The following is a 115,343-nucleotide window of genomic DNA, read 5'->3' as shown; positions in this document are numbered from 1 at the left end:
AAATTTGAAATTTGCTAAAAATACTACAAATGATAATGCCGTATATCAAGGCGGCACAGGGGCGCCAAGATTTTACATTCCTTCATGTATAAGTCAATATACGGTTGGCGATATTTTAACGGTTTATAAAGGTTGTCCGTTTCAACAAACCGAGCGATTGAGAGCAACAGTTGCATTTATTTATAACGGAAAAGGCGCTTCCGAATTAGATAATTGGCTTAAAGTTGTTGAGCCTGAGGGCGAAGTTACAATCGAAAACAAAGACAGCCTCAGCGTGGATATAGGCAAAACGTTGCAACTCAATATTACGGGTGCGGACAACGCGACAAAAATGTTCGTTGCCGACGACGACGGAATAACAGTAACCGACGAGGGCGTTATTACGGGTATTAAAGCGGGCACGTCGTCGCTTACGGCGTTTATAGGCACAAAAGCGTATAAAGTTAACGTTGAAGTTACACAAACGGCTACTATTACCGACGTTGAAGTTACGGGACAACTCGAAGCTTTTCAATACGAAAAAGCCGCCGAAGTCGATTACGATAAACTTACGGTTTTAAACGTTTTCGACGATGGCACGAAGAGCCCCTTAACTGTAAAACCCGAAATGTTTACGTTCGACGGCGTGGATTTTAACACGGCGGGAGAAAAAAACGTACCTTTTAATTCGGGCGTTGATGGCGCAACCGTAAACGAGGTTAAGCTCGTATTGAAAGAAAACGCCGAGCTAACCGTTGCTTCCGTTTATTACGATGGCTCGAATTATAAAGATTTGGCAATCGAATTTAACGGCACGAGTAACACGGTTGAAGACGCTTACGGAAATACTCCTGTTCTTGCGGAAGTTCGCAAGAATATGAACGGATATATCGAATTGAATCACGCTAAAACCACAACTAATAACGCGGTGGACTATCGCTTGGTTCAAAGAAACATTTTCCATGTGTATGCGGCGGGCGGGTTTGATAATACGGCTTTCTATACTCCCGGCGACACAGTGACGGTAAAAGAGGGGTTGCGGTTTTTGCGAGGAGAACGAATAAACGAAACCGTTAAATTTATGTATCGCGGCGGCGACGTTGCCGATAAAACAAACTGGGTTAAAATAACCGAGCCTGCGGGAGAGTTTGCGGTTGAGAACGAAAACGACCTTAAAGTTACCGAAGGCAGAACAATTCAAATAAACGTTACGGGTGCCGACGACGCAACCAAAATTTTTATTGCGAACGACGACGGAATAACGGTGTCCGACACAGGTCTTGTTACGGGCGTTGAGGCGGGAACTTCTAAGCTCACTCTTTATGTGGGTAGCCAAAAGAAAGAACTTACTATAACGGTTAATTCCGCAACGGTGTCGTCCGTTAGCGTTACGGGCGAAATCGAAGTGTGGCAATATGCCGACCTCGATTTGGAAGCCGACATTAGTAAACTTGTTGGCAAATTTACCGTTGGTAGCGACACTGCCGAAGAAGAGTTGACAATAAGCAAAAGCATGCTCAGCTTTAACGGCGTGAGCACCGACAAAGCGGGCAACACTCAAAAAGCGATACTCTCTTACGGCGGAAAAACTGCGGAAGTTACCGTAAACGTTAAAGCAAGCAAAACGTTTAAAATTACGAGCGTTGTAGAGCCGCAAGGTTGGATTCACTTGTTGCTTTCGTTTAACAGCGAAACTCCGTTTGACGCAACTAAGGCGGATTCCATGATAAAATACATGGAAATGCACAAGCAGAGCGTTCCCGATAAAACCAAAATATCGTTGCATACGGGTAACTTCACGGGACCGCGTTTCTTTGTGGGAGAATATGCCGACAAATGGACGCTCGGCGACACCGCCACATTCAAAAAGGGCATGCCGCTTGCCGACAACGAAAGACTTGCCGAGAGCGTTACCTATGTGTATTCTTCGGTGGGCGAAAACGGCAAACCCGTTTGGGAAATCCTTGTTGAGCCCGAGTCGTTCGAACTCGATACGTTACCCGAATTTTTATACGCTAACACAACTCATCAAATAATTGTGCTCGACGACGAGAACGTTACCGCAGTTTACAAATTCGAATCGAGCGACACCGATTATGTTTCTGTTGACGTGTTCGGCGTGCTTACCGCGCGCGCGGCAACGCCCGCAGATAAAACGGTGAAAATAACGGTTTCGTATAAAGAACTCAAAAAAGAGTTCACGCTCACCGTTAAACCCGAACAGCAAAAAAGCGCGCTCGAATTAGAGGGGGCTTACAGCAAATATCTTGTGCCCGTAGGCTCGTCGTTTGCGAGCGCAGGCTACAAACTTACGGCGCATTATGTGTATGCCGACGGAAGCAACGGCGTGTCGTTCGAACTCGGCGCGGACGCGTTCGATGAGAATTTCGACTATAACACTAAGGGAGAAAGAACTCTCACGATTACCGACCCCGTAAGCAAACTTACTGCAACGGTGCAAGTGGAAGTGTACGAAATTACTGCGGCGCAAAAGTTTAATTCCATAGGCGTGGCGGGCTACGCGATTTTCGACAACCGCAATCCCGGCGAGGGAACTTGGAACGGCAACATGATGATAGGCGCAGGTTCGTATACGCCTAACAATAAAAACGCGCTCGGCGGAGCTCAGTGCGACGACATGAAAAGCTACGTTACCTATACTTCCGCCGACGGAAACAGCGAACACGACGTTGGGCTTTGGATGCTCGGCGGCAACATTCTTATTTTTATTGACGGGCACAGTTTCGCGCCCAGCACGAAATACAAATTCGAACCCGGCAAATGCCCTTGCGGCACCGACGAAGAAAAGCTTAAAGACTGTCCTCATTATGTTGACGACGACGAATTCGGGCAAATTTACATGCTCGGCGACAAAATCACTTTCGCAAAAGGAATGCCGCTTTACGCTTGGCACAAGTTGGGCGAGGGAGAAAACGACGGCTACTGGTATGTTTGCGCCCGCATGGACGACGACTACACCTACTATTGCCACGAGCAAGACGACGTTAAAAGCTTATGGCAATACTACAAGGAATACACCGACTTTACTGTGGTTGAAACTATGACCATAACTGCGGGCATGGCTCAACCTCTCGGAGCTAAACGTATTCCCGAAGACGCGACCACAGGCGTGTTTACCTATGTGAGCGAAAAACCCGACGTTGTAACTATTAACGCGAGCGGCACAATGGTGGGCTTGAGCGTCGGTCAGTCTAAAATTTTGGTTAAGCTCGTTGGCGGCAAAGACGAAAACGGCAACCCTCTCGAAGAAATCGTGCGCGAAGTGCTTGTAACCGTTAAACGCGGCATATCCAAGATAGAAGGCAATTTCACTCTTAACAAAGGCTCGTCGCTCGACCTTTCGAGCATGAAACTCACGGTGCATTTCTCCGACGGAACAACCGAGCAAATCGCGCTCAGCGACGAACGCGTAACCGTTGAGGATATTAGCACAAGCGAACTCGGCGAAACTTCTTACAATGTTTCGGTTACGGTAGACGGAGAAACCCGCAGAGGCACAATAACCGTTAACGTTGTGAATAAAAAATCGGGTTGCGGTTGCAAATCGCAGGCGGCGAGCGTAGGCAGCATAGCGCTTGCAATCGCTGCAATCGGACTTGCGCTCATTATTTCTTTGCGGAGAAAGGCGCGCGTTTAATTGGTGAATAATAAAGCCACAATTTGCTAATATGTTGTTTGCAAGCGTCGGTACCGCCATGCTGTCATTGCGAGGAGGGCGAAGCCCGACGTGGCAATCCTAAATACAGAACGAAGATTGCCGCGTCACTCACTGCGTTCGCTCCTCGCAAAGACACAACTGCCATACTGTCATTGCGAGCGAAAGCGAAGCAATCCCCTACGTTCAGCGTGTAACGCTTTTAGCAATGCTTTTTGCAAACAAAAAAGCTTGAAAATACTTGCGGAGTTTTTACTATGATTCAAATTTACGACCTTAGAACCGAATACCAAACCCGTCCGCTTGCGGCGCCCGAGCGTCCCGCTTTTTCTTGGAAATGCCGTAATTTGAGCGGCACGGCTTCGTATAAGCTCGCCGTGTCGTCTTCTCGCGCGCTTGCCGAGAAGGGTGTGGGCGACGTGTTCGATTCGGGCGTGATTGCGGGTATGCCCGCGCTTGTCGAGTACGGCGGCGAGCCTCTTTTAACTCGAACCGCCTACTTTGCCAAAGTCACCGTTTTTTCGGGAGAGGAGAGCGCGCAAAGCGAAATTTGCGAGTTCGAAACCGCGCCGAGTAAAGCCGATTTTCTCGGCACTTGGATGGCTATGCCTGTGAACAATCAAGGCGGAACGGCTCTATTTCGCAAACGTATAACTTTAAAAACCGGCCGTGTTGCGCGAGCCCGCGCTTATATTTGCGGGCTCGGCTATCACGAGCTTTTTGTAAACGGCGCAAAGGCGGGGAACGCGGTTCTCTCGCCCGCAGTGTCGGATTACGCAAAGCGAATGTTTTACATAGCTTACGATATTTTGCCTATGCTTAAACAGGGCGAAAACGTTTTCGGAATAGAGGTTGGGCACGGTTGGCTCGGCTCCAAAAAAGTGCTCGCGCAGTTTTATTTAGACTACGAAAACGGAGAAACGGAAGAATACCATTCGTCGGTAAACGGCGGTTGGTGGGTGGGGCACAGCCCCACGAAAGACAACAGCGTGTACGGCGGCGAAACTTACGACGCCCGCAGGGAAGACGTTGTTCCAAAGTTTTGGGCGTCAGCCGAATTCGAACCGTCGTGGAGCACGGGGTGGATGTTCACAATATATTCGCCCGCGCCCGACGGAGAACTTTTGCCGCAACCGCTTGAAGAAATTACGGTTTCCGATACTTATCCCGCAATGTCGGTGTGCGAAAAAGGGAAAGGAGTGTTCGTATACGACGTTGGAGCCAATATAGCGGGTTGGGCGCGAATACGGGCGCGCGGCGAACGCGGAGCTAAAATCAAGCTGAAATACGGCGAGCGTCTTGCCCCCGACGGAACTGTGAACCGCATAAATTTGCGAACGGCGAAAGCGTGCGACACCTATATTTTAAAAGGCGAAGGCGAAGAGGAATTTGCTCCGCGCTTTACATATCACGGTTTTCAATACGTTCAGGCGGAAATATGCGGCAACGCGGAAATTTTAAGCCTTACGGGCGAACACGTTCATAACAACGTGAGAATAGCGGGTTCGTTTAGTTGTTCCGACGAGCGGCTTAACAAACTGCACGAAATAGCGGTGCGCACCGAACTCAACAATCAGCACAGCGTGCTCACCGATTGCCCGCAACGCGACGAGCGTTTCGGGTGGCTCAACGACTGGGGCTCGCGCTTTTATCAAACTGTTTACAACTGCGGCATGGAAAGGTTTTTTCCTAAAACGCTGTTCGATATATCCGACACGCAACTTGACGGCGGCGAAATTGCCGACACGGCGCCTTTCTATACGGGAGGCAGACCCGCCGACCCCGTGTGCGTGGCGTATCCGTTGCTTGCGGTGCTCAGCTACACGCATTACGGCGACCCTCGCCCCGCGCGCGAAAATTATGCGGGAATTAAAAAGTGGGTGTATTATCTTTTGTCGCGCTCGGATAATTACATTATGGATTATAGCTACTACGGCGACTGGGTTTATCCCGGTTGCTACGAGGCGGAACGCGCCGACGGCTTGTGTATTTCAACTTTTTATCTTTACTGGCATTTGGCGCTTGCCGAACGTGTCGCGCGCATTGCGGGCATGAGCGCCGACGAAAAGGTATTTCACCGTCATGCCGAAAAATGCGCCGCCGCAATCAACGAAAAATATTTCAACGAAAAGCTTGCTTCGTATTCGCGCGGCTCGCAGGCGGAAAACGCTATAGCGTTGTCGCTCGGGCTTGTGCCCGAAAAGCACCGCGAGCGCGTTGCCGAAAATCTGTATTCAAACGTTAAAGAGCACAACCATCATTCCACTTGCGGAAACATAGGATACAGGCATTTGTTTTATATGCTTTCGGAATACGGGCACGCCGACGAAGTTATAAGGGTGCTCAATAATCCCGAATATCCCGGTTGGGGATTTATGCTCCGCGAGGGCGCAACGAGCGTTTGGGAACGTTGGGAGAAAGAAATGGACGTTGAAATGGATTCGTTCGACCACCCGATGTTCGGTGCTTACGACGCTTTTTTCTATCGGTATTTGGGCGGAATAGGAATATCCGACGACGCATGCGGCTGCGATAAAATAACCATTGCGCCCGTATGCGTAAAAGAGCTTGATTTTGTTGATTGTTCGTTCGATACGGTGCGCGGCAAAGTGGTTAGTTGTTGGAAACGCGAAAACGGAACAATTAACTATCATATAGAAATTCCCGCGTCGGTTACAGCCGAAATAGTTCTCTGCGGTAAAAAATGCGTTCGCGGAGAGGGAAGCTACGATTTTGTTGAAAAAGAAACTGATTAGGAGGGTTGAATAATGAAAAAATTAGTTGCGCTTATATTAAGCGCGGTTGCGGCAGTGTGTTGCGTTTCGCTTGCGGGGTGCGGAAAAAACGAAGTGCCCGACGATACGAACGACAAAACGGACGTCGTTAAATTCGACGCATGGACGAAAGATGATTTTTTAATAGGCACGTTTGTGGCGTATGGCAACGACGACGAAAAAACGCCGTCTATGAGCGAGCAAACAAAATTGCTTGCCGACAGCGGAGTGAACTTTATAACGTGCGGCAACTGGATTCCCGGTCATGGCGAAGAAATGTTCCGCGATATGTCTACCGAAATATGGTGGCAATACGTTGATAAGGTTATGAAAGAAAATAACATGCTCTATACTTTCGGAGCGGACGCCACAGGTCCCAACACAAACACCCCGAATCCCGAACTCGTTGCGGGCACGGCAAGCAATATGTCGGACGCGGGCGTGGAATACGCCAAACGCATAGTGCCCAAGCTCGAAAACTGCATGGGAATAATGGTGTGCGACGAACCGAGCGTGTTCGCCATTCCGCAAGTTGCCGAGTGGTCGAAAAAGTACGTCGGCATAAAAGAGGGCGTTATGCCGTTTGTAAACCTTTTCCCCGAATATGTCGGCGAAATGTATTTGGGCGGAACTTACGAGCAATATCTTGAAAAATGGGTCACTTCGGTGGGCGCCGAAAATATAGAGTGGCTGAGCCACGATTATTATTCGTTCAGGCAGAACAGCACCGAAGAGGGCATATATTCCAACATGGAAGCTATGCGCAAAGTGGGGCTCAAATACGACCTTAAAACGCACGGATTTCCGCAGTCTTGCGCTTGGCAGGGAATGCGTATGCCGAACGAAAACGAATTGCGTTGGAACGTATACGCCTATCTTGCCTACGGATTTAAAGGGCTTAGCTACTTTAACTATTTAATGTGGGGCGGCGAGGGTTGCTACGACGGCGTAATAGATTTGAACGGGCAAATTCAGCATAAAAATCTTTACGACTTTATGACGGACATGAACAACGACATTCACTACATGAACGATATGTTAATGAATCTCGACTGTTTGCACGCCTACCACACCGACGACGAGGACGGTTGCGAAAAGCTCCCCGCAAATTCGCTTATAGGGGTGGAGAAAGCGGACGACGGCAACGATTTTATAGTGTCTTACATGAAAGCGCGCGACGGAAGCGAGCCGCACATTGTGCTGTTTAACAAGTCGTGGCGGTTCGAGTCGGAAGCGCAGAATTTTACGGTTGGCGAGAGTAGCGGAATAACGGGAATAGAAGTTTGGAATCCCGAAACGAAAAAATACGAAGAAGTTCAACTTAGCGGCAACAAGTTCGCTATGAATTTCAAAGCGGGCGAGGGCAAATATTTGCGTCTTAAAGGAAACGTAAATATGAACTGACGTATTTTGCACAACTAAAAACGCCGAAAAATCCGAGAATAAAACTTTCTCGGATTTTTTACGGAATGGAGCGTTGTTTTGGTTGCGTTTTTGGAGTAATGCGGTTATACTGTGGTTATGTGTTCGGCGAACTTTGCGAAATTCGAGCGCAAACTGTTTCGCCGGATTTTAACGGTTAAAAAACGCGTTTATTTAAGCGCGGGCGTAAGGCTTGCGCACGTTAAAAAAAGGAGAAAAATATGAGCGTTAAAGAAAGTTGTTTTGAAAAAACGGGTGTAATGATAGACTGTTCGCGCAATTCTGTGCTTTCGGTTCAGTCGGTGAAAAAACTTATAGACGTGCTTAGTAAGATGGGATACGATTCTATTCAGCTTTACACCGAAGACACGTTCGAAGTTAATAACGAGCCGTATTTCGGATATTTGCGCGGGCGATACACCAAAGCGGAATTAAAAGAAATAGACGCGTATGCCGTTAAGCGCGGCATGGAGCTTATTCCTTGCGTGCAAACTTTGGCGCATTTGGGTAAGCTGTTTAGGTGGCAGCCTTACGGAAATATAAACGACTGTCACGACATTTTGCTTCCCGAAGAGGAGCGCACCTACGAGCTTATAGAAAATATTTTCGCGTCGGTCGCCGAAAGTTTTACGTCGCGCAGAATAAACATAGGCATGGACGAAGCGCACTTTTTGGGGCGCGGCGCATATCTTGAAAAGCACGGATACAGCGAGCGCACCCCTATAATTTTGCGGCACTTGCAAAAGGTTGCGGCAATCGCGGCAAAACACGGGTTTAATTGCTTTATGTGGGGCGATATGTTCGCGTCGCGCGCTGACGCCGAAAAGCTTCCCATACCCGAAAACGTGGAGCTTGTGTATTGGGATTATTACAGCACCGAGCGCGCGCATTACGAAGAGAATTTTAACAAGTACGAGAAAATTACGAACCGCATAATGTTCGCGGGCGGCGCCTGGACGTGGTTCGGGCTTGCTCCCCTTAACGGTTACAGCATAGCGGCGTCGAAAGCGGCGATAGAGGCGTGCAAAAATCACGGGGTTAAAGAGGCGTTTTTCACAATGTGGGGCGACGACGGCGGAACGTGCTCGCCGTTCTCCGTTTTGCCTGCGCTGTGCGCTATTTCGGAGTTTGCGCGCGGCAACTTTAACGAAGCCGACATAAAAAAGAAATTCGAGAAAATCGCGGGCATGAAATGGGACGACTTTATGGTTATAGACTCGCCAAACGTGATTTTGCCTGCCGACGCCGAAAGAGTGTGCAACCCGTCGAAATATCTTTTGTATAACGATTGCCTTTCGGGAATGTTCGATTCCACTCTTACGGGAACTGAGAGCGCGCATTACGCGGCATGCGCGAAATCGCTCAAGAAAGCTACGGAGTGCGGCGAGTGGGGCGTTGTGTTCGAGCCGGTGCGGTTGCTTTGCAAAGTGCTCGCTATTAAAGCGGAACTCGGAGTTCGCACGCGCAAAGCGTATAAAGAGGGACGCGAACAGGTTGCGGCTTTGGTGGAAAGCGACTATATGCCGCTTATCAAGCTCGGCAAAAAATTCTACGAGTCGCTCAAAAGTTATTGGGACGCTTTATATAAGCCGCACGGGTTTGACGTTATGGATTACAGGCTTGGCGGTTTGATAAGGCGTTGGAAACACGTTGCGGAAAAGCTGACGGAGTTCGCAAGCGGCGCTCGCGATAAAATCGAAGAACTCGACGACGAAATTCTCGATTACTTGGGCGGCGAGAAACACGAGGGAAAGGCTATTGCCTACAACGGCTTTGCGTCTATTTTCAGTGTAAATTCGCTTTAAGCGTTTTAGCTTGAATATGGAAAACGGCGTAAAAATAAAGGCGCGCGGCAAAATCAATCTGTCGTTGAACATTACGGGCGCGAGCGGCGGAATGCACTTATTAGACAGCGTTACCGCTCCCGTCGATATATTCGACATTGTGAATTTGAGTTTTACGTTCGACGGAAAAACGGAAGTTTCGTTCGCGCCTAAAAAAGACTGCGGCTTTGAATTTTTGCCCGCATCCGTCCCCGCAAACAACACCGTTGTTAAGGCGTTGGATTTTTTAAAAAGCTTCTGCCCGAAAATAGGTGTGCGCGCGTTTGTTGAAAAAGGCATTCCGCTCGGCGGCGGTTTGGGAGGTTCGAGCGCCGACGCGGCGGCAGTGCTTGCGGCTGCGGTAAAGCTTTATCCCGAAATTTTCGAGCGTAACGAAGTTATGCGCGGTAGCGTGCGCGTCGGAAGCGACGTGCCGTTGATGTTCGCGGGCTGTTTTTCGCGTATGAGCGGCGCGGGCGAAAATGTGGAGCGTCTTGATTATTTTTTATTGCACACCGTTATAGCAAGAAAAGGAAGCGAAGTTTTTAGCGGCAAAGCTTACGCCGAGTTCGATAGGCTTAACCCCGCGCGCAAACTGTGCCCGTCCGATAACGACGCGCTTTCTCGCGCGCTCGGCGCGGGCGACTTACGCGGCGTTGCGGCTCAAACCGGCAACGCGCTGACAAAAGCTTCGAAAGCGTTTTGCCCCGAAATAGAAAACGTTATAAACATGTTGAATTCGTCGGGTGCGGCGGCGGCATGGATGACGGGTTCGGGAAACTGCTGTTGCGGACTGTTCGAGAGCGAGAGCGCGGCGATTTCTGCGGCTAAGATATTGAACGAAAGCGGCGTGTGGGCGGCTTATGCTCCGTGTGCGGAAGAGGGCAACGTTTTTATGTAGTGTTTTGCGCGCGTTTTTTACGCTTGCGCGTATAAAATTTATTATTTCGGTCTAAAATCGACGTGAGAATAAAAGTTCGCGTCGATTTTTTTAATGTGTAAATTCGGCGCAAAAGGAGTTACTGTATGTTAAAGAAGAAAATTTGCGCGTTGATTGCGGTAGTTTTGATTTTGGCGCAAATATTTTGCGCGGGTTGCGGCAATACTAACACGGAAGATAAATTGCTGAGAATTCACGTTCGCGCCGATTCCGATTCTCCCGCCGCTCAGGCGGTTAAAAAAGAAGTGGTTGCGGCGGTGCAGTTTTATCTGTCGGAAGAGCTGAAAGACGCGCGAAGCTACGGCGAGGCATACAAAGCGGTGGAAGCGCGTCGGGAAGTCTTGCAGGAAATAGCGAGCGCGGTGCTAAGGCGCAAGGGGTTCGGCTACGGAGCTACGGCAACGCTCTCGAACGAATATTTTCCGGCGAGAATGTACGGCGACACCGTTGTGGAAAGCGGCTATTACGACGCGCTTATAGTGCGGCTCGGAACGGGCGGCGGCGACAACTGGTGGTGCGTGCTCTATCCCGCCATGTGCTACACTCCGAGCGCTTCCGACGAAACGGCTTATAAGTCGTTGGTTGCCGAAATAGCAAAAAAATATTTTTAAAGCGACAAAGGAGAAAACGGTTAAATGGTAATGAACAAAAGAAAAAGCCTATGCCTTATTATGTTGGCGCTCGTTATTGCGCTCGGCGCGTTTATGGGCGCGTCGTCGGTTCGCGCCGATGCTAAAAACATAATTAAAGGCGACACAAAAGAAAACATTAGAATAGTGCAACAGCGCCTAAAAGAGCTCGGCTACTATAAAATTTCGGTAGACGGCATTTGGGGACCCAAAACGCTCGCGGGAGTTAAAAACTTTCAGCGCGCGAAAGGGCTTGTTGTAGACGGAATAGTGGGCTCGCGCACAGAAAAGGCGCTCGGAGTAACTCTTAAATCGAGCGGCGGAAGCACTTCGTCTACGAGCAACGCCGACCTTAATCTTTTGGCGCGTTGCGTATACGGCGAGGCGAGAGGCGAGCCTTACACGGGGCAGGTGGCTGTTGCCGCAGTGGTTTTAAACCGCGTTCGCAGCTCTAAATTCCCAAACTCCATTTCCGGCGTTATTTATCAGTCGGGAGCGTTCACCGCAGTGGCGGACGGGCAAATAAACCTTTCGCCCAACACTACGGCATATAACGCCGCCCGCGACGCATTGAACGGTTGGGACCCCACAAACGGCTGTTTATACTATTATAACCCCGCCACAGCCACAAGCAAGTGGATTTGGAGCTTAAAGGTTGAGCTTAAAATAGGGCGGCACAATTTTGCTCGCGGTTAAAGGAGGCTTAAACGATAAATTATGGAACACAGAAAAGAAAAACATTCTAAGGGTTGGCTCATAACTTCGGTTTCGCTCATGTTGTTTTCGGTGTGTCTTGCGGTTTCGCTTGTGTTTTCGCTCGCGCACAACGGCAGAACTCAACAGGCGCTTGAGAGCACCTACGAACAAAATCTTTACGAACTCGGCGACAATTTGAACAACATAGAGGTGAACCTCTCAAAACTCATGATTGCGCCCGAAGGACGGTTCGCCACCGTTTTGCTTACCGACGTTTACAGCGAGGCTTTGGCGGCTGAAAAAGCGCTGTCGTCATTGCCCGTTGATTGGCACGACAGCGAAAGCGCCGCGAGCTTTTTAAATAAAGTGGCGGATTTCGCGGTTTCGTACCAACAGGCGCTAATCGCGGGAAAGTCGGGCAATAATTACGCCGACACGGTGGAAAGCATGTATGTAACCGCGCGCCGACTTAACGCGCAAATAGGCGATTCTGTGGCTCTCGCGTCGCAAAACAAGCTCGACATTCGAAAGATAACTTCGAAAAAGCCTTTTGTTTTCCGCAGTTCCGATAATAAAGTTTCGCACAATTCAATAGAATATCCCGAGCTTATTTACGACGGACCTTTCTCCGACGGAAGAGCGAAAGAGCACTATTGCCATTTCGACGGAGCGGAATCAATTTCGCTTAAAGAGGCGAAAGAAATCGCAATGGCGGCGCTTCCCGAATTTAAAGCGAAATCGGTTACGAGCGCGGGCAAATCGGGCGATGAGCCGCTATATGAACTCACGGTTTCGGGTGAACGCGGAGAAGCGTATTTCAGCGTAAGCGAACACGGCGGCAAAATAGTGAACCTCACCGTGTCGCGTCCGCTCGGCGCCGTAATGCTCGGGGAAACAAGCGCTAAGGCTTGCGCTAAAGATTTCGCGGCTCGCGTTGGCTACGACGTTGAACCCGTGTGGTATCTTGTTAGCGGCGGCGTGGCGTATGTTAATCTTGCGCCCATTGAAAACGACGTTGTTTTTTACACCGACCTCGTTAAAGTTAAGGTGGCGCTCGATAACGGAGAAGTGCTCGGTTTGGAGGCGAAAAATTACTGCCTTAACCACACGCAGCGCCCTACCGAACTTAAAATGAACAGAGCCGCCGTTCCCACTCTTATAGACTCGCGGTTAAAACTCAATTCGGTGCGCGGAGCTCTTATTCCGCTTGAAAACGGCGAACAACGGCTTTGCTACGAAGCGGCATGCGAATATAAAGGACTTGACTACTTTATATACCTCGACGCCGCCGACGGCGAAACGGTGAAGATTATGCGCACGGTAGACAGCGAGCAAGGAAGTCTCGTAATGTAGAACGTCGGTTGATACGCAACCGAAACGACAAAAACGGACAAAAATCTTTCACACGCTTGACACTCGGGGGGGGGTGTATTATAATGGTTCTTGAATAATATAATAGAATCGTTAAGGAGAAAAGCGTGTATGTCCGCAACAGACGAAATCGCGGCAATCGCCGCCGAGTGGCGGCGAATATCCGCGTTTGTAAAAAAAGAAACGGAATGTTCCGCCGAGCAACTTATAGCAACCGCTGCGGCAACCGACGCGATGCTAAGTAAGAGCAAACGCAATTTTTCGGAACTCTCGCAAAAGAAACGCGAATTGCCGAAACCCGCAATGTCGCAAGACGGAAAAGTTTCGAACGACGATATCGAACTTTGCCTCGAACTGTCGCGCAAGGCGTCTTGGCGCAAAAAGAATTTCGACGGCGAGGGCTTCCTCGATTATTTCGACGCCGTAAGCATAACGCTTATGGCGTCTCGTCAGGCTTACGAGCGCAAAACAAAGACGGAGACAGAGCGTGAGGCGAAAGAGGCGGAAGAGCGCGGCGCGCGCGAAGAAGCGGCGCGTATTTTGGCGGAAGCCGAAGCAAGACGCATAGCCGAAGAGGAAGAGCGCAGGCGCGCCGAAGAAGAAAGACGCGCGCGCGAAAAAGCGGCTGCGGAGCGAAGAGCGCGCGACGCAGAAAGACGCAAAAAGAACGCCGAAGAGAGCAGAGCGCGCAGGCAAAGGGAAGAAGCTCTAAGAATAGCCGAACTTAAAAAAGACAATAAAGTTAAAAAGAGATGGCATTTCAGGCAGTTTCTTAAAACGCTTGTGTTTTTAATGCCTCTCGCGCTTTGCGTAGGCGTGGGAATAGACTTATTTAACAAGGATAACGAATATCGCGTTAAAATTCCCAGAACCACGAGTTTATCGTGGGGAGTCGCGGTGTTTTTGTTCGTGCTGTTTTGCATACTGTCGCTAATAATTACGCTTGTGCTAATATCGAGAATGTTCTCTAACGAATACTTTGTGTCGAGAAAAAAAATCGCATATCAAAAACGTTATAACGCATGGGCGGTTATTGTGTTTGCGGTTTGCGTGGGAATCGCGTCAATCAATCTTGTGCCGTATGCGCTCAACCAACGGAAAAACAAAATGACGTTTTTCGGCGGCGACTACAAAACTTACGAATATGTTGAAAAAGGCAAGCATATAATTTTGCCCGAAAAATGCGATAAGAGCAACAAAGACGGCGGCTCGTATATAACCGAATATTCTTTAAAAGGCTGGGAAATAGGCGAAGAATTTTACTTGCCCGGCGCCGAATACGACTTGCAGGGAAAAGAAGAGGCTCATGCCGTTTTCAACGAATTTTCATACGGTTTTATTTCGCGCACATACAGCGCCGCAACAATTACGATAAGATATACATATAACGGCGCCAACGTCGAAGTAAAAAGCAAGGAAACAAAAGTGCCGCTCGGCGCGGAAGTCACCGTAACCGTTTCGTTTAAGTACAGCTATACAACCAAATTCACGGTAAACAATAAAAGCGTTAAAAGCCCGTACACGTTTACTATGGAGGGGCATACCTCTGTGTACGCTTCGAGCGAGGACGCTCCCGGTTGCTTTGCCGAAGGAACTCTTATAACGGTTAAAGGCGGCGTTAAAAAGCCTGTCGAAGATTTGAAAGCGGGCGACGAACTTTTGGCTTTCAATCACGAAACGGGCAAATTCGAATACGTTCCGCTTCTTGTGAACGTGCACGCTTTGCAACCCGCCGAATGTTACGACGTTATAAGTTTGCGTTTTTCGGACGGCAACGTGCTGAGAATAGTTGACGAACACGGATTGTTCGATTTGGATTTAAACAAGTACGTTTACATAGACGGCAACAACGCCGAAGAATTTATAGGGCACCGATTTGTTTCGGTTAATTGCGAAAGCGGGAAAATCGAGAAAAGCGTTGCAACGCTCGAACGGGTGGAGAGAACGAACGAGCTAATAAAAATATATAATCCCGCGTCGGTATGGCATATAAATCTTGTGGCGAACGATATGCTTACCCTTTCGGCGGGAATGACTAACCTTTTCGAATACGGCGAAGGCATGAAGTACGACGAGGAAGCTATGCGAGCCGACATAGAGAGGTACGGTTTATATACTTACGACGATTTTAAAGAATACGTTTCGGAAGAAGTTTTTGCGGCGTTTCCGTTTAAATATTATAAGCCCGCCGTAGAAAAAGGACTGTTCACAATGGAAGAATTGTTGGAACTTATTCGGCTTTACGACGATTCGGCTTCGGTGAAATAGTTTTCGGCGTCGATTTTGTTGTAATTTTTTTCGAGGTGCGGTATACTGTGAATATGGAAAACGATTACGACGTTATTATAGCGGGCGGAGGTCCCGCAGGACTTGCCGCTGCGATTTACTCGGCGAGAAGCGGCGTGCGCACCGTTGTGCTCGAAAGTCTTGCGGTAGGGGGAGTGGCGGCTGCCACTCCCGTAATAGAAAACTATCCGGGTTTCGAGAGCATATCGGGTTTTGAACTTTCGCAGCGAATGGAGGCTCAGGCGGTTTTTTGCGGCGCCGAAATAAAGTATGCCCGCGCCGAAAAAATCGAGGACGGGGAAATTAAAAGAGTTGCGCTCTCTACGGGCGAAGTTTTGCGCGCCCCCGCGCTTGTTTTGGCTACGGGAAGCGAGCCGAGAAAGCTCGGGCTTGGCGGCGAAAAAGAGTTGCTCGGCGCAGGACTCAGTTATTGCGCCACTTGCGACGGCAATTTTTTCAGAGGCAAAACTGTGGCGGTAGTCGGCGGCGGAAGTCATGCGGCTGCGTCGGCGGAATACCTTGCGCCCATTGCGAAAAAAGTGTATAGAATTCATTCCGGCAAACTCGCCGTTGCCGACGGCGTGGAAAATATAGAGAACGCTCGCATACAAGCTTTGGAGGGGAATCCTCTTACGGGCGTGAAACTCGCTTTGCCAAACGGCGAGCGCACATTAGAGCTTAACGGTTTGTTCGTGGCGCTCGGCTATACTCCCGCGTCCGAACTTATAAAAGGGCTTGTTGCCACCGACGGGAACGGCTATATTATTTGCGACGAGAAAATGCAAACGAACAAAAACGGAATTTTTGCGGCGGGCGATTCGGTGAAAAAATCGCTCAGGCAGATAGCCACAGCGGTGTCGGACGGAGCAATAGCGGGGCAGTTTGCCGCCGTTTATGCAAAACGCTTTAAAAATTTAACGGCAACCAAGTAGTTTCGCTCAAAAAAAATAGAAAATAGGTGCTAAAAGTAGGTGCATTTTATTAACTCGTGTGATATAATGTAGTAGCTTGAAAGATATTCGGGCAAAAAGAAAAGGAGGCAAAAGTCATTATAATGGACGACTATCCGAGTCGACGATACCGTAATTTATCCGCGCCTCCTATTTCGGCGGCTTGATTTTCAGTATGCCTTTCGTTTGGCGGCGCGGACTTTTTATGCGGTTCGGGTCGCTTATTTTTTACATGACGGGAGGTATTAAAATTATGTTGAACGTGTATTCGATGCCCGCGCAAAGCAGAGAACTCAAAACGCTTGACGCGATTGAGGCGGGCGCTTGGATAAATCTTGAAAATCCGTCCGATAAAGAGCTTGAAGAGGTTGCGCGCGCTACGGGAGTGGGCGAAGATATGCTTAAAGCGGCGCTCGACGAAGAAGAACGCGCGCGTATAGAGACCGACGAGGGAAACACTCTTATTATAGTGGACATTCCCATAATAGACGACAGCGCCGATTGGTATGTGTATTCCACTCTTCCTATGGGAATTATTACGGCGGGTTCGTATTTTATTACCGTTTGCCTGCGCGATACGCCTGTGCTCGGCGATTTTATTAAGGGGAGAGTGCGCAATTTCGACGTGAACAAGCGCACGCGGTTTATTTATCAAATACTCTACCGCAACGCAACCAAGTTTTTGCATTGTTTGAAACAAATAGACAAAACGAGCATGAGAGTGCAACAAACGCTTCACCGCTCTATGAAAAACAAAGAGCTTATTCAGCTTCTCGACCTTGAAAAGGCGCTTGTATATTTTTCTACTTCGCTTAACTCCAACCAGGTGGTTATAGACCGTTTACAAGCTATGAACACCATTAAGCACTACGAGGAAGACAACGAAATTCTCGAAGACGTTATAATAGAGAACAAGCAAGCCATAGAAATGGCGACAATTTACCGCGACATAATGTCGGGTACAATGGACGCCTTTGCGAGCGTTATAAGCAACAATCAAAACATAGTTATGAAATTTTTGGCGGCGTTCACCATAATTCTTACAATTCCCACCATTGTGGCGTCGTTGTGGGGAATGAACGTAGGCGTTCCTTTCGAGGGGCATATTTGGGGCTTTTGGGTTGTGGTTGGCATAATAGTTGCTATAACCGTTCCCGTTCTTATCATTATGATAAAGAAAAAAATGTTTTAGCCGGCGAAAGAATATATTTGTTTTGCGCGCGGTATATGGGCGCGGTTTTTAAGGAGTTGGAAAATGGCTTTAATAGAATTTATTTGCCCCAAGTGCGGTTACGAAAGCGAAGAAATCGTAAAGTCGGACGGAAAATATCCGAACTGCCCCGAGTGCGGCGAAAAGCTGAAACAAAAGCTCAGCGGCAAGTGCTACACTAATTGCGCGGGTAAATCGGGCGGCGGTTGCGGCGGGAACTGCTCTTGTTGCGGCGGTTGCCACTAAGGGTTTTTATAAAAATTCTCTTGCTTTCGGCGGGGGAATTTTTTTATCGAGATAAATTTTTTTAATAAATTTTTGAAAATGTTGTTTTGTCAAGCCTTTTTTAATAGGTTTTTAGAAGTTTTTATAAATTTTCTTAAATATACCCGAAAACGGGCAAAAAGTCAAGTAAAAAGGGGTTTGACGAGCCTTGCGGCGGGGTATAGGCGGGCGAAAAACCGATAAAAGGACATAGAAAAGCACCGCCGCCCGTTCGGGTGCGGTTGTATTCGCCCGATGTCGCCGTGTCTGTGCGGTCGGTTAAGCGTTTATGCCGCTTTCGGCTTTAATAATCGAACGTGATAAACGCCCGCCGCCGCGTTTTTCAATTCGTCCAATAATTCGGCGCGTTTTTCGAGCGGTGTTTGCCAAACCCGCCGCCCGTCTTTATCGCGGAGCGCGGAGTGGGGACAATTATTGTAACGGTTGCACCAATCGCGCATTTTTTCGCATAATTCCCCGTATGTACTGAATTTCAAAAAGCGGTAAAAATTCTCGCTGTCGGTGCGGTGCGACCGTTCGACTTTTCCGTTATGGCGGGGCGTGTATGCCCGTATAAGTTGATGTTTGATTTTTAATTTGTTCATTATTTCGTCGGCGATATGTACCTTTTTGCAACCCGCCCCGCGTGGGTTTGTAAATTCGCCGCCGTTGTCCGTTTGAATACAATCGGGAATATATCCAAAATAAACGATTGCGCGTTGTATAAAGTTTTTTGTCGCTGTTGCCGTTTGTTCCGTATATGGATAAATAAAACGCTCGCGCGTTGCTTCGTCAATCATTGTGTATTGAAAAAAGCGCGTGCGTTTTTCGTCGCAGGGGACGACTCCTTTGTAACATTCGCGCGGGACGTATTTTACGTCCATTTGCCATTTTACGCCGAGCATTGTCGGCGTGTCATACGGTTGCGGGATATAGCCGTCGTATTCGCGGGCGGGGCGGAGTTTATGCTTCATTAAATACCGATAAAAACCGCCGTATGTGCGCGAGTAACCGTATTGCGTGCGCAGTACGCCCAACGCTTCCGCGTAACTGATGTCGGGGCGTTCAGCAAAAACGGCGGCAATGTTTGCCGCTTCCGCTTCCGTGTGTGCGTTCGGGTGCGGGGTGTGCGGGCGGCTTGACTTGTTATCAAGGCTTGCAAGCGTACCGTCGTATTGCCGCCGCCAACGGTAAAGGCTTTGCACCGTACATTTTGATTTTTTCGCGGCGTAAAAGTAGTCGCCGCATTTGTCCCATAATTCGAGGGCTTTTTGTTTTTCCCGCGCCGAAAATTTGATACCTTTCATATTTTCCTCCGTGAAGTAAAAGCGGGCGACCGTGATGTGTCGCCCGCTTGCGTTTTATTGCTTTTTTTCTAACTGTTCAATCGCCCAACGTAAAAACTCGGTTTTACCCATACCCGCCGCCGCGATAGCGGCGCAAACGCGGTTATACTCGTCGGGCAAAAGGTTTACAACAAACCGCTCGTATTTACCGCTTATTTTTGCGTTATACCGCTTGTCGGCGGCTTTTTGCGCTTCGCTTCTTGCCATATCCGCACCCCCTTAAAAAATGCTATTTTCGGCAACAAACGCCTTCAAACTTTCAAAAGTGGGGCAATCGACTTTTGATACATTCGCCGATATGGTAACGCGGTCGGCGGCAAGCGATACCGTCCAAGACGCTTTATTTTCGCGCACCGTGTAAATTTTGCCGTTTTTTTCGATTTTCATAATATGCCTCCTTGTAGTTTATATTTGAGTGGTGGGCGGGCGGTTTTACGCCGCCGCCAATTCGCCTAAACAACAAAAGTAAAACATTGCTTTTAATTCGTCGGGGGTGTATTCGGTGTTGTTCGACTTTACAACCAAAGTGCAATTACCCGCTTGATTGCCGATTTCAATGTCAAAATTAAAATATGTTTTACCTTGTAATTTTGCTTTGATTTTCTCGGCTTGATTTTTTGTAAAATAACCGTCTATTATAGTGTGTATCATTTTTTGACTCCTTTTTTAATTATTTGCCGTCAATGTGCTTTTATACGGGTTGACAAACCCTGCGCCAATGTGTTACAATAGGACTTACGAGGGGCGGTTTCCCGCCCGCTCTGCCTTTGCCGATTATTTGTCGGCGGTGGTGGTTGCCTTGTCGGGCTTCGGCTTCTTCAATGTGATAGTAACCTTTACGCTTTCGACCGCTGTTTGGTTATCAATCGCATTTGCCAAGTCTTGCAAGGCTTTTTTTATTGCGTCCACGTTGCTCACCTCCTTTGCTTTTCTTGATTATATTGTATCATATTGCATAAGATATGTCAACAATTTTTACGCATTTTTTCAAAAAAAATTTTAACTTTTTTGCAAACAAAAAAACGCTCCCGATGTGGGGCGTTTTTCGATGTACCGATAACGGTCGACGCATAATTTTATAGCCGCGCTCATTGACAAAGTTTCTCGTGTTTGGTATAATGAATTTGCGACAATACCTATACCACGACAAGAAGTTTGCCAACAAAACGCGGCTAACGGATAGGGGCGACCGTTTTTATCGGTGCGCCGATAACCTTGCGTATATTATATACCGATACGCCGATATTGTCAACACTTCTTGTCGCGGATTGAAAAAAATTCGTTTCAAGGAGTGTTTTTTTATATGTCAATTACGGAGCGAATATTCGACCTTGCGCGGGCGCAAAACAAGCGTCAAAGCGATATTGTGCGGGCGTTAAACGTGCGGGCAAATACGGTTTCAGAGTGGAAAAGCGGCAAGCGGTCGCCGACGCTTACGCATTGCGTAACGCTTGCCGACTATTTCGGCGTGTCGCTTGATTACCTTATCACGGGGCGCGAGCCGCGCGGCGCACCCGTGCAACAAATTATCGGTAACAATAACTCGAATAATACCGCCATTGCGGGCAGTGCGGCGGGCGTGGTGCTTACCGAATACGAGCGCGAATTGATAACGGTTGCGGGGGCGTTCGATATGCGGCGCAAAAACGAATTGTTAAACTTTGCATATCAAATCGAAAAACAAATAAAAGACGAAGGAGGCTTTTAATTATGATGTGGTTTTACAAACTTAAACGGACGGTGCGGATAATAATTGCCGTTGTTGCGTGGTTGCCCGTGTTTATATTCTGCGGAATTATAGGGAGCGATATAGGCGAAAACGCCGAGAATTTGCAAACGTGGCAAGCGATTGTATTTTTGTTGTTGCTTGCTGTCGGCATTGCGTTTACGGTTTTTGCCGTGCTTGCCCGCAAGCGCGAAAAGCAAGCGGAGCGGGACGCGCAACCCGCCGCCGTTCCCGAACGGAAAAAAGATACGTCGCCCGCCGCCGATGTACGGCGACCTTCAGTAATTACAATGTCCGACGCGGCAATACGCGCACCCGTTGACGGCGGTATCAAATTGCCGATGTACACAAAAGCGGTCGGTGTTACGTTCGATAACTGCCAATCGGCGATACAAAAAAGCAATATCGGCGACGCGGTTTTAATCAAGCATAAGCCGACGGACGAGTACGAAAATAGCACCGATATAATAAACGCACGCACGCGGCAACGTATCGGGCGCATAAATTCCGACCTTGCGTGGTCGATGTTAGACGCTTTCGACGACGACTTTATTTTGGACGGCGTAATTGCCGATATAACGGGTGGGAGCGACGGTCAAAATTATGGTTGCAATATCAAGATAACTGGCGAGCATACCGCCGAATAATCGCCGACGCGCGGCATAAAAAACGCCTTCCCGAACGGGGAGGCGTTTTGCTATGTAGTTAAATTATTGCTTGTTTTTCAAGTCGTAGAGCGTCGCTTCGATTTGATTTTGCACCCACGCGCCCACATCGCCGAAGTTTGCTTGTATGTAGTCTTTTGCTTCGGTTGATAATTGCACTTGCGCATTATGTAATGCTTGTTGCAAGGCGTTTTTTTGCGCTTCCTGCGTCCACGCTTCCGTCCCTTTAATTGCTTGCACATACGTTTGATATGTTGCCTTTACAACCGACGCAACAACGTCGACCGCGCCCAACAAAAGGGCTTGCGTCTTTGTGTTTTTGATTTTGGTCGCAACAAGGTTTTTGACCTTAACCAAAACCCAAGAGCCGAGCGCGGTAAGCAACGCGGCGGCGAGTGTAATTGCGATGTTAATTAAAATTTGTTGCCAACTCATAGTTAATCGTCCTCCGATAATTTATTTTGTTTTGTGTGCTTCGGTGGTGTTTCGGGCAACTCCATAATGTCGTTGTAAAGTTCCGTTATTACGCCGTTACCGCCGAGCGCGTGATATGCTTCATATTCGCGCCGTACCGCGTCCTTCGCATATACGGGGCAATATCCGCGCTCCGTCCATTTTTCGTGTTGCCGTATGATTTCCGCGCGTAAAAGGCTTTGCACGCCGTTATTAAGTGCCTTGTGTCGCTGTTTGCCCGACTTAAAATGCGCAATAACCGCCGTTACGACGACCCCGACGGTGGTACTTATAAACGCCGTTAAAATGGTTGCCGCGATGTTCACGTTACACCTCGATAAACCAATCGTCGCGGAGCGACGTTTGCCCGTTTGCCGCGATTTCGTCCTTTGTTTTGCCGTCAAGGGCGTTTACCCATATTTTCCGCGCGTCGTCGATTTCGCGTTGCGTGAGTATGCCCGCCGCCTTGTCTGCGTTTGCGGTTTCGAGCCATTTTTCAACACTAAAAACCGCCGAGCCGCTTTTTGCTTGCTGTTTGTTTGCCATAATGAATATTACCTCCGTTTTTTATTTTGTTGTTTTGTGTAATTACTTACAATGTGTTTGAGTTTGTTTTTCGGCGCATACGGGTAAATATGCTTTTTGTAAAACCCGCAAGCGTTTATGTGCGATAACCAACCGATAAGGGATAAGAGGCTCATTGCTTGTCGCGGTGTGATGTAACCCGTCTTTTTGACTTTGCGTACCCTGCGGCATAATCGAAAAAATATGCGCTTGCGTAAAATGGTCTTATGCTTATAAAAGCGATACCCGACAAAATCAATCGGTCGGGAGTTCAACCGCCATACTTGCCAATTATCTTTTAACTTTAAGCCGATACCGTGCAAATATTCGTTGATAGCCGCGACCGCGCGGCGCAACTTTCTTTTGTTGCTGTCGATTAAAACCATATCGTCGACATACCGCACATAATATTTGATGTGTAATTGTTCTTTTACATAGTGGTCGAGTCCCTCCAAGTAAAAATTTGAAAACCATTGCGACGTATAGTAACCAATAGGCAAGTGGTCGCCGCCGTTTTCGAGTATTTTGCCGATAAGTTCCAACATTCGCCCGTCTTTGATTTTGCGCCTCCACATATCAAGCAAAACGGACGGGCGCACGCTGTCGAAAAACTTTGATATATCCAACTTTGCACAGTACCGCATTTTGCCGTCGTGTATTGCCGTTTCGACGTATGCCTTCGCGTCAGTGCCGCCGCGATTTGGTATGCTTCCGCAACAATACCGATACATACCGCGCATTATAACGGGTTGTAACGCCGTAATAACGAGCCAATGTATTATTTGGTCGGGATAAAATCGCGGTATTGTGATTGTGCGTTGCTTACGGCAAGAATTATCGAAAATTACGCACGTTTGCGACGGCGATAATTGCACGTCGCCCGCTTCGAGAATTTGCTTTAATTCTTGCGCGTAATAATCAATATCGTCGATTATCCGACGCGTATATGCGCGGTCGGTTTTACCTTTTGCCGCGTTGCGTATCGCCTTTTTAATAAAGTCGATGTCGCACATAGTTTCGTATAAATGACCGACCCGCTTCATTTCCTTTAATCTCCTTGCGGTCTTTCAATGCTTTACTAAACCGCCCTCTTTGTGGAGTGTTTTTTGCCAAGTGGCAAGGACTGTCCGCGCTTTAAGCGAATATATCAAGATTAAATGCGACCGCCGAAGTTCGAGAACGCGTACGACGGGGCGCAATAACCGCACCAATACCACAAACCCGCGCTCGCGCCAAAGTCCCAAAGACCACCAACGGCAAGCACCGAGCCGCCCGAATACGCGGCGGAGAGTGCGCCGACTGCCCTTTATTTGTTGTTTTATTCGCAAGGGGGGAGTCCCCCTTGCAACCCCCTTAAAGAGGCTTTTTGCAAAGGCGACCGCCGATGACCGAGTACGCGCTCGACGGGGTGTAATCACCGCTCCAATACCACAAACCCGCGCTCGTGCCATAGATCCAAGCACCACCAACGGCAAGCACCGAGTCGCCCGAATACGCGTAGTCGCAAAAATACGTTGTTATGCTTCCGCCGCTCGCTTCGGTTGCGTACTGTATAAGCGGGTGGCGTTTAAGCGGTGCAACCTTTTTAATGTAGCCATAACCCGCCGCGCGGTCGCCGTGATACACATACGGCGACGCGGTTTTGCCCGCCGCGTAAGATTTCGGGTCGGTGCAAACGTAAACTTTATCGCCGTTAAACGATATGCCGTCGCACCAAGTAAACGTATTGCCCCACAAATTCTCAATGCCGCGATACTTGCAAGCGTGTTTGCCGTCGGTGTTGCTTTCTTCCGACCCCGACGGGGTTTTGACCGCGTCCGTCCTGCCCGTTGCAACTGCCGCCGAATTGCCGTTTGCATATCCGTACATAATCGCTTGCGAGTTCGTCGTTTTCATTTCAACGAGCCATAATTCTTTAATTATCAAGTCGATTAAAAAGTCGTATTGTTGATAGCCGTCGCCGTTCGCTTTGCACCCGTTGCGGAAGGAGTCGCAAGTGATGTTTACAAGCACGGTCGCGCCCGATTTGCTAAATACTTTTGACGCGCTTCCGCTTCCTTCGTACTTGCCGACAAGGATATAATCTAATTCGTTGCCTTCGCCGTCGACGAAAAGGGTAGTAAACCCTTCGTAACGCACGCCCGATATTTGATGTTTGAACGTGCCGTCGGCGTTCGGTGTGATTTTCGCGTAAAATTTCGGTATCTTGATAAACACATTACCCGCCGCGTCCGTTACTTCCTGCATATCGCAATACGGATAGCAACGGTCAAAGTCGCTCGTAATATCGGTTGTGCCGACCGTTACGTTTAAGCCGACCGCGTCGTCGGTGCGAATAAGCGCGTCGGGGTTAGACGAGCCGACTTTATCCACGCCGTAAATTTTCGCTTTTTCAAAGTTTAACATTGTTTAATTGCCTCCTTTAAGGGCGGATATTTCCGCAAATATTTTTTTGAATACTTTGTCAATTTCGCCGCCGCGCGTGTAGCCGACGGCTTTTTCCGCTTCCGCCGCCTGCGCCGCGTAAATAACAGTTTTTGCCGCTTCCGCTTCGGTTGCGGTATCGGCTTTTGCGGCTGTGTCCGCGTGCGCGGCTTTTGCGATTTTATCGCCGCTATGTACAAGGTCGTCGGCGGGGTACGTTGCTTGCGGCTCGCCGTTAAGCGTAACCTTCGTACCTTGCTTTTCCGCAATCTGCGTTTCAAGCGCGTCGACCTTGTCGCTTGCCGCTGTCGCTGTTTCATTTGCCGCGCCTGCGGTTTCGACCGCGTCCGCCGCCGTATCGTTTGCCGATTTGATTTGCGCGTCAAGTCCGTTTGCGGTTGCAAGCGCATTGTCGGCGTTTGTCTTTGCCGCATTTGCCGTCGATACGGCGTTATCGGACTTTGTGTTTGCGCCGTTTGCTGTGGTAACTGCCGCCGCCGCTTTGGTGCGTGCGTCGTTCGATGTATCGACCGCCGCATTTGCCGCCGTAACCGCATTTTGCGCCGTTTCAAGCGCGTTATCGACGATTGCCTTCATTGTGGCATAATCGCAAACGGGCTTTATCAAGCGCGTTAAATTGACGATTTGCGTCCCCAATATTTCAAAGGAATATATCGGCAATTCGTAAGCCGTATTTACGTTGTCCGCTTCCGCCGCGTAAACGTCGTTTTGTTCGAGTTCGCGTTTTAACGCTTCCCAAGACGTTTGCACTTTCGCAATGAGTGTTACGTTCAATTCGTCGGCGGGGTGGTATGTTTCGATACGGGCGACGACGTAACCCTTGAACGTGTCGAAAATCTGCGGGCGCAATATTTCGGGGGCGGTTATTTCCGCCATACGCGCACAAACCACAAACGCGCCCGTCCCGACTTGTATTTGATTGCCGCCGACGACGTTTGCGGCAAGTTCGTCGCCGTAATTCAAATAATAGCCGTGCGCGTTGTTTTGGTCGATAAAGCGCGATTTTACTTCAAGCGCGTACAAGTTTGCGTTAAAGTTGCTTTGCCCTTGAAAAGTAACGGGTCTTATCATTGATTTGCCTCCTATGATTTGATTATTTCGGTCAAAAGTATTTTCTTAAAGCCGAGTTTTATTTTGGTGCTTTTGCCGCTTCCGTTAAGCGTTGTTATTTTTTCACTTATGGGGAGCGTCTTGTAAAGTTTGCCGTCGTAGTACAAGTCGACTTTTGTATATAGCCGATAACCCGAAAAATCGAGCGGGTCGATTACGACGTTATTGTCGATTATGATATTATCGACGTATCGGGCGTTTGCAAGTTCATTGACGGCGTTAAACTGCGCGTCGGCTAAATATTCGGACTCGTAATATTTCGCCTTTACGGGGTACAATCTGCCCGCGACGTTGCCGCTTGCGTCCGCCTGTACAATATCGTTGTTTTTCGTTCGGTAATAGTAAACCGTCGCAAGGGTGGAAGGGCGGGGCTTGTACTTTGGAATATAAACGGGCGAGCCGTCGTCGTTAAATACGGGGTTGCCGTTTTCGTCGGTCTTTTGCGTATCGGTGTAAACGATGTTGCCGTCCGCGTCCGTTTCGGGCGTTTCCACGTTGTATTTGATAGTTGCAACCGCTTTGTTTGTCGTTGCCGATGTTGTAGTCAACTCGTGCATAAAGTCGCTTAAATTGATTTCTACGCGGTCGTCGCACTTAACGAACGTAAAAACGATTTTACCCGCCGCAACGTCGTATTTGCTTTCGATGTTGTACTCATAATATTTCAAGTAGCACTTCAAAAATTTATAAGCATTTACGAATTGATACGACCCTTGCAAACTGCCGTATGTTTCGGTCGTGTCGGTGGTGTCGGACGGGATAATTACGTCAACGGGTATCAAGCGCGTTGCCGCGTCCGCGCTGTCGAATACCGCCGCTTTTACCTTTTCAAAGATTTTCGAGAGCCGCGCGTCAAAACTGCCGTCGACTGTAAAATCAAGCAAAACTTCGGTGTCCCAAAGCGTTTTGAAGTCAAGCCCTTTAATTTTCCGTTTGCGGTTATCGGGCTTGATTTCGTCGGCAAAACACGCATAATCGTAATTGCCCGCGTCGTCGCATAAAACGGCGATTTTCGCGTCGTTTATATCCGTGTCGGATATTCCTTCGGCGGTAAAACTGTCGGGGTCGTAGACGCGCGTCGTCAAGTCGTGCGTTACGTTGTCGATGTTCGTTATATGGTTTTTGTTTTCGTCGTAAATCGCTATATACAAGTCGCCGCCTCCTTAATCGAATAAAAACCGCTTTATCGACATTTCGATTGACCCGTCGTCGTCTGCTGTCATATTCGAGCCGATGTAATACTCGCCCTGCGGCAAGTATAAAAACGATTGCTTTGTTTTATCGGTAAGCCCGTACCCGTTGCGGGCTTCGCCCGTTTCGGTGTCGGTAACGGTTATTTTTTTAGTAGTGGGGTCAATCAAAATTTCCGTGCCGTCCGCGTTATTTGTTGCGAGCGATATTTCCGCGACGATTTTGTCGTGCATATCCGCCAAGTAAAGACGGATATTTTCGGCGATGTCGCCCGTAATTTTTATTACGATAGGCGCGGCGACAAAAAACGGGTTTGACACCTTGTATTTGTTCTTAAACACCATACCCGCAAACCCGAAGGGGAAGTGTAACGGAAAAGCGGTGTCGGCGGCGTTCGTTTTCTTTAACGCGAACGACTCCTCGACGCGTTCGTACCAATATGTTTGCTTATCAAAAGAAAAAGTTTCGACAAATTCGCCGTCGGCGTTGATTTCCGACTTCGGCATTGTGTTTGATACTACTTCGCAAAATTTATCGGTTATTCCGTCGTTGTATTCAAACAAAAACGGCGACGCGCCGCACTCGGCAAGGAATAATGACAAACTTTTATAATTGCCGTAACCGTTCGAGCCGTCTGCGTTAAAATAAATTTTTAGCGTTATCGGGTCGGGGTCGGGCTTGACGTTCGTCAAGTGTTTTCCTTTTTCGCTTTCTTTGTACGATAGCGAAAATTTATTACCAAGTCCCGTCGGCTCGGCGGCAAGCGCGGTATCGTTGTTTAAGTCAAATGATTTCGATTTGTCGTAAGTGTGCAAAATAAAACGTCGCATTACATCGCCTCCGCAAGTTTAATATTGATGTCGCGCACAAGCGCGTCGGTGTCGACTTCCGCCGCATAGTTTTGTATTGTAACCGTTATATTTTGCGTCTTGTTCGTTGTGCTGTTGTCGTAATTGTACGTATCGCCGTATGTGCCGCCCGTGCCGCCGTCGTAAACCGTGCCGCCGCTTCCTGCGCCCGATGTGTCGGGCGGGGTGCTGTCGATAATGGCGTTTACGTCGTCCATATCCTCAATGTCGCTTGTATCAATGCGCAACTTAACTTCGGCAATGCGGTCGATATGAACGCCAAGCCAACCGAGCGCACCGTTTACGCCGTCGATAAGCCCGTTTATAATGCCGATAACAAAGTTAATCGCGTCCTCGATAAAGCCCAAAACAAAATTGATTACTTTTACAACGCCGTTAAATATCGTTGTAACGACTTTACCGAAAAGCGAAAAAAGCGGGGTAAGCCAACCGAGCAATGTGCCGAGTACCTTTAATGGCACTTGTAACGCCTGTAAGCAAAGTTTAATCGGGATAAGCGCAACGCTCAAAAGCGGTTGCAAAATGCTAAATAACGCTTGTATCGCAATTTGTATCGGCATTAAAAACATTTCGACCGCAAGTCCGAGCATATCGAAAAGCGGCGACAAATTGTCAAAAAGCATTTGTATGATTTCGACGAACGGTTGCAACGCTTCTGACACAAGATTTATTACAACCGCCAATATGCCGCCGATAAGGTCTATAAGCGGCTGTATGATTTGCATTACAAGGTCAAGCACAAGCATTATTGCGTCAAGGACGGGTTTTAACGCTTGACCGAGCGTGTCGACAAGGTGGTTTATCGCTTCACGGAAGGCTTCGCAACGGGTATAAAGCAACATTAAAATAATTGCTATTACGCCGATTATCGCAATAATGGGGTGCGCTTCCAACGCCGACAACGCCGAGCCGAGTTGCGGTAATACTTTGATTATGCTCCCGACCGTGCTAACAAGTTTGCCGATACCAAGCGTTAAAGGGGCAAGGGCGGCAACAACGAGCATTGCCTTTAACGCAAAAGATTGTTGCGCGTCCGATAAGCCATTAAACCACTCCGCAAGCCTTTGTAATTTCGGTATCAAGTTTGTTTGTATGCTTTCGGCGAGCCGTTGCATAAGCGGCGCAAGCGACGCGCCGATTTGCAAGCCGACGTTTTTAATCGACTCCTTCAGTAAAAAATAGGTGTCGTCAAGCGTTGCAAGCGCGGCGACCTGTTCGTTTGATAAATAGCCGATTTGTTCAAACTCGCCCTTAAATTGATTGATAGCGTCCGACCCTGCGTTAAGATACGGCAACATTTGATTTGCGACTTTGTCGCCAAAAATCTCGTTTGCGTATGCCGCTTGCAAGGTTTTGTCTTGCATATTCGATAAAGCGTCGATAATGCCGTCGAACATCGCCTCTTTGCTTTCAAAGTCGGCAATATTCAAGCCGAGCGATTGCAAGGCTTGCGACGCGGTGTTCATAGTACCCGTCGACAAGTCAAGCATTGCGGCGCGGGCTTTTATCATTGCTTTTTCAAAGACGCTCCATTCGACCCCACATTGCGCCGTTATGTATTGATACTCTTGCACTTTTTCGGCGGATATGCCAAGTCGCAAAGCAAGGTCATCGACCGCCGCGCCCGCGCTTGCCGCTGATACGTTCAACGCGCCGAGCGATGTAACACCCGCCGCCGCAAGGGTGGATAGGGGGGTCAAGGCTTTACCAACGCCCGTAATTGCGCCGCCGACTTTCGATATATTGTTGCCGAGTTGCGTAAACTTGATTGCGTTTATTTTTTCGAGTTGCTGTTGTAATTGTTGCCCTTGCAATTCGGCTTTCGCAAGTTCGCTTTGCAATTTTCGGTATGCGTCGGTGTCGATGTTTCCCGACTCTTCCAAGTACGCCAAACGGCGGCGCAATGTGTCCGCATTTGCCGCCGTTTGGTCGATAGCCTGTTGAGCGACCTTTTGCGCCCGCGCGAATTTGTCCGCGTCAAATTTTAATTCGAGGCTTTTTTGCAAGGCGTTTAATTCGGTTTGCGACGCTTGCGCCGCTTTCCGCATTGACGACATTTCTTTGTTGAACGACGACGCGTCCGCGCCGATTTCAACCGTTAAGCCGCGAATATTGTCCGCCATAGGTTTAGCCTCCTTTTAAGAATTTGACCGCTTCCGCCGCCGATACGTCGCGCACGTTGTAATTGCTGTTTTTGTTTTGCGCTTTCCGTGCTTGCTGTATTGCGTGTTTTAAGTTCGCAATATCAATCGACATTATCAAGACGTAAAGGTCGTTAAAATGTGAATTTGTGATAATTGCGTCGGGTATTCTATGTTCGACGCATTTTTGCATAAGTGTTATGTAACGCGGCACGGGTAAAGGTTTTGCGGCTTCGGGTTGCGGGTTTAATTTCGCATATATACCCGATAGCCGCGTATATTCCTGCCCGTGCGTTACGAGTTTTTTGCGTTCGTTGTTGTCGCCTTTAACGCGATTTCAAAAACAAACTTGATTTTGTTAATGAGCCGCGTCAAGTATTCGATGTCCGACATATCAAACATTTGCAAAAACGAGTCGAAGTCGGCAATTTCGTCGCTTACGATAAAGCAATAAATCGCCTTTAAGTTCGACAAAAGGTATGCGGGGTTTTTAAGGTCTTTTCCGCTCATTCGTTCAACGTATGCAAAAATCGTTTCGGTCTTTGCGTTTGCGGGGAAGTTCTCTTCCCAACGCCGCTCGGCAAATACCGATACGTCGATTTTGCACTTGATGTCGTGCGTTTTGCGGATAAGTTCGCCCTTCGCTTCGTCGAGTTCCGTTTCAAGTACGGGTAAAGTCGTATTTATCATATCGCCCTCCGATTATGCGCCCGTGCCTGTGTCCGCTTCCGCGCCCGCAAGCATTTTCGGGATAACCACCTTGTCGCCGAACGTGTCATAACCCTCCATATCGGGCGTTTTCGTCAACTGCCATACAACACGGTTGTTACCTTTTGCGTCGACGTAAACCTTGCCGTCCGACGCAAGTGCTTTGATACCCTTGATTTTAAGCGGCACATCGAACGACGACTCGTTGATTTCGCCGTTATTTTGGTCGTAATTTTCGGCGGGGCGGGTGGACGTAACGCCGTACAACATCGTTTTTGCGACCGATATTTCGTTATCGCCGTCCATTGCGCACGTTTCAAAATAAATGATGTGCGGGGTGTTTTTGGTCGGCTTAACCTGCGCAAGCCCGTCGGCGGTCATTACCTGCCGTCCGCACGCGATTTCGTACTCGTCGCAAATATTGTTTTGCGTAAGCGTTCCCGTTTTGCCCTTTTCGTTGATGTAGTGAACAATGCACTCGCCGTCGCCGTAGACTTCTTTTTCGGACGAGTCGGTTTCAAGTGCCATTTTTGTTGATGTACCCATAGGCACAAAATCGCCATACTCGCCATTGTCGGCGGGGAAGGCGTACTTTGCATTACGGATATTAAAACGTATAAGATTTTTTGCGGGCGTTGCCGCCTTGCTGTTTGTCATTTTTTATTTGCCTCCGTTTTTAATGGTGTTTTTGATTGCTTCAAAGATTTGCGGCTCGGTTTCGTCAAAACAACGGCGGATAAAACCATTATGCGGGTTGTCGCCATATTCAAGTACGTTTGACAATGGTACGTCTTGCCGCGCTTCGCCTTTTGAGCCGTCTTTTGTTTTACGGCGCACGTCGCCGCTTGCAACGCGTGTATTTCCGACATATCGGCGGTCTTTGTACTTTGTCTTGATTTGCCAAGACTGCGCCATTTCGCCCGTGTCGCGGGGCGTTACGGCTTCGACCGCGTCTTTGAAAACCTCCGCGCCCTTTTGTACCGCCTGTTGCCGCGCTTCAAAGTTTGCGTGTTGAAAATCGGTTAAAATTCCCGTCAACGCTTCGGGCAATTCGTCGAGCGCGATGTGTCCCGTCGATATGCCTTTATTTGCCATAATCAACCGTCCCGATGTACACAAACTCAATGTTTACGCCGCGATACGGGTTGTTGCTGTCGGGTATATCGCTTTCGTCGTTTGCGAGCGCAAAATGCGGGTCTTGCAATACGGCGCGTTTGATAGCCTTTAAGCGTTCGTCAACGCCCGAATAGCGGGGGTCGTGTTTTTCGTACAAGTAATAGTAATTCACGTCGATATACACGCGGCGGGTCTTTGCATTGCCGTCGCCGTATGTTTTCGGGCGATTTGATACGATTTTATAAACGACGTACTCGTCGGCGTTTACATTGACTTGCGAATTTGCGATATTGTCCGTTTCAACGCGCCGCAAGTGGTTTGTTATTACGCCGAACGGCAAAAGCGTGTCGTCGAGTATTTTTTGTATTATCGCCGTTACGTTCATTATTTGCCCTCGTACTTTTTGACTTGTAGTTCAATCATTTTGTTTTGTTCAAGGTAGTTATCCGCCGCCCCTGCAAGACAAAACGTGTGCGCGTCGTCTTTTATGCCGCGCAAGTAAATTCGCACGTCCCGCGCGATAAGTGCGTCGTAAACTGCTTTAACGAACGGCAAGCGCAAGCGGGCGGGGCGTATTACGCCGTCGGCTTGCTGTTGCGTTGCCGTTTGCCCGTATGCGTTTAACCATTCGCAATAAAAGCAATCTGTCATTATAGGCGAGCCGTCGTCGGCTTCGCCTATTTTGACCGATATTGTTTCCCACGTTGTCGACGCACCTTTTCCCGCGATGTGTGTCGTGCGCTGTACGGCGAATTTGACAAGCGTGCGGCGTTCTTTTACCGTTTGTTTTGCCATATTATCTCCGTAATTGCGCGATAAGCGCGACAACCATTCCGTCCTTCTTGATTACGTCGTCGGGTGTGCCTTTATCAAAAGCGTCGGCGAAAAGTGCTTTGATTGCGTATGCGCGTTGCGTTCCCAAACGGTCTTGCGGTACGCCGCTATCGAGCATAAATTCCTCCGCGACTTTGATATAGCCCTTTACGGTTTCTTTTAATTGCGGGTCTGCGTCATAGTAGCCCATTTTATACAAGATGTTGTCGATGTCTTGTTGCATTTCGACCTCCTTAACGTAATACCGTTTTGTATCGGCTCTTGCGCCGACCCGCAACTAAAACCGTTTTAATTGCCCGCTTTCGGCGTTTCGGTGTTCGTCTTTGCCGCTTCCGCGCCCGCTTCCTTTTGAACGGTTATAAACCCGTTAAACATAGCGGGCGAGCCGCCGACAAACTGCGACGCTTTGAACGCGATAACGCCCTGCTTGAATTTGTAGTCGGTAGATTTTGCAACTTCGATGTCGGCAAATACCGCCAATTCGTAGCCCGCCAATTTGCCGTAAATCATATATACGTTGCCCGCTGTAACAGTCTTAAACGCGGGAAGTTTCGCCGTGCAAACAAACGGCACGCCGTTTATAGTTCCCGAATTTCCGCGTATAACGATTTCGTAAGCGCGTTTTTTGTCCGAGCCTTTTACTTTCGCAAATTCTTTAAGCGTTAATTTGTTAAGCAAAAGCACCGCGTCGCTTTCGACGTTTTCGTCGCCGCCATAATCGAATATGATGTCGTCGAGTGTATTTTCGTCGATTGCGGCAATCGTTTTGCGCTGTTTGGTATCAATAATATTTTCGGGAGCGTTGATAATGCCGACAAGTTGATTTTTGCCGCTTCCGTGCAAAATTTGCGCAATGGTCTTTTTACGCAATGCGCCAACGACCGCACCTTCAACTTCCGCGACATAACGCGCGGCGGGCAATTTCTCGACCTCTTCGTTGACTTCGGCGTAAGCCGTGATTTTAACCTTGTTTATCGGCGCATAATCAAACGTCGGCTCGGCGTCGGCGTAGTCCGCGCCTTCTGCGGTTATATCGCCTTCGCCGATAGTTTTTGCAAACGGCTTTTCGTAACTTTCCGCGCCCGTGCCTTCAAGATGTACGGTATTGACAAGTTTGTCGACCGTGCCGACCTGTTCAAACGCGGGAGTGATGTCGCCGCTTGCAACCGTGCCGAGCGCGGTGGAAGTGGACGCAACGGCGCGATGTTCGAGCGTCGTTTTCGTGCCGCTTTTAAGTGCCTTTGCGCGTTTCTCGACCGCTTCCGCGTTTGCGGCGGCGCGCTTTTGCGCGTCTACTTTTGCGTCGTCGTGAACAACAACGGGGGTCGGGGCGGGTGCGCCGCCGTTTGCGGGACGTGCCGCGTCGCGCTCTTCTTTCGCTTTTGCTTCCGCTTCGTCCTTGCGCAATTCCGTTACGGTGTAATTGATTGCTTCAACCCTTGCGCGAATTTCCGCAAGACGCTCGGCGGTGGTTTCCGCTTTTGCCGCTTCCGCTAAAAGGGCGGCACGCTCTTCGAGCAACTTTTTGATGTTCATAGTGTTTTTTGTTCCTCCAAAAATAAAAATTTTTCTTTCGCAAGTTTTAACGCCGCTTGCGAGTCGGCGGCTTGCCGCCTTTGTTCATTTTCCAACGCCGCCGCCTTTGCGTTATCCAACGCAATTTTGTCGTTATCCAACGAGGCGGGGGAGCGGGCATATATCGAAGTTTGCGGGTATGCGCCGTCGTTCACGGCGGATACTTCGAAAACCTTTGATATTTTGGTAATACGGCGCGTCGGCATATCCGTGTCAAGGTCGCGCCATTCGTAACCCGACACCAAAACGCCGAACGCAAAAGACATATCCTCGATGTCGCCGCGTGTTACCGCCGAGCATAGTTCGCGGGCGGTGGCGTTGTTTTCGATGTCGAGCGTCGTTCTAACGTGTAAACCGTCGGGCTTGATTTCAACGTCCATAGTCGACCGTTTGCCGCGCCTGTGGCGGGCGAGAGGTATCATTCCGTCGTTATGGTTTACCATAAATTTAATGTCGGTTATATCCGCGTCGTCGAGCGCGTGCGGGTCGATTTCTTCATAGAATAGGTCGCCGATTGCCGTCCGTTGATTGAATACAATCGGGCAACCTTCGATTACACCCTTTAACGGGTCGATTTGTGCGGGGTTTCCGTCGGGCGCGGCGCGTTTGATATATTGCGGCACGGTGTACGGTTTAATTTCGTCGGGCATTATTCGTCGTCCTCCTTGTTTTGCTTCGGCGCGGTCGGTTTTTTGCCCTGCGACAACGCCGTTAATTGATAGGTATTTGCGATTGATACGTCGATATAATTCAACGATACGCGGGTCGGCTCGTCGTCGGGGTCATAGCCCAACAATTCGCGCCGTTCGGGTCGTGATAGGAGCGCGTCCTCTTGCGTCGCTTTTGCGATTTCCAAACGCCGCGCGAACGATAGCGATTGCACGACTTTGTCGTAAAATTTTATCGTGCGCCCGTGCGTGATTTGCGACGCGGTAAAGAGCGTTATTTTCATTGCTTCGGCAATCGTCATAAGCAACGGCTCGACCGCCGTTTGATAAAACGCGGTAAAGTCGTCGTCGGTGTATTTGCCAAGATATATCGGCACACTAACGCCGAACGGCGACAAAATTTCGTCGCGCAAAAATGTTAAAACGGTTTGCGGTATATCCTGCGTTGCAATTTGTATCGGCGTAAATTCGGACTCGTAGTCGGTTGCGACTATACCGTACTCGCTGTTAAATAAATGCTGTTCAAATTCCTTGCGGGATATTTCGCGTTTGTCCGCTTCCGCAACCGTGCGCATTGTCAAAATGCCGTGCAACGATAAAGACGCTTCAAGCGATTTCGGGATAGACTCCTGTATAACGTGCAAAGTCTGCAAATTTTTAAGAATTGCCCGCCAATCGGCTTGACCGTTTGCGTCGCCGCCCAAATACGGGTTTGCACCGTAACCGACGCGAATATGTATTAAATCGCTATACGGTAAGTCAAGCGTAACGCCGCCGCCCGTCGCGCTTTGTAATTCCGCCCGCATTTCGTCGCCCGCATAGTAGAGTTTGACGCGGGCTTTTTCAAGCGGGTATAAACCGCGCGTAACGCGCTTGACATAATCTTTGCCGTCAACTTTTATCGGGACTTCGTCGTAAGCCCAATAAATAAAACAATTTCGATTGACGAGCGCGATGTAAGCGCATTTATACAAAAAGTCTTTAAGTCCGCATATCGGGTTTACACGCCCGCACAAAACGCGGTTGATGTCGTCGTCCGCGACCGTTATGCGGTGCGGGTTTTGCGTTTCAATAACCGACTTGATACTACATTTTGACACTTCCTCGCAAACGCGATGTATCGCCGTTTTTACGATGTCCGACGCGGTAATATCCTTGCCGAACGACGAAAATAAAACCGTATTTGCATTTACAACGCGGTTATACGCGGTCGGTCTATCCCAACCGAGCAAATTGTGTATGGCGTTTTTAAGCGTTGACAATCGGCTTGCCTCCTTGCGAAAAATAACAAAAAAAGTGCGCCGATAGTAACGAGCAATAAACTCGTTAATATCGGCGCACTCACATTCGTTTTGATATGTGGCGATTAAAAGATAATCGCGGCGCACTCACCGCGTCGGCGGTGGATATGCCATAATCAGACACCAACGGCGCACACGCCCGAACGGGCGGCAATACAAGGCGATTGCGGCGCACTCACCCGCGCGGGGTGGTGGTGCGTGTATTCAATTTGACCGCATTATAACTCGACGCGCGGCGCGAAGTCAACGGTTTTTCGTTAAAATCTTTTAAGAAGTTTTTTTCACGGTTTGCGCGGTGGTATTGTGTAGGTATATTCCCGACGGCATTTCGGGCATAAATAAACCGCGTTTATCAAGCCGTCGCGCACGTCGTATTTGCCGATTACGGCGTGATGTACGGGGCAACGAACGCTCCGCGCGTATATTTCGTTTTTGTTTTGCGGGTCGCGTTTATCGCCCATAATTAGCCTCCTATTTTCGCCATAAACGCCGACTTAACTTCGCGTAATGCGGCGTATGCGATTACTTTTGACATAGTTCCGTCAATCTTGTTGCCGATATAGCCGTTTATTTTACAAGGCATAACAAACCCGTTTTTATCGACGCGGACGGCTGTGTTGCGGAAGTTCCAACGGCAAATATCGTTGTTGTTGTAATTGATAAGCCGCGCCCGTAAATCGTTTTCGACGTTACGGGTCGGCACATTGAGCGCGTCGGTTGTCATTCGTATTTTGCGCGGTACTTCTTTGCCGAATTTTGCCGCGATTTGCTTTGCAAAGTCTTTCGCGTGCCATTCGTCGTAACCGACCGTAAGCGGGCGTATGCGGTGTTTTTGGAATACGTCCCAAATGTAGTCCGATACGACCGTATCGTCAATTACGTTGTCTTGAACGATACGCACAAGCCCCGCGTCCGCCCATTCGATGTAATTCTTTTTTTCGGGGTTAGTGGGGGAGTCGGTCGACTGCCCGTCGCCCGCCTTGACTGCCGTTACAAAATACATTGTGTGCAAGTATTTGACGGGGTCATTCGGGCGCATAAATAAAAACGTGCAAGCGCATAAGTCATTTGTTTCCGCAAGGTCAACCCCGATAATGCACCAACTGCCCGCAAAGTCGGCAATATCAAACGTGGCGGGGCAATCAATGTATTTTTCCTCCAACCACGCATTACTCGCTAATTGCTTGATGTTAAAGTCTTTTGCAAGAATAAACGCGCGGTCTGCGCCGCTGTGCCGTGCCGTGTCAACCTTTTTGCGCAAATATGACGGCTTTTTCGCAATGCCGTACATCGGGTTTGATTTCGTCCAACTGCGCTCATCGTTCCAAATTTCCGCCTCGCTGTCCTGCGTGTATAGCCATATCAACCAACGCGACGTATCGGTTTCCGCTTCGCCTTTAAGCGACTTTCGCGCGTCGGATAACCGCGCGTCAAGATAGCCGTCGCGCACAATACCCTCCGTCGTGATTTCAAAATAAAGCGGCTCGTCCTGCGTTGATACCGACGTTATAAGCGGCAAGACGGTCGAGTTATCTTTCATTTCGTGAATTTCGTCGGCAATAACGAGCGTAAGGTTTCGACCTTCTTTCGCACCCTGCTTCGCCGACATCAATTCGATTGACCCCTTGTTTTGCTTCGAGAATTTACCCGTCTTTTTGCGTTGCTTCGGGTTACCAAAAAATATGCCTTTATTGTTTTTTCGGGTAACGTGGGATATTGTGCGCGACTCTTCGCGGAAGGCGTTAATAGCATTGAAAACGAGCGCGGCTTGCGCATAATCGTTTGACGCACACATAACCGCTTGACCCATTTTGCCGCAAAACCATTCGGCAAGCACAAGCGCACCAACGAGCGGGGTTTTTCCGTTTTTGCGGGCGACAAGGAATAAAACTTCTTGAAAACGGCGCACCCAACCTTCGCCGTATGACAACTCGGTATCGTAAACGTAAAACCCGAATATCGCCTCCGTAAATGCCTTTTGACAAAGTGCCATAATAAACGGCTTACCCGCGAAGGGGGCTTGAAAATGTTTTATTTCGTTTTCGATAAAATCAATACGCCGATGTGCCGCGTCGAGCGTAAAACGGTATTTGCCGCCGCCGCAAAAAATGTCTTGTATCAACATTTCGAGCGTGGTTTTCAGTTCGCGCCCGATTATGATTTCACCCGAACGGCAACGCTTGTAATATTCAATTAAAAAACTATGCTTGCCGCCGATGTCGTCGCTTAATGCTTGCCAACCTGTAAGCGGGTCAATATCTGGGTTGACGAGCGTCCATTCGGCGGGGGTGGGGGTTGCCGCTTCCGTGTTGTTAATTGTTGTTGTCGTCGTCATAAGCCGATAAATCGCCGTCGTCGTCGCCGTTTAAGCCGCCGAGCAAGTCCTTGTTTAATTTTTGCGTTGCCGATGTGTATTGCGCCATATACTTGACCCGCGCACGCCCCGCCGCCGTTTCCCGTTGTATAGACGGGTTATTTGGGTCGTAAATTATCGACGGCAATTCTTTGATTGCTTCCAAACAAGCAAAAACCTCCGCGACCTTGCGGATAAGTTCGTCGTAAATTTTCAATTTGATTTCGTCCACGCCTGCCGCCGTATACAAACCGACGAGCCGTTTGTATTCGCCGTCGGCAATCGCTTTTTTATCTTTGTTTTTTTTCATTTCCGCCTCCTTTTTGGAATTTGAAAACTTTTTGCCCGAAAAGTCAAAACTTCGGTGTGAATTTTTTTTGACTGCGGCTTGGAGTCTTTTCGGGTTTCAAAAATTTTGCAAGGATAGGGGGGTATCATTCCGTATAACGTGCAAAATATTTTTCTATCCAACCGACAACCGCGTCGCGCGTTGCCGCTTGCTTGATGTTTTCGTGCGCTCGCTTGATACATTCCGCCTTCGGTGTGTCGATGTGTACAAAGTTAATCACGTCGGGCGGATATTCCCGCGCGATATTGTCGCGGTCAATGCGGTCGGGATATGTGCCGATAATATACGCGTCTTGCCAATGACGGCGCGGCGTTGCGGTGCGTGCTTCGTCAAGCAAATAATCACGCAAGGCGAACGCGACGCGCTTTGTCGCGTCGGGTTTATCATACTGCCCGCATACACATATTGCGCGATGTATAGCGTCAAGGTTTACGACAATATCGTTGCGTGTGGCGGTGCTGTACACATAAGTCGACTTGCCCGCGCACGGTGCGCCATACACAACATACACGCGCTTTTGTTCGACCGCGTTACCAAAACGAGCGTGCGTGGCATTGTGGCAATCGTGGCACAATACTTCGATGTTTGCGGGGTTTAGCGTGATATTTACGTCGTCGATGTTGTCGAGCGTAAGTTCGATTTTATGATGTGGGCGCAATTCGCACATATCGAATACACCGCCGCAACGGGCGCAAATTCCGCCGCTTTTAACCTTACAAGACTGTGCGAGCGTTAAATATTCTTTGCGGCAATAAAAGGCGTGTATCGGGTCAAGCGGCATAATTACACGCCCTCCCAACCGTCGGGCAACTTGCCGTCTTTTGCAAGTTCTAACGCCTTTTTTCGCAATTCTACCGCTTGCGGGTCGCGGGCAAATTCGCCCGAATATCGGTTAATGAGCAAGAATTGTATCATACCTGCGTCGGGCTTTGCATACTTGCGGTCGACGTATGTTTTTTTGCACGGCTTGCCGTCGATAATGACCGTTATTGTGTGTGTTTCCTCGTAGTAATAACCAACCGCGACGCGATATGCGTTGTCGAGCAAGTCCTGTTTTGCACTCTCCCGCGCGCGTAAAAGCGTTTCGGTTAATTCGGGATAATCTTTCTTATATTGCGCCCATTGCGTTTTGCCGACCCCGTAATATTTGCAAATATCGCCTTCAGTAACGCAACATCGAACATAACGCTCAATATCCGCCAAATAAGGTAAAACCTTATTTGCATATTGCGATTTTGCGCCGCGTTTGCCTTTTTCTGCGGTGTTTTCCGCTTCGGCGGGCGGTTTTGCCGCCGTTTTCTTTTGCGCCTTTACGGGCTGTTTTTTGCCCTTTGTCGCGGTCTTTTTCTTTTCGGGGTCGTTTCGGGTTTGTTTCGGCATTTTAACCTCCTTGTTTCGGTAATTTATTTGCCGCCGATGTCAAGCAAAATTTTTGATAAAATAAAGGGCGGAAAAGCGGCGAGCGCAATCAAAAGCGGCACACACGCACCGAGCCAAGATAGGGGAGTCGCGGCGCATAGTTTGCAAATAACGCATATTGCCGATATAGGCACGCAAACCACAATTACAAGCAATGCGACGATGTAAATTGCCGATAATATTTTTTTTAACATTTTTTGCCCTCCATTTTCTTGATACTTAAAACCGCCCAACCGTCGGTCAAGCCGACAAAGTCTTTTAAGATGTGCGTTATTTTTGCCGTAAGCCGCTTGCCCGTATATTGCCCGTTTTCCCATTCGCGCAATATCAGCATATCGCCGACAGTGTAATTTCGGTCGTCAAACCGTAATTCGTAAGTTTTTACGCCTTTGTCAACCGCGTCGTAGTATTCGGGTAAAATTTTCAAGTCGTGTATTTGTGCCATTGTGCGCCTCCGTGTATAAATAATTTTTCAATGCGATTTTGCTTGTTGCGGTTGTTTAAGTGCGTCGTTATTTCGTGTTGCCAAATACAAACAAAGTCGTCGGGTGCGGCGTATTCGCTTACGATTACGATATGCCCCGCCGCCGTTTGCGTCCTGCACCATTCCCAAAATTGCGCCGTATCGAATTTGCCTCCGCCGTAACCGATACCGTCCGAATACGGCGGGTCGCAATAAACAAGCACGCGCTCCCGTTCGGGGAGTCGCAATTCCCGATAATCGCAACACCCGACAAGAATATTGCGCAAGGCGGGTAATTGACGGCGAAAATTCTCGCAGGCTTCGTTAAAATAATTTCGCGTTTTGCCGTCTTTCGTAACTGCCGTCGCGCCATAGCAACCGCCGTAAACGCGGGCATTGTAAGAGCCGAATAAAAGCACCGCCGCGCGATACCAACACGGATATTTGTCGGGGTTATCCCGCACGTCGTAATATTCGGCGCGGGAAGGCGTGTTCAATTCGTCCAAAAGTGCGGGGTTTTCGCGGCACGCTTCGACGAGTTCGCATACAAGCGGGTCAATATCGTTGCCGAGCCTGTATTCGCATTGTATTTTGTCGATTACGTTAAAACCGCCCGCAAACGGCTCGACGTACTGCTTGATGTTGTACGCGGATATGTAACTTTGCAAAATCGGGACGATTTCGTTTGCGATTTTTGCTTTACTGCCGATGTATTTCATTTTTTCACTCCTTGCGTTTCATTTTGACGTACACATACGCGCCCGTCGTGTATTCGCTTGTTTTTTTCTTGATGTCCGTCATTTGATAGCCTTTGTAAAGGTTTTCAAAAACGGCGTAAGAGTTGACTTTGTCGTACATAATGCGGTTGACCTTGCGCCGCGTAAACTTTGTGTCCGATACTGTGATTTGCGGCTTTTTCAAGTTCTTTGACGCGACGTATCGTTTTAAGCCTTTCGGGTCTTTCATACAATACCGCGCCATACCTTCATAGCCGCTGTCGTCCGCAACAAGCCGTCGCACATTGTTTCGGCCGCCGTTGCCCCATAAGTCCTCCATAACATCGCGGTCGGCAAAGTTCGTTACGATGTGGTGGTGTATGCGGCGTTTACCTTTCTTTTCGTCGTTTTCAAATTCCGTCCAATAAACGTATTTGAGTGGGGCGAAGGCGTGTCGTTCGGCATAGTGCTTTAATCTGCGAATAAACTTTTGCACTTCCCGTTGTGCTTGCGCATAGGTTTTCGGTAAGTGGGCGTTATCGTATGTAAAGGTCGCCCAAAAGTCCGCGTCGGTAAAATTCGCATTGATAAGCCGCACAACCTGTTTGACCGCATTTTTGTAATTGAGCCGCTTTTGCGCTTCGCGGCTTTCTTTTGTTTTCCTTGCCCTTGATGTTGAAGTGTGGGTGTCCCATATCGGGTAAACCTCAACTTCAAGCACGTTACCGCTTTTAATTGTCTTTGTTCGATATTTCACAACGTGCGGGTCATTGAACGATTGCAAAAGAGCGTCGCGTTCCGCTTCCTGCGCTTCAATGCCGAATATCTCGTCAAAGTCGTATTTTTGCGGGTCGAGTGTGTAGTAGCGTTTTGCCATAATTGCCTCCGATAAATTGCTTTAACGTAAAAGACAAAGAATAGCCAAAAAAGCGGGGGACAACACGCGGGGGCTAAAAGGGGAGTTATCTTTCTTTATCGAGTTTATCAAACGCCCCCGATGTTTTCCCCCGCCGCCCCCTTTCTCGACCCCCTCAAAGTTTATCGCAAAGGGGTATAAAGCGCGGGGCGCGTTGCCTGTTTATCCTGCTTGCGTCGTTGATACGATAATACTTCATTACGAGGACGCAATAGCACGGTTTTTCGCTTGCAAAACATTGACACTTTGCCGCCGATGTGGTATAATATTATCGGTTTGGTTGACATAGTTTTGTGTCAAGTTTCGCGGGCGGTCGGAAGTGCCAATTTCGACCGCCCGTTTCTTTGTCTTGATTGTGGTCTTTACTTTTTGCCGTTCGGCGTGGTTTCGCGGGCGGCTTTTTCTTTTGCTTCGATTGTGGATAGCCGAGCGTCAAGCGCGGCGACCGCTTGCCGCACAAAGTCGCTTTTGCTTAAATAGCCGAGTTTTCGCAATGCTTCGGACGCAAATACGCGCTCGGCAACGTCGCGGGGTATTTCGACCGTAAGATTGTATAAGCCTTTTACGCGGCGACGTTCGCGTTTCTTTGCCGCTTCCGCCGACGGCGCGGGGTTGTCCGCATTGCCGCCGCCCGCCGCTTCCTGCGCCGATGTAGGCGGCGCAAGCGTGATTTCGGCGGGGTCGTATATATCGAGCGGAGCGCAAGCGAGCGTTTTGCATATCGTTTCAAGCGTGCGCGGCGTGGGTAAGCAAACGTCGTTTACAAATTTACTTAAAAGCGATGTATCGACGCGCGGGTCGGTTTTGTGTACCTTTTCCGCAACCGCCTTTTGCATTACGCCGCGTTGTATCATAAGTTTTTTATATCTTGACATTATGAGCCTCCCGCCGCCGATGTGGGCGGCTTGCCTTTTGCCGCTTCCGCGTTTTCGATAATTTGTGCGGCATAATGTTGTCGCAAGGTAAAGAATACGTCGCAATTACAACATTTGCCCGCCGCCCGAATATCGGGGCAAAGACATTTTGTTTCGCATAGTTCTCGGCGAGCGATTTCGTCCGCATATTCAAATATGCCGATATTCTCGTCAAATTCGCCGATACCGAAAAGGCGGCGCGGGTTGACCGCATTTGTGTCGACGTATATATCCGCGTAAATCTTGCGCGTATCGCCGCCGTAACGCTCTATATTTTCGGGGACGTTTTCGTTTATGTAGTCAAACACAATGCCGCGCTCTTTACACCACGCAACCGCCGCGTCTAATAGTGCGCCGTCCCTGCAAGTATGCAAAATAAGTATTGCGCCGTCTTTTGCAAGTTCCTTTATATAATATAAGGAATAGGGGAGCGGCTCGCCGATGTTCGGGTATGCGTCTTTGCAAAGTGTGCCGTCAAAGTCGACCGCAACGATTATTTTGTACGGGTTTTTCATTGCTTCGACTCCTTTGCGGGTTGAATTTCGCCGACGGTATATCCGTACTTTTTGCAAAGTTTTTGTAACCGCCTAAAAAAGCGTTTTGTCTTTGTGATGTCCGCCCGCATAGTGAGCCGCACTTGCCCGCCGCTTCCGTCGGGTTTCGGCATTGTGGGCGTTATGGTTTGTTCAATCGGTATCGTAAATGCAACATTGACGCGACGCGGTAAATTTGCCATTATTCCGCCTCCTTCAGTAATTCGGGGTTGTCGTACATATTGCCGATTATTTCAAGCCCGATTTCGTCGTCTATTGCGTCGATAGGCAACCACTCGCCGCGACCGTCATAAATAAGAAAACGCGCCTCGCTTGCTTGCCATTCTATAAAACCCGTAAACACTTTATCGCAATAAACGCATTTCACAATGTCGCCTTCAAAAATAGGCTTTTTGTCTGCGTCGTCAATGCCGATGTATTGTCCGACCGTGTTTTCCTTTACATCAAACCACATACCCGTCGTTAATTCGTGCGGGTCGCCTGTTTTGATAATACTTGCAAGCGGTTTCACATCGCCAAACATAGTCGCCGAGCGTTCGGGGACGTAAAAACCATACGCCCAACCGTCGGTAAAAATCTTTTTTCGATTTTCGGGTGATAATGCGTTTTGTGTTTGTTTCTCGGCAAGTTTACCGCGATATAATGTTTTGCGATATGCCATAATTACACCTCAACCCGTGCGCCGTCCGAATAGGTAAGTGCGATAACGATTGCACCCTTGCTGTTTGTGGATATAGCAACTTTAACGCGTCCGCAATTTATGTTTGCTTTTTCAACCTGCTCGTCAAGCACAGCAACGCCGCAATTAAATAAAAGGTTGTAAAGAGCGTCCGTGTATTCAACGCCCCGCGCTTCGGTAAAGTACGCGGATATATCGTCAAGGGCTTTGCGCAATTTTTTGATGTTCTTTTCGCGCTTTTCCGCCCGTTCGAGTTCCGCTTGATATTCGCGGGCTTGTGGGCAATCGCATTGTCGTGTTGCCGCTTCGTTCGCCGCTTCCGCGTCGGCGTATTTGTCGACGGGGAGTATCTGTCGCCCGCAAAAGCGACACGTCGGCAAAGCGGGGGAGTCGGCGTTTCCGTCGCCTTGCATTGCTTGTGCGTGTTCGATGTTATGCTCCTGCGCGTCCGTGATTGCGTCGGCGTATTCGGGTTGATACCCGTTGAGTGGGTTGTTTGTCATATCTTAATTACCTCCGTTAATTCGATTTCGGGTCGTGTTCGATTTTGAACGCCGCGACGTGTGTCGTGCCAAATTTCTCGTTGTATTCCTGCAAGCGTTTTAATTCGCGGGCGGTGTATTGTTCGGCGACTTGCAATGCGAGTTTGTAATTATCATAAACCCCGTTGCACGTTTCAAATTTTTCGTCATACGGCAAATTGTAATTGCGGTTAAAATCGTCCGAACGCATTTCAAACGAGCCGCCGTTTTTGCTATAATAGCCGTCCGCATAGCCGTGTCCGACTTTGCGATAAAAGCGAAAATGTACATAACGGTCGCCAAGTTTCCACTCGTAGTCGAGTGCCGCTTCTTTAATTGCGTTTACCCGATAGCGGCGGACGATGTACGGCGCGACGCTTATTGTTGTTTTTTCCGTGTTGCAATGCGGGCAAGCAAACGTAATGCCGTTTATTGTTAATGTGCGTTTATCGCCGCACACGCGGCACGGCTCGCGGAAGTGTTGCAGTTCGCCGCATTCAACGCGATAGAATACGTCGCCGATGTTGACGGGGCGGGGAGCGGCGTAATTTATCGTCGCCGTTTGCTGTTGCGCGGCGGGGGTGTCAACTATAATTTTCATAAATTGCCTCCTTCGATAGTAACCTTGCATTTTTCTTTGATTGTAGCCGCCGCCGCGTCCGCCGTTTCGTAAAGTTCGCCTTCGTATTTACTTGTTGACGACCCGTCAATATCGCAAAAATTACCCGTTGTTCGGTTTTCGGTAACGCAATATTGTATATTCGTTGCGATTTTGTCGCCTGTAATATAGTCGGTGTGTTCGTCAATGCCGTTGACGGCGATGTGTATATTTGTAATTACGCCGCTTTTTAATTCGTAATGGTCAATTCGGCGCGTTTCGCGTCCGCCTTTGCAATACGGGCATTTGTACTCAATGTTGTTTACAATTTCGCGGTAATTTCCGCCGCAATGCGTGCAAGGAATTTCCTCGCGGCTTGTGTAGTACGACACAAAGTAAACCGTTTGTCCGATGTCGTATTTTGTGGTTTGGTTGATGTTCATATAGTGCCTCCTTTAATTAAATCGAAAATTGATACTTGCGACCGTACCGAGTCAAGCCATTGCGTGCCGTCGGCGTATTCGGTCGGCGATATTTCAAACGCGATATAATCACGTTGTAACCGATACGCCGCAACCGCCGTCGAGCAACTGCCCGCAAAAGCGTCTAATATCAAGTCGCCTTCGCGCGTGTGTTGTCGAATAATGCGGGATAGTAGGTCGGTCGGCTTTTGGTTTTGGTGTATTTGCTTTTCGCCCGTAACTTTGTTGTATTTCCATATATCGTCGTATCGGGGCATTTCGGGGTTGAACGGGGCGCGTCCCTTGTTTGCGTATATGATAATTTCGTACCGCTTGCCGTATTGCGCGTCAAGGTCGCCCGCCGTGTGGTTGCCTTTATCCCATATAATAAGGTTTTTTATAGTGAAGTACCGTTCGACTTGCTGTTTGAAAAAATCAACCTTGTCGCACCCGCAAAACATATAAAGCGGGGTGTTTTCTTTCATTACATCGAATAAAAGGGGAACAAGGTCAATAATCAACTGAGGGTTGACATCGCCTTGAATTGCCTTGCAAAATTTATGTTGCTTGTCTTGCCGCCTGTGGGTTTTATAGTTTATCAAATACGGCGGGTCGGTAATTACGCAATCGACGCGCATATCCTGCGCAATCATTTGTTTTATACCGTCAAGGCAATTCATATTGTAAACGTGGTTGCGGTCGAGGGTCATTTATTGCCCCCCCCCCCGCAAGCATTGCCGTCGCCCTTCATAAAACACAACCAATGTGTTTTACTTGCTTTGCCGCTTTTATGCCCGAATACGGGTTTGTGTGGAGTGAGTTTTAATATTTCGCCGACTGTTATATTTGTTTCGTTCCATTTGAAAATTAAAACACCGTTCGGCGCAAGTACGCGAAAACACTCCGCAAAACCTTTTGTAAGCATTTCGCGCCAATCGCCGCAAAGTGCGCCATATTTTATTTGTTGATAGCCTGTTATCGGCGACGTTTCGTTGTGCAATAGGTGCGGCGGGTCAAATACAACCATTTTGAAGGTGTTGTCGTCAAATGGTAATTGCGTAAAGTCCGCAATTATGTCGGGTTTAATTTCAAACGGACGGCCGTCGCATAAGGTTGTATGTAATTCGCGTTTGTCGCAAAATAAAACGCGCGGGTCGTTTTTATCAAAGTAAAACATTTTGCCGCCGCAAGCAACGTCGAGTATCGGCTTTTGTTTTTGTTGCATATTTACCTCCGTGCGCCGCGTCCGTTAATCGTACAAAAACGACGCTTGCGCAAATTCGTTTTCGATACGCGATGTCGCAATATCGAAGTAATTTTTATCGAGTTCAAAACAAATATATTTACGCCGCAATTTGCGGGCGGCAATAGCGGTTGTACCCCCCCCCCCGCAAACCCGTCGAATATTACGTCGCCTTCGTGCGAAAATGTGCCTATAAGCCGTTGCAATAGCGGCATAGGCTTTTCGCAAGTGTGTACTTGCTTGACGACGCGGGGGTAATTCAATACGTCCGATATTGCCGTATCGGGCGGGGGCGGGTTGCCTTTAATTGCAAGGTACATCGGCTCGTATTGCGGGCGGGTGTAATACCCGATACCAAAATTATTTTTGACCCATATCGGCATTGACTTGATTTGAAAACCCGCCGCCCGTATCGCCTTTTCAAACGCGGGTATTGTCGCCCAAGACATAAACGATATTGCGAACGTGTCGGGCTTCAATAAGCGGTAACATTCCGCAAAGTAGTCGTCGAGCAATTTTTCAAAATCTGCCGCCGATAAATTGTCGTTAAGTATTGCGCCGCGTTCCGCCGTGCGTTGCGGTACAAAATTGATGTTATACGGCGGGTCGGTCAAAACCATATCGACGCACTCGTTTGGCATTGTACGCATTGCCGTTATGCAATCGGCGTTGTACAAGCCGTTTGCGATGTATGCGCCACCCGTTACCATTTGCGCCGCTCCCTGCTTGCCGCTTCCTGCGCTTCGTAAGCGTCCGCAAGCGAGAATATGTCCTCTTGCGTGTATTCGCGCGGCGTTTGCGTTGCGGACGGGATATTCGGCGCGACCGCTTCGATAGTGGGGCGGGGCGTTCTTGCTTCGTCCGCGTGCGTACACGTTGCAAAATGCGATATGTAACCTTCGCCGTCAACGATAGGCGCAAGCCCGCCGACGTTCGGGTTGACGACGGTTGCTTTTATAACCTTGCCGTCCGATAAAACGATAACGTCCTTGCCCTTGTAATTTTCTTGATACTTGACCGCCGCCGCATTGCACGGCATAGGTCGACCGTTTTGTGTTTTAAGCCATACGATAGGCGCACCGCAAAATTTACACGTTTTAATTTCCATAACGCTCCTCCCGTATTGACTTGATGTCCGAATTATAAAAAACAATGTTGCGAACAGGCGTTACGAGGCAATAGCGAATTATCGGCGCATTATTGTCGGTTGTTATTGTTTGCTTATGCAAAAAACCCGCCGCCACCGAGCCGTCATTAAACTTGATAAATACCGATTTGCCGCAAAGTTCGTTTAATTGCTTACTTTCTTGCGATGTTTGCGCCGCTTTCGTCGGGCGTATGCTTTTAACGTGCGACTTTTTGAAGTGCAATTCGCCGTTGATACGGTCGAGCCAATACCCGCATATCGCCGTATTATCGCCGTCGGGGCATTGATAGCGTATAGCGGGCGTATCTTTATGTAAAACGCCGACCTCGATGTCGCCGTCGGTGTACTCGATTTCAACCACTTTGCCGACAAGCGCGTTTAATTTTGCGCTTTCGGCGGGTTGCAACGGCGTTGACGTAAGCGCGTCCGCCGCTTCGATTATTTGCGCTTTTTTTGCGTCGCGTTCGCGGCGGGGGATAACGACGTTTATATGGCAATCGTCGCAACATTCGCCTCGCGTTTCGACGGGTGCGGGGTTGTTTCCGTAACCTTCAAACAAATTGCCGCATATACAACATTTTTTCATAGTGCGCTCCTTTTCCATTTCGCAATAAAGTTTTGTAAGCGTTTGCGTTGACCGCGATTGTACGGGCTTTCGTCAAAGTCTTGCATAATATCAAGCACGTTTGCCGCCGAGTCTAAAAGTTCGCGGGTTGTAAATGATTTGATGTCGCGGCGTTCGCTTCGGGCAATTTCGGTTATGCTGTTTTTAAGTTCGTCGATTTTAAGCGCGTGTGTCAATGCGGGCGAAGGCGAAGGAGCGGATATGCCGCCGTCGGTTGTTTTGACGTAAATTTTTACAACGCCCTCAATGATACTAAAAGCAATCGCCCGTATGTATTCGGGGTTTTCCGCAATCGCGTTTATGTATGCGTCGATTGCTTGCGGGTGCGTGATTTGCTCGCCGTTAATAACGACCCTTGCGGGCGTGCCAAACGCTAATAACGGGTTTTTGGTTTGGTTGTTCATTTTGTGTCTCCTGTGATTATTTAATATCTGCGTATGCCGCCCGTATGCGCTCCCAATCGGGGTCAATAACAAGCCCCCAATTTCGCAACGCTTCGGCGGGCGGTTGTTCGTCGTATGTAACTTCGCCGATGTAACGCTCGTCGCGTCCGTATGTGTCATAGGATATAAACCCTTCGGGGATAATGCCGCGCGACGGCGGGCGGTGTGTGCAAAAGTAACGGTATTTACCTTTTGCCGCCGTAACCTTTTTCAAAATATCGGTGTATGACCCCGCGCGGAGTGTTTTTCCTGCGATGTTTTTTGTGTAAGTTTCAGACGCAAAGAAGTACCAAGTAACACGATAGACGGGGTCGTTGTATTCGTCGGTGTCCCAAAACGCGCGGGCGCGGGCTTCGTTTGTGTATTTTACGTTGTCGTAAACTTTGTTGCCGATACCGCCGCCGTCGTATTCGTTTTCGTATTCGTACTCTTCCGAGTCGATACCTTGCTTTATTTTTTCGGCAATCGCTGTTATTTCGTCGGGTGCGCCGCCCCAACCGCCGAACGCGGCGGCATATTCCGCAAGTAAGCGGTTAGCCGCCCGCGTCAACGTGCTTTGCGGTATTCCGTTAATCTTTATCGGGTACGCCTTGTCGAACGATTTTTCAATCACAATACGCCTCCGTTAATTCGGGAAGCCGACATATTCGCCCGTCAACATATTCGTATGCCAACGCACAATGCGGTAACTTCCCGTATATACGGCGCACATACCGCCGCCGACACCGCCTTCAAAATGTACCCAACACGGGACGTTAATCTTTCTTTGAGTCCACCCCGCTTTTTTGAGTAGTGCCGATATGCTATTTGCAAAAATGCCGCGAGCGACGTATGTTGTTCGCCGCCATTTATTACAAAAACTATGTACAAATACTTCGTTGCCGTCCGTGTCGAATATCGCGTCAATTTCCATTGTGCCGTCGGTATCAAGTATTGATAATTCCATATCACATTTGCGTATGCCTTGCTCTTCAACGCGTATCGACATAAAGCAATCGTCCTCGTCGGTAATGCCGTCGGCAATACGTTTGTCGCGGCGTTCAAGGGCGGCAACATAGCGTTGCCGCTCTTCTTTGATTATTCGCGCAAGTTCCGCTCCGTAAAGTTTTTTCATACCGCCGCCTCCGCGCACTCGATAAGACAAAAATCGTCGGTGCATTTTCCTTCGTTTACCGCGCGGACGCACCCTCTATCGTAAGCCGCACCATTGTCGTCGCGGTTGTAACGATACCATTTGTCGTAATAACCCGCCTTGCGGTCGCGGTATCCTGCCGCTTCGTCCTTTTTCGCGGTTGCGACTTTTATTGCTTCGTATTGTTTTGCCGTTACCGTTTCCCCGTTGTTTAATAAGTAGTGCGGCTCGCCGCCGATGTAATAAGCAATTACCATAATTTTTGACTCCTTAATTTTCGTTGTTTTTCTTTGCGTACTCGTTGCACGCCGCCCGTACAATATCGCTTAAAGTCAAGTCTTTTTCGGCGGCTATGTGTAACAATGCGTCGCGGGTATCTTTCCCGATAAACGCCGTTACGGGGACGCGCTCCTGCTTGATTTTTGCGGGCGTGGTTGCTTCGGTCATAGGTGTACCTCCTAAAAAATAAAAGTGGGTTTGTTGCAACAAACCCACTTTGCAAGGGTAAAAACCCGAATAAAACAAAAATAGGCTTGTTTTTTTAACAAACCTATTGTAAATCAGCAATAAATTTTTGAAAAGGTATTGACAAATTTATTTATTGTGATATAATTAAATATATAAATGACTCGCGTCATTTTAAAAATAATGTATGCGCGCGTCGTTTATCGCTTGGAAAAAAGGAGTTTTTAGCGCGTAGAAATGGTGACAAGAGCGGAAGTTGCATGCAGAGCGGGCGTATCGGTTGGAACGGTGTCTAACGTAATCAACAAGAAAGCTTTTGTTAAGCCCGAGTATGTGGAAAGAGTGAAAAGGGCGATAGAGGAATTAAATTACGTTCCCGACTTCAACGCCAAAAGCTTGGCGCGCCGCCGCAACAACCACATAGGCATAGCTCTTTTCGAAATGACAAACCCGTATCATGCCGAAGTTATACAATGGCTTGAAAAGTATGCCGCCGAACGCGACTATATGGTAACAACTTTTTTGCTCGACAACAACACCGACAAAAAGTACGAGGTTATTTGCGAGCGGCGGCTTGACGCTCTTGTGAATTTCATGACCAACGACTTGCCGCGAAACTTTATAGAAACGCTAAAAAGTCAGCAAACAGTGCTTGTAAACTTTAATCCGCAAGACAGTTTCGTGGTGGTGAACGACTACTCGCAATCGATGCTCGAATGTATGCGGCTTTTGCGCGATTACGGGCACAAAAAAGTCGCTTACCTCAGCTCGATAGACTCTTTGCGCTATAAAGCCGATAAGCGTGGCGAAATGTTTTTATTAAAACGCGGCGAATTCGGTTTCGACTGCGCCGACGACCTTATTTTCTGCAACGATGACTATATGTTGCATTCCGAAGAAATCGGCTACCGATTATGCGGCAAACTGCTTTCTTGCCATCCCGACGTTACGGCGATATTTTGCATGAACGACCTTGTGGCGTTCGGCGCAATGCGCAAGATAAACGAATCGGGATTGTCGTGCCCGCACGATGTATCGGTGCTCGGGTGCGACGATATAGCGCTCGGAGAATATTTTAATCCGCCGCTTACCACGATGTCGTTCGACAAGATGAAACACGGCGCGAGTATAGCGAAAAAAATAATCGAAAAAATAGAAAATTCGGAATGCCCTTACGAAACAATAGTTGTGGGCTCGGAACTAAAACTGAGAGGTTCGGTAGCGAAATGCAAATACGAGAGATAAATTTAAATAAGCGGATTTCCGCAGTGATTTTCGGGGGGGGGGACTGAAAATTTTGCGTCGCTTTTAAGCGGCGCCCGAAAGGCAGGAAAAAATTACCCTCTTTTTGACGCGCGTCATTTTGATGCCGCGTTTGTTTGTCATAAGGCTCGCGCTCGTTTTTCGTGCGGGGGTCTTTTCCGCGTGTCGGTTTAGTGCGCGGAATTTTTCGCGCATAAAAAATAAATCAAAATTTGGAGGTAAGTAAAGTGAAAATGTTGAAAAGAATGTCGGCGTTCGGTGCGTGCGCGCTACTCGTATTGTCGGTAATGCTCGGGTTTACCGCGTGTTTCGAAGTCGATAACCCTAATTTGGACGAGAACGGGCAACCGAACCAAATCGTAACGGAAGTCGATTACGACATTACCGCAACGCTTAAAGTTGCATATAAGTCGGAAAACAGCGAAAAGGCGATTGTTCAATCGCTTGCCGACGGTTTCAAAAAGATTTTTAAAAACGTTACCGTAGAACTCGTTGCTTACAACGACGGCACCGCGAACGCAATCACAAAGCTTTATAACGCCAAAACGATGCCGGATATATTTATGTCGGATTCGTTCAGTATGCTCACGCTGTCGGCAACAAAAGGGCTTTTGTTAAACTTTACGCCGTATATAGAGCAAGAAATAGAAGCGGGCAACTTTGCGCTCGAAGATTATTACGACGCGTATATGCGTCTTGGGCAAATCGGCTTTAACGGCGCGCAATGCATGATTCCCCGTTCCGCCGACCGCGTTGTTTGCCACATAAACAAAAAGCTTATCAGAGAAGTGGAAGAAGAAACGGGAAAAGACATTTTAAGTAAAATTCACAACGGTTGGACGTGGGAAGAGTTTTACGAAGTGTGCGACCTTTTGAAGGAAGGTTCAACGTTTAAAAAGGGCGGCAGATTCCTTCTCGACGGCGAAATAAAGTGGGAGGCAGTTTGGAATCCCGTGTTTAAGTCGTACGGCGTGGAATATTTCGACAAAGACGGAAATGTGGCTATCGATTCCGAAGCTACAAAGCAAGCGCTCGACCACTTTAAATACTGGGTTTCGCAAGGCTACTGCGCTTCGCCCACAAGCGGCATGAGCGCCGATTTCGAATACGGCAAAGGCGTGTTTTACTTCAACAGTATGGCGGCGTCGCAAGAAATAAAAACTCTTATAGAGGCTTATAAAGATACCGACGACGCGTTCACTGTGGAAAACGCCTCGAACACTTACGACGTTGTTACAATGCCCGTAAAGGCGGATAATCCGCTTATAGGCGCGGGCGCCGCCGGCTATTGCGGATACGCGGGTTCGGAAAATCCCGCGCTCGTGTGGCAGTTTATGAAATATTTGCTCACGAAAGACGGGCAAAACGCCATTGCCGATTCGGGAGTAAACTACGTTCCCGTGCGCAAAGATATGGCGGATTATACCGATTCGGAAAACAACCACTGGGGCAAAGGTTACGAAAACATAAATCTTCAAGCCTACGTTTATAAGTCGGGCGAACTTTTGGAAGACGGCTCGTATAACGACGATTGGAACTGCAACACCGACTATTTCAACGTTAAGGGTTCGAAATATGCGGTAGACCTGAACGCCGGCGTTTCCACTTTTGTTACGTCTTATGCCGCAGGCAGCAAATCTTACGATACGGTTCTTAACACGTTGAAAAAAACATGGGACGCCGCGCTTAAAAAACGCTGAAAGGAACGGTGCGATGTCTATAATTGTTCAAAATGAGCAAATCGGAAAAAAAGGTTCGCTTTTTTCGCCCCGTCGCCGTCGCGCGTTAAGAGGGTGGCTCACGGGATTTTTATTCGCGCTGCCCGTTATTTTGGGTATTATTATATTTTCGTATTATCCCGCGATACAAACCTTTTTTTGGAGTTTCACCGATTTTAACGGAATGGAAATCACCGAATGGAGTTTCTATCAGTACGAATACATGTTCACGATAGACCCCGACATTTGGAAGATTTTCGGAAATACTCTTTTATACGCTTTCGTATCGGTGCCGCTCGGGCTTGTTCTCGGCTACTTTTTGGCGCTTGCCGCCAACTTCAAGGTTAAAGGCGTTCCCGTGTATAGATTGCTGTTTTATATGCCTGTGATTATTCCGGGAATAGTAAACGGCATTTTATTCAGCACGATTTTGGGCGGCAACAAATTCGGAGTTATAAACGAACTGTTCCACGCTTTCGGCATGAGCGCCGACAAGAATTTTAAGTTCTTTCTTTCCGGCAATACCGCAATGGCGTCGTTGCTGTTTATGGGCGTTTGGACTGTGGGCGGCAGCATGATTATATGGCTTTCTGCGTTTAAGAACATTCCCGACACGCTGTACGAAGCCGCTAAGCTCGACGGCGCCAACGCGTGGCAACGCCTAATCAAAATAACTCTGCCTATGTCCACTCCCATGATTTTCTACAATCTTATAACGGGTGTAATAGGTGCGTTGCAGTGCACTACGCCGCTTGTTATCGACGCTGCGGGTATTACGGGCGCACCCGGTTCGGGGTTCGACAACTCGTTGTATTTCGTGGCAATCAAGATTTATAACGAGGCTTTCGGCGGCAGCGCTTACTATGCTTATGCGTCGGCTATCGCGTGGGTGCTCTTCGCGTTTATAGGTATTCTCACGATTATAATTTTCAGCACGTCGAAATGGGTGTTCTACGGAGAGGAGGATTGATATGGAACAAAATTTATCGATTGCTCGCAATATCCCCGTAGCCGTGAACGAGGATAAAATGCGTTCGGCGCGTCGCAAACGGACTGTGTTGAAAATTGTGCAATACGTCGTTTTAACGCTCGTTACAGTATTTTTGATATTTCCGTTTGTTGTGATGGTTATTCGCAGTTTCATGCGCGACGGTTATTCTCTTATGGAGTTTTCGCAAGCGTCCACCCTGAAAAACTGGAAAGACTTATTTTCGGACGGGGCATATATGACGCCGCTCTTAAAAACGGTTATTATAGTTGCGGTGAACGTTGTTGTTATGCCTTTGGCGTCGAGCTTGTGCGCTTATTCGTTTGCCCGCACTAAGTGGAAAGGCAAAGAACTCACTTTTGCGCTCATGCTCGCAACAATGATGATTCCCGCGTCTATCGTGCAACTTCCGCTGTATGTGTTGTTCAGTAAACTCGGTTGGCTTAACAGCGTTTTGCCGCTCACCGTTCCAAACCTGTTCGGCGGCGGCGCAATAAACATATTCCTGTTTAGGCAATACATACGTTCGCTACCCAAAGAGCTCGAAGAAGCTGCGAAAATAGACGGTGCGAACGCATTGCGCAGATATGCGCGCGTTACGCTTCCGCTTTGCAAACCCATTCTTATCTTTGTGGCGGTGAACGCGTTCACCGCAAATTGGAGCGATTTTATGTCGCCTCTAATCTACATGACTTCGGAGGATAGCTACACGCTTGCCGTAGCTATCTATCAAAACACTGTCGGCGTTCGCGCGTCGGCAATAAACGTGAGAATGGCGGCAGGCGTATTTATGTCGGTTCCTCCCGCAATAATCTTTTTGCTGTTTCAGAAAAATTTGATAGACGGCTTGACGGTTGGCGCGGTTAAGGGATAAAAAAATATAAAGGAGAAAATGTTTATGAAAATCAAGGCAAAACGCATTTTTGCGGCGTCGCTCGTTGCATTGCTTATTATGGCTGCAATGACGATGTTCGTATTTATGCAAACGACTACGGCGAAAGCCGAAGAAGACGGAGCTAAAAGCGAAAGCTCGATTAAAATGATTATCGACGCGGTCGGCACTCCCGTTGCGAGAGCAGACGGCATGCCCGGAAACGGTTGGATGCAGTTCCCCGTGCGGTTCGAGGGTTCGGCAGACGGCTTAACTTTGAACGGCGGTAAAGACACGGCGGACGTGTTCCCGTTTGCGGGCGGCGGGCAGTCGAATAATTTGTTGACAGCCGACGCAAATTATCTTAGCAAAATCATGATTGGCGCAACTGACGCTAACGGCGTGATAACCGAAAAATGCCTAACGGAATATATCGGACACGGAATCGATTGGGTTGGAAGATTCGACGGCGGCAAAATCGTATTTTGCTTAGCGGGAAATGCGAATTATCCCACTAATATTCGTTCCGTAACCTTTCAAACGGGCTTTACCTGGTATACGGGACCCGCAAATGCTCCCGTTAAAATTGAGGGAACCGCGCTTACAAAAGACGTTTCTCTTTGGACGGACGGTTACGGTTCGTTAAACAACAACAGCGGCAAGGAAAAATGGCAAAACCGCGCGTCCGGCATTACCGTTGCTAACGTGCCCGCAACGGTAGGACGCGGCGACCGCATCGATTTTTCGGGTGTGACGGTTACCGCTACTTTCGACGACGGCACAAATAAGGTTATTCCCGCAGGGGAGTATGCGGTTAGCGACTACGATTACGCTGCCGCGAACGTGGGCGATAAGCATAACGTTACGATTTCGTATCACGGCAGAACTCAAACAGTCGAAGTTGAAGTTGTTGCGCCCACGAGAACGCTCGACAGCATCACTTTCAATAAAGAGTCTATTTCGGCGAACCGTTTCGAATCGCTCGATTTAACGGACCTTGTTGCAACCTTGCACTTTACCGACAGTTCCACTATGGACGTTGACGTGACGAAAGAAATGTGTTCGAATTACGACACATGGGGTGCGCCCAAATCGGCGCTTTCCACTATCGCAAGCCAACAAATGGCGATTACTTATACTCACGCCGACACGACTAAAACGGCGAATATCACGTTGAACGTAAGCGAACCCGACACTTCGAAAGGGCTCAACGTCGAATACGAATACGACTCCGCCAAAGCCGTGTACAATAAAGACAACGGCTACTTGGGCGTATATGTTATAGCGAGCGGCGTCGCGGTTAAAACAAACTCTATCGGATACCTCGATAAAGTGGCGAATGTGCACGTTACCGATTATTTGGAAGTAACGCACGGCGGCGTTACTAAAACCGCAAAAGAGTGGATAGCCGACGGTAAGTTCGATTCGCTCGTTCTTTGGTCGAATGGCAGAATAACGTTGCAGGCTGATAAAGACAACGCCGAAAAACAGACTTGGTTGCAAAACGTTGAAAAAGTTACTTTCCTTGCGGGATACCAGTGGGTTCAAGCGGACGCCAAAAATTTGGGAGCCGACGCAACCGAAGATAAGATTAAAGACTACTACACGGTGGAAAACGCCGTTTTCAAAGAAAACGTTACCGTTTGTTTGCATGAAAAAACGGCTACGAAAACAGGTTTTAAAGCCGTTTGGATTAGGTTTGCAGATTCGATTGCCGCAACATATTCGGGCGGAGAACTTTCGCTCGGCGAAGAAATAGACCTCGTGAATCTTAAAGTTACAGCGTATTGCAACGGAAAAACATGGGACGTTGCTCAAAAGTATTATACGCTTGATTACAACACCGAGACGGCGGGAGAAAAGACGGTTACCGTAACTTATGCGAGCGGAGCCACAACCACGTTTACGGTGAACGTAAGAAATGTTACGTCCGAACTTTCGAGTATTGAAGTTACCAAAGCTCCCGCGAAAACCGTTTACGAACTCGGCGATTACGATTACAGCTGGAACGGCATAGAGATTACCGCCGTTTATACCGTTACCGACGGCGACCAAGTGAGCACCGAAAAACGCGTTCTTACTGCGGAAGAGTTTGCAACGGTAGCGTTCGGAAACTTTAACGTTTTCGTGGAAGGCAAACAGAATGTTGAAGTAACTTACAACGGGCAAACAACCACGTTCGAAGCGGAAGTAACGTATGACGGCAGTTACGGCATGACTCTCGATTGGTCGTTGGAGGCTCCGTTCTCGGCGGAAAAGAACAGCAGAAACATAACGGTTCGCGTCGATTTGTTCGGCAAAAACGCCGAAGCTATTCCAGCGAAAGCTTGCATGATTGCGGGCAGAGACAGCGTTAAAGCTTTGGGTTCGCAACACGACTACATCAAAACAATCGTGCAACCCGATTTTGCCGATTATATTGTGATTAACGGCGTTACGGCAACCGAATGGATGAACAAAGGCGAGATTCAATGGATGGGTTGGTTCGGACGTCAGCTCGTTATAACGTTGAATAACGACGCAAACCAACTTTGTTACAGCGATTTAGACCCCAACTACGACGAAAGCAATGAAAACGCTCAAATAATAGGCACCGTTGTGTTTAAGGCGGGCTTGCAATATTATTCTTCTACGGTAGACAACTGGCCCGCAGCAACAAAAGAAAACGCGTCTAAAATTAAACGCGAAAAATTTGCGTGCCTCACGCGAGACGTAATTCTTTACAACAACAGCGACGACAACGAATGGTGCCGCGTGCTCAAACAGGACGAAAGCGGCAATACGCTCGCTTCGTCGCTCACCGTTAAAACGGCTCCCGCAAAAACCGTTTATAAGCTCGGCGAAACGTTCGATTGCACCGACATGGTTTTGCACGCCGTATATCAAGACGGATTCGAAGAAGATATTGTTGTAACGAACAGAATGTTCTATTCCGACGTGGAGTTCGATAAAGCGGGCAAGCAAACCGTTACCATATACTTCTCGAACGGAACTCTTGATTACGAGGTTACCGTTGAAGGCGACGGCAGCGGCGACGACAACAAACCCGACGACGACAATCAGGGCGGGACCGAACCGAGTAAGAAAAAAGTTGGTTGCGGCGGCACGATGGCTGCGGATTTCGCGCTTTTGGGTTGCGCGCTTCTTGCGGCGTTCGTAGGCATTGCGGGTTTACGTTTGCGCGGAAAGAATAACAAATAATTGTTTTAATAAGAGAACGTTTTCCACGCAAGACTTACTCTTGCGTGGAAAAATTTTCTTTTTTGTTTTCGCATAAAAAACATTTTAAAACAGGAGGTTACGGTTTTTATAATGAGCAGAATAAAAAAACTTATCGCGGTAGTGCTGTCGTGCTTAATGCTTTTTGCGCTTGTCGCTTGCGACAGCGTAAAGAATCCGAGCGATTCGAACAATCCGGGAGAAGACGACAATACGAACGTATACGTCCCTTACGACGAAAATTTGCGCGTGGAAGACACCCGTTCGCTCACTCCTCAGCAATACACAATGTATAACACTACGGGAGTAGACGATTTCGGCAGAACAATTCTTACGGTAGACGGGCAGGAAAACGGCGACAAATATGTGGGGCTTTTCTACTTTCTTTGGCTCGGCACTCACGCGCAAGGCAAAGTGATTTTCGACATCTCCAAAATCACTAAGGACGGACAAGACAACGACGCTTTCCAAACCGACACGCCCGACACGCCTACCGGCTATTACCACCACTGGGGCGAATCCGCTTTCGGATATTACAATTCCACCGACGAGTGGGTTATTCGCAAGCATGTGGAAATGTTTGTGGCGGCGGGAATAGATTTTCTCGTGTTCGACTGCACGAACGGATTCACCTATCAAAATGTGGCGAAAGTATTGTTCGACGTGCTTTTGGAATATCAAGAGGCGGGTTGGAACGTTCCCAAAATTATGTATTACCTCGCCACTCCGAGCAGTTATCTTCGCTGTTTGAAAGAGGTGTATAACTTCGCCTACGCAACCGACACATATAAATCGTTGTGGTTCTGTCCCGACGGAAAGCCGCTTATTACCATGCATCAGGATTTTTACGATAAGGGCGCGGCTCAATATTACGGACTCAATATGTCGGACGCTACCGAAAAAGCAATGTTCGAGCTTTTCGAGTTTAAAGCGCGTCAGTGGCCTAACGAGGCGCCTGAGGAAGAAGGCGTGCCGTGGATGGATTTTAATTATCCGCAATATAACCACAACGGTTGGATGAACGTTTCGATAGGGCAACACGTTACAATTCGTTTCTCCGACCTTGTGGGAACGCAGGCGCGCGGCTACGACCCCACCACTATGGTTACCGACCATTCGCGTTGGAGGGAGGATATAAACTTTCAAGGGCAATGGAAAACCGTTCTCGATAATAAAGACGACGTGCGTTTTGCGTTTATGACAGGTTGGAACGAATGGATTGCTATTAAAATGAAAGACGCGAACGGAGTTTATTTCACTGTGGACACCTACAACGCCGAGTATTCGCGCGATATAGAACCGTCGGAAAACAACGGCGACAATTCGTATCTACTAATGACGCAAAAAGTTCGGGAGTATAACTATACCGAAGCGAAACACTATATCTACCCCAAAACTACGCTCGATATAACGAAAGACGACGAAGCGTGGGCAAACGTTAAGGCGGAATACGTTGACTTTACGAACGACTGCAAAGACCGCGACGCGAAAGGGTATACTTACGATAAAATCCTAACTCCCAAATATGTCGATAGGTCGGGCAGAAACGACATTTCAACCGTAAAGGTTGCGCGCGACGACGAATACGTTTATTTCCGCGTGACTGTTGCGGGTGAGAAAATTACCGACTATGAAAGCGGCGACAAGGGCTGGATGAATATTTGGCTTAAAACGCAGAACGCAACCGAAAGCTACAACGGCTATAACTATGTGCTTAACCGCTCGGTAGACGGCAACAAAACTACCGTTCAAAAAGCGAGCGGCGGCAAGTTGGTTGATTGCGGCACTGCGGATTTGTTTGTTGAGGGCAACGTTATGGTTGTAAGAGCCAAACTTTCCGATTTGGGGCTAAGCGCAACAAATTACGATATAGAGTTCAAAGTTACCGACAACGTGAAAGAAGCCGACGAATTTAATTATCTCGACTATTACCGCACGGGCGACAGCGCTCCCATAGGCAGACTCAATTATAAGTACGGTTATTGATTTATTGTTGCAAGGAGTCTCGCACCCGTAATTTAACGAAACAAAAAAGCGACGGTTATTAAAATCGTCGCTTTTTGTTATGCTGTTTTTAATTGTTGAGCGTTTTAATAAACTTGCAGTTTTGAATTATCGTTTTTACTTTAAACAGGTGTTTCCGTAGCTGTCGGTTGCAACAAGAAGTTCTACGTTTTCAATATATAGCTTGCGCACCGCTTCGCAGCCGAGTTCGGGATACGCCACAAGCTCGCAACTTTTTATTTTGTGCTTATAAAGCGCGCCCGCTCCGCCTATTGCGGCGAAATATATTGCGCCGTGTTTTTTAACGGCGTCGTTTACTTCGGGGCTTCGTTTTCCTTTTCCGAGCATAACTTTAACGCCCGCTTCCATTAAGGCGGGGGCGTAGTCGTCCATTCTCGAACTTGTGGTGGGGCCGCAACTGCCTATAATTTCGCCGTTGCAAGCGGGAGTAGGTCCGCAATAATAAATCGCCGCGCCGCTTAAATCGAACGGGAGAGGCTCGCCGTTTTTCAGCGCTTCGCAAATTTTTTTATGCGCCGCATCGCGTGCCGTCAGCACGAAGCCGGATATTTCCACAATATCGCCGCAACGAAGTTCCGCCGCGCTTTCGGGCGAAAGCGGCAAATCGTAATGTTTCATAATGCTTATCTCCTATTTTTTTGCGAGCAAAGCCGAGTATGTCCGTTAAAAAACAATTTCGAATTTTCTGTCGCTATGGCATTGAATCGTTACGCCTACGGGCAACATGCCTATATGAGTGGGCGCCGTCATAACGTGCGCCGACAGCGCCGTTATGCTTCCGCCAAAACCCTGAGCGCCTATCCCCGTTTCGTTCACCGCTTTAAGTATGCGTTTTTCGAGTTCCGTCTCGTCGGCGCGTTTCGGCTTATCGGTAAAAACGAGCGCTTTTTTGCTGAGAAGCGCGCACAAGTCCATAGTGCCGCCTATTCCCACTCCGAGAATAATAGGGGGGCACGGCGAAGAACCCGCCGATTTTACGCAATCCACAACGCAGTTCACAATTCCGTCCGTCCCCTTAGACGGTGTTAGCATATAAGTTTTGCTCATATTCTCGCTGCCCGCGCCCTTAGCCATATAGCGCACCGAAAGCGAGTCGCCCTCTATAATGTCGTAATGAATAACGGCGGGGGTGTTGGTTTGCGTGTTGAGCCGCGTGAGCGGGTCGGCAACCGACTTTCTGGCGGTGGAGTAGCCCTCTTGCACGGCTTTATTGAGCGCCGCCGTAAGTTCGCCTTTTATTCTAAGTTGTTGCCCAACCGACACGAAAAGCATTGCTTGTCCGCAATCTTGGCAAGCGTAGGCGTTTTCTCGCGCGGCAAGCTCGTCGTTTTGCACTATTTGCCCGAGCGCCCATTTGCAGAGCGCCGAAGTTTCGTTTTGCTCGGCTTGTTTGAGCAGTTCGAGCGCTTTGCAATCCACATGGGTTAGCGCGCGTTTTATTCCGTCGGCTAAGGGAATAATTATATCGTCGGCTTTTAAAGTTCTCATGCGATTAGTATAGCATAATATTTTTGTAATGTAAAATTATTTGCAATTATTGCGATAATAAAGTATAATTAAGGCATGAGTCTTAAAATTTGCAGCCTGTTCAGCGGAAGCACGGGGAACTGTACTTACGTTGCGGGCGGAAATACCGAACTTATTATAGACGCGGGCGTGGCGCTCGGCAGAATAGAGAAAGCTCTTAAAGTGCTCGGTTCCGATTGCGGGCGGGTGAGCGTGCTCGTAACGCACCGCCATTCCGACCACACGGCGGGGCTCGCCGCTTTAATGAAAAAATATCCGTCGGTGCAGGTGTACGCGCACGAACGGACTGCGGCGGAACTCGAACGGACGGGAGCGTTCTCCCGAAAATTCCGCACTTTTTCGTTCGAAGATTTTTATGTGGGCGACATAACGGTGTCGCCGCTCGCTTTGAGTCACGACGTTTTTTGCGTCGGATTTAATCTTATGTGCGGAGGAAAGAAAATATCTTACGTTACCGACACGGGGTATCTTCCGGACGGAGTGTTGGAGTCGGCGCAAGACAGCGACCTTGTTATGCTCGAATGTAATCATTCGCCCGAACTTTTGGCGGCGAACCGTTCGTATTCCCATGCGTTAAAGCTTCGAATTTTGAGCGCGAAAGGGCATTTATCTAACGAGGACTGCGCGCAGGCTATTGTTAAGCTTGCAAAACACGGCGTGCGCCATTTTATTCTCGCGCACCTCAGCCGCGAAAACAACTACCCCGAACTTGCTTATGACGTTTGCCGCCGAGCTCTTGCGGCGTCGGGAACCGCGCCCGACGTTGGACTTGAAGTGGCTTGCGCCGATAGGTTTACGGCTCTTATGGAAATAGTGTGAGCGGGAGATTTAAATGCGTATGAATGTTAAGGAAAGAAAGAGAAAAGAAGTAGGGATAGACGGCGTTCTTATTTACTTGCTCGCAATAGCGGCTAATCTTGCCGCGCAGTTTTTGGTTTCGATTGCGGCGGAAGTGGCGGACGCGGCGTTCGGAAAAAACATAGCTAACAGCGATTATTTTCAGTTTGCGGCTATGCTTTGCTTTCAGATTGCGTTTTTCTCGGTGCCGTGCATATATTACGGTGTGATTAAAAAATATACTCCCGTTTTATCCGCTCCCTTAAAAAAGCCCGAACCGAACATTTTTTTAAGTTTGTTGTTGCCCGTTCTCTGCATTGCGGGTTTTATAATTCCCGCGCAGTATTTTTCGGTGTTCTTATATAAAATAGGCTATAATTTGAGCGCGGGAATAAATTTCGACACTCCCGGCAAATTAGCGTTTGGAATTATTCTCGTGGTTATTATCGCGCCGTGCGTGGAAGAACTCATATTTCGCGGATTTCTTTTAAGCGGATTGCGCACAAAATTCAATAAATACGCGGCGGCGGCTTTGTGCGCGGCGGCGTTCTCGCTTATGCACATGAACCCCGAACAAACGGTTTATCAATTTTTTCTCGGGTTTGTTTGCGCCCTCGCCGCAATCGAGAGCGGCAATTTGCTTGCGCCGATAATAATTCACGGATTGAGCAATTTAATAGCAGTATTGCTCGATTTTAACCCCATAGCCGAATATGTGAACAGGTTGTTCTCGTTCTTTTCCTCCCACGTCGCGGCAACGGTGTTTATTGCGTTGGGGCTTGCGCTCGCGTGTTCGGCGGCTATACTTTTTGTATGCCGACTTATGGGCAAACTGAAAAAGAAAACGACGGTCTGCGGCGAATCGGTTGAAAAACTCGAAGAGCACGAAGAAGAGGAGAGCGAACAGGTTGAGGCGAAAAAATTTGTTCCGTTGGTTCCTCCCGCAAACGGCGCTTCAAAGCCGCAAACGCTTTACGCCAAAAGCGGTAAAAAAACCGGGCTTGCGATATATATAGCCGCAATAGGATTGTGCGCGCTTATGTGGGTGTTCGTGTTTGTTGTAAGCATGATGTAAGAAAATTTTCCGCCGTTCTAACAATTTAAAGGAGTTTTGTTTTATGGAAAATGCAATAGCGCTATATCACGAAAGAGCGGAGTCGGTCAGCCGCCAAAAGCAATACCGCGTTATGGCTTTGCTCACGTTTTGCGTAGCCGTAGCGTTGCCCGTTGTGCGGCTGATTTCGTATTATTTGCCTATCGAAAACGAGACTGTTTCCGACCTTGTTTTCACGGTTTTAATTCAGGTGTGCGTTCTCACCGTTATGCCGTTTCTTTTCTATAAGTTTATGCTTAAAATGAGCGTTAAGCAAATTTTTGCGTTTTCGAGTTTTAAAAAGACAAAATGGTTCAACCTTGCGCTTGCGGTTCCCATCGGAATATGTTGCCATGTGGTTACAATATGGGTTAGCAGCGTTTGGCAAAATATTTTAATGTCGCTCGGTTACACCCACAGTTCGAGCCCGTTGCCCGAAGTTTTTTCTGCGGGCGGAATGATTTTGGCAATAGTTTTAACGGGAATTTTGCCGGGATTTTGCGAGGAGTTTTTCAATCGCGGCGGTTTGCTGACTACTGTGCGCGGAAGCTTTCCTATGGTTACGGCGATTATAATTATGGGAATGGAATTCGGCTTGTTTCACCAAAACATAACGCAAGTTTTCTACACTATGATTTTCGGCGCGTTTATGGTTTTTGTCACGCTTAAAGTAAAAAGCGTTTTTCCCGCTATGATTATTCATTTTGTGAACAACACGTTTGCGGTTATAAACGACTATTGCAGCGAATACGGCTTTCTGAACGGAGGGTTCTACGAAATTATTTACGGCGCCGCCGACACGCGCCCGGAGCTTTTGCTGTTTATGTTCGCGGTTTTCGCCGCCGTTTTGGTGGGACTCACGTTTTTGCTCGTGAATCTTAATTCCGCCAAACGTTTGGCGGCTAAAAAAGACGTTATAGCGTCGTCGGGATACGACCATACTAACAATCGCGTGGTGCTTGTCGGAGAGGAAGACAAAGAAAAGGTGCGCGAACTCGGACTCGACAAAGAAGTGTACGGAGAAAAACTCAAAGAAGATTTGTATAAGCCCACTATGCGCGATAACGCGTTCTTTTTCGGCGCCGTTGCGGTGAGCGTGCTAACAACTCTGTTCTCGTTTATATTCGGGTATATAATATAGAATGAAATCGGTTTGTGTTACTTGCGTCGGAAAACTGAAAGAAAGATATTTTGCCGACGCGGTTGCGGAATACGCCAAGCGCTTAAATAAATATTGCAAACTTACGGTAAACGAGGTTGACGACGTTGCGCACGCCGACGAAGTGCGGCGCGAAAGCGATTTTATACAAAAAACGTTTCGCGCGGGAGAATACCGTATTCTTGCCGACGTGGGCGGCGAACTTGTTTCGAGCGAAGAACTCTCCGAAATTTTGGAGAAGGCGTTCGGTTCGGGAAAGAGTTCGGTTCGGTTTATAATAGGCGGAAGTTGCGGCGTAGACGACCGAATACGCAAGTCCGCCGACAGGCGCGTAAGCTTTGGGCGGGTGACGTATCCGCATCAACTTATGCGAGTTATTTTGTTGGAGCAAATTTACAGAGCTTTCACCATAAGCGCGGGCACGCCGTATCATAAGTGACACGTCGGGCATAGGGCGCATATAAAGACAGGGTGGAGGTCTTTGTATGTATACCTACGGCGAGCTTTTGGACGACGTGAATTATCTTTCGCGCTTCGGCGTTGAAACGGGGTGCATAGGAGCGAGCAAATTCGGGCGGCTTATTCCGTTTGTGCATATCGAGGGCGGCGGAAAGCCTGTGCTCGTAACTGCGGGTATTCACGCCCGCGAGCATGTTTCGTCGCTGTTTGCCGTTAAGCAGATTTACAGATTTTTTTCGGCGCGCCACACGTCTGACGTTTGGTGGGTGCCTATGGTAAATCCCGACGGCAACGCGCTTATTGCCGACGGCGCGGAGGCTTTCGGGTTTGAAAAGAACCGTTTGATTGCGCTAAACGGAGGCAGCTCGAATTTTTCGCTTTGGAAAGCGAACGCGGCGGGCGTTGACCTTAACACTAATTTCGACGCCGAGTGGGGCAAGGGCAAGATGAATTCCCGTGCGGCGGGAAGCGAGAACTATGTGGGAGAGCGCCCGTTTTCAGAGCCCGAGACGATAGCGCTCGCCGAGTTTACGCAAAAAATAAAACCGTGCTTAACTCTTTCTTACCACGCTAAGGGGCACGAAATATATTACGAATTCGGGCAAAGCGGCGAGGCTCTCGAACGCGACCGCCGCATTGCCGAATACGCCGCGTCGCTAACGGGATTTTCGCTTATAAACGGAACGCGGGGCAGCGCGGGCGGATATAAAGATTGGTGCGTCAGCGCGCTTAAAATTCCGTCGCTCACGCTCGAACTTGCGCCCGACGAATTTAGCCACCCGCTTCCCGATTGCTCGGTTGCCGACGATTTCGAGCGCGAACCCATGCTTCCCGAAAAACTGTATGCGTTTATGGTTGAAAACGGATACGTTTAAATAAAAACGGAGAAAAACACTTTTATGAACGGAGAAAACACGGACGGTCGAAACGGCGGCTTTTGTGAAAGATATACCGAAAAAGAGAAAGAAAAATTTATGCGCGCCGCTCTTAAAGAGGCTTTTAAGGCGGGCGACGCTGGCGAAGTGCCTGTAGGCGCCGTTTTGGTTTTAAACGGCAAAATAGTGTCGCGCGGAAAGAACGAGCGCGAAACAAAAAAAGACCCTGCGGCGCATGCCGAAGTTGTGGCAATCAGAAAGGCGGGCAAAAAGCTCGGCAGGTGGAATTTATCCGACTGCGATTTGTTCGTTACGCTCGAGCCTTGCGTTATGTGCAGCGGCGCCGTTGTGTATTCGCGGATTCGCTCGGTTTATTACGGCGCCGCCGATTTGCGGTTCGGGTGTTGCGGCACGGTTATGAACCTTGCGCAAGACCCGCGCTTAAATCACCGCGCCGAAGTGGAGGGCGGAATTTTAGCGGAAGAATGCGTTCGACCTATTAAAGAATTTTTTCGGGATAAACGCAAGCTCGGCAAAAGAAAATTTATATCCGAAGAATAACGGAAAACAAGCGGCTTAAAGGCGTCCGCGACGCTTGACATTATTTCGTAAAGGGACTATAATTAAACTGTTATGGAAAACGTGTTCGGCATTATTTTGAAAGTGCGCTACGATTCCGTAGGCGACACCGCCTCTACGGAGCTTTTGGGCAAAACGATGCTCGACTGGGTGCGGCTCTCGCTCGGCGAGGCGCAGTTCGCGGCGGTTGAATTCGACGAGAATTTAGAAGTGCCGTTGCAGGTTAAGCACTATGCCGACGCAAGCAAGAAATATACTGTTGTGCTTTATTCCGACACTCCGCTAATCACTAAAAAAACGGTTGTAGACGCGGTTGCGGTTGCCGAAAACGGCAATTTGAACGTTGTGAGAATGACGCGCGGTTATGTTTTTCGCACCGCTTTTTTGCAGACGTGCGAAAAGCTTTACACGGAAAACACTCATTATTTTGCGGAAGAGGATTTTCTCACCGCAAATTCCCCGCACAATTTCGCGCTCATATCCGACGTGATGCGAAACAGGATTTTGCGCTACCACTCAGAGCGCGGAGTGCGTTTTTCCGATTTGGGCACAACGGTTGTGGAAGGCGACGTGGCTATAGCCGCAGGTGTCGAGGTGGGACCTCAAAATATTTTAAAGGGCAAAACGGTTGTGCGCGAGGGCGCTAAATTGCTTTACGCCAACGTGATAGAAGACGGAATAATAGGCGAGGGCGCAGAGATAAACAGCAGCAGAATTTATCGCAGCTATATAGGCGAGCGCACAAAAGTGGGTCCGTTCGCTTATATCCGACCCGACAGCATAATAGGTCCGGATTGCAGAATAGGCGATTTTGTGGAAATTAAAAAAAGCATAATAGGAACGGGTTGCAAAGTCAGCCACCTTTCGTATGTTGGCGATTGCGAAATGGGCAACGAATGCAACATAGGTTGCGGAGTGGTGTTTGTGAACTACGACGGAAAAGACAAATTCCGTTCCAAAGTGGGAAACCGCGTTTTTGTGGGGAGTAACAGCAACATTATAGCTCCCGTAGTGCTCGAAGACGGTTCTTTTATTGCGGCGGGCAGCACTCTTACGCAAGACGTTCCCGCAGGCGGCCTTGCAATAGCGCGCGCGCGTCAGGTGAATAAACCCGAATGGCAGGGCAATAAATTCGCTCCCAAACAATAATTTCAGATATAAACACCAAAGGAGTACATACAGAACAATGATAGCACACGGCAACAAGATTAAGCTGTTTGCGGGCAACGGAAGCCGAAAGCTCGCTCAGGCAATAGCGGACAAGCTCAAAATGCAGCTTTCGGATGCGGAAGTAGGCACTTTCAGCGATGGCGAATGCGCGATTCACATAGGCGAAACCGTTCGCGGTTGCGACGTGTTCGTTATTCAGAGCACGGCTTACCCCGTGAACGACAATCTTATGGAATTGCTCGTTATGATAGACGCGTTAAGACGTGCCAGCGCGGGCAGAATTACCGCCGTTATGCCGTATTTCGGCTACGCTCGGCAAGACCGCAAGGCTCGCGCGCGCGACCCCATAACCGCTAAACTCGTTGCCGACCTTCTTACGAGCGCGGGCGCCGACCGCGTGCTAACAATGGACTTGCACGCCGCTCAGATTCAAGGCTTTTTCGATATTCCCGTAGACCACCTTCTTGGAATACCGGTGCTCACCAAAGCTTTGTTAAAACAAGACTTTATGAAAGACAAAGACGAAATGATTGTCGTTTCGCCCGACGTCGGAAGCGTGGGCAGAGCGCGTCAAATGGCTCAAAAACTTAATCTGAATCTTGCCATTGTGGACAAGCGCAGACCCAAAGCGAACGTTATGGAAGTTATGAACATAGTGGGCGACGTTCGCGGCAAAAAATGCCTTTTGGTAGACGACATGATAGACACCGCAGGCACCATTACGCAAGGCGCCAAAGCTCTTATGGAAGTTGGCGGCGCAACAGCCGTATACGCTTGCTGCACGCACCCGGTGCTTTCGGGCCCCGCTATGGAACGGCTTGAAAACTCTGTTCTTAAAGAAATTTTCGTGCTCGACACAATAGAGCTTCCGCCCGAAAAACGCATACCCAAAATAAAGGAAGTTACCGTAGCGCCTATTTTCGCGGAAGCAATCGAATCGATTTACGCCGATTTGCCGGTTAGCAAATTATACGAATAAGCGTTCCCGCATTAAGCGAATAAAATTATAAAAAGTCCGAACAAAACCGTTCGGACTTTTTTTGCGCGCCCAAACCGCGAAAAATAAAAAAGTGCCATAACACGAATTAGGTAATATATTGTCGATTTTGCGCATATCTTTTTAATACGACGAAAAAAGAGGTAGCGCAATGAAAACTTACATAGTATCGCGCGCTCGGACGCTTGCCGAACACATAGCGGCAACGGGCGACACCGTGCGCGGCGCCGGAGAAAAGTTCGGCGTAAGCAAAAGCACCGTACACAAAGACGTTACCGAGCGGCTCCGAGACATAGACGCTCAGCTGTATATGCGGGTAAAAGAAATACTCGAACTCAATTTAAACGAAAGACACCTGCGAGGCGGCAACGCCACCAAAGAAAAATACAGACGGGAACGCGAAGAATAACATTATCGCCCAAACGAAAGTCGCTTAACTCGACTTGTGCGACTTACAAAAGAGTCCTTTGACGACGCGCATAAGAAGAAAATCATTACCCTCCTTAAAAAAGCGAACGACCGAAACGCACATTGTTCGGTCGTTCGTTTTTTGTTGCGTTCAAAGCGTTAAGGTGATATAATGTGAGAAAAGGAGAGGCGGTATTTTAAAGCTTTGCTGGCGCCTAAAACAAATATGCAAAAAATAACGGAAGAACAGCTTGAAAATTTGCTCGAAATAGAGCATTGCGCCGTTAGCTTGCGAGCTGACGGCGGAATAGCCGAAATTGCGCCGAGAATGTGCGTTTCAATCGATTTTTCAAATCTTTCCGACGGCGGAAATGTAACGTTTAAAGGATACACTGTTTTTTATGGCGAACGCGAGCGCACAAGCAAACGTTTCGATACCCTTGTTTCGTTTTTGCGCAAAATCGGGGCAAAACAAAGCGGCGAATACGTTCTCGAAAAAATAAACGACAGACACGGTTCCGTTGACGAATACGAGGCTGAAAAAGCTTTTATGGCGCTTGACGGAAACGGAATAACCGACAAGTATTTTCCGCTTGCCGACAGCTTCGAACTTGTTGCGCCTTTTTGCGGATACGACGAGATTTGCGACACTTGCCCCGAAGGCAGATTCAAACTCTCGCACAACGACGGGGAACGCGCGTTGCGCGCCGTTAAAGAACAAAGCAAAAATATGTTGCGCGAACTGTACGAGCGAGAGCTTTCCGAAGCTCAAAAAGAAAAATTGCCGCCTTTCGAAGAGCTGTGCGCCGACATAGAAAAAGAATGCGGAGAACACTCCTTAAAAGCGGAAGAGGGCGCGCTCGACGAGGACGAGAGCGAATTTATGTGCGACCTATTGTCGGAAGGAAAAGTAAAGTATTCGGAGCCGCATGACGTATTTTGGCACTTTTACAGCGAACTCGGTATGTTGAGGCGTTTCGAGCGTTCGGTTGAAATTCTTGAAAACAACACCGAAGAGAGAGCGCTCGATTACGAACTCGAAAAAGAGGAATGCGCGCCGCTCAAAAATAATCTGCTCTCGGTTATTCCGACCTTTTCTTGGCATTGTACGACGAGCGGACTAATGCACAAGGTCTTTCGGTTTACTCTCAATAACGACACCGCAAAATGGCTTAAAGAACGTTATTTCGGCAATAGCGACGAAAGCCCGTTCGAAGACCTCGCTTTTTATAAAGGCGATAAGCTGCTATATTCGGAATGCACTCACGAGGGATTCAGAAACGATTTTTCGAATGAACTTTCGCGCGTTAAGTAAAGTTCGCGCGCGCAAAATCCGTATGGTTTGCGTCAGTTCCAAAGGTTGTTTCTTTCGGGGTGGGTGAGCGCCGAAATCATGCGTTCTTTGGCTATGGGAATATCGCGCGTTATGTTTTTTATAAGATTTTTAACGTACTCGCGTTGGGTGTTGTGATTTGCGGGGCAAGGGTTATGCACAACGGGCAAATTCTCGTCGCGCGCAAGCGCGGTTACGTCCGCTTCGGTAATATACACAAACGGGCGTATAACAGTTATGCCGCTTCTGCTCATGTAAGCTTTGGGCGAAAACGTGGAGAGCCGCCCCTCGTAGAATAACGACAGCAAAAACGTTTCCGCAAGGTCGTCGGCATGGTGCCCGAGCGCAAGCTTATTGCACCCTAAGGCTTTCATTGCGCCCGCAAGCGCGCCTCTACGCATTTTGGAGCACAGCGAACAAGGATTCTTTTCTTTGCGCACGTTGAATATAACGTCGCCTATGTCGGTTTTTTCGAGCTTATACGGCACGTTCAACGAGTCACAAAATTTTTGCACGGGCGAATAGTCGGCGCCAAGCCCCAAATCTATTGTTACGGCGTGCAATTCGAACCGTTCGGGCGAAAAGCGGCGAAAAGCTGCGAGCGCCGCAAGAAGAGCAAGGCTGTCTTTGCCGCCCGAAACGCCTACCGCGATTTTGTCGGCGTCGTCTATTAGTTTGAGTTCCGAGCATGCTCTGCGCATACCCGACAGTATTTTTTGAATATTCATGCTTTTATTATAGTATATATCCGCCCGCTTTGGCAAGCTAAAACGCGGCAAGCGCGAAATAGTTGGCGCAAACAGTTGACTTTTAGGGTAAGCCTGAATTATAATATAAAGGCATAATTTCGGTTTAATGAGCAAATTTGTTCGCTTTTGCGAGTGAGTTTGCCGCAACTGCAAATTCGTTACAATAGCTAATTTATTATAAAGGGAGCTTGCGAATTTAGGCAAGCTGCTTTGCGACATAGGAGGTCGGCAGTTTAACATGAAAAGAACGTATCAACCCAAAAAGCGTGCGCAGAACAAGGTGCACGGATTCCGTAACCGTATGAAAACCAAATCGGGACGCAACGTGCTTAGCCGCAGAAGAAGAAAGGGCCGCGCACACATCACTCCCAAGCCGCTGGGTAGCAACTGATTTTTCGTATATAACGGTGGAACATAAGAGTCATTGCCAAAGCGATGGCTCTTTATACGCTAAAACGCGTTTTATGTTTTTAGAGGGAACAAGGTGCTTAACAAGCGTTACAGGCTCACAAAACGCGGCTCGTTCAACTATGTTTATAAAAAAGGCTCGTCGCAGTCTTGCGGCGCGATTCGCCTTACTTATGTTAGGGGAAAAGGACTTGCAAAGATAGGGGTGAGCGTTCCGAACACGGTTGGCAAGGCTGTGGTGCGCAATAAGGTTCGCAGAAGAATAAGAGCGGCGGCTCGGCTGCTTGTGAAACGTGTTAAACCCGCTCAAATAGTAATTTCGGCGCGTAAGGGTGCCGAAGCCCTGACATACGCGCAAATAGAGAGCTTTATAACCGAACTTTTTGAAAAGGTCGGACTGTTATATGAAAAAAAAGAAGCTGACGCCGCTTTTCGTAATTAAATATATTATAACGTTTAGGTGGCTTTTCGAAGGGCTTGTGCTCTTCTATAAAAAGTGCATATCGCCGCTTTTGCCGAACGTGTGCATGTATTATCCGAGTTGTTCGAGCTACATGCTTGAAGCCATTCGGAAATTCGGTGTGTTTCGCGGCGTTATTATGGGCGCGAAAAGAATATGGCGTTGTTCGCCGTGGGGCGAGGGCGGTTTCGACCCTGTGCCCGACAATCCAAAAGGAGACATGAAATGGCTTTTCTGATAGGCGCCGCCGCAGAGGCGATGAGCGACCCGGGCGGACTGTGGGAAATACTCATATTAAAAGTTTTTAAGTTTATAGGCAACTACGGTTGGAGAATAGTGTTTTTCACCGTTTGCTTAAAACTTTTGTTGTTGCCGCTCGATTTATTTCAGCGGTTCAAAATGCGCAAAAACCAGCTTATAACCGAAAGGTTAAAGCCTCAGCTCGAAAAGCTCCAACAGCAATACGCGGGCGATAGGCAAACGCTTTCGCAGAAGCAAATGGAGCTAAATAAGCGCGAGGGGTTCAGTTATTTTTCGAGTTGTTTGCCCATGATTGTGACGCTCGTAATTTTCTTTTACCTTTTTGCGGGGCTAAACAATATTTCGCAATATAAAAACCTTTATCAATACGCCGAGCTTTACGACGCTTACACGGTGGTGGAAACAGAGCTTAAAGACGTGGAGTTCGATAACGTTCAGGTTGGCGACGCGGTTATAACAACCTCGTGGAACAAGCTTAGCGCCGAGCAGGGCGAGCTAAACGCGAAAGAAGAAAAAACGGAAGAAGACAACAAAAGAATAACCGACTTGCAGCGCGCTATGGACAGAATAGAAAACGGCTATTCCGACACGAACGACGCGGGCGAAAGCACGCCTCATTTGTTCACGGGAATTAAAGACGGCGCAAAGTTCGAGATGTATTCCGTTAAAGATTTGGCGCAAAACGCCGCCGTTGAAAAGTACGGCGAAGTTGAAGAGTCGTTTTTGTGGGTTAGCAATATTTGGTCGCCGGACGTTCCTTGGCGCAAAGCGATTTTGTCGCACGACAATTTTATATCCAACATATCGGGCTACAAGACGTATAGTAAGGCGGCTAAAAAGCTGAAAATAAACAAAGACGAGCTCGACCAAACAAAGTTCGACGAAATGATTAGCGAAGCTAAGTATAACGCCGTTACGGGCAAACTTCGTTCGAACAAAGACTACAATAAGGTAAACGGCTTTTTGGTGTTGCCGTTGTTGTCGGTGGGGCTTAGCTTTTTGAGTCAGTTCATAACGAGCAGATTGCAAAAAAAATCGGGGCAGGCGGCTCCCGAAGGCGGTATGGGCGGAAGCATGAAAATGATGATGATTATTATGCCGCTTATGATGGGTATGTTCGCTCTAAGCTACACCGCAATGTTCACGCTTTATATAGTGGTGAACTCGGCGTCGACTATTTTAATTAACGTTGTAACGTCGGTAGCTATGGACGGAAAGAGCAAGAAAAAAGAAAAACAGCAAACTACGGGAATTCAAAAGTACGGACGCCCCGACCCCAAAGACTTATAATTGCACAGGCGCGCTCTTTACGGATATTTAATACCGAGCGTTTTAAAAATAGGGGGCGCAATAACAAAGAATTGCTATAAGGAGATTTTAACGGCAAAATGGAAAAACAGGTTGAATTTACGGGAAAAAAGGTTCAAGACGCGGTAAACGAGGGACTTGCCTCTTTGGGAATAACTCTCGACGACGCCGAAATCAAAATTCTTTCTAACGGCGGACTGTTCAAAAAAGCGAAAGTTCTCATTTGCTACGACGACGGACTGAAAGAGGGCGAAAAACCCGCGTCCGCAACTGTTAAAGAAAACCCCGCGTCGGCTCCCAAAACCGTGCAACAACAGGAAAAAAAGGAATTTAAAGCCGAAAAGAAAAAAGAACTCCGTTCCGAAAGGCAGACGTCGCCTGACGACGAGCCGCGTTGGGGAAGCGCTCCCATAAAGCGCGAACCTACAACAACGTCTAATTTCGGTAAATCGCAAAACAAGCCGCCTAAACGCGAATCGGCTTTGGAACTTAGCGAGCAAAGCGAAGATGTTGCGGCTGAAAACGCCGAACAATCGGAAGAAAAGCGCTACCGCAAAAAACAGAACCGCGAATCCGTTCTCCCCACCGAAGAACAGCTTTCGCTTGCGAAAGAATTCGTTACCGAAATGCTGTCGCTCATGAAAATAGAGGGAAGCGTTGAAATCGCGGTAAACGAGGGTATGAGAGTGAACCTCGAAACAGAAGACGCGCGCGTTATAGGGCACAGAGGCGAAGTTTTGGATTCCATGCAACAGCTTATTAGTTCGATTATAAACAACACTCACGGAAAGTTCGTGCACGTTACCGTTGACGGGCTCGGCTACCGCGACCGCAGAAAAGAAACTTTGGAAGGGCTTGCCCGCCGTATGGCGGATAAAGCGGTTCGCATTCGCAGAAAGGTGTCGCTCGACGCCATGAACAGCGCCGACCGCAGAATAGTGCATGCGGCGCTCGGCGAACGCGAAGACGTGTTTACGCGCAGCGAGGGTCATGAGCCCGCGCGCAGAGTGGTAATCGTTCCCAAACGCCGCTAAGGGGAGGTGTGCGAACGCTTATGAAGAAACTGCATAAATTTGTTATTGTGTTGCTTGCGCTGTCGGCGGTTTGCTGTTTGCTTGCGCTGTCGGCTTGTAGTAAAAAGAATACGGGGTACACCGTAAGTTTCGACGTTGCGGGCGGCTCAGCCTTAAAAACGGTTGTGTCGAGCGAAGAATTCGAGTTGCCCACTCCCGAACGCGACGGGCATACTTTCGCGGGGTGGTACGATTCCGCAGATTATTCGGGCGAAAAACTCGGCGCAAAATATAAGCCCGCCGAAAACGTTACGCTTTACGCGAAATGGCTTCCGTTTATTTTGGAACTTTCTCCAAACGGTTACACGGTTGTGTCGTGCGCGTCGGAAAGCGGCGAAGTGGAAGTTCCGAGCGAATTCGATGGCGTTGCCGTTACGGCGATAGGAAACGGCGCTTTTGCGAACGGAAAGGTCGCAACAATAAAATTGCCGTCGAGCGTAAACAAAATTTACGCGAGCGCGTTTATAAACTGCGGTTCGCTTAAAAGCATTGAACTGCCCGACGCCGTTACCGAAATAGGCGTGTCCGCATTTTCGGGTTGCGCGGCGCTCGAAACTGTTAAGCTTTCCGCCAAAACCGAAATTATAGGCGGTTCGGCGTTTTCGGGTTGCAAGGCGTTAAATACTATAAATATTCCCGCAGGCAAGGTTAGCGTGGGGCGCGACGCGTTTAAAGATTGCGTGGCTCTTGTTAAAACCGAAGGCGGGGTTAGCTATGTGAATACGAGCGTTATAGGGTGCGATAAAGACGCGGTTTCGGTAACGTTGCGTTCGGGCACCACCGGTGTGTTGAATTATGCGTTCGAAAATTGCGAAAAGCTTTCTTCGGTGACTTTTTCGGATAACTTAACGTTTATAGGCGATTCCGTTTTTAGCGGTTGCAAAGTGCTTAATTCCGTTAATTTGCCTACGTCGGTGGAAAGCATAGGCGACGCGGCTTTCTACGGTTGCGAAGAGCTTACCGCAATAACGGTGCCCGCAAAAGTTACTCAAATCGAATCTTACGCGTTTTACAACTGCAAAAAGCTTTCTTCGGTGACTTTCGAAGGGCAAATAACTTCAGTAGAATACGGCGCTTTCGGCAACTGCGCCGCGCTTACGAGCGTAACCTTTCCCGATACTTTGGAATATATAGGCTCCGCCGCGTTTAAAGGTTGCAATGCTCTCGGCGGCAAACTTGATTTGCCCGCTTCTCTGAAAAGAGTGGACAGCGAGGCTTTCCGTGCTACGGCTATAAATATTTTAACCGTTGAAGGTAAAACTACAATAGGAAATCATGCGTTTGGCGAATGTGTAAAACTTGGCGGAGTAGCGCTCGGAAACGGAGTAGAGCACATAGGTTACGGCGCGTTCGAGAACTGTTCCGACATAACACTGATTGTTTTGCCGGACAGCGTTAAGACTGTGGAAGAAAGAGCGTTCGCGGGTTGCTCGAAGTTGAAAACCGTGTCGCTCGGCAAGTCGCTTTCGGCGCTCGGCGCTAACGCTTTCGGAGCGGATTCAGATAAGTGCCCGATTACCCGCGTGAATTACATGGGAACAATAGAAGAGTGGTGCGCAATATCGTTTGCGCCCGATTCCAACCCCGTTACGATTTCGCACAATTTATATATCGACAACGTGCCCGTTACCGAAATAGAATTGTTTAACAACGTATCCGACGGCGAAGAACCCTCCGATAAAATTACCGTTACCGAAATAAGCGATTATGCGTTCGACGGTCTTACGGGGCTTACGCGCGTTTGTTTGGGCTCGAACGTTACCAAAATAGGAGACAACGCGTTTCGCGGAACTTCGGTTGAGGCGACATACTTTGCGGGTAGCTCGTTCGAATGGCTTGTTATTGCGCAAGGAGAGGGCAACGATTTGCTCGGTGAAACCGTGCGCTATTACAGCGAAACCGAGCCTATTGAGGGTGACACGCTTAAATATTGGCATTACGTCGGCGGCGTTATAACCGAGTGGTAAGATTATAGTTTTATAGAGAAAAGTTTTAAAAACGACAAAAGGGTAAAACACTTTTCAAGGTGCTTTACCCTTCTTTTTAGCTTCTTGCGAAGCGTTAAGGTGCTTCTTTATAAACAATAATAGTTAGTTCGGCTTTACTCTGAAAATACTTACACAGAAAAGAGTAGTTCGGCATACGAGGGAATAGGCCAGTCGCTTTCGGGCACAAGCGTTTCAAGCTCGTCGCATGAGGCGCGAAGTTCTTTCATTGCGGCGAACACAACGTCGCGGTAGGCGGCGGCTTGTTTTTCGTGTCCCTCTATGTTTTTCACATTAACGGCGGCTTCCGACAGCCTGCCGTTGGCTTTAAACGCTTCGGCGGTGAGAGCGTTTATTCTTGCGAGCAATTCTTTTTCGGTGTCGGCGCTTATTCCGAGCGCTTCTTTGCTTTGCGCGGTCTCCGCCAAAACTTTCATATATTTTATGCAAGCGGGGATTATTTGTTTTCCCGCCATGTCTATCATGGTTAAAGCTTCTATATTCAAAACCTTGCAGTAATTTTCGAGAAGTATTTCTTTTCTTGCAACTATTTCTTCGCCCGTGTAAACTTTGTGGCGCGCGAACATTGCAAGGTTTTCTTCGTTTGAATAATAGGGAAGAGCTTCGGGAGTTGTTTTAAGGTTCAACAGTCCGCGTTTTTTCGCTTCCTCAACCCATTCGTCGGAATAGTTGTTGCCGTTAAACACAATGCGCTTGTGGGCGGCGTAAGTGTCGGTAATGAGCTTTTTTATCGCTTTTTCCACGTCTTTGCTTTGTGCGAGCTTGTCGGCAAATTCGGAAAGAACGTCGGCAACCGAAGTGTTGAGCATAACGTTGGGGCAAGCTATGTTAAACGTGGAGCCCAAGCTGCGGAATTCGAATTTGTTGCCTGTGAACGCAAACGGCGACGTGCGGTTGCGGTCGGTGGTGTCCGACATAAATTCGGGGATTGATTCGGCAACCTGCATCTTGCTTCCTTTCTTGCCTTGATAAGCGGTTCCGCTCTGCATCGATTCGAGAATGGAAGTGAGTTCGCCGCCGAGAAATATCGATATGATTGCGGGCGGAGCTTCGTTGGCACCTAAACGGTGGTCGTTGCCCGCGCTCGCAACGCTTAAACGCAACAAGTCTTGATGAAGGTCAACCGCTTTAAGCACAGCCGTTATAAACAGCAAAAAACGCAGGTTGGTTTCGGGCGATTTGCCGGGTTCCAAAAGGTTTATGCCCGTGTCGGTGGATATAGACCAGTTGTTGTGCTTGCCGCTTCCGTTTACGCCCGCGAAAGGCTTTTCGTGCAACAGGCAAACAAGACCGTGACGGTCGGCGACCTTTTTCATAACTTCCATTGTGAGCTGATTGTGGTCGGTGGCTATGTTTACCGACGTGAAAATGGGGGCGAGCTCGTGTTGGGCGGGCGCAACTTCGTTATGCCGCGTTTTGGCGAGTATGCCGAATTTCCAAAGCTCGCGGTCGAGGTCGTCCATAAACGCTATAACGCGGGGACGAATGTTTCCGAAGTAGTGGTCTTCGAGTTCCTGCCCTTTGGGCGGGCGCGCGCCGAAAAGCGTTCTGCCCGTAAAGATTAAATCTTTTCTTTTTTTCCAAAGTTCTTTGTCTATTAAAAAATATTCCTGCTCGGGTCCTACGGTTGCCGTAACTCTCGTAACGTCGGTGTCGCCCAAAGCGTGCAACACCCGCACCGCTTGCTCGCTTAACGCTTTCATCGAGCGCAAAAGAGGAGTTTTTTTATCGAGCACTTGTCCCGAATACGAAATGAACGCTGTGGGAATACAAAGCGCTCCGTCTTTAATAAACGCATAACTGCTCGGGTCCCATGCCGTGTAGCCGCGCGCCTCGAAAGTGGAACGCAAACCGCCCGACGGGAAACTCGACGCGTCGGGTTCGCCGTGAATCAGCTCTTTTCCCGAAAAATTCATAATAACGGTGCCGTCGCCCGCAGGGCTTATAAAGCTGTCGTGCTTTTCGGCGGTTATGCCAGTCATGGGTTGAAACCAATGGGTGTAGTGCGTAGCGCCGTGCTCGATTGCCCAATCTTTCATAACGGCGGCAATGGTGTTTGCAAGCGCGGGGTCGAGGCAGGCGCCGCTGTCCACCGTTTTTTTGAGCGCGGTATACGTTTCTTTGGGAAGTCGTTGGCGCATAACCTTGTCGTTAAACACGAGTGTTCCGAACAGTTCTGGTACGTTAGTCATTGCTTGTTGTCTCCTTTTGTGTGGCTTATGTTTTTAGGCAACGTTTTTTGTAGAAAAAAGAAAAAGCGCCGAGAATTTCCGTCAGTCTATTTTCGAAAATTCTTACAGCGCCGTTGCCCTAAGCATTTACGCGTATAATTATAGCACATTCAACTTAAAAGTCAACCGTTTTTATAATAAAAAAAGCAGGTTTCGCGTGTTTTTTCGCAGAGCCTACTTTCTATAATTACATTATATCACACAAAGTCAATAGTGTCAACGCTCTTTTGAAAATTTTGTAAATAAAATTTTCAAACCCCTTGAAATTTATAAATTTTTATGGTAAAATAGTATATAACAAAGGGCTACGAGGCGTAAAATAACTTCAATGGACGAAAATGATATTAACGCATTCTATAACGGAACGCAAACCGACGGCTACAAACACTTCGGTTGCAAACTGAGAGGAGAGAAAGCAAGTTTTGCGGTGTTTGCGCCGCGCGCGAAGTCGGTTGCCGTTACGGGCGATTTCAGCAGTTGGCAAACCGTTCCGCTTTCGTGCGAGCGCGGAATTTGGACGGGCTCGGCGAGCGGCGTTAAAAAATTCGACAACTACAAATACGTTATACAAACGCAAGACGGAAGAACGCTTTACAAATCGGACCCCTACGGAGTTCACGGCGAAAACGGCGGCAGTTTTGCGAGCAAAATATATGATTTGTCGGAAATAGAATTTTCGGATTCGGAATATATGATTGCGCGCGAAAAAACCGACACCTACCGCGCGCCCGTTAGCATATACGAAGTGCATATAGGCTCGTGGCGCAAATACGCCGACGGCAATTATTTCGGCTACCGCAAATTTGCCGACGAAGCCGTAGGCTACGTTAAAGAAGCGGGCTTTACGCACATAGAGTTGATGGGAATAGCCGAATACCCTTACGACGGAAGTTGGGGTTATCAAGTTACGGGCTACTTCGCGCCCACTTCGCGCTACGGCACTCCCGCCGATTTCGCGTATTTGGTGAACAAATTCCACCGAGCGGGAATAGGGGTGATACTCGATTGGGTGCCGGGACATTTTCCCAAAGACGCTCACGGGCTTTACGAGTTCGACGGAATGCCTCTTTACGAACCCGAAGACCCCGTTATGCGCGAGCACAAAGAGTGGGGCACAAGGTGCTTCGACTACGGCAGAACGGAAGTGAAAAGCTTTTTGATTTCAAACGCGCTGTATTGGCTTAGGGAATACCACATAGACGGGCTAAGAGTAGACGCGGTTGCAAGCATGTTGTATCTTGATTACGCGCGCAAAGAGTGGCGCCCCAACAAATACGGAGGAAAAGAGAATTTAGACGCAATCGAATTTTTCAAAAGTCTTAACACCGCCGTGTTTTCCGAATTTAATAACGTTATGATGATTGCCGAAGAGAGCACCGCATGGCCGCTCGTTACCCGACCCGTGTCGGACGGCGGACTCGGGTTTAACTATAAGTGGAACATGGGGTGGATGAACGACACTCTCGACTACGCGAAAACCGACCCGCTTTTTAGGTCGGGCAAGCACAATAATCTTACGTTTTCAATGACATACGCGTTCAGCGAAAACTATATTTTGCCCATATCGCACGACGAAATCGTGCACGGCAAAGGTTCGCTTTTAAATAAAATGCCCGGCGATTACGATTTGAAGTTCGCGGGTTTTAGAAACTATTTGATGAACATGTTCGCTCATCCCGGAAAAAAGTTGCTCATGATGGGTTGCGAACTCGGAATGTTCAAAGAATGGGATTTCGCGTCCGAGCTCGACTGGTTGCTTCTCGATTATCCCGCGCATAAAGGCGCGCTCGAATTTGTTTCGCGTTTGAACGGCGTATACCGCAAAAACACCCCGCTTTATGAAATAGACGACTCGTGGGACGGTTTTAGTTGGCTCGTGCCCGACGACAGAAATAACAATGTTATCGTGTACGAAAGACGGGATAAAAAAGGAAACCGCACGCTTTGTGTTTTCAATTTTTCGCCCGTAGAATACAAAGATTACGTTTTCGGTTGCGACGAAGGGAAATTCGTGGAAATTCTGCATAGCGACGCGCTCGGTTACGGGTTCGAACCTATTGAGCACATCACCGAAGAATTTTGCAGTCACGGAAAACCTACGAGCATAAAAATGAATATTCCGCCCATGTGCGGCATATACATGAGCGGTAAAGCTGTCGTTAAAAAGGATGTCGCCGCAAAAAGCGCCGACACGCGAGCGCTAACCCGAAAAAAAGTCTCGGGTGAAAAGCCGAAAAAGAAAACGGCGCGCAAAAAGAGCGAAAGCGGTAAAGCTTAATAAAAAACGTGCATATAAAAAATAGCCGCAGGCTTTAAACGGAGTTGCGGATTTAAAAGGAAAGGGGAGCTTATGAAAAAGAAAAAATGTGTTGCAATGTTGCTTGCCGGCGGGCAAGGCACGCGGCTGTACGCGCTTACGAGCAAAACGCCGAAGCCTGCAGTGTCGTTCGGAGCGAAATACCGTATTATAGATTTTCCGCTCGCAAACTGCACTAATTCGGGCATAGACACTGTGGGTGTTCTCACGCAGTATCAACCGCTTATACTCAACGAGTATATCGGAACGGGCGAACCGTGGGACCTCGACCGCACATACGGAGGCGTTCACATGCTGCCGCCGTATCAAGCGAAAACGGGCGGAGAGTGGTATAAAGGAACGGCGAACGCGATTTATCAAAATCTGCACTTTTTGAACGAATTCGATTCGGAACACGTTTTGATTCTTTCGGGCGACCACATATACAAAATGGATTATTCCGCAATGCTTTCCGAGCATATCGAACACGACGCCGATTGCACTATAAGCGTGATAGACGTAGACGAAAAAGAGGCGAGCAGGTTCGGCATAATGGATTTCGACGCGGACAAGCGAATAACGTCTTTCGAAGAAAAACCGAAAAAACCCAAATCGAACCATGCGAGCATGGGCATATATATTTTTAAAAAAGACGTGCTTGTAAGCGAGCTTATAGCCGACGAGAACAATCCCGCGTCAGATAAAGATTTCGGCAAAAACGTTATTCCCACAATGCTTAAAGAGGGAAAACGAATGTTCGCGTATTCATTTAAAGGGTACTGGAAAGACGTGGGAACGGTAGCGAGCCTGTGGGAAGCGAATATGGATTTGCTCGGCGAAAATCCCGTGCTCGGGCTATCCGACTCGAACCACAAAATATATTCGCGCAACGCGCCTCTTCCGCCCACGTTTATAGGCGAGAAAGCCGAAGTTGACAACTGCGTTATGACTACGGGTTGCGAAATTTACGGCAAAGTGAAAAATTCCGTTATAGGCGAAGGCGTGGTTATAGGCGAGGGCTCCGTTGTGCAAGACAGCGTTATAATGACCAACTCGGTTATAGGCAAAAACGTGAATATGCGGTACGGAATGGTTGACGAAAACGTTATAGTAGGCGACGGCTCCGAGATAGGCGACGAAAAAAGTTCGCGCGAACGAATCGCTTTAATAGGGCGAGGCAAAGAGCTTGCGGCGGGAGCTAAGGTTGCTTCGGGCGAAATAGTCGATTAAAAGCGAAAGGGGAATAAAAATGAAAACGTTAGGCGTAATATTCAGCAATATTCACGATAAAGAAATAAACGAGCTGACAAGCAAGCGAACGCTCGCTTCCATTCCGTTTGGCGGAAGATACCGCCTTATAGACTTTGTTTTGAGCAACATGGTGAACAGCGGAATAACGAAAGTGGGCGTAATAACCAAAATGAATTACCAGTCGCTTATGGACCATTTGGGAAGCGGCAAGCACTGGGACTTAAGCCGCAAGAACGGCGGACTTATGATGCTTCCGCCTTACGGCGCGAGCGACAGGTCGCTATATAAATCGCGGTTCGACGCGATTTGCGGAATAGAAACGTTTTTAAAACGGAGCGACGAAGAATACGTTGTTATGAGCGATTGCGACGCGGTTTGCAATTTCAACTTCGGCGACGTTTTGCAAAAACATATAGAGAACCACGCGGATATAACGGTTATCGTAAGAAAGGTGCGTGCCGATTCGCTTGAAAAGCGTATGCGCACTGCGGTGAGTTATAACGCCGACATGAGAGTTACCAAAGTGGTTAATTCGGATAAACTCGCGGGCGAAAAAAATCTTTTCACTAATATGCTCGTGGTTACGCGCAGCTTTTTGTTGCGTCTTATAGAAAACGCGCAAGACTGGGGATACAGCAGTTTTTCGCGCGACGTGCTTGTGCGCGGTTGCGACGAACACAGAATTTTCGCTTACGAATACGACGGATATTTCGCGTCTGTGGATTCGCTTGCCAACTACTATACTCATTCGCTCGAACTTCTCGATAAAAATAAACGCGACGAATTGTTTTATAAAGACGGCGCGAATATTTACACTAAGGTGCGCGACTCGGCGCCTTGCCGCATGATAGGAAATGCGAAAGTGAGCAATTCGCTTATAGCCGACGGTTGCGTTATAGAAGGAACCGTTTCGAATTCTATTTTATTTCGCGGCGTAAAGGTGGCGAAAGGCGCGGTGATAAGCGATTCAATCGTTTTTCAAGACACCGAAATAGGAGAAGAAACAAAACTGCATTGCGTGATAGCCGACAAAGCCGTTAGGGTGCTCGGGGGCAGAATACTTTCGGGACATCAAACGCATCCTTACTTTATTGCCAAAGGAACTGTTATTTAACGCAACCAACAACGAAAAAAGGAGAAAGTTTTTATGACTACAAAAAACACGAACGCAGATTCGGCGGCGGAAAAGAAAACGGCGAAAACTGCCGCAAGCGCAACTAAGAAACCTGCGGCAAAGAAAGATACGGCGCCCGCGAAAAAGCCCGCGTCTAAAAAGGCGCCCGTAGCGCAAGAGTCGGTTGCAAAAGTAGAGCGTGAGCCGATAGTGAAACCCGCGTGCAAGCTGGATACGGCAAAAGCGGAAAAGCCTGCGGAACCGAAAGCTGCGTGCGAACCGAAAAAAGTTCTTTTCGTGTGCAGCGAAGCGTTTCCGTTTGCGGGAACGGGCGGACTCGGCGAAGTTATGGGAAGCTTGCCGCACGCTATAAACGCGAAAAAAGCGGGGTTCGACGCGCGCATTATTTTGCCTCTTTACGAGAGCTTTCCCGAATCGGAACGCAAAAACTTGCAGTTTATCTGCCACATAAACGTTCCGCTTGCTTGGCGTAATCAATATTGCGGACTTTTTAAGCTCGACCGAAACGGCACCGTTTATTATTTTATAGACAACGAATATTATTTTAAGCGCCCTAATCTTTACGGCTACTACGACGACGGCGAACGGTTCGCGTTTTTATCGCGCGCGGTGGTTGAACTGATTCCGCATCTCGGCTTTAAGCCGGATATTTTGCACTGTCAGGATTGGCAAACAGCGCTTGTGCCGGTGTATTACAAGTTGTTTTATATGTACCGCGAGGGGTTCGGCGGCATTAGAACGGTGTTCACTATTCACAATATAGAATATCAGGGCAAATACAGCCGAAGCATAATAGAGGACGTTTTCGGAATACCCGACCGAGAATACATGAGCATAGAGCACAGAGGGTGCATAAATCTTATGAAGGGCGCAATTGACTATTCGGACGCGATAAGCACTGTTAGCCCCACTTACGCCCGCGAAATTATGGACCCTTATTATGCGCACGGCTTGGAAAACGTTTTAATAAAAAACGCTTATAAATTGCGCGGAATACTTAACGGCATAGACGTGGATAGCTACAATCCCCGCACTCAACCCGCTCTTTTCTACAACTACGACGAAAACAATATCGAGGGCAAAGCGAGAGGAAAAGCGGAGTTGCAAAAAATGCTCAGCTTACCCGTCTCGCCCGACACACCCGTTATAGCGGTTATATCCCGACTTGTGGGGCATAAAGGGCTCGACCTTATTCGCGCGTCTATGAACGACATTCTTAAAAAGAACGTTCAGGTTGTGTTGCTCGGAAAGGGCGACCCCGAATACGAAAATTATTTTTCGCACGTTCAAAAAATGTACAACCAAAAGTTCAGCGCCGTTATCGCTTTTAACAAAGATTTATCGCACAAGATTTATGCAGGAGCCGACATATTCCTTATGCCGAGCAAGAGCGAGCCTTGCGGGCTCAGTCAAATGATGGCTTGCCGCTACGGAACCGTTCCCGTTGTGCGCGAAACTGGCGGGCTTGCCGACAGCATAACCGACTGCTACAACGGCGACATAGGCAACGGGTTTAGGTTTGCCCGTTACGCCGCCGACGATATGATGGGAGCAATCGACAGAGCTGTGGGGCTGTATTACGACTATAAAGACAAATGGGCGGGACTTGTGCGTAGAGCAATGACGACCGACTTTACATGGAATTCGTCGGCGGGAGAATACGTTAAGTTCTACACCGAATTATTGCAATAGAAAAATTCCGCCCAAAAACGGTTGCGTTTTTCGCGCCGTTTTTGGACGAAAAACAAAATAAACACGCTTATTAGCCGACGCGAACAGTCGGCGTTACCGGAGGCTTTTATAAATGACTTTTGCTACCGAAGAAATGCTTGAACTAATATCCGACAAATTAAACAAATATTTTGCCGCCACAAAAAAGACGGCTACCGAAGAGCAAGTGTATAAAGCGCTTGCTTTGGTTCTGCGCGACAAGCTTTTAAAGAAAAAACAGGCTAACAATCAAAAAATAACGCAGGGTAAATACAAACGCGTTTATTACCTTTGCATGGAATTTTTGCTCGGCAGGAGCCTTAGAAACAATCTTTACAACTTAGGGCTGGAAGAAAGCGCGCGCGAGGCTCTTAAAAGCATGGGCTACAATCTTGATAAGCTTTACGAACTCGAAGCCGACGCGGGGCTTGGAAACGGCGGGCTCGGGCGTCTTGCGGCGTGCTTTATGGACAGTCTCGCAACGCTTAACTATCCCGCTATGGGATTTTCGATTAGGTACGAATACGGCTTGTTCCGTCAGAAAATAGTGGAATCGCAACAGGTTGAGCTTCCCGAACTTTGGCTCGATAGCGGCGAGGTGTGGCAGATGCCGCGCTCCGACAAGAATTTCGAAATAAAGCTCGGCGGCACTGTGAACGAAAGTTGGGAAAACGGCAGGTGCAAAATAGAGCACGTCGGCGCCGACGTTATAGAAGCTCTTCCGTACGACGTTATGATTTCGGGCGGCGACAGCGACGGAGTTAGCGTGCTAAGGCTTTGGCGCGCTTCCGGCAAAAGCGATTTCGACATGAAGCAATTCACGCAGGGCAACTATATGGACGCTATGCGCGCCGATAACGAAGCTCAGCTCATAAACAAAGTTTTATACCCGAGCGACGACCACGAACAGGGCAAGCAACTGAGACTGAGTCAACAGTATTTTATGGTTTCGGCGTCGCTACAAAGCATAATAAAAGACCACTTAAAAAATAATCCTACGCTCGATAATTTGCCCGATCTTGCGGCAATTCACATAAACGACACCCACCCCGCGCTTGCTGTTCCCGAACTTATGCGGCTTTTAGTTGACGAATACGGCTACGATTGGGACACGGCTTGGAGCATAACCGAGCGCACTGTGGCATACACAAACCATACGGTTATGGCGGAAGCGCTCGAAAAGTGGGACGAAAGGTTGGTGCGTTTTCTGTTGCCTCGCATATATATGATTATGAAAGAAATCGACCGCAGGTTTTGCGTTTGGGCTATGGACAGATGCGGCGACTTCGACAAAGTGAACCGCATGGCTGTTTTCGGCGGCGGCATGGCTCGCATGGCTAATCTTGCGGTTATAGGTTCGCATGCCGTGAACGGAGTGAGCGCTCTGCACAGCAACATAATAAAGGAGAGCGTTTTCCATGATTTTTACACTCTAACGCCGCATAAATTTACAAACGTTACAAACGGAATCGCGCACCGCCGATGGTTGTCGCAGTCTAATCCCGGTCTTAAAGAGCTTGTGAGCGAGCTTGCGGGAGCGGGTTTCGAGCACGACGCGTCTAAACTCGAAGGGCTTTTAAAGTATAAGAACGACACGCAAGTGCTTTCCGAAATAGGCAAAATCAAACGCAACTGCAAGGTGAACTTTGCGAAATACATTAAAGATACTTCGGGCTTTATTCTTAATCCCGACAGCAGAATAGACACTCAAATAAAGAGGCTGCACGAATACAAGCGTCAGCTTATGAACGTTTTGAAGATAATTTCGCAGTACCTTGATTTGCTCGATAATCCGAATAAAGAGGTTACGCCGCAAACGTTCGTTTTCGGAGCTAAGGCGGCGGGCGGCTATTATCACGCCAAACGTATTATCTGCCTTATAAACTGCCTCAGCGCCGAAATTCAAAAGAATCCCGCAATCAAGGAAAAGCTCGACGTGCTTTTTGTGGAGAATTACAACGTTACGCGCGCCGAAAGGCTTATTCCCGCAAGCGAGGTAAGCGAACAAATATCGCTCGCGGGCAAAGAGGCGAGCGGCACGAGCAACATGAAATTTATGCTTAACGGCGCAATTACGCTCGGCACCCTCGACGGCGCCAACGTGGAAATCCGCGAAGTGGTGGGCGACGACAACATTTTTATTTTCGGCATGCGCGCCGAAGAGGTGCAAAAGCTGTGGGGCAATTACGAGCCGAGCAATCTTTATACGGGCAACGCCGAAATTCGCCGCATAGTAGACCGCTTGCGCGTAGGATTCAACGGCGAAAGTTTTGCAGATATTGCCAACTATCTTATTTTGAGAAACAACAACATAGCCGACCCGTATATGTGCTTGGCGGATTACGGCGACTACGTTCGCGCGGCGCGCGATGTTGACGAGGCGTATAAAGATAAAGTTAAATGGAACCGCATGGCGCTTATCAATATTGCGAAAGCGGGAATATTCGCCGCCGACCGCAGCATAGAGGAATACGCCGCGAATATTTGGAACCTAAGAAAAGTAAGAAAGTACAAAACAAGTAAGTGACGTGTTTTTAATAGAACGGAAAACACTCGTCTTAAAAAAGTTTAACTTTTAAAAAAATACCATAGCATAAAGGGAGGAACAGCATGAACGAACAAGTCAGATTTTTTCCGAACAGCGAGGAGTTTAAAAAGCCTTACGGGGCGCTTCGCGCGGGAGAGCCGCTAACGCTCAACCTCAAATTCAACCGCCCGAGCAATCCGAGCGAAGTGTTTTTGGTGCTAACCAAAGACGGCGAAAGCGACGTGTATTATCCCATGAATTTTGTTACGGTGGAGCCCGACTCCATGACGGAATACACCGTTACCGTAACGGTTACAACAAAGGGACTGTATTTTTACCACTTTATAGTGAATACCGAAGATAAGCAATACAGAATAGGTTGCGGCGACGATTTGCACGCTATGCTCGGCAAAGGGCATGATTGGCAACTAACAGTATTCGAAGAGGTTTATAAAGCGCCCGAATTTTTAAAAGGCGGTTTGATTTATCAAATAATGCCGGACAGATTTTTCGACGGCGGCGCACGGCGCAAAACAAAGCCTTACGCCCGCTACCGCGACGATTGGAACGGACTTCCCGAATATGAGCCTGACGCCGAAGGCAAAATTCGCAACGAGGACTTTTTCGGCGGCAATCTGCGCGGCATAATAAAAAAGCTCGGCTATTTAAAATCGCTCGGCGTAACGTGCATATATCTTAATCCCATTTTCGAGGCGCACAGCAATCATAAATACGATACGGGCAACTATCGCAAAGTCGATTCCGATTTCGGAACTACCGACGACCTTAAAGAGCTTATAAAAAAAGCGGATAAAAAGGGAATGAAAATAATTCTCGACGGCGTGTTCTCTCACACCGGCGACGACAGCATATACTTTAACAAATACGGACGTTACGACAGCGTGGGCGCGTATCAATCGGTGCATAGCCCGTATTATAAATGGTATGAATTTAAAAATTATCCCGACGAATACGACTGTTGGTGGAATATAGACATATTGCCTCAAACTCGCGAATGCGAGCCGAGCTTTTCCGAATATATTTGCGGCGAGGACGGAATAATTCGCTATTGGACGGAATTTGGAATAGGCGGTTGGCGGCTCGACGTTGCCGACGAACTGCCCGATTGCTTTTTAGACAGAGCGGTGCACGCCGCCAAAGCCGTGAACCCCGACTGCATAGTGCTCGGCGAAGTTTGGGAAGATGCGAGCAACAAAATTTCGTATTCTAAACGTCGCCGCTATTTAAACGGCGGTCAGCTCGACAGCGTAACCAACTATCCGTTTAAAGAGGATATTTTGAATTTTGTGCGTTGCGGCGACGCCGAAAAACTCAACAACACGGTAAACGTTATTTTAAACAACTATCCGTCGTTCGTTGTAAACAATCTTATGAATTTGCTCGACACTCACGACACCGCGCGGCTTAAGAGCGTGCTTGGCGACAGCGGTGATACCTCAACAAGACAAAAGAGAGCTGTGGCGAAAATTTCCGACCCCGAGGACACGTTAAAGCTAATGAAAATCGCCGCCACGTTGCAATATACTTTGCCGGGCGTGCCCTGCCTTTATTACGGCGACGAGGCAGGTCTCGAAGGTTTTGAAGACCCGTTTAACCGCCGCTGTTATCCGTGGGAACAAGTTGACCGCAACTGCCTGAAAATGTATAAAAAACTCGGCGCGGTTCGTTCGTCGGAAAAAGCAATACTTGCGGAAGGAAAATACGCGCCCGTATCGTTTGAAAACGGAGTGTTCGCTTTCCGCAGAATAGGAGAGGAGGGCGAACTTGTAATTATTGCCAACCGCAGCGATAAACCTTTCGCCTTTCACCCTGACGAAAACTACACCGAACTTACCTCTTTTAAACCGTTCGGCGGCACGGTGGAACCTTTCGACGCGGTAATTCTCAAAAAGACTTCCGACGTTGTGTTCCCCGAAAAGAAAACAAAAAAATAAAACAATGCGAAAAACGCTTGCGGCTTTTGCAGGCGTTTTTTATTGAAAACGAGCAAAAGTTAATTGCCGCTAACAAAATTATTGACAAAATAACGGTTTGTGTGCTATAATGTTAAAAGTTGTAAGCTCGTAAAACACAAGCTTTGCCGAAATGTTTGTTCGAGGTTAGTCGTATGTAAGCTTGGGCATACTAACCCCGTGAGAAAAGTAAAGAACATTGCTTTCGGATTGAGCGGCGGTTGGTTCCTTTGTTTGTATTTTACGTCGCTTGCAATAGTTTACGCGCTTACGATTATAGGAGCGAAGAAAGCTTACGCTCTGTTAAAATGCGCGGCGTTTTGCCTTATGCCGTTCGGAAAAAACGCTTACACCGATTTTATGTCGCACAAATTCGGCAATACGTTTTGGGCGGTAACAACGGGTTGGCAGGCGGCGTTCGTGTGCCTTGTGTTTTCGGCGTTTTGGTACGCCACCGTTTTCGGCGCATATTTGGGTTCGCGTTATTTCCATTTGGCGCAGTATTGCGTGTCGCCTTTCGGAACAAAGTGTTATCCCACAAAACTTCTTACGGGCGGGGAGACTGCGGTGGCGAGGCTGAGGGAGGAACACAACTTCGAACTCTGACGGCGGCGAATAAAGGCGCGTCTTTCCGCTACGCTTGCCGAGCCCGCTCGGTCATGTGCGAAAAAGCACACTCCCTTCGCGTGCTCGACAACTGTTGCGAAAATCCGCAACCCTTCTTCACCGCCTTAGGTGTATGCACAAGCGCCCGCTTCCCTTAGGTTTACAATGACAGTATAGCAACTATGCCATTACTCAAAGCGAATACAGCTGCACGTTGTCCTTAGCCGAGCACGCGAAGCGTGCGAACGCCACGAGCCATAGGCGAGTATTGCGAGCGAGTGTAACGAGCGCGGCAATCCCGCGCATGGAGCGAACATATTCCGTAAAACGATACAGGTATTTTGAAATCTATGGAAAACAATGTAAAGAAATACGAATTTAACGTTAGCGGCATGACGTGCGCGGCGTGTTCCGCTCACGTCGAAAAGAGCGTCGGAAAGGTAGACGGAGTTAAAAGCGTTACCGTGAATTTGTTGCGCTCTTATATGGTTGTGCAATGCAACGAAAGCGTTACGCCCGACGGAATAATCGTGGCGGTTAAACATGCGGGTTACGGTGCGACTTTAAAAAACGGCAAAGGCGCGTCCGCGACGAAAACGGAGCGGACAAGCGGCAAGTCGGAACGCCGAAATCGTCTTATCCGATTGTGGGTGAGCGTGGCGTTTTTGGTTCTTTTGATGTATCTTTCAATGGGGCACATGCTCGGGTTGCCGTTGCCGAGTATATTTCTCGGGAAAGAGAATCTTGTGATTTTTGCGTTTGCGCAGTTCTTGCTTTGTTTGCCTATTGTATTGCTAAACGGAAAATTCTTTGTGAACGGCGTTAAAGCTATTTTTCGCGGCGCTCCGAATATGGACACGCTCATTGCGCTCGGCGCGGGCGCGGCTCTTTTATACGGAGTTGCGGCAATATTTGCAATAGGGTACGGGTTAGGGCACGGCAACATTACGCTTGCCGAACGGTTCGGGCACGATTTGTATTTCGAATCGGCGGGAACTATACTCACCCTAATATCGGTAGGTAAATATCTTGAAGAACTTTCTAAGGGAAAGGCGAGCGACGCTGTTGAAAAACTTTTGAATTTAAACCCCAAAACCGCAGTTTTGCTCGACGGTGACTTGGAACGGGAAATTCCCGTTTCCGAACTTAAAACGGGGGATATTGTTTTGGTGCGTCCCGGCATGGGAGTGCCCGCCGACGGAGTTATAGTTCGCGGGAGCGCGAGCATAGACGAATCGGCAATAACGGGCGAAAGCGTGCCCGCCGAGAAAGAAAAGGACGATAGAGTTACGGGCGGCACCGTGAACCGTCAGGGAGTTATAGAGGTGCGCGTAACCGCTGTGGGCGAAGATACCGCGCTAAGCAAAATAGCGAAGCTCGTTGAAGAAGCGGGCGGCTCTAAGGCGCCCATAGCTCGTCTTGCCGATAGAGTAAGCGCGTATTTTGTGCCTACTGTGCTTGCAATAGCCGTAGTTGCGGCTGTTGCGTGGCTTATTGCGGGAAGAAGTTTTGCCTATGCGCTTTCGATAGCAATTTCGGTGCTCGTAATATCTTGCCCCTGCGCTTTGGGTCTTGCCACCCCTACGGCTATAATGGTTGGCACGGGGCGCGGCGCGAATTTGGGAGTGCTGTATAAAACGGCGGAAGCGTTGGAGCGCGCGCATAAGGTTACGGCGGTAGTGCTCGATAAAACGGGCACTGTAACGGTTGGCAAGCCGAGCGTAACGGATTTTGTGTCGGACGACAAACAGCTTGCGCTCAATCTTATTTATTCGCTCGAAAAAAACAGCGAACACCCGTTCGCGTCGGCGCTGTGCGCCTACGCTTCGGAAAACGGAGCGACGCCTATGGCAAGCGAGAACTTTGCGGCTACGGCGGGCGGCGGAGTTAGCGCGGTGATTAACGGCAAAAAGATTGTTGCGGGAAACGCTAAGCTTTGCGGAGAAATGAAAGGTTTCGGCTCTTTCGCGGAGCAGGCGCAAGAATTTGCCGAGAACGGAAAAACGCCGCTGTATTTGGCGGCTGACGGCGAAGTTATAGCTTTGTTCGCTCTTGCCGACGAGGTTAAAGAAGACAGCCGCTCGGCTGTGGAAAAACTAATGAACAGCGGAATAAAGGTTTATATGCTTACGGGCGACAACAAGACTGTTGCAAGCGCGATAGCCGCGAAAGCGGGAATAACCGAGTTCCGAGCCGAAGTGTTGCCCGCCGATAAAGAAAAATTCGTAAGCGAACTGAAAAGCAGAGGCGAGCGGGTGGCTATGGTGGGCGACGGAATAAACGACGCGCCCGCGCTAGCCGCCGCCGACGTAGGCATTGCAATAGGGGCGGGAACAGACATAGCAATCGAGGCGGCGGACGTCGTTCTTATGCAATCGCGTCTTTCCGATGCCGAAGTCGCTTTAAGGCTAAGCCGCAAAACGGTTAGGAACATAAAGGAAAATTTGTTTTGGGCGTTTATATATAATTTGCTGTGCATACCGCTTGCGGCGGGCGCGTTCGTGTGGGCGGGAATAAAGCTTAACCCTATGTTTGCCGCCGCCGCTATGAGCGTGAGCTCGGTTTGCGTGGTGCTCAACGCTTTGCGTCTCAGGCTTTTTAAAGCCGACAGGTTTAAAAAAGAAGCCGTTAAAAACGGCGCCGCATGCCCGCTTTCGTGCGAGGCGGCTTTCAAAGCGGCTGAGGAAGAAAACTTTAACGAGAAAAATAAAAACGAAAAGGAGAACATAAACATGAAAAGAACGTTGCACATTATTGGTATGAGTTGCGGCCATTGCTCGGCGCGCGTGCAAAAGGCGCTTTCGGATTTGGCGGGCACTACGCAGGTTGCCGTAGACCACACTACGGGAATTGCGCACTTTAACGGCAGCGCGTCCGACGACGAACTTAAAAAGGCGGTTCAAGACGCGGGTTACGAAGTTACGAGCATAGAATAGAAGAGCGACGAAAAGCAAATAAAAAAGACGGATAAAGAAATCCGTCTTTTTTTAAACTCGAAGAATAAGTTAGCTTAATTCAATTTTTCGGTTGTATAGTCGGTTAAAGTGTATATTGTTTTGTAGCTCACGTTTACCGAAATAGGCGAGTATTCGGTGTATGTCATTTCCAAAATCAATTTCTTTGTTTCGGCGTTGTTGCTGCGTTGGCGCACCGTTATGCTCGGGTCGGTTATAAGCATAGAAATCGCGGGACCGGGTGTTGACGACGAAATGCCTACCGACGCTTGAACGCATTGAACCGAATATTTTCCGTCGGTGGGGTCGAGCGCACCTTCGGAGTCGGTGAGCAGAAATTTTTCGGGAGATAGGTTGGGGGTTACAGACACGTTCTTTTCGGCGCAACTCATGCTCATTGTGTAACGCACATATTCGCCGCGAATATACGAATCGAAAATGTTCGAGAGGTAAAAAGTTGCCGAACCTTTCTTTTTAACGTTGGAAAGAGCGCGCACAACGTAGTTGAGTTGTTCGTTATCGAAACGCGTGGTGCTTTCTACGGATATATTCTTATTCACCTTTTTATAAGCGCGGGTATAAGTGCCGTCGCCGTTCGCACTCGTTTCGCCGCTGTCGGTTGATAGAACGGCTTTGTTTTCCTTGTAGTCTACCGTATAAGAATATCCGCGCGGGTCGGCATATTTGGGGTTTGCGGGGAGAGTGAGAGTATAGTTCACGTTTTCGTCGGAAGATTCGTTTTTCTTCGGAGCTTCTCCGTCGCAAAGCGGGCGTTGCGCTAAATTAAACGTTTTTTCGGCGCTTACGGGAACAAGTGTGTTGCGGTAGAATTTCGCTTTGCCCACATAAGTGTCGGTCAGCCCTTTGTTTTTCACTATTCTGCCCGTTTCATCCACGCTTTCGGCTTTGTCGCTGTCGGTATATTTGAGTTCGAAAGTGTTCACAATAGAGGATTCTTCGCCCGTAGTGGTGAGTTCGGTAACGTATTTCCCCGTAGCAACAACGGTTTCTTCTTTGCCGCCGACGTAAATTTTCTTTACATCGTAAGTGCAAGTTTCTTGAACGTCCCACGGCATTTTTTCGTCGAACGAGACTTTAACGTCGCCTCCGCTGCAACCGAAGCCCACTGCGGCGAAAACCGCCGAAAGCAACACGCAAATAATTTTTTTCTTCATTGTTATGGAAACGACTCCTTTATTTTAAAGATTTTTTCGGTTTTTATAAAACAAACGTTTGCGCAAAATTGCAAAAATGTTTTTTGAGCAAGCAAATTTGCTTATATTATATCACTATTCGCTTGATTTATCAACTCAAAACACGTTACAATATAAATATGAAAAATAAAAATCCTGTGAACGGCGCAAGCAAACTTAAAAAATATGTGTGCGCCGACTCGCCCGACACTTATGCCGAAGCTTTGAAAATTGCGGTGAATATGCTTTGCAAGCGAAAGAGCGAGCAAGGTTTTAATCCCGAGCGAAAGTATTTGCTGTTCGTTCCCGACAAATACACTCTTCTTGCCGAAAAGCTTTTGTACGCAAGCGGAGGCGCGTTCGATGCGGAAGTGCTCACGGTGAACCGTCTTTGCTTTAAACTTGCGGACTACGAGGGAAAACCCGCCGAAGAGCGCCCGCTGTCGCGTTTGGGAGCGGTTCTTACGGTTCGCAGGATTTTAAACGAAAATAAAGACAAGCTTGTTTGCTTTAACAAGAGCGCGGGGTTTGCCGGTTTCGGCGAAATAATGTACGATAACATCTGCCAAATTGCGTCGAGCGGGCTTCGTTCGCGCGATTTGCCCGACCTTTCGGACGAAAGCGTGACGAGCTATAAATTGCGCGACTTAAAGCTTGTGTATTCGGAATACGAAAAGGCTACCGACGGGAAATATGTTGATGCAACGGGCAGGCTGTTGCTTCTTGAAAAAATGCTCGCCGCAACCGATTATTTCAAAGGCGCGAGCGTATATTTTGCGTGCTACGATGGTTTTACTCCTCTTTCCGAACGGCTTGTGGGCAGAATTTGCGAGTTGAGCGACAGCGCCGTTATAGTGAACGCCGTGTGCAAATTAAATTTGAAAGCCGCTTCGGTTGAAGAATACGAGGCGCCCACGCGAGCCGACGAATTGAAAGCGGCGGCTGTGAGAATATGCAACCTTGCGAAAAACGGCGCGCGCTACGGCGACGTGGGGGTAATCGCGCTCGGAGCCGACTACAACCGCCTTAAACGAATTTTCGAGGAATACGGTATTCCGTTCTTTACCGACGTTAAATACGCGCTTTCTTCCCATCCGCTTGCAAGATACATTTTGGAGCTGTTCAAAACGGCGCGGGCGGAAACCAACGAAAATTACATAACGCTTGCAAAAAATCCGTATTCGGGGATTTCGCCGAACGACGCGGACATATTCGAGAACTACGTTTATTACTGCGCGCTAAAAGAGGGAAGCATGAGGTTTCCGTTCACGCTCGAGCCCGACGGCGCGGCGCTTAAAGGAAAACTTAATACTGTCGAAAGCGTAAGGGAACGTCTTGTTGCGTCGGTGCGGGCGGCGAGGTTATCCGACGTTAAAACGGGCGGCGATTTTTGCCGCGCTATTATTAAAGCGGTGCCAAGCCGCGAAGCCGAAATAACGGCGGAATTTAACACCGCTATCGCAAACCCGCTTGCCGAAATAGTTGCGGCGGCGGAAGTTCTTGCCGAAGTTTTTCCGTCGCCGACAAACGTTCAAACGCTGTTTGACGCTCTCGAAGAGGGTTTTTCGCTTAAAGAAGTTTCGGTGCTGCCAAACCTTTCCGACACTGTGGAAGTGGGCGAAACGTCGGTTTTCAGAGCGAGCGGCAAAAAATATATGTTCGTGCTCGGAATGCACGACGGCGAATTGCCGTGCGTAAAGCGCGACGACGGTATTTTGAGCGACAGAGATTTGGAAACCATTGCCGAATTCGGAGATAAACGCGCGGTTATCGAGCCGAGCATAGAGGCGTTGAACGCCCGTTCCGAACAAGAACTCGCGTCCGTTCTTTCCTCTTGCGACGAACTTTTTTTGTCGTACATAACGGGAGAGGCTCCGTCGCCGTTTTTGGAACGAATCAAAAGCGAGTGCCGAAAAAAGAAAACTCCCGAAAAAATTACGGGTTTCGAGTTGGAGCGGGAATTGCTCGCGTCGGGCGAGCGTAAAGCCGAGTTGTTGGCTATGTTGTGCCCTACTCCCGCGTCCGCCCTTGAACTGTGCCTAATAGGAAACGGCGAAATAGCTGCGGGAGGAGACGGCTTCGGGTTCGAGCGCGAGCTTGCGGCGGCTGTAGGCGGTTTGCCCGAAAATGTCGGACGCGAAATCACGGTGCCTCAAGCGGGCAAACTTTACCGCCGCAGGATTTCTATAAGCCGCGTGCAAGAATATTTTTCGTGCCCGTTCAGGTGCTTTTTGCGTTACGGATTAAAGCTCGAAGAGCGACCCGACGGCAAAGTGTCGGCGCTCGAACTCGGAACGTTTTTGCACCGCGTTATAGAGCTGTTTATATCGCGCGGCGATTTTTCTTCGCCTAAAACCGCCGTAGAAAAAATCGTTAAAGAAATACTCGAAAACGAGCCTCGAATTCTGAAAGGGGTGAGCGAAAGTTTTATAGGCGAGCTTACCGAAGAGGCGGCGGGGATTTCCGCCGTTGCGGCGTCGCAGCTTATGAAAGGAAGTTTCGAGGCGAAATTCACCGAAGCGGCGTTCGGCAAACCGCCCGCGCCGTTTAAAGGGCATGAAATAGTTCTCGACGCCGACGTTCTAACCGCCGAAGGCGTGATAGACCGCGTGGACGTGTGCGGCAACGCGGCGCGCGTTATAGACTATAAAACGGGACATGCCGAGTTTTCGCTCGCGGATATTTATTACGGCAAAAAGATACAGCTTCCCGTATATTTAAAGGTGTTGCAAGAAAACGGCTTCGCGCCTGCGGGCATGTTTTATTTTCCGTTCTCTACGGCGTTTGCTTCCGACAAAAACAGTTACAGGCTTATGGGAATGTTCGACGAAAAATACGCTTACGAAATGGATAACGGCTTGGGCGACGAGGGATATGCGAGCAACGTGGTGAATGCGCGCGCGGTTAAAGGCTCGGCGCCGTATAGACCCGTTTTGCACAAGGCGGGAAGCTCCGCCGTGTGCGGCGACACGCTCGGCGCGGTGTGCGACTACGCCGAAGCTGTGCTCAAATCGGGCGCGGAAGAGATGCTGTCGGGCTATTGCGCCCCGTCGCCGCTCGTTTCGGGCAGATTGAGCGAATGCTCTTATTGCGAAATGAAACCTGTGTGCGCGGCTTGCGGCGGCAAACTTTCCGAACGAAAAAAGAGCGCCGTTAAAGCGGCGTTTATACAAGAGGTTATAAGTAAGCGCCGCGATATAAGCGATTTGGCGGGAGGTTCTGACGTATTATGAAAGAGTGGACCGAACAACAGCGAAAAGCGATAAGCGCGAGAAATTGCAACCTTTTGGTGTCGGCGGGTGCGGGAAGCGGAAAAACCGCAGTAATGCTCGAACGTATATGTTCTTTATTGCGCGAGGGTGCCGACATTCGCAAAATGACGATGTGCACGTTTACCAAAACCGCCGCCGCCGACATGAGGCGCAAACTTTCGGAAACTCTTGCCGATTGCGTGGAAAAGACGGGCGACGCATGGCTTGAAAAACAGCTTGCGCGACTCCCTGCGGCGGAAATTTCGACTTTGCATTCGTGGTGCGCCCATATAATAAAAAAGTGGTTTTTTTACAGCGATTTGGAACCTGAGTTTACGGTTGCGGAAGAAGCGGAAGAAGCGGCTCTTAAAAGCGAAGCCGCCGAAGAGGTGCTCGAAGAGGAAAAGGAAAGAGGCGACGAGGCGTTCGCGGGGCTTTACGCCGCCTTTTTATCAAATCGTTCGCATCGCAGGCTAAAAGAGGCTATGCTCGCCGTATACGATTACTCGCGCGCTCAACCGAATCCCGACGAATGGCTTTTGCGTTCCGCCTCTCGCAAAGATTCGGAGTATCGCGAAATTCTGTTTTCGGCAATAAAAAGAGATGCGGAAAAACTTGTTTCCGACGCGGAAAAACTTCTTGCCGACCTTGCCGCCGCCAAATTCAATAAAGATTACGAGGCGTTGGCTGTTTTAAAAGAGTGTATGGAGAGCGAAGTTGCGTGCACGCTCACAACTCCCCAGCTTAGGAACAAGCCGGAGCTCGAAGAGCTACACGCAAGATTCAAAGAACTTAAAGCGCAGTATGCCGAGCTGTGCCGCCGCCGCGAAAAAATCGAATCGATGCCGTCGCACGAAACGAGTTTGCCGTATTGCCGCGCGCTTGCCGAGCTTGCGTTTAAACTCGGCGAAAAATACGCCGCAAGCAAGCGGGAAAAAGGAAAAGCCGACTATTCCGACCTCGAACATCAAACGCTGAAAATACTCGGGGGAGAACACGGCGAAAGAATACTTTCGGAATACACTCACGTTTTTGTGGACGAGTATCAAGACATAAGCCCGCTTCAAGAAGAAATTCTAAAAAAGTTCAACTGCGAAATGTTTTTCGTGGGAGACGTTAAGCAGTCGATATACGGTTTTCGCATGTGTCGCCCCAAATTTTTTATAGACAAGCGGGAGCGATACAGAAAAGGCGAGGGAAAAACCGTTGAACTGACTGCGAATTTCAGGAGCGGCGCTCAAATTCTAAACACTGTGAACGGCATTTTTTCGGCAGTTATGACAGATAAGTTCGGCGGAACGGATTACGCGTGCGAAAAGTTTACCGTAGGTTCGCAAATCGATTCGCTTGTTAAAACGGTTATAATTCCGCCCGACGAGGAAAAAGAAGAAATTGCGCCCGAAGTCTATTCGGTGCGAAACGATATTGTCGAACGCGCGAGCAAGTCGCTCGAAGCGGAAGCCGACGCCGTGACGGATGAAATTTTGGATATGCTCGACGGCGGCGACGGCGCGGAAGACGGCGTGGATTACGGCGACATTGCCGTGCTCGTTCGCTCGCGCGGCGCTTTTACCGATTTGCTCGAAAAAAAGCTCAGAGCCGCGTCCGTTCCCGTTACTGCGGTTGCTTCCGAGCAAAACGCCGAAAGTTTTAGGTCGGTTTCGGAACTTATGTCTTTTTTGCGGGTTCTCGACAACGCGCACGACGACGTTAATCTTGCGGCGGTTTTATTATCGCAAACTTTCGGCAAGCTTTCGGCAAGCGAACTTTGCGACGTGCGGCTTAAAACCGAAGGGGAACTTTGCAACTGTTTGAAAAGCGAGGTTATAAATGAGCTTGCGCGTCCTCTTTCCCAAAAACTCGCGGCGTTTTCTAAAACAATTTCGTCGCTCGGAAAAGAGGCGGCTTGCGCCACAGTTGCGGAACTCGCGGGAAAAATCACGGCAGAATTCGATTGCTTTAACGGCGCTCTTAAAGCGGGCGGCGAACGCGAGGCGGCGGCGCTCGACGCGTTTTTGGAGCACCTCGCCGCGTCGCAAGAAAACACTTTGCACGGATATTTGCGTTTTGTAAGAAGAACGGGCGAGCCGAAATTAAAGGTGCGCGACGGCGGCAGAGCGGTGCGCATTATGACGGTTCACGCCTCTAAGGGTTTGGAATTTAAGTGCGTTATATTGCCGCAGTTACATAAACGTTTTAATTTGCGCGACGTTTACGCGAGCGTGATATGCGACGAAGAAGAGGGGGTTGTGTTGCGTTCGTTCGATTTTACCGAGCGCGCGGTTAAAGAAAATCCCCGATTTGCGGTGTGCGCGCAAAAACTGCGCAGAACTCTTGCCGAAGAAGAACTCAGAGTGCTTTACGTTGCCATGACGAGAGCTAAAAACAAGCTCGTTATGTTTTCGCAACCCCCTTCTTTAGAGCGCGCCGCCGAAGACACGATTTCGTATATAGACTGGTTGTATCCGTATGTGGATAAAACTTTGTTGCAAGAGAGAAAACGCGAGAGCGTTTCGGAACGCGCAACCGTTTGCGAGCCGAACGAAAAACTCGTTGCCGCGCTCAAAGAAAATTTTGCGCGCGTCTATCGGTATTCGCGGGGCGATTTGGTTAAAGCGTCGGTGTCGGGCGTTGTTCATGCCAACGACGAAGAGGCTGTGCCGCAACTGTTTTCTTCCGACGACAGAGCTGCGGCGCGAGGAAGCGCATGCCACAAATTTATGCAGTGGGTGAATTTTAATGCCGACGGAGAGTGGGAGCGGCTTTGCAAGAAATTCCCCGAAGAGGCTAAGCTCGTTGAGCGCGCCCAAATAGAAAAAGCGTTCGAGGCGGTGGGAAAGTTTATTGCGGGGCGAGAGTTTTTGCGCGAAAAGCAATTCGTTTTCGCGGCGCCCGCCTCTCTTGCGGGCGGCTCCGACTCGAATAAAATACTTGTGCAAGGCGTTATAGACCTTATGGTGTTTAACCCCGACGGAAGCGTTACGATTGTAGACTATAAGACGGGCGCGGAAGCGAACATAGCGAATAACGCGGCGTATTGCCGTCAGCTCGCGCTGTATAAGTCGGCGGTGGAAAGCGTGCTCGGCAAACGGGTGAACGGCGCATATTTGTATGCGTTTTCAACGGGAAAATTCATAAAAACCGAATAACGGGAATAAATTAACAACGAAATCGTCGGTTTTTAAACAAATTTTAAGAAAAAAACGTTTAAAAAGTATAGCGTTTTTGTTTTCTGTGTGGTATAATAGAAGTGGGTAAGTTTGCTTGCAACGTTTTGCCGGCGAACTTTCGGCAATACGTCGTGTAGAAAGAATACTGTTTGGAGAGAAAACAGATATGTTGGAGAAAATAGCTCAAATAGTAGGAAAGTTGAACGGAACAGTGCTTATTGCGCTCGGTTTGGGCATAGTTGCGCTCGTGTTTGTGGCGGGGCTGTTGCTTTCGTTCGGCGGCGAGCTCGGAAAATTCAAAAAGGGAGCCAAAGCCGCGATAAAGGGCGGAACCCTTGAAGATTTTCAAAAGTCCGCCAAAGAAAAAATGCCTTTGCGCGTGAAAAAACAATATAAGGCTTTCAAACAAAACGGCGGAAAGCCCGACGATTATATAACGCAAGACGCTTGCGTTTATTCTCCTTTTAAAGAAAGCGTGGCGGCGCACTTACCCGGCATGGTTACTGCGGCGGGCGTGCTTTCCATACTTTTGGTGTTCTTTTTGGCGGGAGTGGTGAGCGGCACCGATAAGTGGAGCAGCGCTAAATTTCCCGGCGGACTTATGTATGTTGTTCCTGCGGTTGTAACCGTAGGAGTTATGGTGTTGCGTCTTGCCGCAGGGCTAATATCCACAGCGGTTTTAAAAGGCGGACTTAAAACTTACGACGCGTATGTGGAAGCTCTCGGAGTTTGCATGGGCGGCGGAGCTGCGGCTTCGCGCGGTTCGGCGTCAGATACGAACGCGGCGGAAATTCCGTTCGCGTCTAACGAACCCATAACCGCCGAACCCAAAACAATAGCGTTCGACCCCACGTTCGGGGAGCCCGAGCGCATAAACGTGGAACTTGCCGACGAGGAAGAGGAGGAAATTCCTCACACCGTAGTTATGCAAGAACCCGAACCCGTAGTTATGCAAACTGCCGAACCTATCGTTCAGCCCGAACCGGAGCCCGCGCCTCAGCCCGAAGTTTCCGCCGAACCGGTTATAACTCCCGCCCCGCAAGAGAGCGAAGCGGAAACGAGAGCGAAAGCCCGCGCCGAAGCTCTTGCACGACTCCGCGCCGAACAAGCTCAGCGCGAAGCCGCTCGCGCTCAAGCTCAGCCCGAGCCTGCGGCTAAACCTGCGGAGCCCGCGCCTCAGCCCGTTCCCAAAACGCAACAACGCCCGTCGGCGCAAGGCGGTTCTTCCACAGCGCAAGACGTTTTGGCGAGAATAGAAACAATAAGCCGCGAAGGCGCGCCCATTGCCACTATGAAAGAAGTTGCGTTGCAGCTCCAAAGAGAACGCGGCAAGCCCGAAAACAATTCGCCCGAGCTTCAACAAAAATTCAAAGAGGCGCTTTCCACCCTCTTAAAAGCTATGAGCACGGCAAACAAGAAATAGGGAAAACTAAAATAACTTCATATTCGAAAAAGCGGCTTGCAAAGTTTGGCGGGTCGCTTTTCGGTTTTGGCAATGGTCGAACGCTTGACAAATTCGCAACAACGAGGCTATAATTGCAACGGCGACTCGGATTGCCGCGTCGCCTGTCGGCTCCTCGCAATAACAAGTATGCGCGCGCTCGGCTAAGGACAAATGTCACTGCGAGCGTAGCGAAGCAGTCTTTTTAACAACACGCATAACAAAAAGGAGAAATGCAATTTGGACGGACTTACCGAAAAGCTGTTCGGCGAACGGTTTCCTACCGCGCAAGACGCGGTTACCGAAATTATAAACCTCGAAGCTATTTTGCGCTTGCCTAAAGGAACGGAGCACTTTTTGAGTGACCTTCACGGCGAATACGGCGCTTTTTGTCACCTCATGAACAGTTGCAGCGGGGTTATACGCGCGAAAATCGACGAGCTTTTCGGCAAACTTCTTTCTTCTTCCGAACGGAGCGAACTTGCCACAACGGTTTATTACCCTGCGGAGAAAATCGAGGCGGCAAAAAATTCGGGCGCGGAGATGTCGGGGTGGTATAAAACCATGCTATACCGCCTAACGCTTTTGGCGCGCGAATGCGGAAAAAAATATACGCGAAGCAAAGTGCGCAAAGCAATGCCGCCGCGCTTCGACTACATAATAGACGAAATGCTTCATTCCGCCGCCGACGGTGGCGACCGCGAAGCGTATTACGACGAAATTTTTTCGGAAATTATAAAGCTCGGTTGCGCCGACACTTTTTTGGAGACAATAGCCGCGCTTATAAAACGTTTGGCTATAGACAGGCTTCATATTGTGGGCGACGTTTTCGACAGGGGCGAAAATCCCGATAAAATAATGGATATTTTGTGTTCGCACCACAGCATAGACTTTCAGTGGGGCAATCACGATATTTTGTGGATGGGCGCGTTCTTCGGTTCCCGCGCGTGCGTGGCTACTGTTGTGGAACTTTGCCTTAAATACGGCAACCTCGAACTCCTTGAAATGGGCTACGGCATATCGCTTAGAGAGCTTGCGTTTTTTGCCGACAAGCAAAAGTACGAGCCGAAATTCGCAATAAACGCGTCGGGCAAAAAGATAAGCGAAACCGACGCCGTACTTTCGGCTAAAATGCGCAAAGCTATTTTCATTATGCTTTTAAAGCTCGAAGGGCAAGCCATTGCGCGCCACCCCGAATACGGTATGGAAAACCGTTCGCTTTTAAAGAAAATAGATTTGAGAAGCGGCACCGTAGAAATCGACGGTATGAGCGTTAAAATAGACGCTTCCGACTTTGCTACTCTACATTCGCGCGAGCCTTTAAAACTCACCGCCGAAGAAGAAAACGTTCTTGCGTGTCTCGTTAAATCGTTTACGGGAAGCGAAAAGCTTAGGCGGCACGTCGGCTTTTTAATGAACAAAGGTTCTATTTATTCGGTTTGCAACGGCAACCTTATTTTTCACGGCTGTATTCCGCTTGACGAAAACGGCGACTTTTTGCCCGTTGCCGCATGCGGCAACAAGCGCGGCAAGGCGTGTATGGACGAATTTGTTCGCCTTGTTAAAAGAGCGGCGGCGAGCGGAAAAGAAAAAGACACCGACGTGTTTTGGTATTTGTGGTGTGGCAGCGGCAGTCCGCTTTTCGGGCGCAAAAAGCTCGCAACTTTCGAAAGCATATATTTGCCGAACTCTAAGCTGTGCGCCGAAGAAAAAAACCCGTACTACACATTGAGTCGCAAACGCGAAGTCGCGCAAAAAATTTTGGCGGAGTTCGGACTTTCGGGCGAGCACTGCCGCATAATAAACGGGCATATTCCCGTGCATTTCAAAGAGGGAGAAAATCCCGTTAAAGCGAACGGAAAACTCGTTGTTATAGACGGCGGTTTTTGCAGAGCGTATCACGAAAGAACGGGAATAGCCGGCTATACGCTTATTTACAATTCTTACGGCATGAGGCTTGCCGCGCACAGTCCTTTTTGCGGAGTGGAAGAGGCGATTGCCTCTAACCGCGACATAATTTCGAACGTGAACGTTTTCGATACCGTAGGCAGTAGGCTTAAAGTTGCCGACACCGACACCGGCGAAAACATACGCAGCCAAATAGCCGCGTTAAAAACGTTGTTAAAAGAAAAATTCGGCAAAGAAGTTTAGCGGGCGCGTCGCGTTTGCGGAAATTGATTCGTTTTACGGCATTAAAGCGGGCGCGTCGCGTTTGCAAAAACTATTCGTTTTAAGGTATTAAAAAACGGCATTAAAAAGATGGAAAAGTTAGGGCGTTTTACGGTTAAATACAGATATGCGCTTTTCGGCGTTTTTGCGGCAATGCTTGCCGTTTCTTTAATATTGCTTCCCAAAGTGTCGGCAAACTACGATATTGCAAGCTATCTTCCGCCCGATATGGAAACGAGGCAAGCTCTCACCGTTATAGAAAAAGAGTGGGGAATGAACAGCTTTGTGAACGTTATGGTTAAAGACGTGAGCGCCTCCGAAGCGCAATCGCTTTCCGAGCGTTTAAAAGCGTTGCCGAACGTGAGCCTTGTTTCGTTCGACGCGAACGACAAAAACAGCTACAAAGACAACTGCGCTCTTATAAAACTTACCGTTGAGGGCGGCGATTTTTCGAACACCGCGCAAAAGGCTGTGCAAGAGGTTGAGTCTCTTCTCGCAAAAGAGGGCTATCAAAGCTACACGAGCGGCAGCGCGGTAGACGGCACCCGTATGCAAAACGGAATAGGCGGCGAAATGACGCTAATCATGATTATATCGGTGCTCGTGGTTGTGGCAATTTTGTTGGCAACCTCGCGTTCGTGGTTCGAGCCCGTTATTTTCTTGCTTGTGGTTGGCGTGGCAATTTTAATAAATTTAGGCACGAATTATTTTTTGGGCGAAATATCTTATATAACAAAATCGGTGGCGGCAATATTGCAACTTGCGCTCGCAATGGATTATTCCATTGTGCTGTTGCACAATTTCGATTCGTTCGCCGAAAAGGGAGAGCCCGTGAAGAACGCCGCCGCAAAGGCGGTTGCCGTGTCGGTTAAGCCGATTATATCGTCGTCGCTCACAACGGTTGCGGGACTTGTGGCGCTAATGTTCATGAGCTTCGGCATAGGGCTCGACATAGGTCTTGTTATGAGCAAAGGCATTATTATAAGCATGCTAACCGTGTTCTTCCTAATGCCCGGACTTATAGTGCTGTTAAATAAGCCGCTTTTAAAACTGCGGCATCGTCCGCTTCCGCTCGGCGGCGACAAACTCGCAACGGGCGTAGTTAAGGCGCGCTATGTTTTGCCTGTGCTTTTAATCGCGCTTATTGCTACGGGCGCGGTTTTGCAGTCGTTCAACACATATTCTTTCACCGAAAGCCAGCCGAGCGAAGAACTCGAGCAAATAGAAGCGGTGTTCGCGCCCGATTCGAATATGATTGTTATAATTCCCAAAGCCGAAACCGAAGCCGACTACGCAAAGCAGGACGCTTTTACGGAAAAGCTTTCTTCGTTGAAAATGGGCGAACAAATTCCGTTTAAATCGGCGCAAACATATAATTCGGCGGTGGAAAAAGCCACGCAATCGGTGCTTGAAACATTGCCCGCATTTTGGCGCCCCATTATGGAAGAACAGGTGCGCGCCGAAGTGAAAGCGCAGGTGGGCGAACTTTTGAACGGCGAGGAACATTCGAGAATGATTTTGTCTTTCGATATGCCGGAAGCGAGCGACGCGGCTTTTGCGTATATCGACGAAATGAAAGCCGAGCTGAACGCGCTATACGGCGAAGGCAACACTTTTATCGCGGGCGGCGTTATGAGCAACTACGATATTAGTAAGTCGTTCGGAGGCGATTTGCTTGTAACAAATCTTATAACCGTATTTTCCATACTTTTGATTATAGGGCTGACTTTCCGCTCGTTCTCTTTGCCCGTAGTTTTGGTACTCATTATTCAAGGCGCAGTGTATGCCGCAATGTCGGTTTCGTTTTTAATGAGCAAGCCCATATTCTTTATGTCGTATTTAATCGCGTCGGCTATTTTGATGGGCGCAACGATAGACTACGCCATTCTTATAACCGAACACTATACGAAAATGCGCAAAACCGCAGGCAAACTCGAATCGCTAAAAGCGGCTCTTAGCAGTAGTATGCCTACGGTGCTCACGAGCGGACTTATTCTCACCATTGCGGGATTTATCGTGGGCGGCATTTCGTCGAGCGCCGCGATTTCCACAATAGGCATGCTGTTGGGGCGCGGAGCTCTTGCCGCAATAGTGCTCGTGCTTGTGCTGTTGCCCGAGCTACTTTATTTGCTCGATAAAGTTATTCAAAAAACCTCGTTCGGAACGAGGTTTAAGGAGTAACGGACTATAATTTGTCAAGTTAAACTCTTAATCGATTAGAACATGAACGTGCGAACATGTGGCTAAAAATTCCAAAAAACAGTCGCATAGAGTGCCTAAAAAATTTGTTAAGTAATCGCACATTTTAAAATTCGAATTTGTTTCCGCAAATTCTTGCACCATTGCGGAAAATAACTTTACTGTTTCGGTTTCGGAAAACAGAATGTTGAGAATGTCGCATTCGCCTAAAAATAATGCAAGCAGACGGTTTGCATTTAAATCTTCGGTTTTTGTGATGGAAAAACCTATATAGGGCGGTACGCTACCGTTATAGTCTAATTTCATAGATTGCTCCTTTTTGACGTAAATTTTACGGTTTTTCTATATTATACCCGTAATTTTTACGGTTGTCAAGGCATTTCCGTAATTTTTGCGGTATAATTAAAACATGGATATTTTTACCGTAAGATTAAAAGAATTGCGTTTGGAAAAATGTAAAACGCAAAAGGCGTTAGCTGACGCGCTTAAAATTTCAGAAGACAGTATATATTCTTGGGAAAAGGGAAGAAGTCAGCCGTCGATTGAAATGATTAGAGAATTGTGCGCGGTTTTGGATTGTTCAGCGGATTATTTGCTTGGAATAGTCGATTAAAAATAAAGCGCGAAAATTGTTTGACATATTTGCGCTTCGGTGTTAAAATAAGAACATCAAAAGGGAGTAATTCTAAGGACGGGATGTCAACAACGTGCCGCACTTAAAGCGGCTGGCGCCCGTCGCCTTGTGAATTTGCGCGAGGTAATGAGACTTTTGTCATTTTTTAATGGCAGAAGTCTTTTTTTAAACCAATTTGGCAAACGGGCATTTGCCGCGATTCGGCGGCATAAATTTGTTGAGAAGGAGATACGTTTCATGGCAGTAAACGCGGAAAAACTAACGGCGCAAGAAGCTGTCGCCGAATGGGACACCAACCCCGAAACGGGACTTAATCACGAGCAAATAGCGTCTCACGCCAAAAAGTGGGGAGAGAACAAACTAAGCGCGGCAAAGCCGAAATCGCTTTTTAAAAGAATCATAGACGGGCTAACCGAACCTATGATGATTATTTTGCTTGTGGCGCTTGCAATTACTGTTACGGTAAACATAATAAAGGTTGCGCGCGGCGACAGGTTCGACTACATAGAGTGCGTGGGAATAGTTGCGGCAATAGTAATAAGCGTAACCATAACCATAATTATGGAAGGCAAAAGCCTTAAAGCGTTCGACGCCTTAAAACGAATGGGCGAAGACGTTCTCGTTAAAGTTCGCCGCTCGGGCAAAACCGAAAAAATCAAGCAAAGCGAGCTTGTGGCGGGCGACATTGTGCTTTTCGAAACGGGCGACAAAATTCCCGTAGATTGCCGTTTGCTCGATTCCGAGAATTTTGCGGTGGACGAGTCGCCGCTCACGGGCGAGAGTCACCCCGTCCGCAAGAAAGCGAACGAGGTGTATAAGAACCGCGCCGTGCCTCTTGCAGAACGCAAAAACATGGTTTACGGCGGTTGCTACGTTACTGCGGGCAACGCTACCGCCGTTGTGGTGGCGGTGGGCGACAACACCGAAATAGGGCAAATAGCCAAATCGCTAAGCGGAGTAAAAACTCAGCTCACGCCGCTTCAACACAAGCTCGATAAGCTCGGCAAAATAATAACGCTTATGGGCGCTCTTGCGGCGGCTGCCGTGTTTATAGTTAGGCTCGTAACTATGCTTGTTACAAAGTCGGCGAGTTTCGATAACGTGCAGGAAATTTTTATAACGAGCATAGTTTTGATTGTTGCGTCGGTGCCCGAAGGACTTCCCACGATAGTTGCCGTGTCGCTCGCGCTAAACGTTATTAAAATGGCTAAGCAAAACGCACTCGTTAAAAAGATGGTCGCGTGCGAAACTGTGGGGTGCATAAGCGTTATTTGCTCGGATAAAACGGGAACTCTCACCGAAAACAAAATGACTGTCGGCGAGGTTTTCTCGGGCGGAAAGTTTATGTCTCCGCAGTCGCTCCGCGATAAATTCATGCTCGAAAATTTTGCGGTGAACAGCACCGCGAATTTGGGCGAGGACGAGAACGGAAAAGAACTTTTTGTGGGTAATCCCACCGAGTGCGCTTTGTTAAAGGCATACGCGGCGGCGTGCGGCGAGCCTTACGAACATGTGCGCACGTCCGCTCAAATCGCGCACCGTTATGCGTTTTCGAGTGAAGAAAAGAAAATGACCACCGTTGTGAAAAAGAACGGTTCGCTTGTGGCTTTTGTTAAAGGCGCGCCCGAAAAGGTGCTCGACATGTGCGAGATGTCGGCAGACGAAAAGAGACGCATAGAGCGCGACCTTGCCGAAAAGCAAGCGCAGGCAAAGCGCGTTATAGCGTTCGCGCACGGCATTGTGCACGGCTCGCCCAACTACGAAACCGACAGAGCTGCAATAGAGCGCAATTTGGTGTTCGACGGATTTGCCGTTATAAGCGACCCTGTTAGAAAAGAAGTTTACGAGGCTGTGGATAAATGCCGCGCGGCGGGCGTGGGTATAAAAATGCTTACGGGCGACAACGTTGTGACGGCGCGCGCAATCGCCCGCGAGCTTAAAATTGCGGAATCTGACGAACAGGTGTATACGGCGGCGCAAATAGAGGAAATGCCCGATGCCGAGCTTTACCGCAGATTGCCCGAAATAAGGGTGGTTGCGCGCTCCACCCCTCAAACCAAATTGCGCATAGTAAACGCGCTTATGGCGAACGGCGAAGTGGTTGCGGTTACGGGCGACGGAATAAACGACGCTCCCGCGATTAAAAACGCCGACATAGGCATAGCTATGGGCATAACGGGCACAGAAGTAAGCAAAGAAGCGAGCGACATAGTTCTTTTGGACGACAGCTTTTCCACCATAGTTAAAAGCGTGCAGTGGGGGCGGGGAATTTACGAGAATTTCCAACGGTTCATCCTTTTTCAGCTCACCGTGAATATTTCGGCTGTGCTTTTAACTATTATATATTCCCTCATTCCCGGTGGAGAAGCCCCGTTTAACGCGCTCGAACTTTTGTGGGTAAATCTTATTATGGACGGACCTCCCGCGCTCAGTTTGGGGCTTGAAGCGGGCGGACCCGAACTTATGAACCGTAAGCCGATTAGGCGAAACAGCGGAATAGTTACCAAAACAATGCTCGCAAGAATTTTAACCAACGGACTGTTCGTTACCGTAATGCTTTTGCTTCAAGGCGAATTTAATTTTCTTAAAGTTCCCGGCGGCATGGAAAAATCGGTGATATTTACGGCGTTTGTGCTCTTCCAACTTTTCAACGCGGTAAACGCGCGCGAGCTCGGAACGCGCAGTGTGTTCGAAGGGCTTCGCCGCAATAAAATTATGTGGATTGTTATGGCGGTAACGTTCGGGCTTCAAGTTCTTATAACGCAGTTCGGCTCTGTGGTGTTCGACGTGGCGCCGCTCGATATAATAACTTGGCTTAAAGTTTTGGCATTTACCGTGTCGATTGTGGCGTTCAACGAAATTTACAAGCTCATAACGCGGGCAGTTAAAGCGAGAAAAAAGGCTTAAATGAAATTCATATAGTATAAAAAAGACGGGCGCAAAAAGCGTCCGTCTTTTATATCGGTTTATTATTTAAAACTCAAAAAAATGCAAAAAATTGCTTTGACATGCCGCCATATAAAATGATATAATAGTAGCGTTAAAAAACAGGAGGAGCTTATGAACGTTTTTTCATTGTTGGCGGCTTCGGGCATTGTGAATTTTTTCAAAAGAATTTGGGCGTCGCTAACCGGTTGGTTTATCGACGAGCGCGGTTGGCTTAAAATTATCGCTTTAATTGCCGTTGCCGTCGTCGGGCTTATAATCGTTAAAATAATTTTAACGGTTGTCAGAAAGATAATAGGCAGAAGCAAGCTAAAAGGCATTGCGGGAAACTTTATAGTAACTATTATAAAGATAGCGTTGCTCTTTATTTATCTTATAACGGTTTTGCACATTTTGGGCATAAACACTTCGAGCTTTGTCGCTTTGTTCACGGTTGGCACTTTGGCAATTTCGCTCGCCATTCAGTCGGTTATTTCGAACTTTGCAAGCGGTATGATACTTGTTACGAATCATCCGTTCAAAGAGGGCGACTTTGTCGAAATCGCGGGAGTGAGCGGCACTGTTGAAAAAATAACGCTGTTCTCCACTAAAATAAAAACCCCCGACAACAAAGTTATATCCGTTCCCAACTCGTCGGTTGCGGGCGGCAATATAATAAACTACTCAACCGAAGAAAAACGCCGCGTAGACCTTACTTTCGGCGTCGCTTACGGAACTGACATAGACAAGGTTAAGCTTGTAATCACGTCAGAACTCGATAAGCACGAGCTTGTGCTGCACGACGACGGCTACACAGTGCGCCTAAACGAACAGGCTTCGAGCTCGTTGAATTTCGTTTGCCGCTGTTGGGTTATGACCGCCGACTACTGGTCGGTATACTTTGACCTTAACGAGAGAATGACAAAACGTTTTGCAGAAGAGGGTATTGAAATACCTTATAATAAGCTTGACGTAAACGTAATTTCTCAAAAAGAAGCGAAAAAATAAAATTTGGAAAGCAATATATAAAGCCCGAACGGCTAACCGCGTTCGGGCTTTGTTTATGATTGTTTTAAAGCAGGCTATATTTCAACAGTCATACCGTCGTAGGCTACGGTGAATCCGTAGTCTTTTTCTATTTCGCAAAGTTCGCTGTGGCTAAGGTTGCAGTTGTGCGAAAAATGGGTGAGCACATATTTTGTACCGCCGTGCACAAGCTCGCGCGCTTTCATTTTGTCGCGTTCTCCGTCGGCGTCGAGCGCGCCCATGTGTCTGCCCTCGCCGTGCTTTGCGTGCCCGTAGGTGCAGTCGAAACTCACAAGGTCGAATTTTAATCCGAGCTCCGCCATTTTATTATAGGTAACGTCGGGTAAAATTCCGCTGTCGTTGAATAATAGCGCCGTTTTGCCGCAATGCTCTACGGCGTAAAAGAGGCAGTCCTCTCCTTTGGTGTGAACGGCGGGAAGCGCGGTAACGTTGTAGCCCGAAGCGGTTTTAAATTGCTCGAACGGCTTAACCGTTTTCATGGGAACGGACGGCGCGATTTCGGGTTTGAGTTCTGCGCGCGTGGCTTTTGCGAACGTTTCGGCAACCGTAGAGTTTCCGTAAACAGTTATTTTGGGTTCGGTCATGCCGTGCGCGAACGGTTCGCCGTGCAAAACGAATTCTTGCGGATAGCAATGGTCCATGTGAGCGTGAGTAATCAAAACGGTGTCCGCTTTCGATAAATCGAGCTTGTCTCCGAGCATGTGCATGTAGGTGTCCATAGGGAAGTCTACAAGCAACTTGTAATCTATAAGAATTTGGCTGCGGGTGCGGATTTCTTTTCCGCCCGCTTCTTTGGCTTTGCGGCAAACCGCGCAGTTACACCAAACTGCGGGCAAGCCTTCCGCCGCTGCCGTTCCCAAAAACGTAAGTTTCATGGCGTTCTCCTTTCTATATAATTATACGGCACACGCGCAAATTTGTCAACCTGCGGGGCTTTTGCCGTGTTTTGCGTTTTTTAAAAGTCGCAAAACGGCGAATATGCGCGCGAATTAAAGAAATTAAGAAAATCTTTTAAAAATTCGTCAATTATTTATAAAAAAACAGTTGACTTTCTTTTTGGTATGTGGTATTCTATTTAAGCTGTCGCTTTGAGAGACAGCCTGCGGCCGTTAAGCCGCGATAGCGCAACGCACATTGACAACTGCATAGAAGAAGAAAAGAAATCAATATTGAAAGAGCAAGAAAGGTAATAGGCAAGAACATATAAAGATATTGAAGTCTTGTAATTCAGAGAAACCAAAAAAGAACTGAAAAAGAATTGAGTAGGTCAAGGAATATTGACGTAATGTTAATATTAGGGAAAGAAGATTTTGCTGTAAAGCAAAAGACTTTAGATTAAGCTAATAAGAGCGTACGGAGGATGCCTTGGCATCAGGCGCCGAAGAAGGACGTGACAAGCTGCGAAAAGCTGCGGGGAGCTGCAAATGAGCTATGAGCCGCAGATGTCCGAATGCGGAAACGCACCCATGCGAGAGTATGGGTATCGCCACATGAACACATAGTGTGGCGAGGGGAACTCGGGGAACTGAAACATCTTAGTACCCGAAGGAAGAGAAAGTAAAACAACGATTACCTAAGTAGTGGCGAGCGAACGGGTAAGAGCCTAAACCGCATATAGAAATATGTGCGGGGTTCGGACTCACAGAAGGTATCTCGGAGCATAGGCGAAGGCGTGTGGAAACCGTCACGAAACAGGGTAAAAGTCCCGTAGCCGAAATGCAAAGAGAGCCGTGAGTATCCAGAGTACCATCGAACACGAGAAACTCGGTGGGAATGCGGGAGGCCCATCTCCTAAGGCTAAATACGACCTGATGACCGATAGAGTATAGTACCGTGAGGGAAAGGTGAAAAGCACCCCGGGAGGGGAGTGAAAAAGAACCTGAAACCGTATGTTTACAAGCAGAGGAAGCGCTACGGGTAGCAATACCAACGCGCGACCTCGTACTTTTTGTAGAACGGGCCGGCGAGTTACGTTGTGTTGCGAGGTTAAGGTATAAAGTACCGGAGCCGAAGCGAAAGCGAGTCTTAACAGGGCGAGATAGTAGCATGACGTAGACCCGAAACCTGGTGACCTAACCATGAGCAGGATGAAGCAGAAGTAAAATTCTGTGGAGG

At 48.5% G+C, this 115,343-nt stretch carries 108 protein-coding genes, 1 rRNA gene and 1 pseudogene (1 of these 110 running past the window's edge); 54 read left to right on the top strand and 56 right to left on the bottom strand.

All coding sequences use genetic code 11. The annotated features are described in order from the left end of the window. From NFR62_RS03225 to NFR62_RS03170, 12 genes are all read left to right on the top strand, one after another. Nucleotides 1-3,637, top strand: the 3' portion of a protein-coding gene (locus tag NFR62_RS03225; RefSeq protein WP_251613966.1) for an Ig-like domain-containing protein. The gene continues 452 nt to the left of window position 1, outside the view; only the last 3,637 of its 4,089 coding nucleotides appear in the window; its start codon lies off the left edge, out of view; it ends in the stop codon at nt 3,635-3,637. Nucleotides 3,638-3,912: 275 nt separating this feature from the next. Beyond that, nucleotides 3,913-6,411 (top strand): alpha-L-rhamnosidase, encoded by a 2,499-nt coding sequence (locus NFR62_RS03220; protein WP_251613963.1) that lies wholly within the window; start codon nt 3,913-3,915, stop codon nt 6,409-6,411. A 12-nt stretch (nt 6,412-6,423) separates the two neighbouring features. Next, the gene (locus tag NFR62_RS03215) at nt 6,424-7,833 is read left to right on the top strand and encodes a hypothetical protein (RefSeq protein ID WP_251613960.1); all 1,410 of its coding nucleotides are present in this window, start codon (nt 6,424-6,426) and stop codon (nt 7,831-7,833) included. Nucleotides 7,834-8,072: 239 nt separating this feature from the next. Beyond that, nucleotides 8,073-9,656 carry a beta-N-acetylhexosaminidase gene (locus tag NFR62_RS03210; RefSeq protein ID WP_251613957.1) on the top strand — a complete coding sequence of 528 codons (1,584 nt, stop codon included), beginning with the start codon at nt 8,073-8,075 and terminating at the stop codon, nt 9,654-9,656. A 16-nt stretch (nt 9,657-9,672) separates the two neighbouring features. Further along, nucleotides 9,673-10,575, top strand: a complete 903-nt coding sequence (locus tag NFR62_RS03205; protein WP_251613954.1) for a 4-(cytidine 5'-diphospho)-2-C-methyl-D-erythritol kinase — start codon at nt 9,673-9,675, stop codon at nt 10,573-10,575. A 125-nt stretch (nt 10,576-10,700) separates the two neighbouring features. Beyond that, entirely contained in the window at nt 10,701-11,225 is a 525-nt protein-coding gene (locus NFR62_RS03200) for a stage II sporulation protein R (RefSeq protein WP_251613951.1), read from the top strand. Between the two features lie 30 nt (nt 11,226-11,255). Then, entirely contained in the window at nt 11,256-11,939 is a 684-nt protein-coding gene (gene sleB / locus NFR62_RS03195) for a spore cortex-lytic enzyme (RefSeq protein ID WP_251614861.1), read from the top strand. Nucleotides 11,940-11,960: 21 nt separating this feature from the next. After that, nucleotides 11,961-13,292: a PepSY1/2 domain-containing protein gene (locus NFR62_RS03190; protein ID WP_251613948.1), complete on the top strand. Its 1,332-nt coding sequence runs from the start codon at nt 11,961-11,963 to the stop codon at nt 13,290-13,292. Between the two features lie 129 nt (nt 13,293-13,421). After that, the gene (locus tag NFR62_RS03185; RefSeq protein WP_251613932.1) at nt 13,422-15,578 is read left to right on the top strand and encodes a Hint domain-containing protein; all 2,157 of its coding nucleotides are present in this window, start codon (nt 13,422-13,424) and stop codon (nt 15,576-15,578) included. Between the two features lie 53 nt (nt 15,579-15,631). Beyond that, nucleotides 15,632-16,528, top strand: a complete 897-nt coding sequence (locus NFR62_RS03180) for an NAD(P)/FAD-dependent oxidoreductase (protein ID WP_251613929.1) — start codon at nt 15,632-15,634, stop codon at nt 16,526-16,528. Between the two features lie 271 nt (nt 16,529-16,799). Continuing rightward, on the top strand, nt 16,800-17,738 hold the full coding sequence (locus tag NFR62_RS03175) for a magnesium transporter CorA family protein (protein ID WP_251613926.1): 939 nt from the start codon (nt 16,800-16,802) through the stop codon (nt 17,736-17,738). Nucleotides 17,739-17,801: 63 nt separating this feature from the next. Beyond that, the gene (locus NFR62_RS03170; RefSeq protein ID WP_251613923.1) at nt 17,802-18,002 is read left to right on the top strand and encodes a zinc ribbon domain-containing protein; all 201 of its coding nucleotides are present in this window, start codon (nt 17,802-17,804) and stop codon (nt 18,000-18,002) included. Nucleotides 18,003-18,307: 305 nt separating this feature from the next. On the opposite strand, the gene NFR62_RS03165 is transcribed toward NFR62_RS03170, so the two are convergent. From NFR62_RS03165 to NFR62_RS10130, 5 genes are all read right to left on the bottom strand, one after another. Continuing rightward, nucleotides 18,308-19,327 carry a DDE-type integrase/transposase/recombinase gene (locus tag NFR62_RS03165; RefSeq protein ID WP_251613920.1) on the bottom strand — a complete coding sequence of 340 codons (1,020 nt, stop codon included), beginning with the start codon at nt 19,325-19,327 and terminating at the stop codon, nt 18,308-18,310. Nucleotides 19,328-19,381: 54 nt separating this feature from the next. After that, on the bottom strand, nt 19,382-19,573 hold the full coding sequence (locus NFR62_RS03160) for a hypothetical protein (protein WP_251613909.1): 192 nt from the start codon (nt 19,571-19,573) through the stop codon (nt 19,382-19,384). 12 nt (nt 19,574-19,585) lie between these two features. Continuing rightward, the gene (locus tag NFR62_RS03155; RefSeq protein WP_251613892.1) at nt 19,586-19,753 is read right to left on the bottom strand and encodes a hypothetical protein; all 168 of its coding nucleotides are present in this window, start codon (nt 19,751-19,753) and stop codon (nt 19,586-19,588) included. Between the two features lie 45 nt (nt 19,754-19,798). Then, nucleotides 19,799-20,017, bottom strand: a complete 219-nt coding sequence (locus tag NFR62_RS03150) for a hypothetical protein (RefSeq protein ID WP_251613889.1) — start codon at nt 20,015-20,017, stop codon at nt 19,799-19,801. Nucleotides 20,018-20,140: 123 nt separating this feature from the next. Further along, nucleotides 20,141-20,275 (bottom strand): hypothetical protein, encoded by a 135-nt coding sequence (locus tag NFR62_RS10130; protein WP_275556878.1) that lies wholly within the window; start codon nt 20,273-20,275, stop codon nt 20,141-20,143. 394 nt (nt 20,276-20,669) lie between these two features. On the opposite strand from NFR62_RS10130, the gene NFR62_RS03145 reads away from it, so the two are divergent. Next, nucleotides 20,670-21,074 (top strand): helix-turn-helix domain-containing protein, encoded by a 405-nt coding sequence (locus NFR62_RS03145; protein WP_251613887.1) that lies wholly within the window; start codon nt 20,670-20,672, stop codon nt 21,072-21,074. Nucleotides 21,075-21,076: 2 nt separating this feature from the next. Then, complete coding sequence (locus tag NFR62_RS03140; RefSeq protein ID WP_251613884.1) at nt 21,077-21,739, top strand: hypothetical protein; 663 nt, start codon at nt 21,077-21,079, stop codon at nt 21,737-21,739. Between the two features lie 63 nt (nt 21,740-21,802). Here NFR62_RS03140 and NFR62_RS03135 read toward each other — a convergent pair whose 3' ends face one another. The 24 genes from NFR62_RS03135 to NFR62_RS03020 all read right to left on the bottom strand — a co-directional run bounded on the left by NFR62_RS03135 (nt 21,803) and on the right by NFR62_RS03020 (nt 40,814). Next, nucleotides 21,803-22,192, bottom strand: a complete 390-nt coding sequence (locus NFR62_RS03135; protein ID WP_251613881.1) for a hypothetical protein — start codon at nt 22,190-22,192, stop codon at nt 21,803-21,805. Nucleotides 22,193-22,194: 2 nt separating this feature from the next. After that, nucleotides 22,195-22,536 carry a diacylglycerol kinase family protein gene (locus tag NFR62_RS03130; RefSeq protein ID WP_251613878.1) on the bottom strand — a complete coding sequence of 114 codons (342 nt, stop codon included), beginning with the start codon at nt 22,534-22,536 and terminating at the stop codon, nt 22,195-22,197. Nucleotide 22,537: 1 nt separating this feature from the next. Continuing rightward, nucleotides 22,538-22,756 (bottom strand): hypothetical protein, encoded by a 219-nt coding sequence (locus NFR62_RS03125; RefSeq protein WP_251613875.1) that lies wholly within the window; start codon nt 22,754-22,756, stop codon nt 22,538-22,540. Between the two features lie 8 nt (nt 22,757-22,764). Continuing rightward, on the bottom strand, nt 22,765-23,817 hold the full coding sequence (locus tag NFR62_RS03120; RefSeq protein WP_251613872.1) for an RNA-directed DNA polymerase: 1,053 nt from the start codon (nt 23,815-23,817) through the stop codon (nt 22,765-22,767). A gap of 310 nt (nt 23,818-24,127) precedes the next feature. Then, nucleotides 24,128-25,180, bottom strand: coding sequence for a hypothetical protein (locus NFR62_RS03115; RefSeq protein ID WP_251613869.1), 1,053 nt, complete (start codon nt 25,178-25,180; stop codon nt 24,128-24,130). A 3-nt stretch (nt 25,181-25,183) separates the two neighbouring features. Then, nucleotides 25,184-26,290 (bottom strand): hypothetical protein, encoded by a 1,107-nt coding sequence (locus tag NFR62_RS03110; protein ID WP_251613866.1) that lies wholly within the window; start codon nt 26,288-26,290, stop codon nt 25,184-25,186. An 11-nt stretch (nt 26,291-26,301) separates the two neighbouring features. Further along, entirely contained in the window at nt 26,302-27,480 is a 1,179-nt protein-coding gene (locus NFR62_RS03105) for a hypothetical protein (RefSeq protein ID WP_251613861.1), read from the bottom strand. Between the two features lie 12 nt (nt 27,481-27,492). Beyond that, entirely contained in the window at nt 27,493-28,350 is an 858-nt protein-coding gene (locus NFR62_RS03100) for a phage distal tail protein domain-containing protein (RefSeq protein ID WP_251613858.1), read from the bottom strand. Further along, nucleotides 28,350-30,512 carry a phage tail tape measure protein gene (locus NFR62_RS03095; protein ID WP_251613855.1) on the bottom strand — a complete coding sequence of 721 codons (2,163 nt, stop codon included), beginning with the start codon at nt 30,510-30,512 and terminating at the stop codon, nt 28,350-28,352. Before NFR62_RS03095 ends, NFR62_RS03100 begins: the two co-directional genes overlap by 1 nt. A 4-nt stretch (nt 30,513-30,516) precedes the next feature. Continuing rightward, entirely contained in the window at nt 30,517-30,723 is a 207-nt protein-coding gene (locus tag NFR62_RS03090) for a hypothetical protein (protein ID WP_251613852.1), read from the bottom strand. Nucleotides 30,724-30,824: 101 nt separating this feature from the next. Beyond that, nucleotides 30,825-31,220, bottom strand: coding sequence for a hypothetical protein (locus NFR62_RS03085; RefSeq protein ID WP_251613849.1), 396 nt, complete (start codon nt 31,218-31,220; stop codon nt 30,825-30,827). Between the two features lie 12 nt (nt 31,221-31,232). After that, nucleotides 31,233-31,895 carry a hypothetical protein gene (locus NFR62_RS03080; RefSeq protein ID WP_251613846.1) on the bottom strand — a complete coding sequence of 221 codons (663 nt, stop codon included), beginning with the start codon at nt 31,893-31,895 and terminating at the stop codon, nt 31,233-31,235. A 3-nt stretch (nt 31,896-31,898) separates the two neighbouring features. Further along, nucleotides 31,899-32,333 carry an HK97 gp10 family phage protein gene (locus NFR62_RS03075; protein ID WP_251613843.1) on the bottom strand — a complete coding sequence of 145 codons (435 nt, stop codon included), beginning with the start codon at nt 32,331-32,333 and terminating at the stop codon, nt 31,899-31,901. Next, complete coding sequence (locus NFR62_RS03070) at nt 32,323-32,739, bottom strand: hypothetical protein (protein WP_251613838.1); 417 nt, start codon at nt 32,737-32,739, stop codon at nt 32,323-32,325. The genes NFR62_RS03075 and NFR62_RS03070 overlap by 11 nt, the downstream gene beginning before the upstream one ends. Further along, a complete protein-coding gene (locus NFR62_RS03065) occupies nt 32,739-33,149 on the bottom strand; it encodes a hypothetical protein (protein ID WP_251613835.1) in 411 nt (136 codons plus the stop codon). Before NFR62_RS03065 ends, NFR62_RS03070 begins: the two co-directional genes overlap by 1 nt. 1 nt (nt 33,150) lies before the next feature. Beyond that, entirely contained in the window at nt 33,151-33,411 is a 261-nt protein-coding gene (locus tag NFR62_RS03060) for a hypothetical protein (protein WP_251613832.1), read from the bottom strand. A gap of 65 nt (nt 33,412-33,476) precedes the next feature. After that, nucleotides 33,477-34,724: a phage major capsid protein gene (locus tag NFR62_RS03055; protein ID WP_251613829.1), complete on the bottom strand. Its 1,248-nt coding sequence runs from the start codon at nt 34,722-34,724 to the stop codon at nt 33,477-33,479. Further along, the gene (locus NFR62_RS03050) at nt 34,721-35,413 is read right to left on the bottom strand and encodes an HK97 family phage prohead protease (RefSeq protein WP_251613826.1); all 693 of its coding nucleotides are present in this window, start codon (nt 35,411-35,413) and stop codon (nt 34,721-34,723) included. The genes NFR62_RS03055 and NFR62_RS03050 overlap by 4 nt, the downstream gene beginning before the upstream one ends. Then, on the bottom strand, nt 35,413-36,693 hold the full coding sequence (locus NFR62_RS03045; protein WP_251613823.1) for a phage portal protein: 1,281 nt from the start codon (nt 36,691-36,693) through the stop codon (nt 35,413-35,415). Before NFR62_RS03045 ends, NFR62_RS03050 begins: the two co-directional genes overlap by 1 nt. 320 nt (nt 36,694-37,013) lie before the next feature. Then, complete coding sequence (locus tag NFR62_RS03040) at nt 37,014-37,193, bottom strand: hypothetical protein (protein ID WP_251613820.1); 180 nt, start codon at nt 37,191-37,193, stop codon at nt 37,014-37,016. Nucleotides 37,194-37,195: 2 nt separating this feature from the next. Continuing rightward, on the bottom strand, nt 37,196-39,067 hold the full coding sequence (locus tag NFR62_RS03035) for a terminase large subunit (protein ID WP_251613817.1): 1,872 nt from the start codon (nt 39,065-39,067) through the stop codon (nt 37,196-37,198). Beyond that, a complete protein-coding gene (locus NFR62_RS03030; RefSeq protein WP_251613814.1) occupies nt 39,045-39,395 on the bottom strand; it encodes a hypothetical protein in 351 nt (116 codons plus the stop codon). The genes NFR62_RS03035 and NFR62_RS03030 overlap by 23 nt, the downstream gene beginning before the upstream one ends. A gap of 124 nt (nt 39,396-39,519) precedes the next feature. Further along, nucleotides 39,520-40,215, bottom strand: a complete 696-nt coding sequence (locus tag NFR62_RS03025; protein WP_251613811.1) for a hypothetical protein — start codon at nt 40,213-40,215, stop codon at nt 39,520-39,522. A 2-nt stretch (nt 40,216-40,217) separates the two neighbouring features. After that, a complete protein-coding gene (locus NFR62_RS03020; protein WP_251613808.1) occupies nt 40,218-40,814 on the bottom strand; it encodes a hypothetical protein in 597 nt (198 codons plus the stop codon). Between the two features lie 36 nt (nt 40,815-40,850). Between NFR62_RS03020 and NFR62_RS03015 the strand changes: the two genes are divergently transcribed. Then, nucleotides 40,851-41,021 carry a hypothetical protein gene (locus tag NFR62_RS03015; RefSeq protein ID WP_251613805.1) on the top strand — a complete coding sequence of 57 codons (171 nt, stop codon included), beginning with the start codon at nt 40,851-40,853 and terminating at the stop codon, nt 41,019-41,021. Between the two features lie 19 nt (nt 41,022-41,040). Here the strand turns inward: NFR62_RS03015 and NFR62_RS03010 are convergent, their stop codons facing one another. From NFR62_RS03010 to NFR62_RS02915, 20 genes are all read right to left on the bottom strand, one after another. Next, complete coding sequence (locus tag NFR62_RS03010; RefSeq protein ID WP_251613802.1) at nt 41,041-41,298, bottom strand: DUF3850 domain-containing protein; 258 nt, start codon at nt 41,296-41,298, stop codon at nt 41,041-41,043. Beyond that, nucleotides 41,277-42,035, bottom strand: coding sequence for a DNA adenine methylase (locus tag NFR62_RS03005; protein ID WP_251613799.1), 759 nt, complete (start codon nt 42,033-42,035; stop codon nt 41,277-41,279). The genes NFR62_RS03010 and NFR62_RS03005 overlap by 22 nt, the downstream gene beginning before the upstream one ends. 4 nt (nt 42,036-42,039) lie before the next feature. Beyond that, nucleotides 42,040-42,909: a rolling circle replication-associated protein gene (locus NFR62_RS03000; RefSeq protein ID WP_251613797.1), complete on the bottom strand. Its 870-nt coding sequence runs from the start codon at nt 42,907-42,909 to the stop codon at nt 42,040-42,042. A gap of 401 nt (nt 42,910-43,310) precedes the next feature. Next, nucleotides 43,311-43,823 carry a helix-turn-helix domain-containing protein gene (locus NFR62_RS02995; RefSeq protein WP_251613793.1) on the bottom strand — a complete coding sequence of 171 codons (513 nt, stop codon included), beginning with the start codon at nt 43,821-43,823 and terminating at the stop codon, nt 43,311-43,313. Then, nucleotides 43,823-44,377 carry a hypothetical protein gene (locus NFR62_RS02990; RefSeq protein ID WP_251613790.1) on the bottom strand — a complete coding sequence of 185 codons (555 nt, stop codon included), beginning with the start codon at nt 44,375-44,377 and terminating at the stop codon, nt 43,823-43,825. The genes NFR62_RS02995 and NFR62_RS02990 overlap by 1 nt, the downstream gene beginning before the upstream one ends. Beyond that, entirely contained in the window at nt 44,374-44,598 is a 225-nt protein-coding gene (locus NFR62_RS02985; RefSeq protein WP_251613787.1) for a hypothetical protein, read from the bottom strand. The genes NFR62_RS02990 and NFR62_RS02985 overlap by 4 nt, the downstream gene beginning before the upstream one ends. Then, on the bottom strand, nt 44,598-45,077 hold the full coding sequence (locus NFR62_RS02980; protein ID WP_251613784.1) for a YopX family protein: 480 nt from the start codon (nt 45,075-45,077) through the stop codon (nt 44,598-44,600). The genes NFR62_RS02985 and NFR62_RS02980 overlap by 1 nt, the downstream gene beginning before the upstream one ends. A gap of 2 nt (nt 45,078-45,079) precedes the next feature. Then, nucleotides 45,080-45,598, bottom strand: coding sequence for a hypothetical protein (locus NFR62_RS02975; RefSeq protein ID WP_251613781.1), 519 nt, complete (start codon nt 45,596-45,598; stop codon nt 45,080-45,082). 16 nt (nt 45,599-45,614) lie between these two features. Beyond that, a complete protein-coding gene (locus NFR62_RS02970; RefSeq protein WP_251613778.1) occupies nt 45,615-46,217 on the bottom strand; it encodes a hypothetical protein in 603 nt (200 codons plus the stop codon). Next, nucleotides 46,214-46,657, bottom strand: a complete 444-nt coding sequence (locus NFR62_RS02965; RefSeq protein WP_251613775.1) for a hypothetical protein — start codon at nt 46,655-46,657, stop codon at nt 46,214-46,216. Before NFR62_RS02965 ends, NFR62_RS02970 begins: the two co-directional genes overlap by 4 nt. Beyond that, nucleotides 46,654-47,385: a DNA-methyltransferase gene (locus tag NFR62_RS02960; RefSeq protein ID WP_251613772.1), complete on the bottom strand. Its 732-nt coding sequence runs from the start codon at nt 47,383-47,385 to the stop codon at nt 46,654-46,656. The genes NFR62_RS02965 and NFR62_RS02960 overlap by 4 nt, the downstream gene beginning before the upstream one ends. Next, nucleotides 47,382-47,900 (bottom strand): class I SAM-dependent methyltransferase, encoded by a 519-nt coding sequence (locus NFR62_RS02955; RefSeq protein WP_251613769.1) that lies wholly within the window; start codon nt 47,898-47,900, stop codon nt 47,382-47,384. The genes NFR62_RS02960 and NFR62_RS02955 overlap by 4 nt, the downstream gene beginning before the upstream one ends. Nucleotides 47,901-47,902: 2 nt before the next feature. Beyond that, on the bottom strand, nt 47,903-48,628 hold the full coding sequence (locus tag NFR62_RS02950; RefSeq protein ID WP_251613766.1) for a DNA-methyltransferase: 726 nt from the start codon (nt 48,626-48,628) through the stop codon (nt 47,903-47,905). Next, a complete protein-coding gene (locus NFR62_RS02945) occupies nt 48,622-49,026 on the bottom strand; it encodes a hypothetical protein (RefSeq protein ID WP_251613763.1) in 405 nt (134 codons plus the stop codon). The genes NFR62_RS02950 and NFR62_RS02945 overlap by 7 nt, the downstream gene beginning before the upstream one ends. Further along, a complete protein-coding gene (locus NFR62_RS02940; RefSeq protein ID WP_251613760.1) occupies nt 49,016-49,651 on the bottom strand; it encodes a hypothetical protein in 636 nt (211 codons plus the stop codon). The genes NFR62_RS02945 and NFR62_RS02940 overlap by 11 nt, the downstream gene beginning before the upstream one ends. After that, nucleotides 49,648-50,094, bottom strand: a complete 447-nt coding sequence (locus NFR62_RS02935) for a hypothetical protein (protein WP_251613756.1) — start codon at nt 50,092-50,094, stop codon at nt 49,648-49,650. The genes NFR62_RS02940 and NFR62_RS02935 overlap by 4 nt, the downstream gene beginning before the upstream one ends. Before the next feature lie 16 nt (nt 50,095-50,110). Then, complete coding sequence (locus NFR62_RS02930) at nt 50,111-50,746, bottom strand: hypothetical protein (RefSeq protein ID WP_251613753.1); 636 nt, start codon at nt 50,744-50,746, stop codon at nt 50,111-50,113. A 12-nt stretch (nt 50,747-50,758) separates the two neighbouring features. Further along, nucleotides 50,759-51,247 carry a hypothetical protein gene (locus NFR62_RS02925; protein ID WP_251613751.1) on the bottom strand — a complete coding sequence of 163 codons (489 nt, stop codon included), beginning with the start codon at nt 51,245-51,247 and terminating at the stop codon, nt 50,759-50,761. After that, the gene (locus NFR62_RS02920) at nt 51,244-51,522 is read right to left on the bottom strand and encodes a hypothetical protein (RefSeq protein WP_251613748.1); all 279 of its coding nucleotides are present in this window, start codon (nt 51,520-51,522) and stop codon (nt 51,244-51,246) included. Before NFR62_RS02920 ends, NFR62_RS02925 begins: the two co-directional genes overlap by 4 nt. A 13-nt stretch (nt 51,523-51,535) precedes the next feature. Next, nucleotides 51,536-51,712 (bottom strand): hypothetical protein, encoded by a 177-nt coding sequence (locus NFR62_RS02915; protein ID WP_251613745.1) that lies wholly within the window; start codon nt 51,710-51,712, stop codon nt 51,536-51,538. Between the two features lie 255 nt (nt 51,713-51,967). Between NFR62_RS02915 and NFR62_RS02910 the strand changes: the two genes are divergently transcribed. The 6 genes from NFR62_RS02910 (at nt 51,968) to NFR62_RS02885 (ending at nt 61,775) form a co-directional block, all read left to right on the top strand. Then, on the top strand, nt 51,968-52,975 hold the full coding sequence (locus NFR62_RS02910; protein WP_251613742.1) for a LacI family DNA-binding transcriptional regulator: 1,008 nt from the start codon (nt 51,968-51,970) through the stop codon (nt 52,973-52,975). A gap of 251 nt (nt 52,976-53,226) precedes the next feature. After that, entirely contained in the window at nt 53,227-54,693 is a 1,467-nt protein-coding gene (locus NFR62_RS02905; protein ID WP_251614858.1) for an ABC transporter substrate-binding protein, read from the top strand. A 13-nt stretch (nt 54,694-54,706) separates the two neighbouring features. Then, nucleotides 54,707-55,681, top strand: a complete 975-nt coding sequence (locus NFR62_RS02900; RefSeq protein WP_251613739.1) for a carbohydrate ABC transporter permease — start codon at nt 54,707-54,709, stop codon at nt 55,679-55,681. A gap of 1 nt (nt 55,682) precedes the next feature. Then, on the top strand, nt 55,683-56,573 hold the full coding sequence (locus tag NFR62_RS02895) for a carbohydrate ABC transporter permease (protein WP_251613736.1): 891 nt from the start codon (nt 55,683-55,685) through the stop codon (nt 56,571-56,573). Nucleotides 56,574-56,597: 24 nt separating this feature from the next. Continuing rightward, entirely contained in the window at nt 56,598-59,771 is a 3,174-nt protein-coding gene (locus NFR62_RS02890; protein ID WP_251613733.1) for a bacterial Ig-like domain-containing protein, read from the top strand. 111 nt (nt 59,772-59,882) lie between these two features. Further along, nucleotides 59,883-61,775 (top strand): hypothetical protein, encoded by a 1,893-nt coding sequence (locus NFR62_RS02885; RefSeq protein ID WP_251613730.1) that lies wholly within the window; start codon nt 59,883-59,885, stop codon nt 61,773-61,775. A 135-nt stretch (nt 61,776-61,910) separates the two neighbouring features. On the opposite strand, the gene NFR62_RS02880 is transcribed toward NFR62_RS02885, so the two are convergent. Both NFR62_RS02880 and NFR62_RS02875 read right to left on the bottom strand, forming a co-directional pair. Further along, nucleotides 61,911-62,432: a FumA C-terminus/TtdB family hydratase beta subunit gene (locus tag NFR62_RS02880; RefSeq protein WP_251613727.1), complete on the bottom strand. Its 522-nt coding sequence runs from the start codon at nt 62,430-62,432 to the stop codon at nt 61,911-61,913. A 45-nt stretch (nt 62,433-62,477) separates the two neighbouring features. Further along, entirely contained in the window at nt 62,478-63,302 is an 825-nt protein-coding gene (locus NFR62_RS02875; RefSeq protein ID WP_251613724.1) for a fumarate hydratase, read from the bottom strand. Nucleotides 63,303-63,377: 75 nt separating this feature from the next. Between NFR62_RS02875 and NFR62_RS02870 the strand changes: the two genes are divergently transcribed. From NFR62_RS02870 to NFR62_RS02825, 10 genes and pseudogenes are all read left to right on the top strand, one after another. Then, on the top strand, nt 63,378-64,160 hold the full coding sequence (locus NFR62_RS02870; protein ID WP_251613721.1) for an MBL fold metallo-hydrolase: 783 nt from the start codon (nt 63,378-63,380) through the stop codon (nt 64,158-64,160). A gap of 19 nt (nt 64,161-64,179) precedes the next feature. Further along, nucleotides 64,180-65,253: a CPBP family intramembrane glutamic endopeptidase gene (locus NFR62_RS02865; RefSeq protein ID WP_251613718.1), complete on the top strand. Its 1,074-nt coding sequence runs from the start codon at nt 64,180-64,182 to the stop codon at nt 65,251-65,253. Between the two features lie 43 nt (nt 65,254-65,296). Beyond that, the gene (locus NFR62_RS02860; RefSeq protein WP_251613715.1) at nt 65,297-66,412 is read left to right on the top strand and encodes a CPBP family intramembrane glutamic endopeptidase; all 1,116 of its coding nucleotides are present in this window, start codon (nt 65,297-65,299) and stop codon (nt 66,410-66,412) included. A 1-nt stretch (nt 66,413) separates the two neighbouring features. Further along, complete coding sequence (locus NFR62_RS02855) at nt 66,414-66,869, top strand: 23S rRNA (pseudouridine(1915)-N(3))-methyltransferase RlmH (RefSeq protein WP_251613714.1); 456 nt, start codon at nt 66,414-66,416, stop codon at nt 66,867-66,869. 46 nt (nt 66,870-66,915) lie between these two features. Beyond that, on the top strand, nt 66,916-67,764 hold the full coding sequence (locus tag NFR62_RS02850) for a M14 family zinc carboxypeptidase (protein ID WP_251613697.1): 849 nt from the start codon (nt 66,916-66,918) through the stop codon (nt 67,762-67,764). 24 nt (nt 67,765-67,788) lie between these two features. Beyond that, entirely contained in the window at nt 67,789-68,325 is a 537-nt protein-coding gene (tadA, locus tag NFR62_RS02845) for a tRNA adenosine(34) deaminase TadA (protein ID WP_251613694.1), read from the top strand. Nucleotides 68,326-69,018: 693 nt separating this feature from the next. Further along, nucleotides 69,019-69,492 (top strand): annotated as a pseudogene (locus tag NFR62_RS10235) (GlgC family sugar phosphate nucleotidyltransferase); the annotation flags it as partial. Nucleotides 69,493-69,529: 37 nt separating this feature from the next. Beyond that, on the top strand, nt 69,530-70,492 hold the full coding sequence (locus NFR62_RS02835) for a ribose-phosphate pyrophosphokinase (RefSeq protein WP_251613688.1): 963 nt from the start codon (nt 69,530-69,532) through the stop codon (nt 70,490-70,492). A 169-nt stretch (nt 70,493-70,661) separates the two neighbouring features. Further along, nucleotides 70,662-70,919 carry a sporulation transcriptional regulator SpoIIID gene (locus NFR62_RS02830; RefSeq protein WP_251613686.1) on the top strand — a complete coding sequence of 86 codons (258 nt, stop codon included), beginning with the start codon at nt 70,662-70,664 and terminating at the stop codon, nt 70,917-70,919. A 225-nt stretch (nt 70,920-71,144) separates the two neighbouring features. Then, on the top strand, nt 71,145-72,233 hold the full coding sequence (locus tag NFR62_RS02825; protein ID WP_251613683.1) for a hypothetical protein: 1,089 nt from the start codon (nt 71,145-71,147) through the stop codon (nt 72,231-72,233). Nucleotides 72,234-72,265: 32 nt separating this feature from the next. Here NFR62_RS02825 and NFR62_RS02820 read toward each other — a convergent pair whose 3' ends face one another. Next, entirely contained in the window at nt 72,266-72,973 is a 708-nt protein-coding gene (locus tag NFR62_RS02820; RefSeq protein ID WP_251614854.1) for a tRNA lysidine(34) synthetase, read from the bottom strand. A 265-nt stretch (nt 72,974-73,238) separates the two neighbouring features. Here NFR62_RS02820 and rpmH point away from each other — a divergent pair, with 265 nt between their 5' ends. The 6 genes from rpmH to NFR62_RS02790 all read left to right on the top strand — a co-directional run bounded on the left by rpmH (nt 73,239) and on the right by NFR62_RS02790 (nt 78,477). Further along, nucleotides 73,239-73,391, top strand: coding sequence for a 50S ribosomal protein L34 (gene rpmH / locus NFR62_RS02815; protein ID WP_251613680.1), 153 nt, complete (start codon nt 73,239-73,241; stop codon nt 73,389-73,391). A gap of 93 nt (nt 73,392-73,484) precedes the next feature. After that, the gene (rnpA, locus tag NFR62_RS02810) at nt 73,485-73,850 is read left to right on the top strand and encodes a ribonuclease P protein component (RefSeq protein WP_251613663.1); all 366 of its coding nucleotides are present in this window, start codon (nt 73,485-73,487) and stop codon (nt 73,848-73,850) included. Further along, entirely contained in the window at nt 73,813-74,106 is a 294-nt protein-coding gene (gene yidD, locus NFR62_RS02805; protein ID WP_251613660.1) for a membrane protein insertion efficiency factor YidD, read from the top strand. The genes rnpA and yidD overlap by 38 nt, the downstream gene beginning before the upstream one ends. Further along, on the top strand, nt 74,094-75,419 hold the full coding sequence (locus NFR62_RS02800; protein WP_251613656.1) for a YidC/Oxa1 family membrane protein insertase: 1,326 nt from the start codon (nt 74,094-74,096) through the stop codon (nt 75,417-75,419). Before yidD ends, NFR62_RS02800 begins: the two co-directional genes overlap by 13 nt. Nucleotides 75,420-75,517: 98 nt before the next feature. Then, nucleotides 75,518-76,471, top strand: a complete 954-nt coding sequence (gene jag, locus NFR62_RS02795; protein WP_251613653.1) for an RNA-binding cell elongation regulator Jag/EloR — start codon at nt 75,518-75,520, stop codon at nt 76,469-76,471. A 20-nt stretch (nt 76,472-76,491) separates the two neighbouring features. Next, nucleotides 76,492-78,477: a leucine-rich repeat protein gene (locus tag NFR62_RS02790; RefSeq protein ID WP_251613650.1), complete on the top strand. Its 1,986-nt coding sequence runs from the start codon at nt 76,492-76,494 to the stop codon at nt 78,475-78,477. Between the two features lie 149 nt (nt 78,478-78,626). On the opposite strand, the gene NFR62_RS02785 is transcribed toward NFR62_RS02790, so the two are convergent. Then, the gene (locus tag NFR62_RS02785) at nt 78,627-80,708 is read right to left on the bottom strand and encodes a glutamine synthetase III family protein (protein ID WP_251613648.1); all 2,082 of its coding nucleotides are present in this window, start codon (nt 80,706-80,708) and stop codon (nt 78,627-78,629) included. A 367-nt stretch (nt 80,709-81,075) separates the two neighbouring features. Between NFR62_RS02785 and glgB the strand changes: the two genes are divergently transcribed. The 8 genes from glgB (at nt 81,076) to NFR62_RS02745 (ending at nt 95,181) form a co-directional block, all read left to right on the top strand. After that, the gene (gene glgB / locus NFR62_RS02780; protein ID WP_251613645.1) at nt 81,076-83,025 is read left to right on the top strand and encodes a 1,4-alpha-glucan branching protein GlgB; all 1,950 of its coding nucleotides are present in this window, start codon (nt 81,076-81,078) and stop codon (nt 83,023-83,025) included. 72 nt (nt 83,026-83,097) lie between these two features. Further along, complete coding sequence (locus NFR62_RS02775) at nt 83,098-84,273, top strand: glucose-1-phosphate adenylyltransferase (RefSeq protein WP_251613613.1); 1,176 nt, start codon at nt 83,098-83,100, stop codon at nt 84,271-84,273. 19 nt (nt 84,274-84,292) lie between these two features. After that, entirely contained in the window at nt 84,293-85,408 is a 1,116-nt protein-coding gene (gene glgD, locus NFR62_RS02770; RefSeq protein ID WP_251613608.1) for a glucose-1-phosphate adenylyltransferase subunit GlgD, read from the top strand. A gap of 33 nt (nt 85,409-85,441) precedes the next feature. Next, nucleotides 85,442-87,121 carry a glycogen synthase GlgA gene (gene glgA, locus NFR62_RS02765; RefSeq protein ID WP_251613605.1) on the top strand — a complete coding sequence of 560 codons (1,680 nt, stop codon included), beginning with the start codon at nt 85,442-85,444 and terminating at the stop codon, nt 87,119-87,121. A 112-nt stretch (nt 87,122-87,233) separates the two neighbouring features. Next, nucleotides 87,234-89,666, top strand: a complete 2,433-nt coding sequence (locus tag NFR62_RS02760) for a glycogen/starch/alpha-glucan phosphorylase (RefSeq protein ID WP_251613589.1) — start codon at nt 87,234-87,236, stop codon at nt 89,664-89,666. Nucleotides 89,667-89,749: 83 nt separating this feature from the next. Next, entirely contained in the window at nt 89,750-91,621 is a 1,872-nt protein-coding gene (locus tag NFR62_RS02755; RefSeq protein ID WP_251613586.1) for an alpha-amylase family glycosyl hydrolase, read from the top strand. A 198-nt stretch (nt 91,622-91,819) separates the two neighbouring features. Then, a complete protein-coding gene (locus tag NFR62_RS02750; protein ID WP_251613583.1) occupies nt 91,820-92,245 on the top strand; it encodes a YccF domain-containing protein in 426 nt (141 codons plus the stop codon). A gap of 350 nt (nt 92,246-92,595) precedes the next feature. Further along, complete coding sequence (locus NFR62_RS02745) at nt 92,596-95,181, top strand: heavy metal translocating P-type ATPase (RefSeq protein ID WP_251613580.1); 2,586 nt, start codon at nt 92,596-92,598, stop codon at nt 95,179-95,181. Nucleotides 95,182-95,255: 74 nt separating this feature from the next. Here the strand turns inward: NFR62_RS02745 and NFR62_RS02740 are convergent, their stop codons facing one another. Beyond that, nucleotides 95,256-96,374 carry a hypothetical protein gene (locus NFR62_RS02740; RefSeq protein ID WP_251613577.1) on the bottom strand — a complete coding sequence of 373 codons (1,119 nt, stop codon included), beginning with the start codon at nt 96,372-96,374 and terminating at the stop codon, nt 95,256-95,258. Nucleotides 96,375-96,532: 158 nt separating this feature from the next. Between NFR62_RS02740 and NFR62_RS02735 the strand changes: the two genes are divergently transcribed. The 5 genes from NFR62_RS02735 to NFR62_RS02715 all read left to right on the top strand — a co-directional run bounded on the left by NFR62_RS02735 (nt 96,533) and on the right by NFR62_RS02715 (nt 108,604). Further along, a complete protein-coding gene (locus NFR62_RS02735; RefSeq protein ID WP_251613574.1) occupies nt 96,533-99,625 on the top strand; it encodes a PD-(D/E)XK nuclease family protein in 3,093 nt (1,030 codons plus the stop codon). Continuing rightward, the gene (locus NFR62_RS02730; protein WP_251613571.1) at nt 99,622-102,792 is read left to right on the top strand and encodes a UvrD-helicase domain-containing protein; all 3,171 of its coding nucleotides are present in this window, start codon (nt 99,622-99,624) and stop codon (nt 102,790-102,792) included. Before NFR62_RS02735 ends, NFR62_RS02730 begins: the two co-directional genes overlap by 4 nt. Nucleotides 102,793-102,979: 187 nt before the next feature. Then, complete coding sequence (locus tag NFR62_RS02725; RefSeq protein ID WP_251613568.1) at nt 102,980-104,236, top strand: hypothetical protein; 1,257 nt, start codon at nt 102,980-102,982, stop codon at nt 104,234-104,236. Nucleotides 104,237-104,494: 258 nt separating this feature from the next. After that, nucleotides 104,495-106,405 carry a fructose-1,6-bisphosphatase gene (locus NFR62_RS02720; RefSeq protein WP_251613565.1) on the top strand — a complete coding sequence of 637 codons (1,911 nt, stop codon included), beginning with the start codon at nt 104,495-104,497 and terminating at the stop codon, nt 106,403-106,405. 108 nt (nt 106,406-106,513) lie between these two features. Next, complete coding sequence (locus NFR62_RS02715) at nt 106,514-108,604, top strand: efflux RND transporter permease subunit (protein WP_251613562.1); 2,091 nt, start codon at nt 106,514-106,516, stop codon at nt 108,602-108,604. A 27-nt stretch (nt 108,605-108,631) separates the two neighbouring features. On the opposite strand, the gene NFR62_RS02710 is transcribed toward NFR62_RS02715, so the two are convergent. Beyond that, nucleotides 108,632-108,928 carry a hypothetical protein gene (locus NFR62_RS02710; RefSeq protein WP_251613560.1) on the bottom strand — a complete coding sequence of 99 codons (297 nt, stop codon included), beginning with the start codon at nt 108,926-108,928 and terminating at the stop codon, nt 108,632-108,634. A 103-nt stretch (nt 108,929-109,031) separates the two neighbouring features. On the opposite strand from NFR62_RS02710, the gene NFR62_RS02705 reads away from it, so the two are divergent. The 3 genes from NFR62_RS02705 to NFR62_RS02695 all read left to right on the top strand — a co-directional run bounded on the left by NFR62_RS02705 (nt 109,032) and on the right by NFR62_RS02695 (nt 113,189). Beyond that, nucleotides 109,032-109,235, top strand: a complete 204-nt coding sequence (locus tag NFR62_RS02705) for a helix-turn-helix domain-containing protein (RefSeq protein WP_251613558.1) — start codon at nt 109,032-109,034, stop codon at nt 109,233-109,235. Nucleotides 109,236-109,493: 258 nt separating this feature from the next. Next, a complete protein-coding gene (locus NFR62_RS02700) occupies nt 109,494-112,163 on the top strand; it encodes a calcium-translocating P-type ATPase, PMCA-type (protein ID WP_251613556.1) in 2,670 nt (889 codons plus the stop codon). 153 nt (nt 112,164-112,316) lie between these two features. Beyond that, nucleotides 112,317-113,189, top strand: a complete 873-nt coding sequence (locus tag NFR62_RS02695; RefSeq protein ID WP_251613541.1) for a mechanosensitive ion channel family protein — start codon at nt 112,317-112,319, stop codon at nt 113,187-113,189. 74 nt (nt 113,190-113,263) lie between these two features. On the opposite strand, the gene NFR62_RS02690 is transcribed toward NFR62_RS02695, so the two are convergent. Next, nucleotides 113,264-114,103, bottom strand: coding sequence for an MBL fold metallo-hydrolase (locus NFR62_RS02690; protein WP_251613538.1), 840 nt, complete (start codon nt 114,101-114,103; stop codon nt 113,264-113,266). 458 nt (nt 114,104-114,561) lie between these two features. Here NFR62_RS02690 and NFR62_RS02685 point away from each other — a divergent pair. Further along, nucleotides 114,562-115,343 (top strand): 23S ribosomal RNA (locus NFR62_RS02685); the annotation flags it as partial.

This window comes from Pumilibacter muris (genome assembly GCF_943193045.1).
Taxonomy (GTDB): domain Bacteria; phylum Bacillota; class Clostridia; order Christensenellales; family Pumilibacteraceae; genus Pumilibacter; species Pumilibacter muris.
The sequence above is the reverse complement of the archived record's forward strand: the minus strand, read 5'-3'. Positions and strand labels throughout refer to the sequence as shown.

Bases quoted from the DNA above. Each gene is read 5' to 3' on its own strand.
- NFR62_RS03220 (WP_251613963.1), top strand. From the start codon at position 3,913: ATGATTCAAATTTACGACCTTAGAACCGAATACCAAACCCGTCCGCTT.
- NFR62_RS03215 (WP_251613960.1), top strand. From the start codon at position 6,424: ATGAAAAAATTAGTTGCGCTTATATTAAGCGCGGTTGCGGCAGTGTGT.
- NFR62_RS03210 (WP_251613957.1), top strand. From the start codon at position 8,073: ATGAGCGTTAAAGAAAGTTGTTTTGAAAAAACGGGTGTAATGATAGAC.
- NFR62_RS03205 (WP_251613954.1), top strand. From the start codon at position 9,673: ATGGAAAACGGCGTAAAAATAAAGGCGCGCGGCAAAATCAATCTGTCG.
- NFR62_RS03200 (WP_251613951.1), top strand. From the start codon at position 10,701: ATGTTAAAGAAGAAAATTTGCGCGTTGATTGCGGTAGTTTTGATTTTG.
- sleB (WP_251614861.1), top strand. From the start codon at position 11,256: ATGAACAAAAGAAAAAGCCTATGCCTTATTATGTTGGCGCTCGTTATT.
- NFR62_RS03190 (WP_251613948.1), top strand. From the start codon at position 11,961: ATGGAACACAGAAAAGAAAAACATTCTAAGGGTTGGCTCATAACTTCG.
- NFR62_RS03185 (WP_251613932.1), top strand. From the start codon at position 13,422: ATGTCCGCAACAGACGAAATCGCGGCAATCGCCGCCGAGTGGCGGCGA.
- NFR62_RS03180 (WP_251613929.1), top strand. From the start codon at position 15,632: ATGGAAAACGATTACGACGTTATTATAGCGGGCGGAGGTCCCGCAGGA.
- NFR62_RS03175 (WP_251613926.1), top strand. From the start codon at position 16,800: ATGTTGAACGTGTATTCGATGCCCGCGCAAAGCAGAGAACTCAAAACG.
- NFR62_RS03170 (WP_251613923.1), top strand. From the start codon at position 17,802: ATGGCTTTAATAGAATTTATTTGCCCCAAGTGCGGTTACGAAAGCGAA.
- NFR62_RS03165 (WP_251613920.1), bottom strand. From the start codon at position 19,327: ATGAAAGGTATCAAATTTTCGGCGCGGGAAAAACAAAAAGCCCTCGAA.
- NFR62_RS03160 (WP_251613909.1), bottom strand. From the start codon at position 19,573: ATGGCAAGAAGCGAAGCGCAAAAAGCCGCCGACAAGCGGTATAACGCA.
- NFR62_RS03155 (WP_251613892.1), bottom strand. From the start codon at position 19,753: ATGAAAATCGAAAAAAACGGCAAAATTTACACGGTGCGCGAAAATAAA.
- NFR62_RS03150 (WP_251613889.1), bottom strand. From the start codon at position 20,017: ATGATACACACTATAATAGACGGTTATTTTACAAAAAATCAAGCCGAG.
- NFR62_RS03145 (WP_251613887.1), top strand. From the start codon at position 20,670: ATGTCAATTACGGAGCGAATATTCGACCTTGCGCGGGCGCAAAACAAG.
- NFR62_RS03140 (WP_251613884.1), top strand. From the start codon at position 21,077: ATGATGTGGTTTTACAAACTTAAACGGACGGTGCGGATAATAATTGCC.
- NFR62_RS03135 (WP_251613881.1), bottom strand. From the start codon at position 22,192: ATGAGTTGGCAACAAATTTTAATTAACATCGCAATTACACTCGCCGCC.
- NFR62_RS03125 (WP_251613875.1), bottom strand. From the start codon at position 22,756: ATGGCAAACAAACAGCAAGCAAAAAGCGGCTCGGCGGTTTTTAGTGTT.
- NFR62_RS03120 (WP_251613872.1), bottom strand. From the start codon at position 23,817: ATGAAGCGGGTCGGTCATTTATACGAAACTATGTGCGACATCGACTTT.
- NFR62_RS03115 (WP_251613869.1), bottom strand. From the start codon at position 25,180: ATGTTAAACTTTGAAAAAGCGAAAATTTACGGCGTGGATAAAGTCGGC.
- NFR62_RS03110 (WP_251613866.1), bottom strand. From the start codon at position 26,290: ATGATAAGACCCGTTACTTTTCAAGGGCAAAGCAACTTTAACGCAAAC.
- NFR62_RS03100 (WP_251613858.1), bottom strand. From the start codon at position 28,350: ATGCGACGTTTTATTTTGCACACTTACGACAAATCGAAATCATTTGAC.
- NFR62_RS03095 (WP_251613855.1), bottom strand. From the start codon at position 30,512: ATGGCGGACAATATTCGCGGCTTAACGGTTGAAATCGGCGCGGACGCG.
- NFR62_RS03090 (WP_251613852.1), bottom strand. From the start codon at position 30,723: ATGCAAAAATGCGTCGAACATAGAATACCCGACGCAATTATCACAAAT.
- NFR62_RS03085 (WP_251613849.1), bottom strand. From the start codon at position 31,220: ATGATAAATACGACTTTACCCGTACTTGAAACGGAACTCGACGAAGCG.
- NFR62_RS03080 (WP_251613846.1), bottom strand. From the start codon at position 31,895: ATGACAAACAGCAAGGCGGCAACGCCCGCAAAAAATCTTATACGTTTT.
- NFR62_RS03075 (WP_251613843.1), bottom strand. From the start codon at position 32,333: ATGGCAAATAAAGGCATATCGACGGGACACATCGCGCTCGACGAATTG.
- NFR62_RS03070 (WP_251613838.1), bottom strand. From the start codon at position 32,739: ATGAACGTAACGGCGATAATACAAAAAATACTCGACGACACGCTTTTG.
- NFR62_RS03065 (WP_251613835.1), bottom strand. From the start codon at position 33,149: ATGGCAAAACAAACGGTAAAAGAACGCCGCACGCTTGTCAAATTCGCC.
- NFR62_RS03060 (WP_251613832.1), bottom strand. From the start codon at position 33,411: ATGCAACAAGACATCGACAACATCTTGTATAAAATGGGCTACTATGAC.
- NFR62_RS03055 (WP_251613829.1), bottom strand. From the start codon at position 34,724: ATGAACATCAAAAAGTTGCTCGAAGAGCGTGCCGCCCTTTTAGCGGAA.
- NFR62_RS03050 (WP_251613826.1), bottom strand. From the start codon at position 35,413: ATGCCCGACGAAATTAAACCGTACACCGTGCCGCAATATATCAAACGC.
- NFR62_RS03040 (WP_251613820.1), bottom strand. From the start codon at position 37,193: ATGGGCGATAAACGCGACCCGCAAAACAAAAACGAAATATACGCGCGG.
- NFR62_RS03035 (WP_251613817.1), bottom strand. From the start codon at position 39,067: ATGACGACGACAACAACAATTAACAACACGGAAGCGGCAACCCCCACC.
- NFR62_RS03030 (WP_251613814.1), bottom strand. From the start codon at position 39,395: ATGAAAAAAAACAAAGATAAAAAAGCGATTGCCGACGGCGAATACAAA.
- NFR62_RS03025 (WP_251613811.1), bottom strand. From the start codon at position 40,215: ATGCCGCTTGACCCGATACACGCCTTTTATTGCCGCAAAGAATATTTA.
- NFR62_RS03020 (WP_251613808.1), bottom strand. From the start codon at position 40,814: ATGCCGAAACAAACCCGAAACGACCCCGAAAAGAAAAAGACCGCGACA.
- NFR62_RS03015 (WP_251613805.1), top strand. From the start codon at position 40,851: ATGTCAAGCAAAATTTTTGATAAAATAAAGGGCGGAAAAGCGGCGAGC.
- NFR62_RS03010 (WP_251613802.1), bottom strand. From the start codon at position 41,298: ATGGCACAAATACACGACTTGAAAATTTTACCCGAATACTACGACGCG.
- NFR62_RS03005 (WP_251613799.1), bottom strand. From the start codon at position 42,035: ATGAAATACATCGGCAGTAAAGCAAAAATCGCAAACGAAATCGTCCCG.
- NFR62_RS03000 (WP_251613797.1), bottom strand. From the start codon at position 42,909: ATGGCAAAACGCTACTACACACTCGACCCGCAAAAATACGACTTTGAC.
- NFR62_RS02995 (WP_251613793.1), bottom strand. From the start codon at position 43,823: ATGTCAAGATATAAAAAACTTATGATACAACGCGGCGTAATGCAAAAG.
- NFR62_RS02990 (WP_251613790.1), bottom strand. From the start codon at position 44,377: ATGAAAAACCCGTACAAAATAATCGTTGCGGTCGACTTTGACGGCACA.
- NFR62_RS02985 (WP_251613787.1), bottom strand. From the start codon at position 44,598: ATGGCAAATTTACCGCGTCGCGTCAATGTTGCATTTACGATACCGATT.
- NFR62_RS02980 (WP_251613784.1), bottom strand. From the start codon at position 45,077: ATGGCATATCGCAAAACATTATATCGCGGTAAACTTGCCGAGAAACAA.
- NFR62_RS02975 (WP_251613781.1), bottom strand. From the start codon at position 45,598: ATGACAAACAACCCACTCAACGGGTATCAACCCGAATACGCCGACGCA.
- NFR62_RS02970 (WP_251613778.1), bottom strand. From the start codon at position 46,217: ATGAAAATTATAGTTGACACCCCCGCCGCGCAACAGCAAACGGCGACG.
- NFR62_RS02965 (WP_251613775.1), bottom strand. From the start codon at position 46,657: ATGAACATCAACCAAACCACAAAATACGACATCGGACAAACGGTTTAC.
- NFR62_RS02960 (WP_251613772.1), bottom strand. From the start codon at position 47,385: ATGACCCTCGACCGCAACCACGTTTACAATATGAATTGCCTTGACGGT.
- NFR62_RS02955 (WP_251613769.1), bottom strand. From the start codon at position 47,900: ATGCAACAAAAACAAAAGCCGATACTCGACGTTGCTTGCGGCGGCAAA.
- NFR62_RS02950 (WP_251613766.1), bottom strand. From the start codon at position 48,628: ATGGTAACGGGTGGCGCATACATCGCAAACGGCTTGTACAACGCCGAT.
- NFR62_RS02945 (WP_251613763.1), bottom strand. From the start codon at position 49,026: ATGGAAATTAAAACGTGTAAATTTTGCGGTGCGCCTATCGTATGGCTT.
- NFR62_RS02940 (WP_251613760.1), bottom strand. From the start codon at position 49,651: ATGAAAAAATGTTGTATATGCGGCAATTTGTTTGAAGGTTACGGAAAC.
- NFR62_RS02935 (WP_251613756.1), bottom strand. From the start codon at position 50,094: ATGAACAACCAAACCAAAAACCCGTTATTAGCGTTTGGCACGCCCGCA.
- NFR62_RS02925 (WP_251613751.1), bottom strand. From the start codon at position 51,247: ATGAAAAAACTTTACGGAGCGGAACTTGCGCGAATAATCAAAGAAGAG.
- NFR62_RS02920 (WP_251613748.1), bottom strand. From the start codon at position 51,522: ATGGTAATTGCTTATTACATCGGCGGCGAGCCGCACTACTTATTAAAC.
- NFR62_RS02915 (WP_251613745.1), bottom strand. From the start codon at position 51,712: ATGACCGAAGCAACCACGCCCGCAAAAATCAAGCAGGAGCGCGTCCCC.
- NFR62_RS02910 (WP_251613742.1), top strand. From the start codon at position 51,968: ATGGTGACAAGAGCGGAAGTTGCATGCAGAGCGGGCGTATCGGTTGGA.
- NFR62_RS02905 (WP_251614858.1), top strand. From the start codon at position 53,227: ATGTTGAAAAGAATGTCGGCGTTCGGTGCGTGCGCGCTACTCGTATTG.
- NFR62_RS02900 (WP_251613739.1), top strand. From the start codon at position 54,707: ATGTCTATAATTGTTCAAAATGAGCAAATCGGAAAAAAAGGTTCGCTT.
- NFR62_RS02895 (WP_251613736.1), top strand. From the start codon at position 55,683: ATGGAACAAAATTTATCGATTGCTCGCAATATCCCCGTAGCCGTGAAC.
- NFR62_RS02890 (WP_251613733.1), top strand. From the start codon at position 56,598: ATGAAAATCAAGGCAAAACGCATTTTTGCGGCGTCGCTCGTTGCATTG.
- NFR62_RS02885 (WP_251613730.1), top strand. From the start codon at position 59,883: ATGAGCAGAATAAAAAAACTTATCGCGGTAGTGCTGTCGTGCTTAATG.
- NFR62_RS02880 (WP_251613727.1), bottom strand. From the start codon at position 62,432: ATGAAACATTACGATTTGCCGCTTTCGCCCGAAAGCGCGGCGGAACTT.
- NFR62_RS02875 (WP_251613724.1), bottom strand. From the start codon at position 63,302: ATGAGAACTTTAAAAGCCGACGATATAATTATTCCCTTAGCCGACGGA.
- NFR62_RS02870 (WP_251613721.1), top strand. From the start codon at position 63,378: ATGAGTCTTAAAATTTGCAGCCTGTTCAGCGGAAGCACGGGGAACTGT.
- NFR62_RS02865 (WP_251613718.1), top strand. From the start codon at position 64,180: ATGAATGTTAAGGAAAGAAAGAGAAAAGAAGTAGGGATAGACGGCGTT.
- NFR62_RS02860 (WP_251613715.1), top strand. From the start codon at position 65,297: ATGGAAAATGCAATAGCGCTATATCACGAAAGAGCGGAGTCGGTCAGC.
- NFR62_RS02855 (WP_251613714.1), top strand. From the start codon at position 66,414: ATGAAATCGGTTTGTGTTACTTGCGTCGGAAAACTGAAAGAAAGATAT.
- NFR62_RS02850 (WP_251613697.1), top strand. From the start codon at position 66,916: ATGTATACCTACGGCGAGCTTTTGGACGACGTGAATTATCTTTCGCGC.
- tadA (WP_251613694.1), top strand. From the start codon at position 67,789: ATGAACGGAGAAAACACGGACGGTCGAAACGGCGGCTTTTGTGAAAGA.
- NFR62_RS02835 (WP_251613688.1), top strand. From the start codon at position 69,530: ATGATAGCACACGGCAACAAGATTAAGCTGTTTGCGGGCAACGGAAGC.
- NFR62_RS02830 (WP_251613686.1), top strand. From the start codon at position 70,662: ATGAAAACTTACATAGTATCGCGCGCTCGGACGCTTGCCGAACACATA.
- NFR62_RS02825 (WP_251613683.1), top strand. From the start codon at position 71,145: ATGCAAAAAATAACGGAAGAACAGCTTGAAAATTTGCTCGAAATAGAG.
- rpmH (WP_251613680.1), top strand. From the start codon at position 73,239: ATGAAAAGAACGTATCAACCCAAAAAGCGTGCGCAGAACAAGGTGCAC.
- yidD (WP_251613660.1), top strand. From the start codon at position 73,813: ATGAAAAAAAAGAAGCTGACGCCGCTTTTCGTAATTAAATATATTATA.
- NFR62_RS02800 (WP_251613656.1), top strand. From the start codon at position 74,094: ATGGCTTTTCTGATAGGCGCCGCCGCAGAGGCGATGAGCGACCCGGGC.
- jag (WP_251613653.1), top strand. From the start codon at position 75,518: ATGGAAAAACAGGTTGAATTTACGGGAAAAAAGGTTCAAGACGCGGTA.
- NFR62_RS02790 (WP_251613650.1), top strand. From the start codon at position 76,492: ATGAAGAAACTGCATAAATTTGTTATTGTGTTGCTTGCGCTGTCGGCG.
- NFR62_RS02785 (WP_251613648.1), bottom strand. From the start codon at position 80,708: ATGACTAACGTACCAGAACTGTTCGGAACACTCGTGTTTAACGACAAG.
- glgB (WP_251613645.1), top strand. From the start codon at position 81,076: ATGGACGAAAATGATATTAACGCATTCTATAACGGAACGCAAACCGAC.
- NFR62_RS02775 (WP_251613613.1), top strand. From the start codon at position 83,098: ATGAAAAAGAAAAAATGTGTTGCAATGTTGCTTGCCGGCGGGCAAGGC.
- glgD (WP_251613608.1), top strand. From the start codon at position 84,293: ATGAAAACGTTAGGCGTAATATTCAGCAATATTCACGATAAAGAAATA.
- glgA (WP_251613605.1), top strand. From the start codon at position 85,442: ATGACTACAAAAAACACGAACGCAGATTCGGCGGCGGAAAAGAAAACG.
- NFR62_RS02760 (WP_251613589.1), top strand. From the start codon at position 87,234: ATGACTTTTGCTACCGAAGAAATGCTTGAACTAATATCCGACAAATTA.
- NFR62_RS02755 (WP_251613586.1), top strand. From the start codon at position 89,750: ATGAACGAACAAGTCAGATTTTTTCCGAACAGCGAGGAGTTTAAAAAG.
- NFR62_RS02745 (WP_251613580.1), top strand. From the start codon at position 92,596: ATGGAAAACAATGTAAAGAAATACGAATTTAACGTTAGCGGCATGACG.
- NFR62_RS02740 (WP_251613577.1), bottom strand. From the start codon at position 96,374: ATGAAGAAAAAAATTATTTGCGTGTTGCTTTCGGCGGTTTTCGCCGCA.
- NFR62_RS02735 (WP_251613574.1), top strand. From the start codon at position 96,533: ATGAAAAATAAAAATCCTGTGAACGGCGCAAGCAAACTTAAAAAATAT.
- NFR62_RS02730 (WP_251613571.1), top strand. From the start codon at position 99,622: ATGAAAGAGTGGACCGAACAACAGCGAAAAGCGATAAGCGCGAGAAAT.
- NFR62_RS02725 (WP_251613568.1), top strand. From the start codon at position 102,980: ATGTTGGAGAAAATAGCTCAAATAGTAGGAAAGTTGAACGGAACAGTG.
- NFR62_RS02715 (WP_251613562.1), top strand. From the start codon at position 106,514: ATGGAAAAGTTAGGGCGTTTTACGGTTAAATACAGATATGCGCTTTTC.
- NFR62_RS02710 (WP_251613560.1), bottom strand. From the start codon at position 108,928: ATGAAATTAGACTATAACGGTAGCGTACCGCCCTATATAGGTTTTTCC.
- NFR62_RS02705 (WP_251613558.1), top strand. From the start codon at position 109,032: ATGGATATTTTTACCGTAAGATTAAAAGAATTGCGTTTGGAAAAATGT.
- NFR62_RS02700 (WP_251613556.1), top strand. From the start codon at position 109,494: ATGGCAGTAAACGCGGAAAAACTAACGGCGCAAGAAGCTGTCGCCGAA.
- NFR62_RS02695 (WP_251613541.1), top strand. From the start codon at position 112,317: ATGAACGTTTTTTCATTGTTGGCGGCTTCGGGCATTGTGAATTTTTTC.
- NFR62_RS02690 (WP_251613538.1), bottom strand. From the start codon at position 114,103: ATGAAACTTACGTTTTTGGGAACGGCAGCGGCGGAAGGCTTGCCCGCA.